Origin of the sequence: Phyllobacterium sp. A18/5-2 (assembly GCF_025452215.1) — a bacterium.
GTDB lineage: Bacteria > Pseudomonadota > Alphaproteobacteria > Rhizobiales > Rhizobiaceae > Phyllobacterium > Phyllobacterium sophorae.
In genome coordinates, this window is record NZ_CP104967.1 from 1,376,577 (window position 1) to 1,491,919 (window position 115,343).

Consider the following 115,343-nt stretch of genomic DNA (forward strand, 5'->3'; position numbering starts at 1 on the left):
GAGCGCCTGCAACAGGTCTTTGAAATCTTCGGCAAGCGGGCCCAGGGAAAAACGTGCGATGCGATTGAAGGAATTATTGCCGAGGGCGAGGAAGTTCTGGATGAATTCAAAGGCGAGCCGGCTTTAGACGCCGGGTTGGTTTCATCGGCGCAGGCTGTGGAGCACTATGAAATTGCCCGCTATGGCACGCTGGCTCGCTGGGCAGCGGAGCTTGGACTGAAAGACGCGATGGCGCTTCTTCTTCAAACCCTCGAAGAAGAGATTGCCACGGATCAGGCTCTTACCAAACTCGCCGAAGGGGGTATCAATAGAAAAGCCCAGAAAATGGCAGCTTAACATTTTCGTGCTCATCCCTAGAGGGTGGGCACGTCTCTCTCAAGCCCAAGTGGGGATTGCTTGTTGGATAATCTTTGCGAATGAATGGGTTCCGATGAGCATCTTATCGCGTTAAGGCTTTTGGATTTCTTCTCTCGTCAGATATATTTCGGCTAACGCCACCTACGCGCATTCATCGCCTAATTTGCGCCAACGTATGGGACTGCTGCCACCCCGTCTAATTTGCCTATTAAGGCTCAATAAGGCCTTCCCCCTTGAGCCCGACAATGTCGGCGTTCTCATCTTGCTCGTCCAGGAGTGGGTTTTTCGGGGGAACCGGGCCCTGCGGCTGATCCGGAGTATTCGAGGAATCTGTCCCCAAGGAATTCGCCCTGGCCGTTTGCTCACTAAGCGAATTCGGTCCGTCCCCGACGCCATACGGAGGCATATCCCCTCGCTCCCCGCTTGCGTCTATTTGGTTAAGCAAGCGCTCTGCCTTCTGAATAAGCTCGTCTTGGCTAAGGCCAACAGAATTTGCTTCAGAGATATCAACCGAGGCCCGTTTTCCATCCTCGTAGACAAACTCAACGGTGTGTCCGCCACCGTCTTCTCGCGCACTAATACGTCTTTCAATAATCCTCATGAGAGGCCGCCCTCCGCTACGTGTAAATCAACCATCGTGAACGGCTTTTAGTTCCGCAATATTCATCGCGCGGCAGGCGTTTTTCTTGCCTTGGCATCACAGTTTCTCCTGACTTGCTGGGGTGGGAATTGGTGCCGCCGTTCTCCTGCGACAACGGACAATCCCGCTGCCTCCAGTTTGCGCCGTTCGCGCTCGATATTCATCGCGCTCCCATTGGCGTCTGTTTATCAGGTGAGGCCACCGCCTTCACATTGGAAGTTATCGGGGCGCATGGCATTTTGTTATGCAGCCAGCTTTTCGGCCTTAAGCGTGACAGTGACGATAACCCCCTCATTTGACCAATCGTAGGTAATCGAGCCACCGAGCGAGTCTGATACGCTTCGATTGACCAGTTTACTCCCATAGCCCCCTGCCCCGTTGGGAGGTTTGACCGTCGGCCCGCCTCGTTCGGTCCAAACAAGCGTTACATCCTCATCGTCCGTAGAGCCTGAGACGTCAAGGGTCCCAACATCTGCGGAGAGTGCTCCATATTTTAATGAATTTGTCGCAAGTTCATGGATAACGAGCGCTAATGCAGTCGCCGCACCCTCGCCAACCCCCATGCGCGGCACCGCTACGCGAATACGACCGCGGAACGCTCCGATGTCTTCATATGGCGAAAGTAAAACCGACAACAGATCGCCTAGAAGTGCAGTGTGTCCTTGATGACCGGGGAGTGGGCGAACAAGGTCATGTGCTCGTCCAAGTGCTGCCAGTCGCGCTATCAGCTCTGTGGCCATTTCAGCGGCGGTGGTCGTGGATCGGGAAGTGATTCGAGTCAGTCCGCTTGCGATCGCCAAAAAGGTTTTTTACACGATGGCTCATTTCGCCCGCCAGCAGCTCATGTCCTTCTTCGGCTTGTTTACGCCCCGTAACGTTTAGGAAAATTCCGAACATATGGCGTTTGTGCAAGCCAGAGTCGCCGCCGAGGCCACGCGCCGATATCCATCGAATTTCATCACCCAACAAAATGCGGAAGTCGGTTTCGTAAGCCCCGATAATCCCCCGCGTTGCGGTAAATGCGGCGCGCACCCTGTCTCTATCGGCGGGATGGATATGGGCCGATAAAGTCTCAAACGAAACTTCGTTGCTTGGCACGATGCCCCACAGTTCAAAGGCCTGCTCGTCCATCGCAAACTGGTCGTTATCAACGTTCCACGACCACAGTGCCACACCGGCCGCCTCAATAGCACGGCGCAGATTTTGGGTGGTCCACAGAGGGGACGCAGACTCGCTAATGGTCATGGTTCATAACTCTTTAGATGGGCCATCATTGACTATTCAGTGCATAAATCACGAACTTTGCACCAACTTCTCCGCCTCTCCGGCAAACGCCGAGTCCCCCACTGATTCCATCCCCCGACGTTCCATGAAATCAGGAGTCCGCTCCGCGCCTTGGGAAGCGAGTCGGTCGGCGGTTCGGCTAAGGCCTTACCGTCGCTTGATCGAAGTTTTTCCCTTTGCGCACTCCTTGGGCAGCTTGAACGGGCGGTGTCGCCGATAACATCCATTGTGGCTGCTTGCGCTATGAATTGCTTCCGCTGCTATTCCGATGGCCCCTCTTTAGGCCGGCCGCTCCTGCGTCGGCGATCGTATCTCGTTCCTCGACCTGCAGCATATGACGGTCTCAGCGATTTGGTACCCCCACGCCTGCAACCCTCTTCGGAACCGCCTTGGTCTTCTTTCCCATCGTACTGCTTCTTGTCTTTCCCTGCACGAATGAACGCGGAACAACTTAGTGGGTTCCATAGTGCTTGTGACGAAATCGAAGCCAAATGGGCTTACAAGTCTTAGGAAGCACGGGTCTACACGGTTCTAAATAGTTTTGCAGCGACCAAACGTGATGGTGCGGTTTAGCGTTTGCTTGGTCTTTCTCGCCTGCTCCAGTTGCTCGAGCAATTTCTTGAATCGATCGTCATGAGTGAAGACCTTGGAGTGGCTGCGAATTGCCTCCCTCATGTCGTCCTGACATAATTGCCTCCGAACAACCTGCTGTATGTGTTTTTGTCGAAAGGCGGCGTTATGCTGCAATAAGCACTAAAAACCGTTCAAAATCGAATCTGGGTGCAGGGCAGTAAGTCCATCGCCATCGGCTCCGTCTACGATGCAGCTCGAGAAATGGCCCGATGAAGAAACGGGGCCCAAGTATGAAATTTGCAAGGCAATCCCATTAAAGTGCAAGGTGGTTGCTCCGCAGCCGTTGCTTGTATTGCCTTTGTCGAAGCGGCGAGAGAGGCAACATTTACATGGAGACGACACCTCGACCGCCACCAACCGGAAAGCTGCAGTGCTGGCACAAGAGCGTCGATAACGGGTCGGAATGTGATTTGACTGTGGACGGGCACAGGTCGAGATTTCAGAAATCGTATTCCCACCATTAAGGCCTGGCTAATTTTCCTCTCCCTGAGCCGGGCCTCACTTATGTCCGGAAGCGTACAAAGACGGAACGAAGTAGGTTTTGGTTTGTTGTTTAGCTTGCTGATTTCCAGGTCGGCTGAGGTCCTGATTTTCGCCCCCCGTAAATTCGGGACTCAAAAATTAGACGGTGTGCTACAAGCACGCCGTCCTTTGTTGCGGGGTCGCGGTCTGCGGTTTGCCCACATGGCGTCTATAGAAAGCTGCAAGAGCCGCAGGTACCTATCTCACACCGCGATACAGCCGCCGCCGACCGAGCTCGGGCCCAAGCCGGGCTGAGCATAATAGCAAATGTTGAAGTGCAAAATTGACCATATCGTTACAATCGTTCGACGGGGTTTTGGGGGCAGGTAGAATGATCGAAACGATATTGGTTTGTGAATCACTGCTCGCCGTCGATGGTGATATGGTGAAGTGCGACGGGGAGAATAGGTAAATGGCGAAACGCTCGACCCGGAAACTGCAGACCATCGGCCTCCTGTCCGATCTTGATGCGCCGCTCAAGAGCCGTCCTGCTGCAAAACGCGATAAGGATCAGCCTCGCTTGCCATTCGATCCGATGCCGCAGCGCATCGAACCCGCTCTGGCATTGCTCGCCAGGAAACCGCCGACGGGAGATCAATGGGCCTATGAAGTAAAATGGGATGGTTACCGTCTTGCTGTGCATGTCGAGTCCACTGGGGTACGCATCATTACGCGTGGCGGTCATGATTGGACCTCCTTTTTCCCGGCGATCGCGACAGCAGCAAAGGCTCTCGGCCCCGCAACCATGATCCTCGATGGGGAGGCGGTTGTTCTTGACGATAAAGGGCTTCCCAACTTCGGATTGCTGCAACAGGCGCTCGGCGGCAGGCGTGCCACCAGGGCTGCGGGAGCGGCAATCTTTTATGCCTTCGACCTACTTTATTTCGACGGCCACAACCTGACTGGCCTGGAATTGTCGTCGCGGCGGCATATGCTGACAACGTTGCTCAACGACAGGTCAAGCGACGCGATCCGGCTTTCCGAGACAATCGAAGCCGATGGGGAATCGCTGTTGCGCAACGCCTGTGCGCATGGTCTGGAAGGTATCATCGCGAAAGATATAAACAGTCCCTACCGCTCCGGGCGGCGAGGCGATTGGCTCAAGATCAAATGCAGTAACAGCGAAAGTTTCGCGGTCATAGGCTATGAGCCATCGCAAAAGGTCCAAGGCTCAATCGCCAGCCTGCTGCTGGCGGCGAAACAAGATGACAAGCTGGTCTATGTGGGCAACGTTGGTACAGGTTTTTCGGCAAAGCTGGCGCGAGATTTGCGCAGACAGCTTGATACCATGCGGGTCGAAACACCATCTGTGCCGATCAAGGGCAAGGGGCTGGTGTTCGTTCGACCCACGCTCATCGCCGAAGTCAATTTCAGTGCCTGGACGCATGACGGAAATTTGAGGCATCCAGCCTTCAAAGGTATTCGCGAAGCGGCGGACCACGCAGAGGTCTATCAACTGGTATAAAGCCTGTCACGAACTTTCGGCGGCGGGTTATGAAGAGTTGAAGCCCATCGCGACTGACGCCTGGCGAGGAGCCAACTAATGAGCCAACTAACCCCATCAAATCGTCAGGGCGCTTCGGCTTACTCCTCTTAGGAAGGCTTGTTATCGCGCAAGAGAAGGTCCTTCCGGACATCCTACTCATTCTGCGCCAAGCGATACCGAAAGCGATCACGAATATAGTCATTGAAGAAGCGGTCCTTTGCAAACGCGCTTCGGAACTTGGCATATACGTCCGGGGGCACTTCGCTATAGTCATAACGTTTGCCGCTCGCCACGAACCATACGGAAAGGGTCTTCGTCTCTGGGTCATACTTCATAACGCGGACGGAGGTCGACGGCATCTGTCGGGCTATATCACGCTGATTGGCATATAGCGGATGATAACCTTGTCCTGGTGAAAACGGCGTTCGAGTGCAACACGTCGTCTGCGCCAGTCCGTTAAATCCAATTCGTCCGTCATCACCTCAAATATCACAATCTCGTCGTGGCTCGCCTCTGCACCCCCCTCCAAAGCCCTTCTGCCGGTGCTCGCAGATAGGCGGTGACTCCATCAAAGCTGCTGGCGAAATCTTCCTTTACGCGATCGTACGCTGCACGTTCGAAAAGCCGACCATTGTTGTCGGCACGGGGAAGCAGAATCTGGACGAGATACATTGTTAACACCCGCTGAAAAATGGGCAACGCTTATGCAGCTACTGTGTTCCCTCGGCTTATCCATGTCGTGAGCGGGTGTAATGTCCCACTATGCCGGAGCCAACCTTGTTCAAAGAAAAAGCTCGATGCTGGCCGATTGGCCACGAAGCGGCGAAATCAAGGCCTCATATTCGACCTTGAGCGCAAACACCGCGGAGAACAGCGGCGGCAAATGCGCTTGGCCACCTGATTGCGGAGCAGGTCTCGGGACTTCCACCAACCCACCATCAGCCACGTGTTATCAAAGGCTCAACATCATGGTTAATTCCTTGTTTACAGAGAGGGCGTACCTTTGAACGGCTGATGCCCAAAATCAGCGAAAGGCCCGATCTGCCGCTGTATTGCGTGATAACTGTTCCCCACCCTTAGCCCGTGGGCTGGGCTCGGCCTGAAAAAGAAGGCGGAACTGGCACGTGGATCGGTATTGATATTCCACCGCTCGAAATCGAACTCATCGTTCGACGACAGAAGGCATGGGTCTCGCCATCGCCCTCGATCAGCGTTACCTCGTAAACCCTCGCACTTGTTGCGGATTTCCACATACTCGCGATCGATGGGAGAATTGTTCCCGGCTCGACCATCGGAAACATTCGCCCTTTCGCGTCGATCTCGCTCGGGTTTCAAGCTCCGCACAATTTTACTGTGACGTATTGCTCGGAGGCTTCGCTTGTGTATCTCCACCGGTTCCACTTTGTGGCGTTGGACTTACAGCAGGTGCATTGGTTGTTGGCTGATCCCCGGATGGTGGCGTCGCCTGATCCGAAGGTTTGTTCTGACCGGCAGCGGGGCTCTCCTGCCCGATGGTAGCGCTATTGTCTGAACTCTCACCAAACATTTCGGCAGCACCCCATGCTATGGCCGCGAGAATCAGGCCACCAATAAGCACCATTAGAACCGGCCGCCCAAGTGGACCCTGCCGCGTCTCCGTAGCAGTCTCCCGCACCGGAGTCTGTGAACCATGCTTTTCCATAGTGTTCTTCCTTTTTCACTCCAAGGTTTGAACATGCAAGATCGAGAAGGATTAATGGGTATCCCGCAATTGGTGGCGTTCCGCGTAACAAATCTGGCGCGCAGTGCCCACTACTTGTTTGGTCCCTGCCGGTCGCGCCTGTTTTCTTTCGCATCTGATTTGAAGGTGGCATCACCATCTTCTTTACCCGACAGAACTCAGCGATTGTCGCTAGTAACACCGTCGTTGTCCGCGCCATGTCTAGTCCTGGCGAACGCTCTTTTGGCATCGTTTTCGGGATATGGCCCTTTAGATTTCTCTGTCACTGCATTGCTCCTTTTCGAAGCAACAATCTCAGACAGCAATCAGTTCCATGATTCAGATTCCAGTCATAGAATCCGTTGGCCGCAAGCCACTCCATCAGCACACCGTCTCACGGTGACTTTATAAAAAACAGACAGATTCCGCCGACTACAACGGAAAGTTTTGTCCAGAGAAAAATATGACCGGTTGCCATCTCAAGCCGGGAACTTTGAGTCCTGAGAGGGGTTAACTCGTTATCGAATGGACAGGTTAGGAGCTACCATGATGCACTGAGCGCGCTTTCGGTTATGTCGATGGCTTATGCTCAGGATACGACGAAACCGGCGACAGAGGCAGAAACGCCCTGACACCACAAATCCTGCTGCGCCTGTCCCTGGTGAAAATAGCTTCACTGAGGCACAGGCCAAGGAACGCATGGAGGGTAAGGGATATTCGGATGTTACTGCGCTGACGAAGGGAGAAGCCGCTTCTGCCATGAAATCGGGTAAGGCGTATGAAGTCAAATAGACTTCCAGGGCAACATTACGGAGGCGGCCAAATAGGTCTCAAGACTTGAATCTCAGTATGGGAGAGTTAAATGCGAACCGTAACTGGACTATATGACAACTATGCCAGAACAGTGGTAGATGCGCTTGAGGATGCCGGGATATCGTCCGACGACATCAGTATCATAAGGCGCGGTGAAGGTGCAGCAACAGGAGCTGGCATAGGCGCAGTTGCAGGCGGTACCGGGGGGCTTCTTGCCGGATTGGGGTTACTTGCCATCCCAGGAGTAGGCCCTGTGGTGGCCGCCGGTTGGCTCGTTTCCACCGCGGCAGGCGCTGCAGCAGGGGCATTGGCTGGTGGAGCTGCCGGTGGGATAATCGGTTCCTTGACGAGCGCCGGTGTTGATGAAGACACAGCGCATGTCTATGCAGAAGGCGTACGGAGAGGTAGCACCCTGGTGTCCGCCCGTATCGAGGATGATAAACTCGATCTCGCCAGAACTATCATTAATCAAAATACGCCTGTCGATGTTGATAGCCGCCGCGCGATGTACGGCGAGGAAGGGTGGGAACGTTTTGACGAGGGCAACCCTGATTTGACAGAGGAAGAACTTGCACGTGAGCGGGATCGGCTTCGAGATTATCGGCAGCTGTAGTATCTCACCGAGCTTTGTTTACGCAGCCACCGAAGGGTGTTGTGTAAACGTTTTCGTTTGGCCAGCCGACTTCAGACGTGAGATGTATGGCCTGGTGTTGTAGTACGCAGAGTTCAATTAGGCCTACTGCCTGGTCGGCTCTCTGACCAACTATTATCAGCTGAAAATTCTGAGAGTCTGCCCTCAATTGGATGTCCGTCGGAGGTTCATTTCCCTTTTTTGCGCAGCGACGCCTCCACACCCACTCACTTATCCAGTTCCTCCGCCATATGCAGATGGTGTTCCAACGCGGGTCGTGTCGTTGCCGCCCACGCCTTCAAAACCGCATTTTCCCCTCCATCGCCGTAGCGTTGAAAGAGGTCAACGGCATCCTTATGAGCAGCAACCTGGTCCGAATGGTACTGTTCCGTAAACTCGTTGCCCTGCAAGCCCTTTGACTTGGCGAGCATTTCCTGCTGTGCCTCTGCCATTGAGGTTGGCGGGGTTGCTTTCACCTGACCGCTCTGGAGCAGTTGCTTCAGTTCATCGGTTGTCTTCTGATGGTCAGCTATCATTTGTTGGGCGAAAGTCTTGGTGGGTGCATCGGCGCGCTCGGCTGCGAGTTTGCTGGATCTCGATTTCAAACATGTCGCTTTGTGCCGCCTGTAACACGAAATCTTCGGTGCTCGGAGCGACACCGACCAACGAATTCACGCCGGTCTTTTCAGCGGCTGACTGCGCGAACGCGGGTGCGGTATACATTACCGCAACGGCAATCAAAGCAAATTTATTCATAGCCTCACACTCCTTATCATTGAAATCAGCGGCCGGGAGACCCGACCGCCACTTCGCTATGTTTAGCTCCGGCCACCCTTACGGCCCGCCTCACGTGCGCGCTCGGGATCATCCGCGAAATTTCCGCCGCGCTCCTGGTCGCTTTCGTTATTTTCGGCAAACTGCTGGTCGCCGCCGCGGTCTCCACCAGACTGCTGCCCACCTTGACGACTGGAAGCGTCTTCCGAATCGTTTTTGAAGCCGCCTCCAGACTGTTGGCCACCTTTTTCGACCCGCCTCCGCTGCCCGCTGCGGATCATTCTTGAAATTGCCGCCGGACTGCTGGCCGCCTTCACTCGCGATTTCACGCTGCTTGTCATCGTCCATCGACGCAAATCCGCGCTTTGAATTGCCACTTTGCTGTTCACGATCATTATTATTCGGCATGATTTTCCTCCTTGCTGATTTGACCCCGTGGGCTGACCAACAATTTTCCCCGAGCATTGTTCCTGTCTTCTTCGATTTTTTCCCCACTGTACGCTAAGGGACAAAGCGGGGTTTCACCGTCGGCGGAACTGCTGTGAGCTGCTTAGCCAATTCCGGCTTTAGACCACCGCGTCGATGACGGCTTCTTTTAGGTATGTCAGCAAGAGGCGAAGATTTTCGACACCAAAGCATGCGCTCGCGCCCGAGTCGGCAAGAGCGATTTTGATATCCCAAGATAAGCGACGGAATTCACCATCCCACTTTCCCAGAGTGCCGGGGAAGTAGCTGCATACGTGCGACGGCACATGCTTTCAGGACAGGGGAACGAATTCTGTCGTCGCAAGTTCGTGCGTTATTCATGAGCGTTCTGGAGATCGGCATGTCACCTTTAAAATTGATTGCTCTTGCCTGTGTCATGAGTGCGAGTGCGGCAAGCCTGGCTGCTTATTCGGACCCTCTGCCACCGGATTTAACCTACCGTCCGCTACCGACGCAGCCACTTTCGCGTGTGAGAGCCGATGATGAGGCGCAGAAGTCGAAAGTCATGGAGCGCCAGCAAACTTTGCTCGATAAGCGATATGACCTCTCGGATAGACCCATGCCCGAAGTCATGATGTCGGGAGGCCTCAAAAAAGTGCAAACCGGCGTGCGGGTCAAACTTTCTGATGAAGTCACCTGGGACACTCTGGCAAATATGAGCCCGGACGAGATTCTGCGAAAAAAATCTTCTTCCCGAGGGCTTCAGGCCCCTGCCGCACGTCAAGCAAGCAACTGGCGGACAGGTCTTTCCGCAAAGGGAAATTGACGAGATCGACAAACAGGAAGGGCGCGACCTCAAGCGTTTTGATGTCGATTTTGATCTTCCCGATCATTTGACGCCGGAATTTCCTCCTCCGATTTTTTTGACCACCCACCCTGAACTGGGCGACGTGTCGCGGGGAGACCTTTTGACGATCAAAAATTTCTACGAATATATGAACGGCATCATTACGCCGGTCCAGATGGAGGGTCTCAGACTTCTTCTGACACCATTTCCTCAGGAGGAATTTAACCAGACCGAAGACCGGAAGGTCGCGCAGCAGAGCATGGGGGTTGCTTGCCTCGACTGTCACTCCAATTTCCACACAAACGGGGCATTTCACCTCACACCGGATGTCAGGCCCCAAGCCTCGCGTTTCCGTCTCGACAGCACCAGCCTGCGCGGGATGTTCAACCAGCAAATCCATGGATCGAAACGCTCCCTGCGTTCAATCGAGGATTTTACAGAATTCGAGCAGCGCACGGCTTACTTTAACGGTGACCATGTCAGTGCCACCCGTAAAGGGGTCAACCTTCCGGACAGACCCAATCAGGTTGCCATGATGGCACAAATGCAGAATATCATTGATTTTCCGCCAGCGCCGAAGCTCGACCCGATGGGTAAACTCGACCCTGCGAAAGCCAGCGAGCAGGAACTGGCGGGCGAACGTGTCTTTATGGGCAAGGGTCGTTGCGGAGAATGTCACATCCCGCAAACTTCCTTCCTCGACAACAATATGCATGATCTGCAGCTGGAACGATTTTACAATATTGGTTACACCGCCAACGATCAGGTGGCAATTCCTGACGGTCCTATCAAGACATTTACCTTACGTGGCATTAAGGATTCACCGCCGTATCTGCACGACGGACGCCTGCTGACGTTGGCCGACTCGGTGGAATACTTCAATCTCGTCCTCGGTGTGAAGCTGACCCAGGACGAGAAGGATTCCCTGGTTGCCTACATGCTGACGCTTTGATGCTTCCGGCACAAACGAGGAGAGAAAATATGCGCGAGTTTCTGACAATAATTCTCATGACGATCGTTGTCCCACCGGCGCTCGCCCAGATGGGCAATCCCGCGGGGTTTGCTCCGGACACACGCATGCAGGAACCGGGCGTACCGGCGGCGCATCAAACGAACAATCAGGATCGGCTTTTTGCTCAGCTCGCGGCGGCAGGCGGACTGGCCGAAGTGGATTTCGGAAAACTCGCCGGCGCAAAGGCAGCCAATGCCGACGTCAAGGAATTCGCGCAGGCCATGGTCCATGATCATTCGGATGCCAACAGTAAGCTGAAGGTTTTGGCCGATTCTGCAAAAATCCCGCTACCGGATGCTTTAGACGCCGACCACAAAGCGATCAGGCAGAAGCTCGATACAGTAGAGGGCCATGCATTTGACGTGGCTTACATCCGTGCCCAAATCATTGACCATCAAAAAACCGCGCAAATGCTTGCATGGGAAATCGGGTCTGGCCAGGACGCGCAACTGCAAAAATATGCGGCAGCAACCCTGCCGGTGGTGATGAACCATCTGCGGATGGCGCAAAATCTCGCCTCCGCTTTAACGGGACAAGCGTCCCGCGAAATCGTTGCTGTCCATCCTAAGTGACGGTCTTGGTACTGATAACTCAACATAAGGTGACATTTCCGACCTTGCTGTTTGGCCTGCTGCCGGTTTTTCGGACACGAGGTTAAGCTAATCCCACCTTGGTTTCAAAATCGTTCGGGCTGAGATAGCCCAGTGTTGAGTGGCGAGCGCCTTGGGTTGTAGAAGCGCTTCGATGTAATCGAATACGTCCGCCCTTGCATCATTTCTTGTCCGATAAACCTTTCGTGCCGTTCTCTCCGTTTTCAGTGATGAGAAGAAGCTTTCCATCGCTGCGTTATCCCAGACGTTCCCCGATCTGCTCATGGAGCAGGTGATGCCGTGATCGCCCATCAGGCGCTGGAACTGTTCGCTGGTGTATTGGCTGCCCTGATCGGAATGATGCAACAGCGCATCCGGCTTTCCTCTGCGCCATATCGCCATGATGAGGGCGTCGGTGACGAGCTGCGCCGTCATATTCGCATTCATCGACCAGCCGACTACACGGCGTGAGAACAGGTCGATGACGGCGGCAACATAAAGCCAGCCTTCGGCCGTCCAGATATAGGTGAAGTCGGCCACCCATTTCTGGTTCGGTCGGTCGGCTGCGAACTGGCGATCCAGGACGTTGGGCATGATGACAGATCGGTCGCCGGCATCTTTCGGCAGACCGCGCCGCCGTGGTCTCGCTCGGAGCGCGTTCTGACGCATCAGCCGCTCAATGCGATGAAGACCGCACGACAAGCCTTCAGCCAGCACATCATGCCAGACACGCCGGGCACCATAGGTTCTGTCGCTGTACTTGAAACTCTGCCCAATCTTGTCCAGCAGAACCTCATCGTAGCGGGCATGGTCGCTCGGCGAGCGATTGAGCCAGGCATGGAAGCCGGAACGAGAAACCCCCAGCGCTTCGCAGAGCCATGCCGCCGGCCAGATCGAACGGTGCTTTGCAATAAACGCAAACTTCATATCGCGTCCCTTGCAAAGTAGGCTGCGGCCTTTTTTAGAATATCGCGCTCCGCCTTCAGCTTCGCGACCTCGCGCCGCAGCCGTTCGATCTCAAGCTGTTCCGGCTTCATCTGTCCATGCCCTGGAAAGGACTGGACCGGATCGGAGCCATGCTCCCTGATCCATTTGCGCAGTACATTCTCGTGGACATCGAGGTCGCGGGCAGCCTGTGCAACAGCGACACCACGCTCCTTCACCAGCTTCACCGCTTCAAGCTTGTATTCGCGGCTGAACTTTCGTCTTTGCATTCATACTCTCCGGTTTCACGCAGAACACCTTAACTCAGTGTCTATGAAACCGGCAGCAGGCCAAATATCTCCTCTTGTTGAGGGGAAGCTTAGTACCGCCGCGTGTTCGCCACTAAAGTCGGAAACGCCGAAACGCGGCCAAATCTGCCATTCGAACAGTCGTTCGATGTCGCCATTCTGCTGTGCGGGAACGTTACGGCGCAAAAGGGTGGTTCTGTTCCATGAGCCGACTGCAAGATTGGGCAAATCGCGATACCGGCAGCGGAGCGGTCCACAGCATCATAAGCGGTCACATTGCAGGCCGCGCTCGTGTGGCATCCGATGCTTTTAAAGCCGCAATGGCATCGGCTGGTCACCTGCGGTAAGATATTGACCGGGGTGCATTGCACTCCGTGAAGGGGGCCGGATATGGAGCGCCACCTTGCTGCCGTCCTGATCGCCGATGTCGTCGGATACAGCCGCCTGAGCCAGATCGACGAAGAGGGTACGCGCGCGCGGTTTCAGACCGACCTGAAAGAGATTTTCGAACCGACAATCGCAGAGCATCACGGAAGACTGGTGAAGACCATGGGTGACGGCATATTGGTCGAACTTCACAGCGTGGTCGATGCATTGCGCTGCGCGGTGGAGGTACAGCAGCAGAAAGCGAAGCGGAACGCTCTTGCACCACCAGACCAGCGGCTCGACTTCAGGATAGGTGTTAATCTCGGCGACATTATCGTTGAGGGTGACGATATCCATGGCGACGGCGTCAACGTCGCGGACCGCATACAGGCACTGGCCGAGCCGGGAGGTATCGCCATCTCCGGAACCGCCTACGACCAGGTCAAATCAAAGCTTGCGGTCGGCTATGCCTCGATGGGCGAACAGATGGTCAAAGGCATCGCAGAGCCAATTCGGGTATACCGTGTCGTGCTCGACCCTGCCGCAGCTGGCAAGACGATCGAAGCGCGCAAGAACCATCGATCCTTGCGCGTTCCCGCCGCTGCCGCGGCAGTCATCCTGCTGCTGGCGGGAGCGACCGCCTGGTGGCAGCCGTGGCGGATGGGGGACGAGACTAACCTGCGGAATGCTGTTGCGGCCGATACCCGGCCATCGCTGGTCGTGCTACCGTTTGACAATCTCAGCGAGAACAAACAACAGGGTTACCTCGCCGACGGCATCACCGAGGACCTGACGACGGAGCTGGCGCGTCTTCCCGGGCTCTTTGTCGTCTCGCGCAATGCGGCCTTCACCTACAAGGACAAGGCTATACAGCCAGCCCAGATTGCCGCAGAACTCGGCGTTCGCTACATCCTCGAAGGCAGTATCCGCCGCGCCGGCGACCAGATGCGCATCAACGCGCAGCTCATCGACGCGACAACCAGTGGCCATATGTGGGCGGAGCGCTTTGACGGAGCGTGGAGCGAGGTGTTCGAGCTTCAGGACAAGATGGTCGGCGAGATAGCAACGGCCCTGAAGTTGCGCTTGATCACGATCCAGCGTGTCGCCCAGATCTCCGGCGGCACCAGCAACGCTGCCGCCTACGAGGCCCTTTTGCGCGGTCTCGAACACAAATATCGCGACACCCCGACCGATATTGCGGAGGCCGTCAAGCTCTACCAGCAGGCTCTGGCGCTCGATCCGAACTTCGGCCGCGCCTGGGCAGAACTCGCCTGGGTGTATTGGGACCTTCACAGCGCGGAGCAAGAGCAAGCCGTGGGAATAGCGTGGGAAGATGTGATGGTCAAGCTCAACGAATGCCTGAAGGAAGCCGCAAAGCGCCCCTCCCCCACATACTACCAGATCGTTGCCTCGCTGCTGCTCCGGCAGCAAAAATCCGACGATGCCATTGCCGCTCTTGAAAAGGCGATCGCACTCGATGCCAGCGACCCTTGGAATTACGATGATATGAGCCACGCGTTGGTGTTCAACGGACGCCCCAGCGAGGGACGCGGCTATATTGATGCCGCAACGCGCGTTGAACCTGTCTGGACAGCTTGGCGCTCGTATGTGGCCGGGCTGACCCACTTTTCGATGGACCGATTCCAAGAGGCGGCGGTATCACTCGAAAAGATCGATGCGCAACCTAAAATGCACTGGGCCAATTTTTTTGGCCTCATCGTGCGAATGGCGGCCTACGGGCATCTCGAACGCGCTGCCGATATCGCCGGCGTCGACGAGAAGCTGAGGCAGTCATTGCTCGAAATGGGAGATAACCGAGAATTCTCGGGACTGTTCGTACGAAATTATTTCCCATTCAAGAACTATGCCGACACCGAGCGGTTGCTTGCAGGTCTGCGCAAGGCGGGCGTGCCGGATTTGCCGTTCGGTCTCGACGCGAAATCGGGGGATAGGCTGAGCGGTGACGAGATCAAGGCGCTGCTGTTCGGCCACCATATCGAGGGACGACGTCCAGCTACTGGCGAGCCATACTTGCGCACCACATCCGCCAACGGAGTATCTACCATCTCTGTCGGCGCATATTCGGATCAGGGCGCTAGTTGGATGGAAGGAGATACGATTTGCACCTGGGCTGACGCGCGCGGCAGATACTGCGCTGCCATCTTCCGCAATCCGGCGGGAAACCCCGAAGGCAGGAACGAGTATTTTTGGATCAACGCCGGCAACCGCAACGAGTTCTCGGTCGTGAAGTGAGATGAAGGTCTGTACAACGAGTTGTGTAGCTGAAGCGACAGATCGTTAGTGTTAGCGAAATTTCCGCATCGGGGTACGAATGCCACCGATCGGTTCTCACATCTCGCCAATCACGAGCACGCCTTGAGACTCGCTAAAACCAAGCGAACATCGTTCGTCCGAGAGGCCTCATCGAGGCGGAATATTCTGATTCATCTGGAAGAGGTTATCAGGATCGTAAATGCTTTTGATCTTTTGAAGCCGTACATAGGTTTCCGTACCGTATGCATCCCGAACGAGATTGTCGCCCTCCCCAAGTCCTGGGAAGTTAAGGTACATCCGCCCAGTGGAATGGCGCTGCATATCTTGCCAGACATCGCGAACCCAACCGATGTTGGCATCGTCATCGCCGGAGCTGGACCAGATCGCATCGAGGCTGAGCATGAAGGGCATGGAGCGATCGCCAAACGCGGTGGCGTCGGCGGCAACGCGCTGCACCGCGCCACCAAATTTCCAGATCGAAGCAAAGGTCATCTCGGAAGGACGCTTTGCCAGGCGCGCGGTGATCTCGTCAATAACATCTTCGTTCAGGTTCCTGAGGTAGGTCGACTTCCAGTAGCAGCGATCCCGACCCTTGGGAAAGAGCTCGTCATAGAGGGTCTGCAGGACGCGGTAGGGCAAGCGGTCGCTGAAATCGAGCAGGGGTTCGCCAAAGCTGCGCAATGGCTGCATAATCCGCTCCCCATCTTCAGCTGGACCATCATAGACCGTGGCGAGTGCCAAGACGCGCTTCCCCCATGCGTGTTCAGGATATGCCGGATCACGCGGAACAGTGGAGAATTCGGCGAGGCCACTCACTTCGTCCGGTGCCGAGGCCATGTAATCACGCCATTGCGGCAGGATGTCATTGGCGCGTTCTTCGGGATAGGCGGGAGCGCAAAACATCATTTCTGCCGGGATCGGGTGGAGACGGAACTCAAAGTTCACGACAACGCCAAAATTGCCGCCTCCCCCTTTGAGGGCCCACAGCAAGTCAGTGTTCTCGGTGTCGCACACCCGAAGCAGCCGGCCGTCGGCCGTAACGACGTCGGCGGCAATGATGTTGTCGCAGCTCAGGCCGCGCGTGCCGCGGAGCCAGCCAATGCCGCCCGACAAGGTGAGCCCTGCCACGCCTGTCATCGAAATCAGTCCACCTGGGGTGGCACGCCCTAAAGGTGTGGAGGCGGCGTCAACGTCTGCCCAAGTGGCACCGCCTTCAACATAAGCCTTATCCAATCCAGGTGCCATCCGAACAGCATTCATGAGAGACATGTCGATCATCAGCCCGCCGTCGCAAACGGCATAGCCGGCGACATTGTGTCCGCCACTTCGTACGGCGATGGCAAGGTCATGAACCCGTGCGTAATTGACCGATGCCAGCACGTCGGCAGCATTGCGGCAACGGGCAATCAGGGCTGGTCGCCTGTCGATCATGCCGTTCCACACGATACGGGCGTCGTCGTAGCCAACATCTCCCGGCTCAAGCAGTTCGCCGTGCATTGCGCTGCGGAGTTCGTCATGTGTCATCTCAGCTCCTCCTGTAACAGGGAACCTAGCACCGCCGGATGTTCGGTACTAAAGTCGGAAATGCTGAAAGGCGGTCAATTCTGCCATGCCCGCATCGAATAGTCGTATCAATGTCGCCATTCTCGCTGTGCCGGAAGTTACGGCATCCGCGTTGTACGGCATGTTTGACTTGTTTTCTTCTCCCGGCCGCGACTTCCCCTTCATCGTAACGGGGGAAGCGGGCGAACAGAGCATGCGGCCCTACATCGTCGCCCGCACCATGGATGTGTTTCAGGCCGCCAATGGCATCTGGGTGAAGCCTGACCACGATTTCAAAGACTGCCCGCAGCCCGACATCGTGTGCATTCCGGATTTCTTCGTCAATCCGGGCGAAAGCGTCAGCGGAATGTATGATCCTGAAGCGCAGTGGCTCAAGCAAGCGCACGAGGATGGCGCGATGCTGGCCAGCGCCTGTTCGGGTGCAGTGCTACTCGGCGAAGCCGGACTACTCACCAATCGCGAGGCGACCATTCATTGGGCTTATGTCGCGACCCTCACCAACAATTATCCGGGCGTCAAGGTCAGAGTAGATCGGTCGCTCGTGCTGAGTGGCGAGGCCCAGCGTATTATCATGGCGGGCGGCGGATCGAGCTGGCAGGATCTGGCACTTTATCTTATCGCTCGATTTGTCGGCTTAAAGGAGGCGATGGAGGTTGCAAAGGTCTACATGCTGCAGTGGCATGACATGGGACAGCGGCCATTTGCTTCACTGCCTTTCGGCAGACCACCGATGCCGTGGTCAACAGTTGCCAGGAATGGCTGGCGATGAACTACAAGACCCACGCACCAGTTGCCGCGATGGCAACACGTTCTGGCCTGCCAGAACGTTCGTTCATCCGCCGCTTCACTAGAGCAACGGGCATGAAACCCCTCGACTATGTGCACGCTCTGCGGCTCGAAGAAGCCAAGCAAATTTTGGAAACCACCGATCTCCCGATCGAAGCCGTCGCCAACGAGGCTGGCTATGAGGACGCAAGCTTCTTCGGTCGCCTGTTCCGACGCAAGACGGGTTTGACCCCGGCGCACTATCGTCTTCGTTTTGGTGCCTTACGCCAAGCGCTGAAGGACAACTAAACAGGGGCGTGCTGAAGCAACTGCTACCAAATAGCTGGTCGCCTGGCCATGAACGCAATGAGATTACCGATCATTCACCCTCGTGGGTGAGCAATTTGCGCGCCTGGCGTGGTATCATCTTCGAGGGCCATTTTCATGACTTGGGGGGCAGCGAAGATGCGCAAGACGTTCTTTTGCATGGCTCTAGTATTGATGACGGCGGCGCCGTCTCAAGCGCAAGCTTGTGCCGACGTTGCGATCGTCTTTGCCATTGACGGCTCTGACAGCATCACGGACGAAGAATATGCATTTGAGAAACGAGCAATTGTCAGCGCATTGCGAGATGAATCTGTCTTGTCGGTCTTGAAAAGCGCCGGCATGGTGGCTGTTTCAGCTGTGTTTTGGGGTGACAGCGCATTGCCGGTCCAAAAGATCGACTGGTTCTTTATTGACAAAGGTAGGGGCTCGGAAACGTTCGCTCGCGAGAGCGCAACCAGCGTGCCGTCGCCGGCAACACCGATATCGGCAATGGCATCTGGCAGGCGTTGGACCTGCTTGCCGATCCTGGATTGTGTCCGCTCAGATCGGTCATCGACATTTCGGGAGACGGCAGGGAGACTTTGGGGGCAGTGCGGCCAAATCTGGTTTCGTTGTATCATGCACGTCACCGTGCCGAACAAATGCACGTAACGATCAACGCGCTGGTCATATCGGGCGATGAAGATGGCCTGGCCGCATACTACGCCAAAAAAGTCATCACCGGAGACAATGCTTTCGTCATGATTATAACGAAATTTACCGACATTTGGGCCGCTATCAGGAAGAAACTGATCCGGGAATTGTCGTAGCGAGCCGTGACCTACCTCATCGCGTCAACGACATTCCGGAGCAGTTCTTAATCGTTCTTTGCCGTTCCTCCCTGCCCCTTTACAAGGTGTCACCAAGGGGTTTTCTTTTGCCTCTGGGGAGAACAAACCTTCGGGGAAGAAACAATGTCGATTGATTGGATTCCAAGGTTCAGGGGCCATGCCGATCTCGTGGAACGCCTTGTAAACGACGTGCCTCTGGCTCTCGAGCGACCTGGTCCGACTCTCGAGCAAGCCGAACGTCTGTACGCTGTCATTGAGAAGGGAGCGCGTGATTTCGACGACGTGCTTCAACTGATGGCTGGGCCGGATGAGGAAGAGTATCGCATTGCTGGGGACAGCCTTGCAAGAATATGGTCTCATCTAGCCGATGCTGCCGCGGACAAAATTCAGAATTTGCAGGATGACGCGTCTGCTGTTTCTCGATCGAGCCAAGCCATCCTATATCGGCGGTATCCTGGAGATGGCAAATGCCCGGCTCTATGGCTTCTGGGGATCGCTAACGGATGCCCTGCGCACCGGCGAATTGTAGGGCAAGGGTGGAGGAGAAAACTTCTTTGCGGCAATTTATGCCGATCCGGAACGATTGCGAGGATTTCTAAGCGCGATGAGTGGAATAAGCGCGGGGGCAGCCCACGCCATCGCCGCCAATTTCCCATGGCAAGATTACAAGACCTTCATGGATCTTGGTTCAGCTCAGGGCATGGTTCCTGCCACTCTTGCCAGCGCCCATTCCCACCTCACCGGGATCGGTTTCGACCTCCCCGCGGTTCAACCAGTCTTCGAGGAATTTATTGCCCGTCGTGGAGTGAAGGACCGAGTGCGGTTTCATGGTGGAAATTTCTTCGAGGATCCCCTGCCGAAAGTTGACGTCATCGTCATGGGTCACATCCTCCACGATTGGGACCTTACCCAGAAAAAGATGCTTCTAAGCAAGGTATTTGATGCTCTTCCGAAAGGCGGCGCAGTCGTTGTTTATGATGCCGTCATCGATGATGATCGCCGCAAAAACGCTTTCGGTCTATTGATGAGCTTGAATATGCTGATCGAGACGCCCGGCGGGTTCGACTATACGGGAGAAGACTGTCAGGCCTGGATGCGTGAAGCCGGATTCTCAAAAACGCGGGTCGAACCGCTTGTCGGTCCAGATTCGATGGTGATCGGATTGAAGTAGCCTATAGCCACTATGTAATTGAAAAATAATAATATTTTTGTGACGCTTTTAGGATGTTTACATGGCGGCTGTGGTTAACTGTAACGTTTAGTCCGCCGCTGCCGACATTCGGGCTGGACGATACCGATCGATGCCATCAAGCCGCGCAGATAAGGCTCGACCGTTGGCACCAGCTCAGCCGCATCGATAGTTTTGAGAACGTAGCCGACAACACCTGCCTCAACGGGCGAACAATACCAGTTTCGACCTTCGACATTGTCAGTATCACTATCTTCGTCAGGGGTCGCCGCCCCGGCAATTGATGACGCTGGCGTGGCTAACTGCCAAGTCCTGCAAGTCTTTCTTTCTCTTCAGATATCATGTTCAGGATAAATTGAACTGATTCAAGAACGCGAAAGCTAGAATTTTCGCCAGTGCCGATACCTGCCCAAATTATCGTACGCGTGTCCTCGGCGTTTCGGTAGAACCTGTTGACCCTCGACATATTAACGACAACTCTCTCATTGTCTTCGCATCGCGTGAGTTCCAACCACATGTCCGTATTCTCCCGCAATCAATCGCCCCACAAGCAACCACGGTGGCACGCCAGGCAAGATAAATAGATACCACTGCAAGCCGCATCAATGCGGTTAGTCAGTGCATGTTGTGGATAGCGCGCGACATTCTGGATAGGCCGGAGCCGATCCCCAAAAGCAAGGGCGAACCATGAAAGAAGATAGCGTATTTTTTATCGGCTTGGATACGTCGAAGCTGAAGATTTCAGTGGCGGCCGATGGAGAGCGAAACGGGGAAGTGCGGTTTATTGGCGACATTTCTTCGGAGCCTGTGTCGGTGGCGGCGATGATCGAGCGCGCGAGAATACGATGAAGAACTGATGGCGAAGATCAAGGCGCTGGCTGAAAAAGCCGAAGAAGCACAACCTGGGAGGACATTGTCGGAATACCCGCCGTAAATTCTGCAAACGGCGTGCCGATGACATTGGGGATACTCGGATTATATCGATGTATCCGAAGGACTCGATCGCTATAATCACCTGGCAATCCACCTTGGGAGGCTGCAGCTTGCCTCTGCTAACGCTCTGTAGACTTTAAAAGGGGGTCCACCTCAAGAAATACGTTATCAATTGACCAAACCAACTCACAATGGGGTATATAAAGAAAAAAGGCACCCACCAGAATATGATGAGATAGTTCAGCCCACCCAAATCGTAAGCAATAAGAGCGACCAAAGCATGAAAAAGACACATCCATAGCGTCTCTTTTCTATTGTCTGAGCGCAATAGTCGCGAAACCCTCTGATTGCAACGACGATATACATGTCCTGCAATCGTATAACGCTGTCTTGGATTGTCAGTGTCCTCTATGGTCCCAGCATTGTTGCATGTAGATGCGTCTGAATAATCACTAAAGGGCTGTAGAATCGGCCACCCCAACATCATCCTTCCGATCGTGGCGTTAAGCAGCCGACTGCGGAAAAGTGTGCCACTAGCTGCCTCATGAACCAGATTTGCAAGAAACCACTGTCCCGCGCCGATCAGCAGTGCTGATATTGGATAGAGCCAGGATGTTACGGCCGTGGAAATACCGACGGCAAAGCTGATCCACAGAATGCCTAGCAAGATGGCTAAGAACCCATGAACGTTGTCTCGCTCATCGAGTGGTGTTTCGAGTGTCATAACTGTTCTCAGCAATTGAGGAATGGCGAGAAAGTGTCAATTGTACATTGTGCTCGCTACACTGTTCCCTAGCAACTGCATCGATAGTATTAGTATTTGGAGAATTATTGTGCCTCACTAGCAAGAATCTCCGTTGTATATACATATCCATCATTTAGTGGATCGGGCGAAAATTGAGTCAGACGACTTCGATTACCAATGACGGGAGTTCGCCATGCCAAATATACCTCATTTGGGCAGCGCAATCCCCCATTTGGATAATTCGCGACACTCTGATGGCTATCTCATGATTCTTGTTTGAAACCGCTAGATTGAGAAAGCGGCAATCGTTCGAAATACTATTCTTGTGTCTGTAATTCCAGATTGCCTCGAGGAGAGAGGCATGGACGCGAAAGCCTTTGTCGACAGCATGCTGAACAAGCCTGGCACGTGGCTCTATCCGGCGAAAAAGACCTCCGTCGAACCCGCGAGGCCGGCTCCAGTAAAGCCCGTAACTTCCGCGACAGACGAGCCGCCGCTTCTGGTCGACCTTGACCGATGCCTTATCCGTACGGATCTTCTTTTTGAGACTGCGCTTGCGTATTTGAGCAGCGACCCGCGGCGGATTTTTCAGATGTGTCTTTGGCTCCTGCGTGGACGGGCCCATCTCAAGCGACAATTGGCGCAGTCTGCGGTGATTGACGTCATTCAGATTCCGGTAAACGCGCAAGTTGCCGCCATGGCAAATGAAGAAAAACTTCGCGGGCGTCAGGTTTTCCTTGTAACCGCTGGGGACCAGCTTCTTGCTGATCGAATGATGGACCACCTCCCTTTCCTGGATGGCACTATCGGGAGTGACGGACACATCAACCTCAAGGGTCCGGAAAAGCTGAAACGCATCCAGCGCGAGTTTCCAGACGGATTCGACTACATCGGTGACTGCGCTGCCGACCTGCCTATTTGGGAAAAAGCGCGCAAGGTCGTGGCTGTTGAGCCCTCAGCATCGGTTGCCAAAGCCATCGGACTTTTAGGCAAAGAGGCGGTGATTTTACCCCGCACCGCTGGTGTGACTCCTCTCCTGAAGGCGGCGCGCCTTCACCAATTGGCCAAAAACACGCTCATCTTCGTCCCGGCTATTCTCAGTGGCGAAATTGCAAACCCGTTCACCGCATTTGTCAATCTAATGGCTTTTCTGGGGCTCAGCCTCGTCGCCGTGGGCACGTATCTATTGAACGATCTTTGCGATCTGTCCCATGACCGCGCGCATTGGTCCAAACGTGACCGACCGCTAGCAAGCGGCGCGTTGCCGCTCCAAACTGCTCTAATGGCAGCGCCACTCTGTATTGGAGCGGGATTCCTTATTGCGGTCGCTATCGGACCGGAGGTGGTTGCCGCATTTGCGGCCTACCTGATTGCGACCATTGCCTATTCGCTGCGGCTGAAAAGAGTGCCGGTGCTTGATTGCGTCATCCTTGCAATCCTCTTCACCTTGAGACTGGCCACGGGGATCGCAGCGACCAACGTTGAGCCGTCGCCATGGCTGCTTGTCTTCTCAATGTTTCTGTTTGCCTCGCTCTCCTTTGCCAAACGGCACACCGAAGTGGAGCGAATGGCATCGAGAGGTGGTGCTGTTGTTTCTGGGCGTGGCTACATTGCCACCGATGCGCCGGTGCTCCTGGGCTTGGGAGTCGCAACCGCGAGTGCGTCAATTCTAATCATGGTACTCTATCTGATATTCGATGCATTTAGCCGTTCATTCTACGCAAACCCGGCCTGGCTATGGTTTCTTCCTCTCGTGCTGTTCCTTTGGGTAAGTCGTATTTGGCTGCTTTGCGCTCGGGGTGAGCTCAACGATGATCCGGTCGCGTTTGCCGTGCGTGATCCGCTCAGTCTCTGGCTTGGAGGCGCACTGATGGCGGCATTCACGCTGGCGTGGCTCGGCATGCCGCTGTGAGTTCGTCGCTCAACCAGAATCGGATCGAACGCGCGCCACAATGGGCTCGTTTTCTCCTCGTTGGAGGAGGGGCTGCATTGGTAAATTGGCTCGTGCGCTTTCCGCTCTCTTTGTTCATGCCTTTTCCGGCCGCCGTTGCCGGAGCGATGGTCATCGGCATGGCTGTCGGATTTTACGCCTACCGCAAATTCGTTTTCATCGGCTCCAATCGTGGGCTTTCGGATCAGTTGTTCGCCTTTATTGCGGTCAATGCAGTCAGCCTCAGGATCGTCACTGGAGTGTCCGTCCTGATGTTGAGGGGATTGGTAACCCTTGGGGCAGAGAGCACATTTGCGCCGGCCATAGCACATGCTGTCGGCATAGCCGCCGGCGCGCTGTCAAATTTTTACGGCCACAAGGCTATCAGCTTCGCCAAGGTGTGACGCGCCGAACGAGTGAATATTTGAGAGGGGTGAACAATGCGCGCTACAACGGCAAGCTTAAGGAATCCGGCCAATACCCACGAAATGTCAGGCGCAACCATCGCAATCTTGCTTTTTGTGGCCTTTGTCGCGCTCGGACTTTTGTCTTGGCCTATATTGTTCTCCATGGAGTTGTGGATCTTCCGCGACCGCAGCAGCTTGCTCAACCTCGATTACCTGATCGACAAAGGCTACCTTATCGGCGTCGACATCGGTTATGCGTACGGCCTATTGCCACTGCTTTTGCAGCGCGTCGCATTCGCGGTTTTTGGCCGCGGCTACTGGCCTATGATCGGTTTCATCGTCGCCACCTGGGGTCTGATGGCCATTTTTTGGGCCTGTGTTATTCGGGAAGTTGGCGGCACGAAAGTCTGGCTCCTCGTCGTAGTCGCACTCGCCCCTCTCACTATCATCGTCAATCCCAATTTTCCTTATTCGCTTTTGCAGCTCAGTACCCTTTATTCCCTCCTTCTGGTACTGTACGGAAAGCGGAATTTGGCATTGGCTATCGCCGTGGCGGGATGCTTTGCGATCCCCTCCTTATCCCTGGTTCTTTCTGCTTTACTGGTAAGCATGATCCTGCTCGATCTTCATCAGCGCGGGCAGTTCACGCTGCGAAACGTCTTGGCGGCATTCGCGCCTGCCCTGGTTGTGGGTCTCCTTCTGTTGACCTGCATGCTGTTTGTCTTCGGAATTTCTTCCATTCTCGCGGCGGCTCCTGCCCTTCCAGGGCATGCGGATCTACCGCGCACTGCGGTGGGGGTTCATGTCGTCATTTTTCGAGTTTCTTTGGCCATCGGGCAGAGGGCCGGGCTTCATCTTGAAATATTATGCCACAAGCCCCGTGTTATGGTGGCTGTACTCCACCGGCCTATTATTGGTATTGGCAGGTCCAGTCGTGCGAGCATTCTTTCGCACGAAAATTGCACCTTGGCAGGAGGTGCTGCTCCTGTGCGCTGCGCTGCATATCGTCTTCGTTTTGTTTGCCTATGGTCATCCTGATCAGCACATAATCTATGATCCGATACTGGCTTTGGGGATCATCGTCGGTTTAGCGCACATGACCAATGTCTATCGCAGGAACTGGGTCCTGGTTATTTTTGTCGGATTAGGCATCCTTGCCTCTGGCCGCCAAGTGAACGCAACGTTGATAGCCTGGTCGACCACAACTTCGACAAAACTGACAGCTGGCTTGTATGCATCGGAGGACCTTGCTCGCGATTGGCAGCGCGTCCTTCAACTGGCAAGCTCCCAGGACACCTTTCTCGTATCTTACGCGACGGGCGTTTCGCATTACTATCCTGCGATAAAATCAACCGATTCGTGGATCGTTCTGCCGGGAGTGCTCAATCCGAAGGAGCGTGATCAAATATTACAGTCAATTGCGGCAGCAGAGATCGTCATAGAGGAAAATGGCGACCTCCCGGCGGACGTTCGGGAAGCTCTGGGCCGGATGTGCCTCACCGAAACCTTGGTCAAATTCAAGATCTGGCAAAAGCCCAATCAGATGGGTGCCTGCCGTTCGACTTGACGCTAACGGGGCTAAACAGTCAAATGGTGCGGTACAATCGGGCCCGCAGCTTTCACGTACTCTTTGAACGAAAATTGCCGTGAGGATAGTGAAATGAAAGTTCGAATGCCCAGGTTTCGCTGGCTTGCCACCGCCCTTTTCGCCGCGCTCAGCGTCTCTGGTCTTGCGCATATGCTTCAACGTGCGAGTGTGGCTATGGACTTTTCCCAGATGGAAGCGAACGTTGCCACCGCCACTGCGTCGATAACTGACACTGCCTTCCCCATTAGCGTGAGCCAAAATGGACGCTATCTACAGGACGCAAATGGCCGTCCTTTTCTCCTCGTCGGTGATGCGGCATGGTCGCTCATCGTCGGGTTGAACCGAGAAGACGTCACACTTTACCTTGCCGATCGGCGTGCCCGCGGATTTAATGCAATAGTCGTGAACCTGCTTGAGCACGTTTCTCCTAAAAATGCATACGGTCAGGCCCCTTTTCTGACCGCGGGTTCCTTCAATACGCCGAACGAGGCCTACTTCGAACATGCAGACTGGGTCATTCGGGAGGCGACCGCTCAGGGTTTTCTTATCCTCCTTGTCCCAGCCTATCTCGGTTTCAACGGGGGCCACGAGGGTTGGTACCAAGACATGCTGGCAAGTGGCCCAGAGAGCTTGCGACACTATGGAGACTATATCGGTCGCAGATACGGCAAGTTGAGCAACATACTGTGGATCCAGGGAGGCGATTACAGCCCACCCCAGAAGTATGTCGTTCGTGTTATTGCAGATGCTATCCGGGCGCATAATCCGAACGCTTTGCAAACTGCCCACAACAGCCCTGGCTACGCTGGTCTTGATTACTGGAGTGGAGAGCCCTGGCTTCGGGTAAATACCATCTACACCTATGGACCAGTTTATTGGCCAGCTGCCGAACAGTATGCCCGGGCTGACCACCTGCCCGTAATCTTGATCAGATCCGCTTATGAATTCGAACACGGGGCCATGGCGCATCGTATTCGCACGCAGGCCTATCAGGCCCTTTTAACGGGCGCTGCCGGCCAGGTGTTCGGCAACAATCCCATCTGGCATTTTGAAAAGCCTGGCCTCTATGAGGCACCGATGGGTTGGCGTGAAGCCTTGGACAGCCCCGGTTCGCGAAGTATGACGCATCTGTATAATTTTTTCGAGCAATTGCCGTGGTGGGAACTAGAACCTGATCTCGGGGCGCATTTCCTCACGTCCGGTGCACAAGATGAACAAAAACGGGCCGTCGCCGCATTGACTGCCGACCGCCGCCTCGGCATCGTCTATGTACCGGATGCCCGTTCCATATCGCTTGATTTGCAGATGCTGGCCGATAAGTCTGTGGTGGCACGTTGGTACGATCCAAGGCAAGGGCACTTCCTCGCGACGACCGGCCCGATCAAGGGATCGGGCAAGAAAAGCCACATATTTGCGGCGCCGGCGGAGTCCAGTAGCGAAGACGATTGGATCCTTGTCGTACAAGCACAGGATTGATGCGCGCGTGTCGGCCAAATCTGACAGCGAAGGGTGACGCAGACCTATCAACGTCCTGGGGGCTGCTCCTGCGGGAACTTGTTTTCATGAACGATTGCCACGGCCTGCCCGAGGTTGTCTCTCACCTCGAAACCGATCCAGTGTCCGTCCATCAGATGCGTTTGCCTTGCGCAGGGGAGGAAATAGTTCCCAGCCCTGCCGCGCAACAAAGTTGAGTTGTCTCCTCTCATTGGTTTGCGTTTACCTCTTGCGTCCTTTTTGCAGTCTTGCGAGTTCTTTATGGGGAATGTGGCATCGGATCGTATGACCCGGTTCCGCGACGATCAACGGAGGCTCCTGCTCCTCGCAAACTGCACCGAACTTGTGGGGACAACGCGTATGGAAAACACAGCCCGAGGGAGGATCGACTGCGCTCAGGATCTCCCCGTCAAGCCGGACGCGAACACGTTCGCTTTCATCGAGTTTCGGAACCGCAGAAAGCAACGCCTCCGTATAGGGATGGTGTGGGCCGGAGAATACCCGCTCGGAAGGACCAAGCTCCATGATGCGGCCGAGATAAAGCACGGCAATCTGATCCGACAGATAGCGGATGACAGCCAAATCGTGGGAGATAAAGATATAGCTCACACTCTCTCTCATCTGGAGGTCAGCAAGCAGATTGAGAATTGCTGCTTGAACCGAGACATCGAGTGCAGATGTTGGTTCGTCGCAGACGACAATCCGAGGATCACCGGCAAAGGCGCGGGCGATTGCCACCCTCTGCTTCAAACCGCCGGAAAGCTGGCGTGGCTTAATGCTCAGATGCCGCTCTGTCAGGCGGACGGAATGAGCCAGTTCCACGAGACGGGTGCGCAATGCGGGTCCGCTGAGCCCAGCAAGCATATGAAGGGCACGCCCTATAATATGCCTGACCGAGTGCGACCGGTTCAGAGCCGAATCCGGATTCTGGAAAACGATCTGCATCGCCTTTACCTGATCCGCTGTTCGACTTTCGAGTTTGGAAGCAAGAGGCTTGCCTTCGAGCTGCATGGTACCGCCGGCATCGGCAGGAATGAGTCCGAGGAGCAAACGGGCGAAGGTCGTCTTGCCGCTTCCGGATTCACCGACAAGGCCAAGCGTCTGCCCCCGCAGAAGGTCGAGCGAAACATCGTTCACTGCCCGCAAGGTGTGACTATGGCTCGCGTAGGTCTTGTTTAGTCCTTCAATTCGCAAGACAGGTTCGAGCAAGGCAGCCACAGACGAGGTTGAGATGCTGCCGGGTGTGGTTCGGGGAAGCGTCTGAGCGTTCTCGTGATAGTGGCAACGGGAAAGCCGCCCGCCAAGGTCATGCAATGGTGGCAGTTCACTGTGGCACCGGCCGTCGGCGAGCGCACATCGGTCAGCGAAGGCGCAACCGCTGATTGTCGCGCCGGGGGCTGGAAGGACTCCTGAATTGTATCCAGCCGTATCTGATCCTTGCGCTGCGCGCCCCGTGGCAGGCAACGGAGAAGTGCAACCGTATAGGGATGACGAGGATTGTTGAAGACTTCCTGCGTTGGCCCCTCCTCCACCAGCATGCCGGCATAAAGTACACCCACCCGGTCGCACATACGCGAAACCACTGCGAGGTTGTGGCTGATGAAAAGGATTGAGGCTGCCAGTTCCTGCCGGAGTTTGGCAATCAGATCGAGCACTTCGGCCTCAACGGTTGCGTCGAGCCCCGTGGTCGGTTCGTCGAGGATCAGCATCGTGGGGTCATTCGCAAGTGCCATGGCAATACCGACGCGCTGCTGCATGCCGCCCGAGAGCTGGTGTGGATATCGCTGGATCACCCGTACCGGATCGGAAATGCGCACCCTGCTCAGCATGGCGATAGCCTGGTTCGATGCCATTTGTCCGGAAATGCCGCGCAGTTCGAAAATCTCGGTCAGTTGCGGTCCGATACGGATGGATGGGTTAAGCGCCTTGCTGGGATCCTGATAGACCATGGAAACACTTTCGGCGCGCATCCGCCGCAGCGCATCACCGTCAAGCTTCATGACGTTCTGGCCCGCGAGAAAGATTTCTCCGGCGGTGATGACGCCGTTCCTCGCCAGGTAGCGCACGACTGAAAACGCAACCGTCGACTTTCCGCAACCGGACTCGCCAACGAGACCATAGGCCTCTCCGGCACGAATGGTCAGGCTAAGATCCCGCAGCACTGCCCGGTTGCGCCGACCCACACGGTAAGCGACAGAAAGGTTGTGCAGTTCAAGCGCGTTATCCGTGATGGGGGGCTCAGTCATTGAGAGCCCCCTGAACTCCGTCGGTCACCAGATTGACGCCGATGACGAGCGATGCAATCGCGAGGGCGTCGAACAACACAGTCCACCAGAACCCGCCGCCGATCATTCCATAATTGCTGGAAATACTCAGGCCCCAATCCGGCGACGGTGGCTGGATGCCAAAACCCATGAAACTCAATGTCGCAACCGCGAAGATTGCGTAGCCGAGGCGGACCGTCGTCTCGACAAGGATCGACGGCACCACGTTGGGCAATATTTCGACGAACATCGTATGCAGTGCGCTTTCGCGGCGCAGTTGCGCTGCAGCGACATAGTCGAGCTCGCGCTCGGAAAGGACTGAAGAGCGCACGGTACGCGCGATGATCGGCGAAAAACTCAGGCCGATGACAATGATCACTGTGGACTTGGAAGTACCGAGAGCAACGATGGCAAGAAGAGCAACGATTACCACGGGGACCGCCATGAAAGCTTCGAGGACGCGGCTGATAATGTCATCGACCAGACCGCGGAAATAGCCGGTGACAAGGCCCAGCGTCGTGCCCGCGATCGTAGCCAGCAATGTGGCAAGCGGAGCGACGGTCAGAATGTCGCGAGAGCCGACGATGACCCGCGAGAAGACATCGCGGCCAAGCTGGTCGGTTCCGAACCAATGTTCCGCTGATGGTGGCGTGAGCGCATTGATAATGTCATCTGCCAACGGATCGTAAGGCGTGAAGTATTCGCCGAACAGAGCGCAGACCGCCCAGAAAAGCACGATTGAAAGCCCGGTGAGGAAAGATCCGGAATGACAGAGTAAAATGAGTGCCTCGGTTACGGGACTGCGCGTGCTGGAACTCGGCAGCTCGGGTTGTTTGGCTTCGACTAGGCTCATTGTTCTGGCCCCAGCCGAATTCGCGGGTTAAGGATTGAATAGAGAACGTCGGCAACCAGCGTTGCGACGGAATAGACGATACCAATTGCCAGAATACCGGCCTCGAGGATTGGAAAATCCTTGCCACGCGCTGCCGTAAAGATCAGCGAGCCGATCCCCTGATAGCGGAACAATGTCTCGACAACGACAAGACCGCCGATCAGGTACCCGGTTTGTGTGGCAATAACTGTGATTGTCGGAAGCAGCGCGTTGCGCAGCACATGCCGCCATATGACGACGCGCCAGGGAAGACCCTTGAGAACCGCGGTTCGCGTGTAATCAGGATCGAGCGCCTCGATCATGCCAGAGCGTGTCATGCGCGCGATGTAGCCGAACAGCACCATGAAAAGCGGGAGTGCCGGCAGGATCAGATAATAAATCTGCGTGAAAAATCCTGCGTTGTTTGGCCACGTGGCGGCGATGGGCAACCAGTGCAACCAGACGCCGAAAATCAGGATGAAGATGATGCCAGTAACGAATTCCGGCAACACCGTTGCCGACAGTCCGCCAAGACTGATGATACGATCAATGGGCCGGTTGACGTTCAAGGCTGCAATGATGCCGCCGAGTATCCCCAATGGCACGACCATGACGAACGCGACCAGTGCCAGCTTCATGGAATTGCCAAGGGCGTCGATGACAAATGGTGCCACCGGTGCCCGGAAAATATAGGACGTTCCCATATCGCCTTGGACGAAACTTGACATCCAGTCCCAGTACTGCACGAGAAGCGGCCGATCGAGACCAAGCGAATGATTGAGCGCATCGACAGCGCGGATGTCGGCGAGCGGTCCCAATATGGCACGGCCGACGTTTCCGGGCAGCACCTGACCGCCCAGAAACACCATGATGCTGAGCAGGAACTGTGTCACAAGCGCCAAAGCAATGCGTCTTAACAGGAAGGGGAGAATGGCTGCCCTCCTTGGTTAGCCAGCTCCCACCGGAGCTGGCTGTTGCAGGATGTCCGTTTCCTCTCCCGTCAGGCCTACGAGGCACGGTCGAGATAGTTCCGTGACATCGCCATGGTTTGCACTCGTTGCCCCCAGCGGTTTGTCATTGGCTGCTCAGTGATCTTATGGAGGCAAACCTGCTATTTTCAACGAGCGGCCCAGCCCACGAGCCTTATCAGGATCGCGATAATACTCACGACTAATAAAGTCCGAGGCCGTGAGATCTGGCTTGCCGCCGACAGCTTCTCTGACCGTTCGACTGGCTTCTTCGGTTCGATTAAGTGCCACGAGCGCAGCTGCCCGATAGAGGCGCGATCGAATGGTCTGAAAAGTGAGTTTACCGAGGGATTCAACGGATTCGGCATAGCGGCCCAGCGCATAGAGGGCCACACCCCGCTCTTCGATGCACCACACAGGAAGGAATGGGTCGAGCGTTTCGGCTTCGTCGAGCAAGGCCAATGCACGCTCTGATTCGCCCACGAAATTATACATCGCCGCGCATCTAGCCTTGATGTATGCATCCGTCGGATTCAAGTCCATTGCCTTGCGGTGGTGTGCCAGAGCCTCGTCGAAGTTGCCAATCATGAGTTCTAGTACGCCCATAATCCTGTTGGCCTCAGCATCGTAGGGATCAAGCTCGAGCGCGGCGAATGTCCCGTCGACCTTGCTCGTAGTCGAAATCCGACAACCATGACGCTGCGCAGGTTCTCCACGCATAGGCAGCGGCGTAGTTCGGATCCGCCTCAATTGCTTTTGTCAGCCAGCCGACGGACTGGCGTGCATTGTCGTCAGTAACGCCGCCGAGGCGGTGATGGTCGAGCCCGCGCAACAGGTAGTCGAAGGCGGTCATGTTTTCCGGCGGCTTTCGTCGCGCCGCGATCATGGCCGCATCCTCCATCCGCCCCGACACGGTTGCGGCGATCTTGGCAGCGGTTTCGTCAATCAGGGCAAGGATTTCCTCGAACGATCGCTGGATCTTGTCGCTCCAAAGCACCGCCCCTTGGTCGGTTTCTGACAGCGTAAAGCTGATCGAGACCCGCTCTCCGAGCTTGCGCACCTGTCCCTCAAGCACATATCGAACGCCAAGAACCTCACCGACTCTCACCGGATCCGGGTGGAGTTCCGCCACCGCGAAACTCGCACTCCGTGAACTAACTGAGAGACGGTGAAACCGCCCCAGTTCGACAATCAGCTCCTCGGTGAGGCCCTCGGCGAGGTAGCGTTGGTTCTCATCGGAGCCCGAAACTCGGAAAGGGAGCACCGCAACAGATGACGGCCGCCGTTCCTTCGTGATGAGAAGTTGCGTCGGTGCGGACTGGAGCCGATGCGCCCCGATCTCCCCGCGCACCCGATAGAGGTGAACCGACTCTGAGATATTCTTGAATGTTCGCTCACCTATATCGTCGAATATAAACGCAGAATTGCGGCGGACATGATCGAAGAGTGCACCACTCACATAGATCGAGTCCGGTTCAGCTGCTGCCTGAATGCGCGCTGCGAGATTGACCCCGTCGCCGACCAGATCATCCCCCTGTACCACAACATCCGCGATGTGGAGACCGAACCGCATCCTCATCGGCTCACTCATAGGTTCCTGCACACCAGCAAGCGCACTCCGGATCTCGAACGCGCTGCGCACTGCGTTCACGGCGCTGGGGAATTCGGCAAGTGCTCCATCGCCGACTGTCTTGAAGACGCGGCCCTCGAGCAAACCAACTTTTTCCGAGATGAGGGCCTGACAGCTCGCCAAGCGTTCCACTGTTTGCTCCTCAGCTCGCTCCATCATCCCGGAGTAGCCGACGATGTCGCCGACCATGAGGGCAGCCATTCTGCGCTGCATGGCGAAACTCCTCAACGGCGCGATCAATTCTCCGATCAGATCATCTTGCCAGTAGGCAGCGCCGTTATTTCAAGCAATGCGGGAGTGTAGCGCATTGCGAGATCTGCTGCATAGGGAACCGCGCTTGCGGCGAGGCATTCGCGGCCGACAGTGAGATTTGGCGAATTACTCTGGCGATCGCTTCGATAAACGAAGCTGGCGGTCGCGGGTGCCATACTATGAAGCTTTCGAGGCACGGTCGAGATAATTCTGCGATATGGCCGTTGGATGCACGCCGGTCACCCCTTTCGCAGTCGCCGACAAATAATCGTAGAAGTACCCGAAGATGACCGGCGTTTCTTCCAGAAGCAGGCGCTGGATCTTGCCCGCAATCTGTTTTTGACTTTCGAGGTCGAGCGCAGCGATGTAGCTTGAGACCAATTGGTCATATTCCGGATTCTTGAATCGTGCCGAATTCCAGGTCCCGTCACTCTTCAACGGAGCAGATAGAAGGACATTGGGAACACCTCGATGACCATAGGCAGTGATGCCCATTACGGAGTCGAGCCAGTTCGATTTGCCGAAGACGGCATCGCCGTAGTACGCGCCCTGATCCAGAATGCTTAGCCCAAGGTCGATGCCGATTTCCTTTACCGCGTTCTGGATAAGGACCGCATATTCCGGAATTTCCAGAAAGCGTTCCGTTGTCAACGTAACCTTGAAACCCTTGCCGACACCTGCTGCTTCCATCAACTGGTTCGCCTGCGTCAAGTCCTGCTGCCGCTGCGCAACGCTCGTATCCGTAGACGGGTAGACTGGCGCAAAGGGGCTGTCATTGCCAAGCAGCGCGTGCCCGCGCATTAATCCCTTCTGCAGTTTGTTCCGGTCGATGCTGAGCGCAATTGCACGGCGGACGCGTGGATCCTTGAAGGAATCCGTGTCGGTGCGCATGTGCAGCTGCTGGTGCGCCACCGATTTGAGGCTGATAATTTCGACGTTGGGATCGCTGAGCAGGCCCACACCTGCCGAAGCGGGTAACTGGGTGATGACATCCACCTGGCCGCCCTGAAGTGCCAGGATCATCGGCTGGATACTGCCGAAGAAGGTGAACTCCGTCCGATCCGGCAGAGCCTTATCGCCCCAGTAATTGTCGTTTCTGACGAATGAGGCGCCTACTTTCGGCGTATATTTTTCGAGCTTGAACGGGCCGGTTCCAATGAAGTTCTTTTCAAAATCGCCCTTATAGTCAGCGGGAATGATAATCGCATTGTAATTGTCGGACGATAGCATGTACGGGAAGTTGCCGTTGGGCGCATCGAGATGGAATTCGACTGTATAGGCGTCAATTTTTCGGGTTGCACCCTTCTGCAGATAACCGGTGAATACGGACAATGCGTTGGACGAGTTGGCTGGGTCCGCCAGCCGGTCAATGCTGGCCACCACATCGTCGGCCTTCATCTCGGCACCACTATGGAACTTGACCCCCTTGCGCAAAGTAAAGGTCCAGACATCACCCTTGTCGTTCGGTTTCCAGCTCTCGGCGAGCATAGGTTTCAAAACAAGATCAGGACCATCAAGACAAAGAAATTCACCGGTCTGTTGCAACATCAAAAGACCGCCAGAGTCGGCAACACTGACTGGATCAATCACCGCGGCGGGCACGCTGTTTGCCACGCGGATGGTTGCGCCCGGTGCACCCTGGGCGCGGGCCAGGCTTGGCATGCCGCCGAGACCCACTGCAAACCCGACACTTCCCAGGAAAGGCAGCGACAGCCCCAACAAGCTGCCGTGGCGAATAAATTCGCGGCGGCTCACCCTGCCGTCCACGAGACCGTCGATCAAATGGTTTTCAAGATGAGTCCGGCCACGCCGGAGAATGTCGAGAATTTTGTAATTCCTCATGATTTCTGTTCCCCTCTACTCTGGTTTTGGCGAACGAAATATTCACCGGCGCTGTGCTCGCCATGTCGAGCCACCCTTCACCGACACACTTAAAATTCCACTCCTCCACTTCTCGTCGCCCGACATATGATCAGTGGTCGGATCTCCCAACATGGAGCAGTGGCGGCGCGAGCGCACGTTTGCATCGGCCCATCGGCCTATAGGAGTTTAGGGAGTGCCCCTCCAGCGCTTTGATCCTCGTCTTTGGGCATCGCTCGCGGACGACCTTGAGGCGACTGTATTTTGGCGAGTTGTACCAGCTCTCCGCGAAGCTGCGTCTGGGGACTCGAAGATAACAAGACGATGCAGCTTTCAATCGCCTTAGAGCACTTGGGTAACCCGCCACGCCCCAAATATCGGCTACGCTTGGTAACAGGAAGTTCTCGCTGTACTCCTCGAACACCTGCATCGGTGATATCGATATCGGCGATCAGGTACGCGGCCACCGCGCAACTCCCCCAAAAGGCGTGTGTCACTGAATATACGCCTCTCGCTCGCTCAAGACTAGGCGAATATCAGAGTGAAAGGTCTCTTGCGAATGGATAACTGTGAGGAGCCTATTCCGTTTTGTTTCAGCGGCCCCGCGGTGGTAAACTGCCTTGGACTACACGGAGGATGTCATGGACATTGCCGCGTGGCTCTCGGGCCTCGGGCTTGCCAAGTATGCCACGATCTTTGCTAAAAACGAGATCACTCCCGAAGTGCTCCCGCATCTGTCGGATGCGGACCTTGAAGCCCTGGGCCTCCCGATGGGCCCGAGGAAGCTCGTGTTGGCCGCCATTGCGGGGCTTGGCAACGCCGATATGCGCGATCCCAAGCCGGTGGCCGGTTCAACGCCCCGCGTCGAAGCCGAACGTCGCCAGTTGACGGTGATGTTTGTCGATCTCGTCGGATCCACCGCATTGTCAAGTCAATTGGACCCGGAAGAGATGGCCGAAGTGATCGGCAAGTACCAGAACGCGGTGGCCGGGGAAATCACGCGTGTGGATGGCCATGTCGCGAAGTTCATGGGTGATGGCGTGCTCGCCTATTTCGGCTGGCCGCGGGCGCACGAGGACGAGGCCGAGCGGGCGGTGCGGGCCGGGCTCGCCATTACGGCGGCGGTTGCCAAGCTGGTGACGCCAGCAAACGAGCCGCTGGGTGCCCGTGTCGGCATCGCAACGGGATTAGTGGTGGTGGGCGACCTTGTCGGCGAGGGCGCGGCGCAGGAGGTGGCGGCCACCGGCGCGCACCTCTGGGAGTCGGAACTTCACCGGATCGCCGGAAATCTCCTGCTCAGTTCAGCAACACTCGATGTCGAACGAAGCGAAGCACATTATCTTCGCGCCATCGAGGTCGCTCGGGAACAGCACGCGGCATCCCTCAATCTGCGCGCATCGACCTCGCTTGCCCGCCTGTGGGCCCACCGCGGGGACAGGCACAAGGCCTACGACCTGCTCGCCCCTGTCTACGCCTGGTTCACCGAGGGCTTTGATACGCGCGACCTCGTCGATGCCAAGGAATTGCTGGACCAACTTCGATAGATGCAATTGCAAACGGTGAAAGATCGTACCGAGCAACCTCACCTTCCTCCCGTTAGTCTGCTCCAAGACCCACGCTCAGTTGAGCGACTTCATGGGAGTCCTCGAATGTCACGGTGGCTCGGCAATCGTCATAGCTGGAGGGGCTCCTCTTTCCCGATCCGCGTCCAATCCTGTCGCGCGCGGGATCGAAGTACCCGTCATGATCCGACTTGGAGAGGCCAATCTCGCGAGATCCAAATGATCAGCTTTTGGAATGACCGCAATGCGCCGATATCGTTGAAGAACTCGGAGTTTGAGCATCCTCGACGCTGTGCGCGAGGTTTTTCAGGACCTTTGCAAGGTGGCCCTGGCTCTGACGCGGCTGGATGGGAGGGTGCCGCAGGCCATCAAACTGCCATGGCGGCCGTTAGCAGGCGTGAAGGCCTGAGCTTTGCCAGCCTTCGGAGATTTTGTGCCGTTGCGGCGAGAAGGAATGAATGAATCGCATCTCTTTGTTGATTGCATCAACTAACCCAACTGCTCCTTGCGGCGATGATGTATGTTGATGCTATCAACGAATGGTATAACCTCGAAGTGGCGAAGGTAGCGGAGTATAAGCGGTACTTGCCTGCCATGAAATTGCATAAGCAGTTTCTCAAGGACTGGTAGCCAGCGTCGCATCGTCCCCGCCCGCATCGTGCCATCAGTCAGCTCGTAATAATTTGGGCCGGTGATCGCCGAACCATCCGGGAACCTTCCGGTGACTGGCAACAGGTTCGACTAGGCGGATATTTTGCACGAGTTGCGAGCATCTGGATCTGCCCATTTCACGCGCCGGAAATCCAGGACCCCGTCGCACGGCTTCATCACCCATTTCTTACGACGTGTTTCTTCGTCAAATTGATATCGGCGAGCTCCGCGGATTTCCAACACACTGCCTTCATCTCTTCTTCGGTTTCCTACCAACTTGTTGTTCCAAAAAACTCACCAGACCATCATCCCAGAGCTTCGAAAACCTCCCCTTCATATTCGCGCAAGCCCTGCTCCTTAGTGAATAGGACACAATGACCATACGAACCACGAGGGTCATATGCGAGATCCTTTCGCCGTCAAAGCCTCCGTAATTTCACGGATACCTGATAATCCGTAGAGATGGTCATGCAGTTCAAGGAAAACCCGTTCGATACCAGGAAGCTCAGATCTCCCAAGTAAATCTCGTTCAGCGCCCTCAATGTCCATGACGAGAACGTTGATGGCATGATCCGCAATAAAACTATCGATGTTTGTAGACGCCAGCGATATTTCCCGCTGGTAGGGACCTTGATTTTTGTCCATGGACGACATCCAAAGGTCCTGGCGAACATAGAACGAAAAGGTACGCGACTCCCCTGCTGCCAATAAGCCTTGGGATAACACTACATTGCACAGATTGTTTGCACTGATCACACGATGTGCGAGTGCCACTGTTGATGGATTTGCCTCGAATGACCAAACTCGAACGCCCGGAACTGTAGCAATTAGCGACGTAATGACACCGATCCCTGCCCCCAGCTCAAGCACCCGATCATTCGGTCTGACAGCCTTGAAGACCCACTTAGCCTCTTTCGCTTCATAGCTGCCACTTGTCAGAGCCTGCCAAATAACCGGTGAAACCTCGTCGGATGAAAGAGGTACCGTAATCCCGTGGACGGTCAGTAAATACAAACAAAACTCCTTCGTTGCTTACCGGGTTGCGGCCGCTCGACGGACCAAGCGAACCTCTGGACCGACTTTCCTAGTTGAAACATCGGTGTCTAGAGTGCAATGCGGAATGGAGAACATTTTACCCTCTGCCGAATACTACTTGGGCATCGATGAGCCGTTCGTAATCAATCAAGTCATTGTGGTCGACAATTTTGCGAAGATGCTCCAACCGCACTGCAGGTAGGGGCCTCCCTATCAAGTAGCCTTGAACCTGATCGCATCCAATTTGTTTGACGCAGGCAAATTGCTCTTCGGTCTCGATGCCTTCAGCGATTGTGGTCATCCCCAGGCTACGCCCGACACCGGTCACCAGTTCCACGATGGCGAGGGCATCTGCGCGGGTTGTCACGTCGCGAATGAAAGAACGATCAATCTTAATCTTGTCGAAGGGAAAACTCCTGAGGCTGCCCAGTGATGAGTATCCAGTGCCAAAGTCGTCCATCGCAATCTGGATGCCAACCGCCTTCAGTTGCGTCAAAGTCTCTAGCGTCTGTTCATTCTTATCCAGCAGCACCGATTCGGTGATCTCCAGCTCAAGTCGGTTAGGATCCAGGCCACTTTGAGTAAGTATTGTGACGACGCTCTGGATGAGATTTCGGCTGCGGAACTGAACCGGCGATAGGTTGACCGCGACTTTGAGTGACCTTGGCCAACGGGTAGCCTCCAGGCAAGCCGTTCTTAGAACCCAATCTCCCAGTTCATGGATCAACCCTATATTTTCTGCCACCGGAATGAATTCTGAAGGAGGGACTTGGCCGCGTATTGGGTGAAACCATCGCAGCAGGGCTTCGTAGCCACAAATCTCGCGTGTAATCGTGTTCACTTGCGGTTGGTAGTATATTTCCAACTCACAATTTCGCATCGCCTGCTTAAGATCCGCTTCAAAGGACTTCTTCTCCATCAATCTTGTTTGCATCTGGGATTGGAAGACACACACATGCCCCGAGCCAAAAGATTTCGCTTCGTAAAGCGCGAGGTCCGCCTGCTTGAACACCTCATCTGCGTCGGGTTCTGCGTTCGATATGGTAACGCCAACGCAAGTACCGATTTTTATCTCCCGTCCACTGACATGGTAGGGTAAACTGATTTCATCCATCACGTGGCGCGCGAAATCAAAAGCCTGTTTCTCGGTCAGACCCGCCGTCAGGATCGCGAACTCATCCCCTCCTAACCGACAGATGAGGTCACCTTCCGGACTGATTTTTGTGAGACGACTTGCCACGCCTTGAAGAAGACCATCACCGACGTCATGACCCAGCGTATCGTTCACATCCTTAAATCCGTCGAGATCAAGGAGAAAGATCACTGCAGTTGGTCCACCAGCGATTGCTGTCTTCAATCGCGCTTCCAGATCCTGGCGGAACAAAATACGATTAGGTAGCCCGGTGAGAGCGTCATGGTGGGCAACATGTTTCAGACGATGGTTCTGGGACTTCAACTCTCCTGACGCCTCGCGAAGGTTTTCCGTCAAGTCCTTCATCTTGCGGTGAGCACCGTCCAGGAGGCTGTTGTGGCGCAAAAGCAGAACCACCAGTCCCACACCGCAGAGGATCAGCCCCCCTGCGAGTCCGGTATAGATCAGATGGAGCTGTCGCAATTCCGCCTGCGCAGCGTCTATCAGGCCGACATCATACTCAACCGCAGTGGATGCAAGCGCAGTCATGGACGCATCTAAGGCGGACATAGATTGCAGTGTACTCTTGAGACCATCAGAGATCCAGGTCGTCAAGTCGCTGATCAAGCGCCTCAAGAACATTGGCAAGTCTTGCAATTAACTCGCGTCGCTGAGGGTCTTGCGCGACAAAGGCATGGAGATTGCCGTGCTTCAGAAGCTCCACGCGGCCAATCATGATATCAAGACGGAGACGGACCTCATCACGATCGACATCGTCCGTACCCAAAGCATAAGCCGCCAAACGATGCTCGAGCCTCATATATTCAGAGAGCGTCTGACCGACGGCCCAGGAGTCGTTGTAACGGGCAAATTTCTGCAGCGCCGTTTGCCGCTCAGCAATGACATAGGCGATGTAGCCCGTCGCCACCACAAAGCAACAGATAATGATCCCGAGAACCCGCTTCACGCTTTGCTCTATTCGATTATTAGCTTGGCCACCTGCCAGGCGGATCGGGTATAGTAGGTTTGGCTTTGCAGCTGAGGATCGCTGTCAAAAGGATAGACGATAAACAAGGGCCCCTTGTCGCGAACCGGCATGTAATTTCCATCGCGTTTCAAAGCAAGCACGACCTTGTATTTCTTAAAATCATCTAGAGGAATTGTGGTCACATAGTCGTTCAGGGCAACTGCTGTCACCTTTGTTCCGGTGGCTCCTACCAATTCCATAAGCTTATCGAGAGGTACGCCCTCGAAGCGTACGCGGGTGTCATACCATGGAGTTGCCGTTTCGATGGCCTGCAAACCGATGTCTTCCAGCATCGCACGGTCGAATTCTGCCGCGGACCCATTGTTAGTGTTTCCGATCTTCCCGGCTACAACCAGAATTGCCTTGCCTTCAGGTTTGGCAAGTGACCCGGCGAATGCGTTTGAAATCGTAACGATCGACAAGGCAATATAGATAAAAAAGGCGGATAAGAGTCATTGGCATCTCCATTGGTAATTAGGTTCATAGAGCAATTGAACTAATTCAGCATCAAAAATGATATGCTCCGCACCCTTTTGTGGCCGGACAGAAAATGCATGACCTTGGAGAATCGATGGCAGCTATCAGCAATGATGGATCCGTTATCTCCCAGCGAAAAGACCAGTAAAATTCAAATGCGTTCTGCCAATAGATTTTCAGCGGTCTCCACGAAATGAAGATTCACGTGGCGGGGCGAAATCCCCGGAGTTTCGGGTCTACCCTGTGCGCCTTAGATCGCGCTGTAGGCGCAGCCGTACGAGATTTTCCCGTCGGATACTATTCAAGTGCGTGAGCACAATTTCTAGCAAACCTGCATAACACTATGCAGGAATATTAATTGCCGGGCGTGGCAAACACTGCGCGTTTAACAATTGATTTGAGTGCACTCCTCTGCGGCCACGAGATTCGCAACCAGAAACTAAATCCTGAGCGGCGGCGCGTCCCATGCATCACGGTGCCGGCAATCGATGATATGGCGGCCGCAAGCTGAACATTCCCACCGCCACGGCCGCGACTCGAGACGCCATCCCTTCACTCGTCCAGATTTAGACTTTTGTTGTAAACGCGTGCAATCTGAACGGCTGAATTGTGCGCTGGCCTTTCTAGGTGGCGTTGTACGTATCGCTGACCCCGGCGCAATCGGCGTGCATAGTGTCGACGCATAGTTTCGTAGGGTCTTGCGTAGGAACGCGCAACCTGACTAAGGAGTTGTATTCGAGGTTTGAGCGACGGCTCGCAAGCGTCTCGTTTTGATCTGTCAACACCTTCAAAGCCGTACCCAAACGCCCGGCATCAACTGGAACGCGTGAGCCCGTTGCCGGCTCGGATGGACGATGTAGACCGCATCAACCAACCTAGCGCGCGGCTCAACTATGATTGACATTCACGGTCAGTAGGGATTGAACTTGCACTGCCTAGGAAAGCAACGCCCTACTCCCACCGAGAACCACTTCCCCAACGCCTTATTCGTTTTTGCGCTTTTGCCGCCAGCGGCGGCGATTTCGGTGGGTGGAAAGTCAGAAGAAGATGCCATGCTTGAAACGGTAGACAAGACGAAGCGCCCTTGGGTTGTTGTATCCATTGTCCTTGCGACATTTATGGTCGCGATAGAGGCGACAATTGTTGCAACAGCGATGCCGCATATTGTCGGGCAACTCGGCGGCTTTACCTATTATAGCTGGGTCTTTTCAGCATATCTTCTCGCGCAATCGACGACAACAGTCATCTATGGAAAATTGTCCGACGTGTTCGGCCGGAAGCCCATTCTTATCGGGGGGATTGTAATATTTCTTATCGCTTCCGCGGCTGCAGGCTTCGCTTGGTCAATGGCCTCGCTGATCGGATTCCGGCTATTACAGGGCATCGGTGCAGGAGCGATCCAGCCGGTGTCGATGACGGTTATCGGGGACCTCTATAAGCTGGAAGAACGGGCCAGGGTCCAAGGTGTACTTGCCAGCGTTTGGGCGATATCGGCAGTCACTGGCCCCCTTGCGGGTGGTATCATCGTCGATAATTTTTCGTGGGGATGGATCTTCTGGATTAATTTTCCGCTTGGCCTGCTGACCATTGCAGGGTTAGGGCTTTTTCTGCATGAATCCATTGAACCGCGGAAGGTCAAAATTGATTATCTGGGAAGCATATTTTTTTCGGTCGCCATTGTTTCCCTCTTGGTCATGCTCACCGATACAGATTCAGGTTTCGGTATCCTTGCCGGGCTTGCTGCGGTTTTTTGCGCGAGCGGCGCCCTTTTTTTCCTTCAGGAGCGGCGTGCCCCTCAACCCATCATATCACTGGCCCTTTGGAGCCAACGGCTGATCGCCACCAGCAATACTGCCACACTGCTTGCGGGCATGGCGCTCATCGGACTTACAACCGTTCTTCCAATCTACGTGCAAGGTGTGCTGGGCCGCTCGCCGCTCGTCGCCGGCTTCACGCTAACTATGCTGGTTGTCGGGTGGCCGATGGCAGTCATGCTGTCCAGCCGGTTCTACCGTGCATTTGGAATTCGAAGCACCCTGCGCACTGGTAGCCTCATGTTCCCTGTCGGGGCTGTGTTCCTTCTTTTCCTACAGCCTGAGAGCAGTCCCATTTCGGCGGGTATTGGATCTTTTCTGATGGGGTTCGGCATGGGCCTTATCAGCATCACGAGCGTCGTTCTTGTCCAGGAAAGCGTCGAATGGTCAATGCGGGGCAGTGCGACGGCTTCGATTATCTTTTCACGGAGTTTAGGAAACACCCTTGGCGCAACGACCCTTGGCGCAATTCTTAACTTTGGCATTGTCCATTTCGGTAACGGCGATCTGGCCGCCCAACTCCACGAGGTTCTCAATCAACCTGCTGGGCTGGCCGACCTTGCCGCAACGCCAGCCATCAGGACGGTGTTTCATTCGGCGTTGCATTGGACTTTCTGGGGCGTTTTCATCCTAGCCCTGCTTACTTTCTCAACAACGTGGCTTATCCCTGTGTCACGAGATGCCGGTCGTAAAAACGCTCGCGTCTAAATCAGGGAACAATCAGACAATCGTCGTCAGATCATCGTATGTGCGTTTCATGATGCCGACCCTGCGTATTTCCGGCTCGACTGCGGCCAACGCCCAAATATTGAGAGCTCAACCCGGTATTTGATGGGATATGCAGAATGGGTGATCGCGTCAAACATCCCTATTTTCGACGTCCGGACCTATCGAGCGGTCAACCACATGTTGGAGCTCGATCTGCAACTCTTCGATGCTTCTGGAAAGTGCGCTGCCGTCCAATCCAGCAATCCCACCGAGGTACACACCGCTGGCAAAGTTAAAAGTTACGGTGCAGACAGGATCCCGATACAGCCACGCCGCCTTTCGATTGCGATGCGCCGATCGACGCGCAAGCTTTCGGACCAGAGGGCGCTGACGAAAAATATTTGAAAGCCGTGCCCGCATCATCTTTCGCCGCAGGAATTCTAGAAGTATGGCCGTCTCATGATTGCATAACGCAAAAATTTAAAAAAATTGAGCGGAGGGCCAAGTGCTGATTAAGCACTCGCCCAAATTGGTTTTGGTCGTAAAACGCCTGCCGCGACCAAGCATTATCGGCGCGTTCCAAGTTCGCAAAAACCAACGATTTATTGCCTGCAAATGCTTCCCAAGCCACGATCCTCGTTCCAAAGTCAGGCGACTTCACCTGGATACGAGGTGTAATGCTGGTTGCGAAGTCTTGTGCCGCATTGGGACAAGAGCCTCTATTGCCCGCTGGACCTCAGCTGGCGTCCAGCCAGACAAATAGGCTTCCGCCTGCAAGGCGGCGATATCTGTAAAGTTCCCATCCTTAAGCTTCATAAAACGACCTCGTAACGCCTCTTTGCAGTGTCTTTCCCGTTCCGGGTAATATCCGGTCCGTATAGGGGACGGGATTGGCATCGTGTTTTCCTCCTCAACGAGCCCGATTTGCAGGCGGCTGTTTGAAAATCTGAGCCTCTCTTCTCTGCAAACCACTCCTAGCTAAACGCTTTTCAGTGCCAAAATGATCCACGCCTGACCGCACTGATCGCCAAGGGAAGCATTTTCTTTTGACATGAACGCGGACGCGACATGAAATTTGATCGCGGTAGAATCTTAAATGAACGAAACGTTTTCCATCGGCCAACACACAGTTCGGCGCCGCCGAGCCCGCCACACGACATCGGGCTGTTCTCACCAGCGTTTGAATGACGCTTTATTCGAGCCGGATACCTAATTCTTGACGAACTTGCTTTGTCAGGCCTGCTGCAACAAGCTGGTAGGATCGACGCAAATAGGCGTCTAGTTCGCTATCACTAAGACCCGCCTCCTTAGAAACGCAAACCCACTGCCGCTTAGCGAAGTAAGGCGCCTGCTTGACACCCTCGATCCCGGTCAGCACGACAAAGCTTTCCTCCGGACACTTAAACACAATGCTGTTCAGATCAGGGGATGCCAGCCTAAGAAGCGTGAATACTTTGTCGCTCACCTTTGCGACCCGCGATCCCCATTGGTCGACGAGGGAAACGCCTGGAAGCGAAAGTGTGAAGCTCTCAAAGCCTCCGATTTCGAACAAATTCATGCATTCTCCAAACGGCGCTAGAAGTGAGTTCTCGCAGAACGTTTTGCCGAATTGCAGAACTGAGTCCCCGCAACTCCTATCGGGTGGAACGACGGTAAGAGGAATGTATCATAGATGCTAAGAATTGAAGCAAATGGGGCGATGATTTATTCCAAGTCACACGCAAGTCGTCGCCTTGATAAACGCGTACATCCGATCCGGACTGCGTTGTGCTTCAGGCCGTGATGCTTCCTGCTAACTGGTAGTACTGCGGCACCAGACGCGAGATATTCGACATCACCGTTTAAGCAATTGCCGCAGTTTTCATCGTGGAAGTATTACTCGCTGTCAAGGTCAAAGTCGTATAGGTCCGAATGCCTAATTGGAAAGTTCGTGCAACGGGCGTATTCTCGCCCTGCTGACCAAGACACCTAGCACCGCCGAGCCCCTTCGCAAGCAGCTCCTGGGGCCGAGGCGTTGGAACTCTCTTCAGCTGATTCAACACTGCTGCGAGTGGATGTGTCCATAGATGTCCAGATGCCGGCGTGTAGATTGCGCAAGGCTTCAGGTCACGAGAAAATAGAGATCCGAAATACTGGAGGCAATGTCTCGAAATAGGAGGAAGAGAACATGGCTATTCAAGTCCCGCAAGATTTCCGCCGCGTGATCGTTGCCGCGTCGGTGGGAAACATCATCGAATGGTATGACTTCTATATCTTCGGGAGTTTGGCTGCGGTTCTTTCAGTCAAGTTCTTCGAACAATCACACCCAGTCGCAGCTTTGCTCAGTACAATTGCGCTGTTTACTGCAGGCTTTCTGATCCGCCCCCTGGGGGCGTTCCTCTTCGGCTGGATGGGCGACCGTGTCGGCCGCAAATATACATTCCTCATTACGCTCAGCGGCATGGGGTTGGGCACAGGCGCGATCGGTTTGATCCCGACGTACGAGTCGATCGGTTTGACCGCTGCATTCCTTCTCTTTGGTTTGCGAATGATCCAGGGATTGTGCTTGGGCGGTGAGTATGGCGGCGCCATCACCTACGTCGCCGAGCATGTCCCCGACGAACGCCGTGGTTACTATACCGGCTGGCTTCAGACCTCGCCGACGCTTGGGATTGTGGTGTCCCTGGCGGTGATCATCGCAACGCGCACCTATTTCGGTAATGAGGTATTCGACGCATGGGCGTGGCGCCTTCCGTTCCTGGTGTCCTTCCTGCTGGTAGCGATTGCAATCTACATCAGGCTCCAGCTTCAGGAGACACCGATTTTCGCGGAGATCAAGGCCAAGGGGCAGATGACCAAAAATCCCTGGAAGGAAGCCTTCCTTAGTGCCAATATCAAATACGTTGGGATCGCGACCATCGTGCTGATCGGGCAAGGCGTCGTCTGGTACAGCGGCCAGTTCTGGGCATTGTATTTTCTACAGCAGGTTTCCAAGGTGGACCCGCTGAACTCGGCCTACATTGTGGGTGCTGCGCTGCTCCTTGCAACGCCGAGTTTGATCCTTTTTGGCCTGCTGTCCGATATCATCGGCCGCAAGCCAGTGATCTTGGGAGGCATGTTGCTCGCTGCCATCACCTACTATCCGCTATATTTGTGGTTGGGAACAGTCACGCAACCTGGCAACATCAACTATCCAATCGCGATCTTCATCATCTTTATCCTCGTTTGCTATGTCGGGATGGTATACGGGCCGGTCGGGGCGTTCCTGGCAGAATACTTCCCTGGCAGGATCTCGGTACACGTCAGTGTCGGTGCCGTATCACATCGGCAATGGCTGGGGTGGCGGATTGGTGCCGTTCATTACCTCGGCGGCTTTCGCGGCCACCGGCAGTATTGGCTACGCCCTGCTTTACCCGATCGTGGTTCCAGCCGTGTGTTTCGTGCTCGCCCTATTCCTAATGCCCGAGACGCGCAAAATTAGCATCTGGAATCCGATTGAGCCTAGAACCGAAACATAACCCTGTGCGGGGCTAACTGGCCCTGCACATTTTGCTCGCAAGGCGTCGTCTTCGAGGCAACAGCGTCTGGTCACGCTCCCCGGACGAGATGACCGGCGTGTCGTTGCAGCCGGGATTGCAGCCATAGCAAAGCTGATTATTCGAGGTTCCCCTTCGAAAGAACGAGCCAGACACGGGCCGGCGCAAAAGATAAGCTTTGGAGCAACGAACCCATTTGCATTGGAAAAAATTTAATGTACGTTACACAAGTAATAGAAAAATACTGCGACATTTTTTTCCATTTATGAAAGTATGCGGCCTTGCGAGAACATTTGGATCAGACGGATCGCAAACTGGTCCAACTGCTGTCACAAGATGCACAGCTGGGCGTAAATCGACTGGCTGAACGAATGGCAATATCGGTACCAACCGTGCGCTCGCGCCTTCGTAACCTCTTGAACAAGAACCTCATCAAAATTGTCGGATTGTTGAGCCTATCGGAGCGACCCGAACTGATATCGGCGATTGTCGGCATCAATGCTCGGGGGCATGGCCGCGCCCGAGAGATCGCAATGCGGATCGCCGAGCTCCCGTTCGTCACCTCAGCGTGCGTCGTAACAGGACGCTTCGATATTATCGTCGATGTCGTCGTGGCCGGTGACGTTGCGGACCTTTATCGCGTTACCAGCGAGCTCATTCCGGGCGTAGGTGAGCCGGGAGAGATCACGCGCACTGAGACGTTCGTTGTCATGGCGGCGTGCAACAAATGGGTGAGTCTACCCAAGGGTTGTTGGTCAGGCGGCCAAAACGCTCAACCGTAAGTCTTGTTTTTAGGAAAATCCTGAGGATCGCCAACCTCGGAACACAAATAGCCCAACCGGGCGGGAACATATAACTAGAACACGGAGGAATACCCAATGATGATCACGAAGTTATTCGTCGCAGGCATTGCCATGCTGGGCATGTCCGTCGCTGCAAGCGCCGGCACCCTTGACGACATCACCAAGCGCGGAGAATTGCGCGTGGCAGTCCAAACGCAAGGGCCTCCCTTCTCCATGGTCGATCAGGCTGGCAAGCGCACGGGCAGCGCGGTCGAACTTGCCGAGTTGATGGCAAAGGAAATGGGGGTAAAGATTACCTTCCTCGACTTCGACTGGGATGGTCTTATTCCGGCCCTTCTTTCTAGTAAGGCTGACCTTTTGGTTGCGGACATGACCCCGACGCTGCCGCGTGCGATGAAAGTTGCATTCACCAAGCCCTTCATGTTCACAGGCAGCACCGTCTTTGCCAAAGCGGGTAGCAAGTTCGGTTCAATCGATGCCTGTAAGGCGGCCGGTACCAAGATTGCCGTCCTGCTTGGTGCGACGGGCGAGAAAGTGGCAAAGGAAACTTTTCCTGACGCCGATATCAAGAGCTATAAAGGTGGAGGTCCACTCCTTCTCGACGCAGTCAACAACGGTCAGGCCGATTGCGGCGTTAACGACGTCTCCGCTGTCAAGGGCCAGCAGGCGGCCTATCCTGCCGGAACCTTCACGATCATGCCGGAAACACTGTCGAAGGAGCCGCTTGCCTTCGCAACACGCTATGATGAACAGGACCTTTTGATCTGGATGAACCTCTTTCTTGACCAGGTCGCACTTGATGGGCGCCTGCAGAAGAACCTGGATTACTGGGTCAATTCTGACGCGTGGAAAAAAGAGCACTAGACAATAGCAGGTTTAGGACGGGGGCGCAGTGAGCCGATGCGTTTCCGTCTGGACCACCGTATGACGGCACTCATTTCGTCGCCTGAGGGATGCTCCCGGCATGCTTGAAAACTTCAGCTTTCGCACCATCACCGAATACCTGCCCCTGTTCGGGTATGGTTTCGTGGCGACACTATGGCTGTCCATCGTGTCATTTGCGGGTGCCCTTGCTGTCGGCATCACTCTGTGTGCAATGAACTTGCAACGTTCGCAGGCACTGAAGGTCCCCGCAAAGATCTATATCGATGTCATCCGGGCAACGCCCTTGTTGGCGCAACTCTATTTCCTGTATTTCGGCCTGCCGCGTCTCGGCGTTGTGTTGCCGGAACTTTTCATCGGCATCCTCGCACTGTCGCTGAACAGCGGAGCTTACATCGCCGAAATCATTCGAGCTGGCATCCTGTCGATTTCACGCGGCCAGGTCGAGGCAGGCATTGCTTCGGGCATGACTTATTTCCAGCGCATGCGCCTTGTCGTGCTGCCGCAGGCGTTTCGGGTAACCATTCCGCCGCTTCTTGGGCAAGCCATCGTGTTGGTGAAGGATTCCGCGTTGCTCTCGCTGATTTCTGTTTCAGAATTAACGCGGGCCGGGCAGCTTCTGGCCTCGGATCGCTTTATGCCTGCAGAGGGCTTTATCACAACTGCAGCGTGCTACCTTGCGCTCTACTATGGATTGAAAACGCTCGCAGCTTCATCCGAACGCTGGCTTCGCCTGCGTCCTACGGGGAACCTCAAATGATCTGGCAACAGCTTCAAAGCCTTATCGGAAGCTATCCTTTGGCGCTGCGTGGTCTTGCAATGACCATCGCCTTGTCACTGATAAGCCTCATCCTTGGGACCCTCATTGGTTTCTTCCTCGGTGTGCTGAGAACAAAGGGCAATCGCTTGATCATCAGGATGATCGGTGCTTGGGTCGATCTCATCAGGGGCACACCATTTCTTGTGCAGATATTCCTGATATTTTTCATTCTGCCGGAACTTGGAATCGAGTTGGACGCCTTCACTGCGGGGATCATTGCCCTCACCAATCTGGCAGCCTGCTTCATTTGCGAGATCGTTGCCGCGGGTATACGTTCGGTGCCGACGGGCCAAGTCGAGGCTGCACTCGCCGCCGGTTTGTCGCAGTGGCACCGAATGCGCCAGGTGGTGCTGCCCCAGGCGATGCGCGTCGCCCTGCCCCCGCTCGTTGGACAATATGTTCTCCTCATCAAGGACTCGTCCGTCGTATCCGCCATCGGCTTGACTGACCTTACCCGCGTTGGCTGGCTCGTGGTTCAGCGCGTTCCAAATGGGCTTTTAGTATTTGCTATCGTCGGTGCCGGCTACTTCGTGGTGTGCTACCCGCTTATCCTGCTTGCACGCCGGCTTGAGAAAAACATGAACGCCGCGCACGGCGAGGTGCAACTCTAAGATGCACCGCAGTCACCCTCATGAAGGCAGCCTGATATGATAGAATTTCGCGGCGTCAACAAATGGTTTGGGGCACTTCATGTGCTCAAAGACATCACGCTCAACGTCGAGCCGCGCGAGGTGGTCGTCGTTTGCGGTCCCAGTGGCTCAGGCAAGAGTACGCTGATCCGCTGCATCAACGGTCTTGAGACGATAAAGAACGGCGATCTGGTGGTGGACGGACAGCGTTTAGGGGATCGCGCTACCAACATGACCGAACTGCGGACTGAGGTCGGATCTCGTCTTCCAGTCGTTCAATCTCTACCCCCATAAAACCGCGCTCGAAAACGTCATCCTCGCGCCAATTCATGTGCGCAAAATTCCAAAGGCCGAGGCCGAGATCGCCGGGCGCGAAATGTTGGCGAAAGTCGGGCTGGCCGACAAGTTCAACTCGTACCCCGCTGAACTTTCTGGCGGACAACAGCAGCGGGTAGCCATCGCACGTTGCCTATGCATGCGCCCGAAAATTATGCTGTTCGATGAGCCTACTTCAGCTCTTGACCCCGAAATGATCAGCGAGGTGCTTGATGTGATGGTGGGTGTGGCCGAGGAAGGCATGACCATGATGGTCGTGACCCACGAGATGGGCTTTGCGCGCAAAGTGGCTCGCCGCGTCGTATTCATGGACGCGGGCGCCATCGTCGAGACCGGACCGCCGGAGGAGTTTTTCTCCAACCCCAAGACCGATCGCAGCCGCGCCTTCTTGAGTAAAATTCTACGTCATTGACGATGGATCAACAGCTGGTGTTTGCGACCAAGCGATTTCGATCGCTGCTCTCCAGTGTCAGCGATCTTTGGGCTTGTGCTGGATGGCTTGACTTGCAACTGCCGCGCAATCGCCAGGTGATCTTGGCCAACAGACTATTTGCGAGAGCACAATGAGCTACATTGATACTTTTTACCGACGAACCATCGCCGACAATTACGCATTTCCGGCCTCGTCAGGTACCACCGAATGTGACACCTGCATCATAGGAGGTGGCCTTGCCGGAATAACGACGGCTTTGCAACTGGTACGTGCGGGCCAGGCAGTCGTCATATTGGAGGCCAGGCGCATTGGCTGGGGCGCTTCTGGACGCAATGGCGGTATTGTCAGTCCCGGTTATGCCAATGGAGGCGATGCAATCGAGCGCGCGGTGGGTGCCAAAAACGCCCACAAGCTCCACGCGCTATCGATCGAAGGCATGAGACTTTTGCGCGATACTATTGATGAACTGGCCATCACTTCCGCAGTGCCCACACCCGGCATGATGAGCGTGCTGCGCTACGACAATGGCGAAAGTCTGCGTTCACGTGCTGACTATCTCCAACGCGAATTCGATTATTCCGTGGAGTATTTGAGCCGGGATCAAGTGCAGGGGGTTCTGCGCTCCAAGCGCTATTTTCAGGGGCTGCGTGACCCACAGGCGTTTCACATACACCCGCTCAACTATCTTCGGGCCATGGCGCAGGAGATCGAGCGGCTGGGCGGAAGAATATTTGAAGGCAGCCCAGCCCTTTCAGTTGATTTGGGTGGGCCGGAGAAGGTCGTCCGGACAGCTCGAGGTGAGATAAAGTCCCGGCGCATCGTGGTCACAACAGGCGGCTACACGGCGGGATTGATTCCCCAGATAAAACGCAGCTTTCTGCCGATTGCCACTTACGTCATGATGACAGAACAGGCTCCGGATCTCATCCACCAAGCCATCGCCACGACAGATGCCGTTAGTGATAATCGGCGAGCTGGCGATTACTATCGCGTGGTTGAGGAAGGCAAACGTCTGCTCTGGGGCGGTCGCATCACCACGAAAGCCGCGTCGTCTGCAGCCCTTGCAAAAGAACTGCGCCATGAAATGGTGGGCACTTATCCGCAGCTCGCCGATTTGAAAATTGAGACGTCCTGGTCAGGTCTGATGTCATATGCACGCCATCTCATGCCTCAGATCGGGCAACTGCGACCCGATGTCTGGTATTGCACGGCGTTTGGCGGTCATGGACTGAACACGACAGCAATTGGTGGGAAGGTGATCGCCGAGGCAATTCTTGGTCAGTCCGATCGCTACGAACTATTCAAGCCATTCGGGCTTGTTTGGGCTGGGGGCCCTGTTGGCTTGTCCGTTGCGCAGCTTACTTACTGGAAACTGCGAGCACAAGATTGGTGGCGGGAACGGTCATCTACGTGACCAGGCTGAAAAACCGATCCCTTGTCGACCCGCCAAGGCCAGCAGCCAACCCATCCCGGAATTTTCTTACTCCCTCGAAAACTTAAAATCACCGGCGTCACGGCCTTTAGATAACGGCCGATGAGCAGCGCTGGCGTCTATGAAGTTGCATCCTCGGTGCGCGCAAGGAGCCGCATATGTCTGTGTCACCCATGCCTGGCCTGTCGATCTGCCTGCTCGATCGCGCGGATCACCTCCCTGATACCATGCGGTTCGATGTCTAGTTCCTTCATGCCGGGCAGGTCGCGGGCTGCCACGTTGTCGTGACGCATAAGTTCAATTTGATTCCGCGTGAGGGGAGCGGCGGGAAGAAATTCCGCTATTCTGGCCAACACGCTCCAGATCTCAAAGGGAATTGATATCGGCCGGATCTGGACACCGAGTTGGCCAGCAATCTCTCGCACCAATTCCTCATAGGTATAGACTTGCGGGCCACCAAATTCGAAGATCGAGGAACCTATGGGCTCGTTACGGTCGATCAAAACGCTGATGGCTTGCGCAACGTCGCCCACATAGACCGGTTGCAGCCTTGTTTCGCCATTGCCAAATAGCGGATAGACAGGAAGCAGACGTATCAGCCTGATAAGCACAGTAAGAAAACTATCGTCCGGCCCAATCATGACAGAGGGACGAATGATGATGCTGGGCATTGTGCTCGCCACGACATGTTCCCCCTGTCCGCGCGCACGGATATAGCGAGACTCGGATTTCGCATCGGAACCGATGCCCGATATTTGTATGAACTGCTCGACGCTACTGTTGCGCGACGCAGCGGCGAGATCCGCGGCTGCCTTCACGTGTACGCGCTCAAACGTCCGATTTCCCCGTTCGACATAGAGGCTGACCGCATTCACAACCGTCTGCGAACCGGCGACGGCCAACGCGACTGAGGCAGGGTCCAGAATATCCGCCCGGACCGCTTCGAGAGTCCTTGCATCCGCGGGGAAGAGTCCGCTCACCCGTTCCGGGTGCCGGGATACGGCACGGACATTGAAGCCTTTCTCCACGAGCCGACCGACGATCCTGCGGCCCAGAAAGCCGGTTGCGCCGAAGACGGTGACAAGGCGGTTTGTGGTCCAATTGTCACTCGTCATCAGTCTGGTCCTCGGTGGGCGGCATGGCCATCAGGGATAGTCGGGGCCTGATGGCTGATCCGGCACAAAGTCAGGCGGGATCACTGGGGTGGTACCTATATCCGGGGCTGGTTCGACCATTTCTGCATCACCCGTCGGGGGCGGTATGAATATGCCCTTGCATCTGTTGAGAACTTCCTCGCGCTCGGAATCGCCGCCTTCCCCTGGATCGACTTGGCATTCCTCGCGGGGCCGTTCATAGTCATTGTGATGAAAACGCCGCTCGTCCGCGGCCGACGCGTCGACCGTACAAAGCAAGCAGGTGACGAGGACAAAATTCATGAAACGAGGTTTCATGCAGTCCTCCATATTCGATTGTCGTTACGTTACAAACCGGTCTAAGCCCAGTTTGTTCCACAATTGAGGCTTTCCCTTCGTGGCGATGGCGCGAATTGTCATGAGAAGGTGGGATTGGTTCATCGCGTCAATGGCTCGCTGAGATATCGTCAACTGCAAGGTACACAAAGCCATTTTGGTCTTTTGCTAAAGTCATTGTGGAGCGGCTGTGCAGCAGTCTCGGTGACCGCCTCTGGCTGATTGCATGGCGCTGTTTAATCGTCGTTGACTTCGCAGGTTATGAGAGGAAAATGTCTTTTTATGCCTCACCACGCAACAAAAGGGGCGGCCTTCCATGACAATTGCAAGGAAACTTCAGAACTATATCGACGCTCAGGGCATCGCCTACGACACCGTCGCTCATCACCGTACAGCAACGACCAGCCAGTCGGCGCACGCGGCGCGGGTTCCGGGCAGCAAGCTGGCCAAGTCCGTGGTCGTGCATCACGAAATGGGCTACGTCCTGGCCGTTGTTCCAAGCACGCACCGGATCGAGCTCTCCACCTTGCAGGAAGTGGTGGACAGGCGTCTTGGTCTCGCCTCGGAGGAAGAAGTCAGCGCGCTCTTTGCCGATTGCGACATCGGCGCGGTGCCGCCCATCGGATCGGCCTACGATGTGCCGGTGATCCTCGACGAAAGCCTCGGTGACGCCAGCGACGTCTATTTCGAAGGCGGCGACCACAGGACACTGGTGCATGTCAGTGGGCCGAACTTTCGCAGCCTGATGAAGGATGCGCGCCTCGCCCGCTTCAGCCACGTATCTTAGACGGCGCGATCCTCGCCGCACGCATCGCGGCGGCCATGGCGCCCGAGAGGATACTATAGCCGTTTCAGAGTCTGATCCCGTTCGTTGGCGTCTGGCGATGCGCATCCAATGGCCGCAACCTCTGCCGGGTTTGACAGGTACTCCTAACGTGAAGACAGCGATGAACCATCCCTCTGACCACGACTCATCCCTAGAACCATGACTTTGCTACCTCGGCGTCGGCCTGCGCCCGCGTAACCCCGATATCCAGCAATTGGTGGTCGGCTAGCTCCAACAGTGCTTTGCGACTGCGGCGTTTGTCGAGCAAGAGTGCGATCGCTGCAATTTGAGCCTGGCCCCACCTCGAGATTCGCCGTGACGTTGCAATGGCGCTATGCGCCTCATTGCTGCTATCGATGCCCATTGTCATATGACTTCCTTTCATGCCATCAGCCCATATTGCGCTGGAAATGAACCGAAAAGAAGCTTATGGAGTTTATGTTTTCCATAAGGAATACTTTGTATGCCCCTCAACCTTGAGCAGCTCGCAACTTTCATTCACGTGGCAGACCTTGGCAGCTTTACGGCAGCTGCCGACAAGGTTGGTCTGACGCAACCTGCCGTGAGCCTGCAAATAAAACTGCTGGAACAGCGTTTGGGGGTGCGGCTAGTTGAACGTATCGGCCGACGGGCTCAGCCGACGACGGCCGGCCTTGATTTGCTGAGTTATGCGCGACGGATGACACAGGAGTCCATTGCCGCGGAGGAGGCGATGATACCGCATCGGGACGGTGCCGCTGGGCGAGTACGCATCGGCAGTGGCGCAACTGCTTCAATCCATCTCTTGCCGCTTGCTATTGCAAGAGCAATGAAACGTATGCCCGGTCTTGAGATCACCGTACGCATTGGCAACGCCGATGACATACTGCGCGACCTTGAATCGAACCTGCTAGACCTTGCGGTCGCCGCCCTTCCTGCTCACGGGCGGCCGTTCGAGATAGAACCGTTCTACGAGGAGGAGATGCTTGCCGTTGCGCACAAAGACAGTGACATGCCCTCCCAGGGCCCGGACGCTGCCTTTTTGTGCGATAAGCCCCTGCTTCTTTATGAAGGCGGGAACACGCGACGCTGTATTGATGATTGGATGACGGCGGCGGGGCTGCAGGCCAAGCCGACGATGGAGTTTGGCAGCGTTGAGGCGATCAAAGAGCTGGTTGCAGCAGGGCTGGGTTGGTCTATCCTTCCCGAGCTGGCTTTGAAACGAAATCGAGCCGATTTCCTGACAACATCGTCGGTGAGGCCGAAGCTAACGCGTCAGCTTGGAATGATTGTTCGCCGAGACAAGCATCTTACCCGTGGTCTGCGCACGATCATGCAATGTTTGCGCAATTTCCAAGGTTGACCGACCTTAAATTTAACTCGCTTCCACGCGTCACCAAAAACTCCATCGCTTATTAACCATACGAGCGCAGTGTTTTAAGGCTGGCGGTCCCATTTTCCGTCGGCAGCCCGGCCTGCTTTGCGTCGTGTTTATGGGCAGGTCGGGTGTGGTAATCCAACGTGAGATCAGCTATGAGCAGCGCGGGCGCGACTGCCATTAGAGTTAGAATGGGGTCGGGCGGGCGATTGACGTCTACCTCGCTGCCACGAACGAACGTGGACGCCCTCCAGTTTGATTACCAAAGGCTTCAGTGCCCGTCTGATCTTTCCAGCGCCCCCCGCAGACAGTCTCTTAGTGCGTGCTGACTTTGCGGCAAACCTGCCGACAAGGTAGCCTGTCCAATTCGCTGGCCCTTGTGCAGCAAAAGTGCTCAGCGTTTCACCGCATACAAACCCCTTGAACGCTCGATATGAATGACCATGGCACGTTCCGCCGCATCCGGATCGCCAGCCTTTATGCAATCGAGAATGGCGGAATGTTCCTGCAGGGTTACATTTTCCTGCCCTGTCCAGATCAACATTTCAATATGGTACTCGAACAGCCATTTCAGGAGCGATCTGCTCAAAGCCTCGAGAATAGGATTGCCGGAAATCGAGGCGATCTTCCGATGAAATGCGATGTCATCATCGATGAAGAGCTCGGAATTGCCATAATGGCTTTTCTGACTTGCCAGGATCGCCTCAAGCACATCGATGTCAGTTGACGTCGCCCGTTCGGCCGCGATGCGGACCAAACCGCGCTCATAGAACAGACGGGTGCCCTTCAGATGCTCAAGTGACTCTGGCGACGTCAGCATCAGCATGCGCGCTACGACGTCGAGCTGTTTGAACATGGTTCGCGGGGTCAGCGCGGCAACCTTGGCGCGCTCCCCGTGTGATATCGAGATCAGCCCCATATTGTGCAAGCTTTGCATAGCCTCGCGGATCGCCGGCCTGCCCACGCCGAACCGTTCCATGAGATCCCGCTCAGAAGGCATCTCGTCGCCAGGACCGACTTCACCGCTCGCGATGAGGTCGTGCAATCGATCGAAAACTTCATCGGAAAGCTTTCTTCTGACGATCCGATCATCGAGATTTTTCATGAATCAAAGGACTCCCGAAACCTTTATTTTCAACTATCAATCCAACGCCAGACTGTCTTGCGCGTCGTTAAACATTATAGTGCAGGAGTGCCACCGCATAGGGTTTCAATAGAAGCTCATGCTGGTGTTTGCCAACAGTCGGTTCCTTTGCCACCCGGATCCCAGGAAAACTATCCTCGTCGATCATCATAATTGTCAGTGCGCTCTTTGGGGACCCTGGATCGACTGTCACGGTAAGCAGATCTGAGGTAATGTTCGAAAGAATGACGGTTCGTCGTCCCACGCTGTCGCGGCATGCCAGCGACAATATTTTCGTCTGGTCCTCCGAGCAGCTTTCGACCACCGATTGCCTGGCCAGGTTGCTCAGCTGTCTGACGATGTGGAATGCAGGATACCTGTTGTCCGCATCGTCAAGAAGTCCGGCCGGGCCCAACAGGCTAGCAGGAACAAATGCGGAAATGTCCTGTTCGGCGATACGCGCTGCATAGCCAGCGATAAACGAAGCGGCAAATAACCCATGCTGCCGCGGGTCCGTCTTGGCCATTGTCTTGCGTTCAATTACATTATCGAAGACCCGCGAACCATAGGGATTTTGACGCATTGCAATGAATGATGGGCCCAGACAATAGCTGCGATTGTTGCCCATGATCTGCCTTGCGGATCGAAAGATGAACGGCAACGCTTCGAGCGTCTGCATGACGCTGGTGTCGTCGGCGGCATGGACAAGAGGATCTCGTGCCATGGGTGACAAAGTCAAGCAGTTCCACCGGTGGCCGTTTGCGATTGAGTTCGGTGAAATAGCTCACCATACCCCCGCCAATGGCCAGACCGGGAAAGGCCCCGCGGGCCGACCTGTAGATGTCCGACAGCGGTGGGCATTCCGGCCAGGCACTTCCTGGTGGCGTCGACTGACGATCGGCAGATGGGCACACAACCATCGCGTCCAGTTTAAGTCCGGAACGCTGGATTTTCGTCGCAAGCGCGCGAAACTCATCATCCAAATTGCCACCGGCAGCGGCGATATATTCAAGCCTGATCGGGCATTTTGTCCGGCTTTGCAAATCGGCATACCGGTTCAGTTCTTCTTGGCCGTGGTCTGCCGTTGAATCGAGATGGCAAAGGAGAAAACCCGGCGCGATGTCTTCCAGTGCTGCGTAATGATCAAGCGTTTCGTGCAACGCTTCAGGCATTATCAGCAGTCCCGTTTGTGCAAACTTGCAGCCCGAAGGCCTATTGGAAACACGCACCCGAACGAAATTCGCGCTGGTGGCACGGCTCGTTGCCGATGGTGATACTTTGAGGACGAGTTCAACGCTCTGGGTATTGGTAATGCCAGCCGGCATGATGTACGGCCAAGGCAAGGCGAGTGGACGGACGTAGGTTTTGTAAGAGGCGTCCGACCAGTTGCGCTGATCTTCCATCTCAAACGCATCGCCAACAAATCGACAGGTAGCCTCTATTCCCTCTGCCGGCGTGTGCGTCAACGAACAGACCGATTTGAACGGCTGCCAGGGTTCGATCAGATCCGGAAAGACCGCATCTTCTTGGGTGCCGTCACAATGCCCGACAGTAACGCATCTTCCGGCTACGCCAACAATCGGGTGTAACACGCAAAACCCGCAGCGATTGGTCTCGAAGTCGCACTCCGGCGTCGCAGTTACCGAAAAATTCAGCGTCCCGTCAGCGTGACCTCGAATTGCCGCCGCGTAATTCAAACCTTCGCCGCAGCGGGCCGCGTAGCGCACCTCGAAATATTCAGCCTGTCTATCGACGGTCAGTTCGCTTATAACCGGATCAAATGTGCCCCAGTCACGGTCGCGAACGACGTAGGAGATGGCACGAAGGATCTCATATCCCTTAAAACGGATGGCTTTCAAATTCCCTTGTGCGAACTCAACCGCCAGTTCCCCGGCGCTCAATCGCTGCACGTCGGCCACTGGGGCGTCCGTTCCAAAAAGTCTGACTGAACGCGATAGGCCGGCTGTCGTCATGCCACAGCTTTCACGTCCACCGACGCAAGATTATCGGCGGCCGACTGATATGCGGCCGCCACCAGAGCCATGGTTTTCAAATTATCCCGCCCGGACGTTTCCGGCGCTCGTTGAGAAGCAAGGCACGCCACCCAGTGTTGTTGAATGTTGTAGACACTTTCCTGAATATTGTGCCATGGCCTGCTCGCCCAATCGTGCAGGACTGGAGCAACCATGTGTTTCTCGGTAACGCCCTCACTGTGTATCGTCAGTTCGTAATTTGCCGACAACCTCATCGTACCGCGGCTGCCGTCAATTTCCAGCAATGTCTGCGGGAATAGCTCTTCTTGCAACGAGGTCGCATAGCTGCAGTCGCAAATGCTGTTTACACCGCTTTCGTGAACCATCAGCATGGTGGCGACATCTTCGCCCCTGATCCTCGGATTGACCGTCCTTGTCGCCGCTGACAAATGGCTGACATCCCCAAACAGGAAGCGGGCAATATCAAGCATATGAATACCGAGGTCCTCGATAATGAATCGATCTGATGTGGCAAGATATGGCTGGCCCGAGAATACGTCATAGGCCGAACGGAATGACACCCTGCCCCAGAAAACTTCGCCGATGCGGTCACGATCAAGAAGCGCACGAACGGCGCGAAGCGGTGCCTGCCAGCGAAAATTCTCGTGCACCATCAAAGTTACACCGGCACAATCGCATGCATCAACCATTGCCCGGGCATCGATCAGGTTTTCGGCGAAGGGTTTCTGGCATATGACTGGAAGGCCGGCACTGGCGGCCAGTTCGACAAGGGGCCTGTGTGTTTTGACAGTCGTTGCGATATCGACGAAGTCGAGCGTTTCCCGGGCAATCATTTGTGCCGCATCGGTATAGAGTCGCGAAACCCCAAACTTCTCCCCTGCTTGCTTCAGCCTGGCTTCGTCGCGATCACAAAGAGCCGTGATGGCAACCCCGTCGATTTCCTGCCAGGCATGCAGATGATTGTGCGCAAAGAAGCCGCAACCGATCAGACCTCCTTTCAACATATTTAACCTCCGATTGCCGCCTGCTGCTGCAGGGCCAGTTTTTGTTGCAATCTTCGCTGGAACTGGTCAACAACAACGGCAGCAATAATTACCAGGCCTTTGATGACGATCTGCCAGAACGAGCTGACACCCATCATGACGAGGCCATCGGAGAGAATTCCGATCACAAATGCGCCAACAATTGTGCCGCCGATCCTGCCGCGACCGCCGGACATTGAGGTTCCGCCAAGGACTGCCGCAGCGATCGCGTTAAGTTCGAAGCTTTCACCTGTTGCTGGGTGAGCCGCCACCAGTTCGGAGGAAATGATCAGGCCGACGATCGCTGCACAGAAGCCTGAGAACATATAGACGAACATCTTCACGCGATTGACGCGCACGCCGGACAAGGCCGCTGCCCGTTCGTTGCCGCCGACAGCATAGATGAAGCGTCCGAGCGGCGTACGCATGGCAATATAGGCCGCGGCGCATCCGATAATTACGAGCAGCCAAATTGACACAGGGATACCGAGGATCAGCCCCGATCCGAGAAAGGGAAATCCTGTCGTTCCAAGTTCGGCATTGCCTACAAGGTTCGGAAACGTGCGCCCGTCGGATGAAAGGAGCGCAAAGCCCCTTGCCACATAAAGTGTGCCAAGTGTGGCGATGAATGGTGCGACATTCAGCCGGGTTATGAGAAATCCATTGAGTGCTCCAATCAATACACCGACAGCCAATGTAATCAAAATGACCTCGATAACATTGAAATAGACGGTATAGCCGATCGGGCCAAGGTTGAGCCCATTCATGATCAGTCCGCCTGCAACCATCCCGGACAGACCAACGATCGATCCAACGGAAAGATCAATACCTCCGGTGATGATGACGAATGTCATGCCGATCGCAAGGAACGCATTGAGCGCCACGTGTTTCGACATGATTACCATGTTGGCAGTGCTCAGGAAGTTCGGCGCGGCAAAGGAGAAGAAGATCAGGACAAAAAACAGGGCGATGAAGGTGCGCATGTGCAGCAGCGCCATCACAGCGGAACTTGAATTCAACCCGGGTGCCTGCTTGGCGATGGTAGCACTCATGATCGCGCCTCCGCTGTTGGATTATTGACCTCGTGACCGATGCTCGATGCTGCAACCACAGCCTCTTCCGTGGCTTCATCGCGCTTAAAATCGCCGGTGATGCGGCCTTTCGACATGACGATGATGCGGTCCGACAACGCCATGACCTCTTCGAGATCGGAGGTGACGAACAAAATTCCGAGCCCATCGGCCGCAAGCTTGCGCATGGTGCGGAACACCTCCGCTTTGGCGCCAATGTCGATGCCCCTGCTCGGCTCGTCCATGAGCAGGACTTTGGGATCGGTCATCAAGGCCTTGCCGATGACCACTTTCTGCTGGTTTCCGCCCGACAGCGACGCCACCTCGTTTTCCGGGTTCGCAATCTTGATGGCAAGACTGCGAATATAGCTTGCAACGGCGGAACGTTCTTTCCTGCGGTCGATCTGCACGCCTCGCACGTAATTCCAAAGACTTGCCAAGGTCATATTATCGCTGACCGACATGATCTGGATCAGACCCTCGGCCTTGCGGTCCTCGGGTATGAGCGCTAGACCGCCATTCATGCGCTCAAGGACATCTGCTGTTGGCAATCGTTTATTGTCGACTGTAATCGTGCCGCCCGCATGCCTGTGACGGCCGATAATGCAGTCGAACAATTCTGTTCGCCCCGCCCCCATGAGGCCATAGATGCCGATGATTTCACCCGCCCGTAGCGAAAGCGAAACGTGGTCGACGGTATAACCACCGCCTTGCCTGGGGAGTGTGACATCCTCGATGCGCAGTATCTCTTGGCCGTATTTGTGCTCAGCCGTCTTGGCGTAGTCTTTGGAAGATGCCCCGATCATGCTACGGACGATCCACGGCACATCGACATCCTGCATCGATCTTGAGCCGGTAATACTCCCGTCCCTGAGGACAGTGATGAAATCACCGATGCGAACCAGTTCCTCAAGGCGATGCGAAATGTAAACGATGGCAACCCCTTGGGCTTTCAGTTCGGCAATGACGCCGAACAGGATTTCGACCTCCGTGGCGCTTAATGCGGATGTCGGCTCGTCCATGATGAGGATGCTCGCGTTCTGGGACAAAGCCTTGGCAATCTCGACGATCTGTTGCTGGCCAATGCGCAGTTCTCCGACGGGCCGGTCAACCGGAATATCGTGTTCCAGGCGGCGCATCAGCGCGCGCGCCTTTTTTTTCCTGCGCTTTGCGGTCGATATCCACGCGAAAACGGCATTGCTCGCGGGTGATGAAAATATTCTCGGCAACAGTCATATTCGGGAACAGGTTAAGTTCCTGAAAAACAATGCCTATGCCGTTTTCAATGGCGTCCTTGGTGCTTGCCAGGCGCACCGGTTCGCCGCCCAGCAGTATGGTACCCTCCGTGGGTTGTTCAACGCCGGCGATAATCTTCATGAGGGTGGACTTGCCAGCACCATTTTCGCCGACAAGCACGTTCACAGCGCCCTTGCGAACGTCGAAATCCACAGATTTGAGTGCAACCGTTCCAGGGTAAACCTTGGTTGCGCCGCGGACGCTGAGCACGACATCCTGATCAATCGGGTTCATTACTGGCCACCTGTGACTGTAAGGTCAGACGGCGTGATCAGGATTTCTGCACCGGTCGTCGGGGTGACGAAAGCGCCGGTCAGGTGCACCTGTTTTCCGATGAGATTTTCGCGGTCGAGTTTTGAAAGTTTGCTGTCGAAGACGTGGGCGTTCAGCGCACGGCCAACATTGGCGTATTCGATCTGGTTCTTGAAGGCGCTAAACGGGATGAAAGGGAGTACATCGCGCAAGGCAGTGCCGCGAACAACCGGGCCAAGCTGCACCTTGGCGTCACTCTTGCCATCCGCGTTGGTGTCGATCATTAGATAGGCAGCTCTCGATTTGGTATTGGCTTCGAGCACCTTGCCGTCGAGTTTGACGATGAAGCTATACGGATTCTGCGCAGGATTTTCGCTGTATCCATATTCGGGGCCAGCAGCTTTCGCATCGCGCGCCAAAGCTGATTGAACCTCGCCGAACGGACGAGCCTTTTCATGCATGAACGGCTCGATCTTGGGCACCCATATGTCCGATACGACCTTGTCCGCATTGAAGTCGGACGAGTCGAAGAAGATTTCGATCTGCCCGGATGCCTTGGCATTTGTTGCTTCATTCTTCTTCAGCTTGCAGCCCGATAGGCCAAGCACCGCACCGGCGATCGAGACGGCGACAAGCAAATTCATTCTGACTGTCATCAATTTCACCCGCGAGCATCCAGTCTGAGAAAGTCTAAAGGGCATGACGGATTGATCCCGTCATGCCCTTTCTGCTCATTCCTTCAGTGCAAATGTTTCAAGATTGTTGGCATTGTCAGCAGTGATCAGAACGCAATCCATCAACTGCTTTTCTTCCTCACCTGTTGAGCCGGTCTTGATAAACTTGTCCGCTTGCTCGACAGCAATCTCGGCCTGGCGATAGGCAGGCTGAAGTACCGTACCCTTGATCCCGCCCTCGAGAATTGAATCGCGCACGTCGTTGCTGCCGTCGAAGCCGACCAGGATGACATCGGTCCGATTGGCCGCCTTCAGGGCTGCCCAAGCACCCATGGCCATGGTGTCATTGCCGGAAATGACGCCCTTAATGTCCGGATTGGCCTGAAGGATCGATTGCATCTTGGCAAAGGCTTCCGTCTGGCTCCAGTTCGCGGACTGGCGCGAAACCATTTTCATGTCAGGATACTGGTCAATGACATCATGATAGCCCTTGGAGCGGATGCCGGCATTGATATCAGCTTCCCGCCCGACCAGTTCGACATAGGTGCCCTTTTCGCCCATCTGCTCGACGAAGAATTCAGCGCCGAGCGCCGCACCCTGATAATTATTGGAAACAATCTGCGAGACAGCAATACCTGTCGCGTTGATCTCACGATCAATGAGGAAGGAGGGAATCTTGGCGTCCTTGGCTTTCTGGACTGCAGCGACAGAGGCGTCGGAACCCGCATTGTCGAGGATGATGGCCTTTGCGCCCCGTGCGATCGCCGTATCCACCAGCTCGTTCTGCTTGTTGGCATCATCGTCGTGAACAAGCACGATCGTCTCGTAACCCAATGCCTCAGCACGCGCCTTTGCGCCTTCCGCTTCCGATTTGAAGAATGGGTTGTCGTGTGATGGCGTGATGATGGCCATCAGATCGGCCGCACTGGCGATGACAGGTGACGCCGCCAAAAGCGCAGTTGTCGCGGTCGCGAGCATTAGTTGCTTCAAGAATGTCATGGTTTCTCCTCCCGAGTGACATAATTAACGATTGTTATTTCCAGGTGGTCTTCCCTGTCCTCCAACAGAGTTGGGCGCGCGGCAGATCAGGTGATGCGCCGAACGCTTTCCGTGATCTCGTCGTGATTAAATACGTCCAGCCAGTCCGGCTGCATGATCCGCGGTTTGCCATTCTCGATGGCTTTGTTGCAGGCGTCCGAGAAGACACCTTCCACCTCGCCCATGATGACGGCACCAAGGATGTTCATATGGCCAAGCAGAAAATCACGGGCCGCGACCGGATCGACACCCCTGCGTACAACTTCGTCCAGTGCGTCTTTCATGGCGACGAGCAAGGAAGCGCAGACAGTTTCTGAGAGGCCAGGTTCGAGCAAAGCCATCTGCTCCACGGTAACCCGGTGGGATCGAAGGATGGGCTTGTAGATCAGCTTGGCCACTTCCTCGCCTCGGGCGAAGTGCTCCTCGGGCCCTTGCATCAGCGCGCTGACAATCGACTGGGCGGCAGCAACGCCACCGAAAAAATCACGCTTGGCAGATAGATCTGTCTCATCGTTGAAGATTGGCGGATGGCAGGGATGCGTGACGAAATACGTAATGTCGTCGCGCTTCGGCAGATGCCCGGCAAACGGCGCTGCCGCATCGAGAATGACAATCATCGCCCCCGCTTCTACCTTGTCGACGATCTGGTGGGACACTGCCCGGATTGCCGTATCGGGTACAGCCAGAATAACGATCTGCGCTCCCTTCAAGCCTTCGTCCGGGGTTACGCAATCAACCCCGAGTGTGCCCTTAAGGCGAGCTTTGGCAGCCTCGTTGACTTCGACATGATCCACTTCAAATCGCGATCCTTTGAGGTTTTTCGCGAGCCGCGTGCCCATTTTTCCGCCGGCACCGAGAAGTGCGATTTTCATGAAGAGGCCTCCCTTGGATTATGTTGTGGCAATTTGTCGACAGGACATCACGTTGTCAACTGGTATAATGAGTTGATAAGGTAATAATTCTACTGTTATGTGTTTGGCAAGCGAAGGGAGGTAAAATTGGACAGGATTTACGCTGAATATGATCTTGAGACACCGGGCGATCTGATCGACACGGCGGCCATCATCGCTGGAGAACAATCTTCAGGCACGTTCATGAAGCTTGCGGGGGAGACCGAGGCCCTCAAGGAGGCCTTTGGAGCGCGCATCGAGTCAATCCTCGAGACAGGTCAATTCAATAAGCCATCCCTCCCGTGTAAAATTGCTGGAACGAAATACACCCGCGGTAAAATTCGCCTTTCCTGGTCGCTTGCGAATATGGGCGTATCACTGCCAAATGTCCTGGCGACCGTCGCCGGCAATCTCTTCGAATTGCGCGAGGTATCCGCACTTCGCCTTCTAGATGTCGAGTTTCCCCAAGAGTTCGCTCAAAAATATGCCGGCCCGCAGGCGGGGATCGCCGGGACGCGTTTGCTCACTGGCGTATCCTCGGGACCTTTGATCGGTACAATCATCAAGCCGAGCGTCGGCTTGAGCCCGGCGGAGACGGCCAGCCTGGTCTTGGAACTTGCCGAGGGCGGAATTGACTTTCTGAAGGATGATGAGTTGCAGGCCAATGGTCCACACTGCCCCCCCTTGCCGAGAGGGTCCAGGCTGTCATGGCGGTTCTCAATCGTTTCGCAGACAGATCCGGCAAGAAGCCGATGTACGCTTTCAACATCACGGGCGAGATGGATGAAATGAAGCGAAATGCTGACCTCGTGCGGGACGCCGGCGGAAGCTGTGCGATGGTTGGCATTCACAGCGTTGGCCTGCCTTGCGTGACCGAGTTACGACGCCATACCGACTTGCCCATTCACGGGCATCGCAACGGCTGGGGCCTGTTTTCGCGCTCGCCCGATATTGGCATCAGTTTCATCGCTTGGCAGAAATTCTGGAGGATCGCTGGGGTCGATCACCTTCATGTCAACGGTCTGCGCAACAAATTCAGCGAGGATGGTGCATCATCCATCGCATCGGCGCGTCAATGCCTCACTCCGCTTTTTCGCGGCGCCAAGGATTTCAGGGTCATGCCGGTGTTTTCATCAGGGCAGTCGGCCGAGCAGGTCGAGGACACCTACAAAGCCCTCGATTCAACCGATCTGATCTATTGCGCCGGCGGCGGAATAATGGGGCACCCGCAAGGGCTGGCCGGGGGTATCAGCAGTTTGCGCGAAGCGTGGCAGGCGGCCGTCGAGGGCGTAAGTCTTGAAACCTATTCGGTGACACACCCTGCCCTGCGCGCCGCAGTTGAAACCTTTCGGCCGCGTTTCTCATGAGTGTAAAGCCGCAGATCACCTTTTACGGCGACGACTTCACCGGTTCCACCGATGCAATGGAAGCTTTGAGCTCAAACGGCATTGAGACGGTTCTTTTCACCAAAATTCCGGATGAGGCGCGCCTGAAGGTTTTCAACAATGTAGCCGCAATCGGTCTGGCCGGAACAAGCCGCAGCCAGACACCGGAGTGGATGGATCGCGAGCTGCCCGGCATCTTCGCGTGGCTCAGTTCGCTCCAAGCATCAATCGCTCACTATAAGGTATGCTCGACGTTCGACAGCGCCCCTGGACAGGGTTCGATCGGCCGCGCTATTGACATCGGTCTTCGAGCCTTCGCACAGGACGCCACCCCATTGATTGTCGGCGTGCCGCAACTTGGGCGCTATACGATGTTCGGTGAACTGTATGCGCGGTTTCGCGATGATGTTTTCAGGATCGACAGACATCCGGTCATGAGTCATCACCCTGCAACGCCGATGCACGAGGCGGATCTGCGCAAGCATCTGGCAAAGCAGACAGATGCTCCCATTGGGCTGATCGATCTTCCATCGCTGCTTGCAGGCAAAGGTGCCATGGCGTGGCGCAAGGCGATGGCCGATTTAAAAAAAGTGATCATGATCGATGTCGCCGATGCGCTGAGCCAGCGTCTCGCAGGCGAAATCGTCACCATGCATCTTGCGAGCACCGGACCACTCATATTCGGGTCGTCCGGTGTCGAATACGCCTACATTGAAACCTTGCGCGCCATGGGTAAACTTCCGCAAGCTGCCCCACAACAACCATTGTCTGCCGAAGACCGCATTGCCGTTGTGTCCGGAAGCTGCTCACCAACCACGGAAGCACAGATCAGATACGCAAGCCAAAACGGTTTCGAGCCGGTCCAGGTTAATTATGAGGCGCTGGCATCGGGGGTCGGGGCGGGTCAAGCTGAAACGGAAGCTGTCGAGCAGGCAGTGACAGTCCTGAAATCAGGCAAGAGCCCCCTGCTTTTCACCTCACTTGGAGCGCCGTCATTTCGGCCATCAGGCGGTTCAAACGAAAATGATCGGGTCGGGCGACGCCTTGGTGCCATGTTGAACCGACTTGCGCACGAAAACGAACTGAAGAGGGTCATCGTCGCGGGTGGCGACACGTCAAGTCACGCATTGGAGGAACTCAAGATCGGGGCACTCACGCTTCGCCACGCGATTCCCCAAGCGCCAGGTTCGCCTGTTTGTTTGGGCTACAGATTTGATGGATCGGCACCACTGGAACTCGCTTTGAAGGGCGGCCAGATCGGAGAGGAGGACTTTTTTGTGCGTATCCGGGATGGGCGGCTGAATTGATGGTGCTATCTGAAGATCACTCAGGACAAGGCTTGGGTTTCATGCCGTCGATGACAAGGTGCATATGTGTACGACAGCGTGCATTTCGACTTGGATATGCTTGACCCTACGCTTGCGAGTTTCGACTTTCCCAAGATCCCGCCGCCGAGCCCAATACCTTTGCAGGCGTCGCGAAGGCCGGGATGTGCTTTTCGAAGGTCGCAAAAATTCTCTAAGCAGTGGATGCCGAAGCCGGCGTTGTTGGGCTGGCGATCACTGAATACATGCCGTGGAGCGCGGTCCACATGGCTAAGTCGCTGCACACTTCGCTGCTTGGCAGGCGGTAAATGGGGTGGTCAAAGGTGGCGTCGTATGAAACCGCCCCATCAGTAAAACCGTCAATTTCACACGCCCAGAACATTTTTGCCAAAAAAAGAGCCGGACTGGAAAGTCCGGCCTAATTGTGAAGGTCAAAAACCTCCAGAGGGGAACAGCTGATGCGGTTAAAATGGGAGGAGAACCGCATCGGCTGCGCAGGGAGTATTCCCGATATCAGCGAACCTCAAGACGCATTATTGCATAGCTGCTATGCAGAGTGCAAAATCCGTAGGCATCACTGGTGCTCTGGTTTGGCCAACCTCATTGGGGCCGCACCATAAGCGGTGCCGCTAAAATACACCGCGCTTCAAAAATGGCACAAGCAGGACACCGTGGCCGCGCCCGCAACCGGGCTCGCCGAAACAATGCGGGCCGGGCACCCTTGCGTTGCCTTGCGCCCTAAAGCCACTTAAACCAACACACCAACCCTTCTGTTTAACCCAACATTATCGTTGAACTATAAGTTGCTCGCAGGTAGCTACCAAACGCCATGGTCGCGCTGAAACATACCCCCGACTGCCATCAAGCAGGGTTTTGGTATAGGGATGCGAAACTTCCCCTCGCAGCAGATTCTCACGGTTTGTGACTTCGACAAAAATTCCATTTTGCATCACGGCAACGCGGTCGCACAAATGCGCAATGACCGCCATATCGTGACTGACGAGGACATAGGTCAGATGTTCGCGATCGCGTAGATCCTTGAGCAGGTTGAGAATTTCCGCTTGAACTGAAACATCGAGAGCGGACGTTGGTTCATCCAGGAGCAAAATCTGCGGTTTCAAAATAAGCGCGCGGGCAATCGCGACGCGCTGGCGCTGACCGCCCGACAATTGATGCGGAAAACGATAACGAAAATTATGCGGCAGACCGACCTCCCGCAAAATCTCTTCTATTCGCTCCTCCCGGCGGTCGAGACCATGGATTTCCAAAGGCTCGAGCAGGGTTCGGCCGACCGTATGGCGGGGATGAATCGACCCAAACGGGTCCTGAAACACCATTTGCTGCTTGGCGAGCTGAGATTTCGTCCGTTTCGGGTTTGCGTTTTCCCCGTCGATGACGATTGAACCGCTCCAATTCTTGCTTCTTCCGGCCAAGGCACCAAGCACGGTGGACTTGCCGCAACCACTTTCACCCACCAGGCCGAATGTCTCGCCTTTTGCGACTTCGAACGAGACGTCCTTGACCACCCTTATCGTATTTTGTCCGTGGCCGTAGCTGACACCCAGATTATCGACTTTGATCATCATCTCAGTTCTCCAGCCACCGTGGATCGCGCGTGAGAACTTCAAGTCTTTCACGCGGGTGCTCCAGACTTGGAAGCGCATTGAGCAATCCCCGCGTATAGGGATGTGTAGCCTGCTCCAGATTATCGGCCTCGAAGCGTTTCAACGATGCGTCCGGCATACATGATGATCACCCGGTCGCAAAAGCTTCGCACCAGATTGAGGTCGTGAGAGATGAAGATCAGGCCGATATTGCGCTCGGTGATCAGATCATCGAGGATGCTGAGGACTTGCTGGCGTACGGTGACATCGAGGGCGGATGTCGGTTCGTCGGCAATAATCAGCGACGGCGATGAAATCAGCATCATCGAAATCATGATACGTTGCCCCATCCCGCCTGACACCTCATGCGGATAGAGGGTGTAAACACGTTCGGGATCGCGAATGTTTACCCTTTCCAGCATGGCAAGGGTTCGCATGCGCGCATCACGCCAGGACGCGCCCTCATGCAGAACAACCGTTTCGGAAATCTGCTCGCCGACGGTCATGACCGGATTGAGCGAGTATTTTGGATCCTGAAGGATCATGGATATGCGGCTGCCGCGAATGGTGCGCATCTGCTGTTCGTTTGCTGCCAAGAGGTCAACATCCTCGAACTGCATCCCGTCAGCAGTGACAATGGCGCCAGGTGGCTGAAGCTGCATGATGGCCCGGCCGGCCGTGCTTTTCCCAGACCCGGATTCACCGATGATCCCGACCTTTTCCCGCCCGACTTTGAATGAAACGTTTCGAACGGCCGTAACCGAACCCGACAGGGTCGGAAACTGGACGGACATATTGTCGATCGATAAAATTGTGCTCTGATTGTCAGGCATTTCTCGGATCCATGATGTCGCGCAGGCCATCGCCAAGCAGATTGAACGCCAGGCTGACCACGAGAATGGCAACGCCCGGAACGGTGGTCAGCCACCAGGCATCCAGCAGATATTGGCGGCCCGATGCAGCCATTGCCCCCCATTCGGGCATTGGTGGCTGGGCACCCAGGCCGAGAAAGCCCAGACCGGCCGCTGTCAGGATGATGCTCGACATGTTCAGGGTCAAACGGATGATGATGGACGGCGCGCACAGCGGGACAATGTGGCGTAACAGGATGCGTCCCATACCGGCTCCCTGCAGTTCGGCGGCAACGACAAAATCGGCTTGGCGAAATGTCAGGGTTTCGGCGCGTGCCAAGCGGGCGATTGGCGGCCAAACCGTCAAGGCGATAGCGATCACCGCGTTTTCGATGCCCGGGCCAAGGGCCGCGGAGAAAGCAAGCGCAAGAACGAGACTTGGAAACGACAAAAAGATGTCAGTGATGCGCATGAGGATGGTATCGACCCAGCCCCCGAGATAACCAGCCGTCGCGCCAATGATGAACCCGATCGGAGCAACGATGACGGTGACCAGGATGCTGATATAAAGGGTCGTGCGTGCACCATAGACAAGCCTCGAATAAACGTCGCGCCCGAATTCGTCCGTTCCAAACCAATTGGCCGATGACGGCGGCTGCAATGCCAGAGCCAGATCCTGCGCAAGCGGATCGTGGGTTGAAAGCAGCGGCGCCAGGGCCGAGACCATGACCAGGGCCGCCACAACAATCAGCCCGCCCAGGGCAAGGGGATTGCCGACAAGGTTGAGCCACAAGACATACGCTTTGTGCAGGCGAGCCTGACGCGTTGAGGAAAAATCCTCGCTGATCAGCCAGTCGTGCAGGTCACCGAAATATCGTGTTGTCATTGTTTTACCGGGTCCGTGGATCAAGGAAGCGATAGGCGATGTCCGACAAAAGGTTGATGGCAATCGAAATGATGCCGATCAGGAGGACACTGCCCAGAACGGCATTCATATCGGCAAAAAACAGTGCCGATGTGAGATATTGGCCAAGCCCTGGCCATGCGAACACGGTCTCGATCAGCACGGTGCCATCGAGAAGGCCGCAATAGGCGAGCGCCACGATCGTCAGGAGCTGGACACGAATATTGCGAAATGCATGGCGCCAGATAATGGAACGTTGCCCCAGTCCCTTGGCCTTCGCGGTGAGGATGTATTCCTGGCGAAGCTGCTCCAGCATAAAGCTGCGGCTCATACGGCTGAGATAGGCCATCGCGGCATAGCCAAGGATCAACGCTGGTGCCATCACATGATGGAGGACGTCGAAAAAAACACCCCATTCGCCCGCGATAACCGCGTCGATCAGCAGGGAGTTGGTTGGCCCTTCGACAAGCCCTTCATTGAACACATCGATGCGCCCGCTTCCGGGTATGAGCCCGAACTTCGCGTAGAAAACGAGGATGACGATGGTTCCCAGCCAAAATATCGGCGTGGAATGGCCGAGCAGCCCGACGATGCGTGCCAGATGATCGACCCATGTGCCTTTGCGAACGGCCGCGATGATCCCAAGCGGTATGCCAAACACGGCGCCGATGATCGTGGCAATCGTCGCCAATTCCAGCGTTGCCGGAAAGACTCGCGCCAGATCACTGGAGACCGCATTCTTCGTGACGTTGGATTGCCCGAAATCCAGTCGCGCCACATTGCTCAGATATGTTGCGAACTGCTCGTAGAGCGGCCTGTCGAGACCCATCTGCTTGGAGACCCGTTCGTAGGTCGCCTGGTCTGCCTGGTCGCCGATGACGGCGATGACCGGATCGGCCGGTACCATACGGCCGATAACAAACGTGATCACCAGCAGACCCAACAACGTCGTCAGGATGACGGCAAAGGAGGTTGCCAGTTTTTGCAAACCTGACAGCACGGCTGAGCCAGCTGAAGAGCGCGTAGCATGGTTCTGCGAGATACTCACGTCCGCGTTCCTTTTTTGAACAAGCTCATTCGCCCTTGGATACCGTATCCCAGCGGGTCAACCAGGTGGAATGACCTGTATAGCCGTTGATCTCCTTGCGTACCGCCTTCGCATCCGTTCTGAGGAACGAAGTCACAAGCGCCGGCGAGGCTGCCAGATAGGCCCTGTTGATTTTGGTATAAAGGTCCGTGCGCTTGGCCTGATCAGTCTCATGAGCTGCGGCGATTACCATATCCTGAATATCCTTGGGCACATCCCAAGCCGTGCGCCAAGCGTTCAGTCCGGTTAGTTTGGCTTCGTCCGAATTGTTGGCGTTTGTGGCGTAGGATTGAAGGATGGCATGCGGGTCAGGCAATCGCTCGCCTGAACGCGCAGAAAATATTTGGAATTCGCGGCTGCGGAACTTGCCTATGTGATCACCGCCCTGAAGATCAAGCTTGATGCCGGCCTTGGCAGCATTGGCCTGCAGCGACTGGGCAACCTCGTACTCCGGCGTTACCGGCGTTGCATAATAGACCTTGGAAAAACCGTCCGGGTATCCGGCCTCAGTCAGGAGTTGCTTGGCCTTTTCGATATCGAGCTTGTAGGGATTCTCGTCAACGGCACCGGGAAGACCGCGTGGAACGATCGTCTGCTGCTTGACGCCGTAAAACTTCATGACCGTGCCGGCAAGCCCATCATAATCGATGAGATAGCGAAACGCTTCGCGAACTTTTGGATCTGACAGAATTTCGTCCTTCTGGTTCAAGGCGAGATAATAAAAGCCGAATCCAGGGGTCTTCTGGATCGTGACCTTGCCGCCTTGGTCAAGGGCATTGAGATCGGTTGACGACAGGCGGGTCGCGACATCGATATCGCCGGCCTCAAGCTGCAGGCGTTGCGCCGCCGATTCGGGCAGATGGCGCAGGATGACGCGGCGCATCTTCGGTGCGCCTTGCCAGTAATCCTTAAAGGCATCGGCAATGAGAATGTCGTTGGACCGCCAGGTACGCAGCGAATAGGGACCGGAGCCCGCATCATTGGCCTGCAGGAATTCGCGCCCCATGTCAGCATTCTTGTCATGCTGCGCCAAAAGCGCGCTATCGAGAATGGAGGTCGAAAAACTTGCAAGTGAAAACAGGATGAGGTTCGGATTCCACACTTCAGGGGTTTGAAGGACTAGTGTCGTGTCATCCGTCGCCTTGATCAGGGTTTCGACATTGTCTTCCTTAAAGCCCCACTGACGCAGATCGACGGACGGCGCCAGCCCAAGCTTGACGAGACGGCGCAACGACCATTCGACATCCTTCGCCGTCAGCGCGTTGCCGGAATGAAATTTGACGCCGGAACGGATCTTGAACGTGAAGGTCTTCCCATCAGCCGAAACGGTCCAGCTTTCCGCAAGTCCGGGTGCTGGCTGCGCGATATTGTCAGCGGGCAGAACCACAAGACGGTCGTAAAGATTGGCGACCACTTCGGCCGTCTCCAGCTGGTTGATCTCGTTGGGATCAAGCCCGCGCATCGAAGACATCGTCAAAGCGATCACCAGTTGATCTTCCGGTGTTGCGGCGTAAGCCGTGATTGGTGCGGACGAAATTGCGGCAGCAACCGCCGTGGTTATTAAAAAATGGCGCCTTAGCATTTTCACAAAACTCCTCCCAGAGCCCCTCACCGGCCGGATCGCCGATCCGACGGACAAAAATTCAGTATCGACATTGAACTGAAATCTGGTATATCAGATCTCACAGAATGCAACGCACGTCAACCAGGAAATTGCCAGATGAGGGAAGAAACCGAGCTAGCGCCCCACGACGATCGGATTGAAAAGCTTGATCCGCGTTTCTTGACGACGCTGCGCGACCACGTTCATCGCACGCTTCGAAGCGCGATATTATCCGGTCGATTTGGGGTGAACGAGCGCGTGAATGAACGCCAGCTCGCAGAACAGCTTGGCGTCAGCACGACGCCGATCAAGGAGGCATTGCGACAGCTTGAGACTGAAGGGCTTGTCGAGACATTGCCGCGCCGCGGCGTCCTTATCCGCTTTAATTCCGGGTGGGCCGAGGAGATGATCCTAGCGCGCGCCGCACTGGAATCGATGATCGCACACCTTGCCGCAAAGCGATTGACGAAACCCGCAGCCGCCGACCTTCAGACCACCATCAATTTAATGATAGAGGCGACGAAGGCGGGGGGCTGACGACCTCATCGCACTGAACGAGAAGTTCCACGATCAGATCCATATAGCCTCCCAGTGTCAGTATTTGGCGCGAATGATCGAGCGGCAGCAGTTCTATGACGCCAGCATCCGGCGCGTCATCCATTCCGATCCGGCCGAGCGGGAAATAGCACTCGATGAACATTCGGCAATCGCTGCTGCGATTATCTCCGGAGATACGGACACGTCCGAGCGCGCGATGCGCGATCACGTCGTTCGGTCGGGCGAAACATACTTAAAAATCGTATTCAAAAACAAAAAGGAAGTTTGACGTGAGTGAAGCTGTTGCAAGAGTTCGGCAGGCCCTGACGGGTATCTCAGGCGTTCCGGTAACGCCTTATGCGGCCGACGGGAGCGTCGATACCGCAAAACTGAAAGCGTTGATCGAGAGATTGGCAGCTGCGCGGGTCCACAATCTGATGGCGGCCGGCAATACAGGCGAGTTCTTTACCTTGTCGCTCGATGAGGTTCGCCTTGTCCACCGCACGACGATCAAGGCGGCAGGCGGCAAGGCCTTGGTCAGCGCTGCAGTCGGCCGGTCGCTGACCGAAGCAAAGGCGTTGGCGCGCGACGCGATTGCCGAAGGTGCGGATGCAATCATGGGCCACCATCCCATGGATCCCTTTGCCGGCCCCTCCTATCAAGCGAAATATTTCCTCGAGCTGGCCGATACCTGCAGCGTGCCGGTCGTCGCTTATGTCAGGAACGATACGTTTTCCGTGGCCGACTTCCGCACACTCGCGCTTCACCCGAACATCGCCGGCATCAAGTTTGCATCTGGAAATCTGATGCTGCTTGCCGATGTGATCCGCTCGACGAAAGATGCCGCGGCAATCTGGGTTTGCGGACTGGCGGAGGGGTGGGCCCCGGCATTTTACGCAATGGGCGCGCGCGGGTTTACGTCGGGTCTCGTCAATGTTTTCCCCGAGCGCTCGCATGCGATTCACCGCGCACTGGAAGCGGGCGACTATGCAAAGGCGCGGGATTTGATCGATGGGATCGCCGGATCTCGAAGCGATGCGCACCAAATACCTTAATGGTGCCAACGTCACCGTCGTGAAGGAAGCGCTTGGAATGCTTGGAACCGATGTCGGCCCGGTCCGACTGCCGGGTGTGGAAACCCTCGATGAAGGAGAGCGAAAGAACTTAAGGGAAATCCTTGAACGCGTCGATAGTGACAATTGCGCGGCTTGAGCGGAGAGTTGAGATGCACATAACTGCTCTGAAAACATTCATGCAGCGCGTGGATGATCGTCCCCGCCTTCTTGTCAAAGTCGAGACCAGCGAAGGAATCTCTGGGTGGGGCGAAGCGTATAATCATGGTCCGGACTGGGCGCTTCCGCCCATGCTCGAATACCTGTTTCATCAGATCGAAGGCGAGGATCCTCGCCGCGTCGAATACCTGATCCTGAAACTCAATCAGCAGGCTCGCTTTCCCCCGGGGGCCCTGGGGCTGGCCGCAATCTCGGCAATCGACCACGCATTGTGGGATATTGCCGGAAAGGCCGCCGGCTTGCCGGTTTATATGCTGTTGGGTGGCAACGTTCGCGAACGCGTCAGGATCTATTGTGGTATCTACACAGCGCCAGATCCGGAAGCGGTGCTGGATCAGACCCTTCAACTGAACCAGGATCATGGGTATACCGCGTTCAAGCTCAGCCCCTACCGGCGCGATTTGCACAACAGTCGTTGGGGAGAACTGGTCAGGGAAACTGGTGATTATTTCGGCAAGATCCGCGAGATTACGCCTTCGCATTTCGAGTTTGCATTTGATGCTCACGCAAAGATCTACGAACCTTATCAGGCCGTACAGTTGGCGGCGGCAATCGCGCCTTATGATCCACTCTTCTACGAAGAACCAATCCGGCCCGAGCACATTCCTGCCTGGGCCGAACTCAAATCAAAAGTGACGGTACCGCTGGCAACGGGAGAATCGCTTTATAATCGCTTTGAATTCCTGGCCCTTCTAACAGCGCGAGGCGCCGATATCATTCAGCCGGATATTTGCGTGGTTGGGGGGTGACGGAAATGCGGCGGATCGCGGCGATCGCCGAAGCACACTATGTTACCGTTGCCCCGCACAATCCGATGGGACCACTGGCAACAGCCGTGAACATTCATTTTTGCGCCGCGCAGCCCAATTTCAAGATTCTCGAGTTTAAGCCGCACGTGCATGCGCCCTGGGCCCTCGACCCCTACATTCCGGTGGACGGTCATATGGAGCTTCGTCCTGAGCGCCCTGGTTGGGGAATTGAGATCGATGAGAAAGCCTTGGTCGAAGAAGACTACATTCACTGGGAGCGCAAAATTACCAAAAAGCCCGATGGATCAACCGCATACCCCTAATATTTATGTGTGGACGAGCACCATTGTGACGCGTCGGACGCTCACCACCCAGCTACGCTTCCGTTCTCATGGCATCAAAGGATCGCGCCAGCGGTTGCCCTATTTGCCCTGACGGGTTACATGTTTCGCCTTAACGTCAATGCCGCTCCAAGCATGCTCCTGATGTCAACGTTGTGTTTAAGACCGGTACCCCTTCCATGGATTAATCATGCTTGGAGCGCTGAAGGGGTTACGGTAAACCGTTCATCTTAAAGGGAAGGCCGCCAGGGGTGAACCGTGGCGAGCGTTAAGCGGGAAAACTCAAAAATGAAAATCCTACAGAAAATTGCAATTGCGGTTCTGGTTGCGAGTTGTGCAGGTATGACACAGCCAATGGCTGCGACATCCGATTTTGGTCCCCAGACACTGACCCTCATCAATTCCTATAGGGTGAGCCGTGGCCTTTCTCCCTTGGCCCCTCACCGCACGTTGAATGCCTTAGCGCGGCAACATAACCGGTATCAAGCGGTCCGTAACACCATCAGCCACGATGGCTTCCGCCAGAGATCAGCCCAAGCTCGGGCTGCTGGACTGAGCGGAGTATGTACAGAAAACGTCGGTGTTAGATATAGAAGTGCACAGCAGCTTTTTTCTGGGTGGAGGAATTCCACAGGCCATAACACGAACTTGCTTCGACCTAACATGAGATATGCAGGGGTTTCTGTGGTCGGGGCCTACTCAACTTTCTTCGCTTGTGGATAACCCCGTCACCAATCAGGTGTGAATGTCCCTATAGCGCAGACTGATAAAGTGGATTTGTTAGTGGCATCTCACTACCAGAGCGGATTGACGCGGTGTGCCGACATCGTGCTTACATGCGACGAATAATCATTCGGTCGGATATCGATGCCGCCTACGATGTACGTGTGGACTTTTTAGCGGACCCATTTGTGATCCTGTTGAAGACGGTTTCGGTTCCCGATCGTGCGACTGATCGCTGGCCTCCAAACGATTTGGAACAGCGGGCAGGATTGAACGAAAGGCCGGTTACAAGCTGCCAGGTTGTCGACAACGACCCCCGTTGGTATGGTGTGATTAAAGCAGCTGAGTGGCTTTATTGGAGGTTGCCATGACATCCGTAACGATCAAGACGGACAGCGAGGCTTATGAGTTCGCAAGCAGGACGGCTGACGCACAGCGAGCCAAGCTTCCCGAGTGGCAGCGCGATCAAATCAGCGACGCTGACATGCAAATTGGAGAGACCTGGTTTGTCTGGGGCTTTTTTAGCGCGATGACCGATGACGTCGAGCGCCGGAAACGGTTGCTGATTACCTACTTGAACAGGAAGTATGCAGACGGGCAAAATAATGAACAACGCGTGGACGACATCGTCAAAACGGCACAAGCGGAAAACCGGCTGTTCGATGCAATCGTGGCTGCGGGCCGTCAGGCTTACCATGAGGGTGGCGATGGGCATCTGGCCAGCATCGCGACGATCTTTCTCAATGTGCTCAGGAACCATTAGGCGCTTGTATATTGCCGAGAATCGGCGAAGGGGGTGTCTCAGCATAAATCCCTGCTGAGTGCCAATTGAGGCAGTTTTCGGCCTGCCAGCGCAATTTCCCTTGAACGTGAAATTCCGTTTTTTGCCGGGGCGTCAAATCCACTAAATCTAGGCTGACATAGGCGTGTTCGATTGCGCGATAGCACGCGCTTTGATTGGAAACCGTGCTATTTTTCTGGCGTTACCCGCAAATTAGCGCGTAGGTAGTACAAGCGCAATTACTGGCCTATCGACAGGCTATCTCGTATTGCGGTAATCTTCGGGCTGCGAATGGTCTTTCTTTCTGGATCGATCGCCCCTTTACCTGTCCAATACAGGAAGGATCACGCAATGTCGGATGATTTTGTCAGTGTCCGCTACATCGTCGATGATGTATCCGCCTCCATTGAGTTCTACACGTCCTTGCTAGGCTTCACCATTCAACAGGATGCGAGACCCGCCTTCGCATCGATAATCCGCGGCAACCTGCGGTTGCTGTTGAGCGGCAAGGCCAGTTCCGGTGCGCAGGCGATGCCAGACGGCCGACAACCGGTCCCAGGAGGCTGGAACCGCATTTTGCTCATCGTCTCGGATATCCGCGCGGAAGTCGCGCGGTTGCGCGGGGCCGGATTGTCGTTTCGCAACGACGTTCTCAAAGGCGTCGGTGGCAGCCAGATATTGCTCGATGACCCGTCCGGAAACCCGATTGAGTTGTTTGAACCTGCCCATTAAAACAAGTCCTTCGGCCAAACTTGCCGACCCGTTCGATGCCGGTCACAGCGTCTTGCAACAGCCCGCGGCCGTAAAACTCAAGCCAAACTTTTGTAATGTAGCCCTCGACCTGATCGCACTTTGGTTGGTTGCCAGATGGAGCAAATCGCTGCCCAGACCTTGCCTCCCGGCCTGGGCTTCGATTGGACGACGCTGTCCTTCCAGGAGAAGATCGTCGGCAACCAGATGTATCTGGTCTTCGCGCTTGCACTGCTTCTTGTCTACCTCGTGCTTGCCGGACAATATGAGAGCTGGATTGCGCCAGTGTCGGTGTTGCTAGCCGCGCCGTTGTCGCTGGTCGGCCCGGTATCGATCCTTTTGGGCGCACATGTGCCGATCAACCTTTATGTGCAGATTGGATTGATCCTGCTCATTGCGCTGTCGGCAAAGAACGCCATTTTGTTGTCGAAATGGCGCGTGAGCTTAGAGCATCGGGCAAGTCGATTGCTGACTCGGCGATGGAAGCAGCACGGTCGCGTTTCCGGCCGATCCTGATGACGTCCTTCGCTTTCATCCTCGGCGTGGCGCCGCTGGTTGTTGCCTCTGGTGCGAGGGCGAGTGCCCGTCGGTCGATCGGCATGATCGCCTCGACCTGTCTTGCCGTACTTTTCGTACCGTCATTCTTTGCAATCATGCAGCGCTTTGAAGAGTGGCGTATCTCGCGCAGGCTTCCGGTCAAGGCGGACGTTTCTGGTTAGAGGCAGTAGACTTTCGGGATCGACTGATTCACATGAGGCGTTGGCGCGCAAAGTCCGGCCGCAGAGCTTTCCCCACGCAAAACGACTTCACGCAATTCGGTTGCGTTGTTGCGGATCAAATTTCGACGAGGGGTTCGTGTTCAGACCTCCAGACACCTTAAACAAATCTGCTCGATATGGCGATGATCCGTGCCGCAGCAGCCGCCAAGCACGTTGATATGCCTGAAACGGCGTCGCAGGTCACGATACTGGGCTCCAAGTTCAATCGGATCACCCTCGTCAAGTTCCGTGGCCTCGTCGAGTTCTGCGTGACTGCGTTTTGACGCGTTTGCGCGCAATCCGCCTATTCGGTCGACCCATGCTTTTCCCGGGGTGAGTTCACGCTCGAAATGAGTCGGGTGGGCGCAGTTGATCATGAAATAGGCCGGACCGCCGTCGGTTGCGCGGTCGACCGTTTCGATCGCTTGCCCCAGGCCTTCACCCGACGGCAGGCCCCCGTCTGTCTCGACAGTGAACGAGATGACCACGGGAAGCCCCAAAGCCTGCGCGGCGCGCGTGACGCCAATCGCCTCACTGGTGTTGGTCATGGTGATGGCCGTCACCAGATCGACTTCGGCTTGCGCAAAGACGCTGATCTGCCGAGCGTGATAGGCTTCGGCTTCCCCCACGCCCATGATCGTGCCCGGATCGTAGCCATCGCCGCGCGGACCTACGCATCCGCTGATCACCATCGGCGAGCGGTCTGTCTCGAATGTCACCTTTAGGTCGTGCAGGAGCGCGACAGCTTTGCGGTTGGCCTCGTCAAGTTCCGCCGGCGTGTAGCCGAGCTTGTCGCCCCAGTCGGCATTGGCTCGCCAGGTCGCGCTTTCCAGGATAAACCCAGTGCCGTTGTCCCGGGCGATGGCTGCGTGACGAGCATAGTAATTGCGCAGGGCCTCGGTGCCTTTTTCATCTCTAAGGAGATGGAAGGCGGCGAAATACGGCAGTTCAAGTCCCTCATGAAAGATCAATGTTGTCTCAATGCCGCCATCGGTCAAAAAAATACGATCACGAAGTTGCGGCAGACAATCTCTGGATCCGGTCATCATGCCATTCCTCTCAATCTTGAAGGGCAAAGCATCGCGAACCATAGCAGAAACATACGCGAAATTCGCCTGGTGGATACCCCACTGCTGTCATGAGGCAGGATGATCGTGAAGAAGACATACCTGAACCAAGGTCAGTGTCGATCATTGAATAAAGGCAGGCGACACTGTGATGGCATTGCGCGCGGTGCCTCACCGTTGTACCGTGCACACTGATAGATGCGAAAAGTGCTCGGTCAGAACCGGAGCTAAAGTCCGGTCGCGCGTTTCACCCCGTTGAATAAGTAGCCGCGGATCATGGAACTTATCGTCGCTCTTGGACTGATCGTCTTCAAGGTCGCGTTGCTGATCGCGATCCTGTTGCTGCTGCCCTTGCCGCTCACCTGGGTGGAACGCAAGATCGCCGGGCACATCCAGCAGCGGATGGGGCCGATGCGCGTGGGATGGCACGGGCTGCTGCAGCCGGTGGCAGACGGAATCAAACTCTTATCCAAAGAAGACCATATCCCGGCTGAGGCCGACCGTTTCCTGTTTAAACTGGCGCCAATCCTGGCGCTCGCCCCTCCCTTTGTGGTGTTCGTCGCCATCCCCTTCGGCGAAACCGTCTCGGTCCTCGGCGCCGAGATCACGCTCTACGTTTCCAACATGAATGTGGCACTTCTTTTCGTTTTCGCCGTGATCGGGCTTGAGGTCTACGGCGTCATCTTTGGCGGCTGGGCCGCAAACAGCAAATACGCTGTCCTTGGCAGCCTCAGGACCTGTGCGCAGATGATCAGCTACGAGATCCCAATGGGGTTCGCGGTCATCGGCGTGGTCATGCTAGCGCAATCCATGAGTCTGCTCGATATCGTGCGGGCGCAGGCCGATGTCTGGAACATCGTCTACCAACCGGTCGGCTTCTTCGTGTTTTTCGTCGCCGGATTGGCCGAAGCGCAGCGCATCCCCTTCGACCTGGCGGAAGCGGAAGGCGATCTTGGCGCCGGATTTCATACTGAATACAGCGGTATCCGCTTTGCGTTCTTCATGGTCAGCGAATACGCCATCGTGCTGCTGGTATCAGTGTTGGTGGTGATTTTATTCTTCGGCGGTTGGAACGGCGTACTGGTGCCCTTGCCACCACTCCTGTGGTTTGTGCTCAAGGTCGCATTCTTCATCTATTTATTCATATGGTTCCGCTTCACTTTCCCCCGCTACCGCTACGACCAACTGATGGCGATCGGGTGGAAAGTCTTGCTTCCTTTGTCGATGGCGAACATAATAATAACCGGTATTGTTTTGTTTTAGGGGGCCGCAGCGGCTCCTAGCGAGGCGGCGATGTCGCGCGCACAGGAAAGAGCAGGTGCATGGATTGGATGGGCGTTCTTCGCCGATCTGGCGAGCGCCTTGGCTCTAACGTTCGGCTACATGTTCTCCAGATCCGTGACCATGCAGTATCCGGACAAGGAAAAATGGTTGCCCTACGCACGTTACCGCGGGCATCATTTCCTCAAACGCGACCAAGAGGGCGAGATCAAATGCGTGGCCTGCGAACTTTGCGCGCGGATTTGTCCCTGCGACTGCATCGAAGTCATCCCCTACCAGGACGACAAGGGTAATCGTCGCCCGGCAAAATTCGAAATCGACATGGCGCGGTGCCTCTTTTGCGGGCTGTGCGAGGACGCCTGCCCGGCGGACGCGATCGCACTTGGCCAGCAATACGAATTCTCTAGTTTTTCCTCGCGTGACCTGGTGATCGGGCGTGACGATCTGCTCGGCAAGCCGGGCAAGGCAACGACCGGCGGCGGCGTGGTTGCTGCGCGACTGAACACCGAACAGGATGTTCTCGTCGAGACGAACGAGCCGCAGGGGTACAACTGGTGGCGCAATATCCGGCAAACGTGAACGCGCGCTTGCCGTCAAGCCGGGGCGCGCAGACAGGAGGCTCAAATGCATGTCTGCCAAATCTTGAAGACCAAGTCGCCCGAGCTCATCTCGGTCACACCGGATCAGCCGATGATAGAAGCCTTGCAGCTGTTTCGGGACAACAACATCGGCTTCGTGGTCGTCAGCCGTTCGCCTGGGGAATGCCTGGGCACGCTGTCGGAGCGCGACTGCTGCTATGCGATGGCTGAGTTCGGAACCGAGGCACCCTTAATGCGGGTCGCCGACGTCATGAACCGCAGTGTGGCGACCTGTTCGGCACAGGATTTCCTGCCCTTTGTAATGGCGGTGATGACCGAGCGGCGCACGCGTCATGTCTTGGTCATGGATGGCGACGAGGCTGTCGGCGTGGTGAGCATCGGCGACGTGGTCAAGCACCGGCTCGACGAAGCGCTTCGCAACGAGCAGGCGCTGCATGAATACATTGCCGGGACCGCCCATCACTGATGTGACCAGATTGAGGTGCAGGCGCAGATCCAGGCCGGCGCTCCGCGGGATCGCCGTCATGCCTTATCTCAGATTTTCAGGTCCCGTCCCTGCTGCGGCGACGGTGGCGATCTCGAAGACCGCTTGCGCCTTTTGAACGTCCACCGGACATGGGTATTCGCCCCGCCGCATCAGTCCGTTGAGACGCAGGGCCCTGTAATTTTCGGGAACGAACACAAGGCCCTTGGGAAAGTGCTTGTTGACCTTAAGCTGGGCGGTCAGCTCACCCTGGGCCGATCGCACGACCACCTGATCACCATCCAAGAAACCGAGCTGCACGGCATCCCACGCGCCCATCTCGACATAGGGGTCATCGGCGACCGTATTGAGGATTTCCGAGTGCTCGGAAAGATATCCATTGTGGAACAGGCAGTTGCCAGTGATCAGCATGAGGCGGTCCGTTGCAGTGGAGCTGGCAGGCGGAGGGGTGAAGAATGCCCCACCTGGCGGCACCAGGGACGCCTTGGTGAATGCTCCCTCGCTACCAAGCCCGGTAAGCGTTAGCCCCTCGCAGGCCGGAACCAGCCGGGCAATCTCGTCGAATATCTCGCTTTGCACCGATGACCTTAAACTTGGGTTGCGAAGCCCCGCGACAAAGTCGAAAATCGCCAGATTGCCCCGTGCCGCAAAAGTTGGTTCGCGGAACTTGCAGACCTTCTGGATACGGCCTTCGTTGTTGGTGAAAGTACCGGTTTCCTCGCCATAGCTTGCTGCGGGCAGCACCACATCAGCAAGGCCCGCAGTATCGGTGAGGAAGGCGTCCTGCACGATCAGGAGATCGGCGGCACGAAGCGCACGCTGCACAAATTCCCGGTCGGGGTAAGACATCACGGGATCGCTTGCGGCAATATAGAGCGCGCCCATTTGGCCCGTGTCACAAAGCTCCAGCATGGCATCGAAATCCGCGCCCGGTTCAGAGGGGATCTCAGCGCCCCAGGCGCGTTCGAGTGTCGTGCGCGCCGTGTCATCGGCAACGGCGCGAAGGCCCGGCAGCGCCGCCGGCAAAACCCCCATATCCCAGGCACCGAGCTGGTTGGCACGGTCGAAGAGGAACTGCACCGCAAGTCCCTTGCCGAGTGCGCGCAGAACCTGCAAAAGGTTGTTGAGCTGTTGTAACGTCGCGCGTGCGAGCGGCGACCTCAGAAGATCGGCGCTGACAAGCACGGTGACGCTCCCGCCTTCCAGCAGCGCGGTGGCCAGACGGTCTGGCTCGTCACTGTCGGCGTGCGTTGCTGGCCCGTCAATGCACGCGCGCATGTTCGCAAGCATGTCGTCCGGCAAGGCTTGACCGGCCGCTGCCACAAGAGCGGCCACCACCGCAGCAATGCTCGCGGCCTCACCGCCTGGCGCAACGCGAACGACCACGCGAGCATCGGCGTCCAGACGCGATGGCCGGGCCGAGAGCATGAGTAACCCCGTCCGGCGCCGCCGCGCGCCGTCCCGCAGCAGGTATTCGGTGACCGGGTTTTCGTCGGTCACGTTGCCACCAACGACAAGCACGCAGTCGTTGCCGATCACTTCCTCCAGTGGCGCGCGCGTGTAGAAGGCCGCCACCAACGGCCCGAGCGTATCGAAAGGAGTGGACCAGCGCGACGTGCTGTCTATGTTGTTGGTGCGAAATACCGTCCGCATCACTTTTTGAAATTGATAAAGCACCTCGTTGGGAAGGCGCGGCGATGCCAGCCCACCCGCAGCCTTTCCCTCGACCGCCGACAGGCGTCCTTGCAGATAATCCCCCGCCTCCTCCCAGGAAACCGGGACGAGGGCCTCATCGCGGCGGACCATCGGGCGCTTGATCCGCTCCTGGCTCATGACGAAATCGAGGCCGAAGCGCCCCCGTACGCAGAGCGTTTCGCGGTTAACGCCGTGATCTGCTTTCGAGCGCACCCGCATGAACTCGCCCTTGCGCGTGCCGACGGTCAACTGGCAGCCAGTGCCGCAATGCGGGCAGACCGTGTCGGTCTCTGCCAGATCCCAGGGCCGCGCCTTGTAGCGATAAGGAAAGCTCATCAGCGCGCCAACCGGACAGACCTCGACGCAATTGCCGCACTGGTCGCAACTGGCAAGACTGCCCTCAAAGCCCGTCACTGCGGTATCCATGCCTTTTTCAACCGTGCCCAAGGCGACTGCACCGACCACCTCCTCGCACATCCGAACGCAGCGCTGGCACTGGATGCAGCGGTTGACATTCATGATGATGACCGGGCTGAGACGGATGTCCCTGGAGTGGAACACACGTTTGGCATCGCGGAACCGGCTTTCCCGCGGCCCGTATGCCATCACCAGATCCTGAAGCTCGCACTCGCCGCCCTTGTCGCAAATGGGGCAGTCAAGAGGGTGGTTGGCGAGCAGCATGTCGAGCATGGAAGAGCGCGTTTCGTCGATCAGCGGCGTATTCGTCCGCACGACCATGCCGTCGGTGACAGCGGTGGCACAGGACGGCTGCAGTCTGCGCTGCCCCTCGACCTCCACCAGACACATGCGGCATGAGGCGAGCGCCGGCAACCGCTTCAGATAGCAGAAGGTCGGGATGTCAATGCCCAAACGCTCGGCAGCCTGCAGCACCGTTGAGCCGGGCTCCACTTCCAGCGTTTGTTGATTTATCGTGATGCTGACCATGACTTTCCTGCGGCCTTCTCCTCAGTGAAACGGGCACCTTCGCTCCTCGATATGGGCGACAAATTCATGCTCGAAATGCGTCAGGGCTGCTCGCAGTCCCATGGCAGCGCCGTCGCCCAGGGCACAGAACGTATTGCCGAAAATCCCCTTGCAAAGCGCTTCCAACTGCTCCAGATCGCCCGGCCCCCCCTGTCCGGCCTCGACGCGGCGCAGCACTTTTACAACCCAATTTAGCCCTTCGCGGCACGGCGTGCACTTGCCGCAGGACTCATGGTGAAAGAACTCGATAATCCGGGTGGCAACCTTGACCATGCAGGCAGAGTCGTCGATCACGATGACCCCGGCCGAGCCGAGCATCGAACCGGCAGCGGCGAGCGAGTCGAAATCCATCGCAATGTCCAAGCCAGACGCCGGGATCAGCGGCGCCGAGACCCCGCCGGGAATCACTGCCTTGATCTTGCGCCCCGGCAGTGGACCGCCGGCGCACTCTTGCACCAGTTCGCGCAGCGGTATTCCCATCGGCAGCTCGTAAAGACCCGGTTTGCGCACCTGACCACTCATGCAATAGAGCTTCGGGCCAGGGCTTTTGTCGGGACCGATGCCGCGGAACCAGTCTGGGCCCCGTGCTATGATATGCGGAACGCAGGCCAGCGTCTCGACATTGTTGATCACGGTCGGGCTTGCGTAGAGTCCTTCGACCGCTGGAAACGGCGGTTTCAGGCGTGGCTGCGCTCGCTTGCCTTCGAGCGAGTCGAGCATTGCGGTCTCCTCGCCGCAAATATACGCCCCGGCGCCGCAATGGATGTGAACGACGAAATTGAAATCCGAGCCCAGAATCCGCGGTCCCAGATAACCCTTGGCGTGAGCCTCGGCAATTGCCTGCTCCAGCCGCCGGATCGCCAAGGCGTATTCCCCGCGGATGTAGACATAGGCGGTTTCGGCCCCGATCGCGTAGCCGCTGATTGCCAGACCTTCGAGGAGCTGGTGCGGGTCGCGCTCCATGATGATCCGGTCCTTGAAAGTGCCCGGCTCGCCCTCATCGGCGTTGCAGCACAGGTATTTCGGCTTGTCAGCGCGCTTTGGCACGAAGCTCCATTTCATCCCGGTCGGGAATCCGGCTCCGCCGCGACCGCGAAGGTTGGATTGCTTGACCAAGTCAATGATCTCGTCGGGCGTGTGCTCGTGAAGCGCCTTTGCCAGTGCCTGGTAGCCGCCGCCGGCCAAATAGGTCGCAAGCAGGTGGCCGTCGGGCACGTCCACATTCATCAAAAGGACCGGTTCGAACATGGGGCTAGGCTCCCAGCGGTGCTGACGCGGCGAAGTCGGCGCCCGTCGCTTGCGCCGTCACCGCGCGCAGCCTGTCCAGCAGCGCGTCGATCCGCGCGATGTCAAGGTCGCCGTGATAGTCGTCACCGAGCTGCATCACCGGGGCCATCTCGCACGCGCCGAGGCATTCAACGGTGGAAAGCGTGAAAAGCCCGTCCGGCGTCGTGCCGCCCTTGTTGATTCCCAGCACTGCCTCCAGGTGCGAAAGCAGGTCCTCGGACCCACGCAACATGCACGATACATTGTCGCAAAGTTGCAGGTGGAACATCCCCACTGGCTCGGTATGGAAAAGCGTATAGAAAGTCGCCAGCTCATAGACCCAGATCCGTTCGACATCGAGGATGTCGGCGACCTCTTCCAACACGGGGCCAGGCAGATGGCCATATTCCTTCTGTGCGATCAAAAGCGCGGGCATGATCGCCGAACGCTGGTCGGGATACCGCGCCGCCGCCGCTTCGATCTTTTCGCGCATGTTCATCGCGTCCAAACCTCCTGCTACTTGTCCACCTCCGCCATCACCGGGTCGAGGCTGCCCAGCACGGCGATCATATCCGCCAGATAGTGCGCATTGCTTGTCCCAAACAGTCCCTGAAGATTGACGAACGACGGTGCCCGCACCTTCATGCGGAACGGTTTTTCCGACCCGTCGCTGATGATGTAAAACCCCAGCTCGCCCTTTGGCGCCTCAATTGCCGAATAGACCTCACCCTTCGGCACCTTGAAGCCATAAGCCGACAGGTCGAAGTGCTGGATCAGCGCCTCCATCGAGCAATGCACCTTGTCCTTGTCCACAGGGAAAGCGATCGTCGGCATATCGATCTGGAACGGCCCTTCCGGCATCTGGTCAAGGCATTGTTCAATGATCCGCACGCTCTCGCGCATCTCCTCCACCCGGCATTGCCAGCGCGCGTAGCAATCGCCCTCATCGCGGGTAATGACATTGAAGTCGAGCCGGTCGTAGATCTCATAGGGCTCGTCGCGGCGGATGTCCCAGTCGACGCCCGAAGCGCGCAGGTTCGGGCCGCTCAGCCCGAGATCAATTGCGTCTTTCGCCGAGATAACCCCGATCCCCTGCGTGCGCTTGAGAAACACCCGGTTGTTCTCGACCAGCCGTTCATAGTCGCGGATCCGGTTCGGGAAGATGTCGCAGAACTCCCGGATCTTTACGAAAAAACCGTCGGGCAGATCCTCGCGCACACCGCCGACGCGGCAAAAGGAGGTGTGCATCCGCGCACCGCTGATCATCTCGAACAGATCCATGATCATTTCGCGCTCGCGCATGGCGTAAAGCAACGCGGTCATTGCGCCGAGGTCGAGCGGCAGTGCGCCAGTGATCAGGAGATGACCCGAGATCCGCGCCAGTTCGGCCATCAGCACGCGGATATATTGCGCACGGATCGGCGCTTCGATGCCAAGGAGCTTCTCCACCGCCAGCGCGAAGGCGAGGTTGTTGGAAGGCGGGCAGAGGTAATCGAGCCGGTCGGTTAGCGGAAAAATCTGGGTGTAGGTGAAGCTTTCGGCCAGCTTTTCTGTGCCGCGGTGGAGATAGCCGATGTGCGGGTCGACGCGCGCAACATATTCGCCCTCCAGTTCAAGGACAAGCCGCAGGACGCCATGCGTGCTGGGATGCTGCGGGCCCAGATTGAGAAGCACCTCCTTGGTGTCGAGCGCTTCGCCTTCCGGCCTGCTCAGTTCCGTGACTTCGGTCATCTTACGTTTCCGGTGCAGCGGCCTCCTTCATGGAATGTTCTTGGTGGCGAGATCGGGCTGTGACGGCGGCGGGCCTTCCGCACCAAACGGGTTGAGCTTGTCCTTGTAGCCCCGCAGCGGAAAGTCCTTGCGCTGCGGGAAGCCCTCGAAGCCTTCCCACATGTAGATCCGGCGCAGGTCTGGGTGGCCCTCAAACCTGATACCGTACATGTCCCAGGCTTCGCGCTCATGCCAGTTGGCGGTCCGCCACACCCCAATCACAGATGGAATCTGCGGCGGATCGCCGAGGCGGCACTTGATGCGAACGCGCCATTTGTTCGGCAGCGAATAGAGGTGGTAGACTGCCTCGAAGCGCGGCACTTCAGGGTAATGGTCAACCCCGCAGATGTCCGACAGGAAATTGAACTGCAGCGCCGGGTGTTCCTTCAAAAATCGGCAAAGCGCGACGATCAACTCGGGCGCAGCGGTGAAGGCATGAACACCATGAGCCAATCCAAGATCCTCGATTGCCTCGCCGAAGCGCTCCGTGATCAGGTTGAAGGGCATGCGCACGCTCATGGCACTGCGATCCGGTCCAGGGGCGTCCCGGCCAGCGCTCGGGATTTCTTGATCTTCTCCTGAAGCAGAAGGAAGCCATGCATCAGCGCCTCCGGCCGCGGCGGGCAGCCGGGCACATGCACATCGACCGGCACGAAGGTCTCCGCCCCCTGCACCACCGCATAGGTGTTGTAGACCCCGCCCGAGATCGCGCAGGTGCCCATCGCGATAACCCAGCGCGGCTCTGGCATCTGGTCATAAAGCCGGCGTACGACGGGAGCGAATTTCCGCGTCACGGTGCCGGCGATAATCATGACATCGGACTGGCGCGGCGAAGGGCGGAAGACCACGCCGAACCGGTCGAGATCATAGCGCGCGCAACCGGCGGCGATCATCTCGATGGCGCAGCAGGCAATGCCGAAGGTCTCAGGCCACAGCGCCGACCGTCGGCTCCAGCTGATAACGCTGTCGGCCGTGGTGAACAGCACGCTGTCGCGGATCGTATCGTTTACGCCTCCCATTCCAGCGCTCCCTTCAGCCAGGCGTAGGCAAAGCCCACAATAAGCAGCAACATGAAGACAAACATCTCGACATAACCGACCAGCCCGATGTCTTTCAGCACGACGGCCCAGGGAAAGAGGAACATCGTCTCGACATCGAAGACCACCAACAGGATCGCCAGTATAAAGAACTGCACCTTGAAACGGCCGCCGGCGGCTTCGCCAGCCGGGTCCATGCCGCATTCATAGGGCATGTTCTTATCGAAATAGGGATTGGACGGGCGCAGCAGCGAGGAGACAAATAGCGTCACTGCCGCCACCAGAACAATTCCAGCGACCATGAAAAGAACCGGCAGGAATTCCATTGCAGTCATATCGCATGGCCTCGGTCACTCCGAGAATTTTCCTCAGGGCCGCAACCGATCCCAATTTGGACCGGTAATGCGATCGCCCGGGAAGCACTTGGGCAACCTTTCTTGAACTGGCAGTTTATTCCGCCGCGCGGTTCATTGCAAATCCAATGATCCGCCGCCAAACACCGACTGCTGAGCAAGCCTCAAAAACCACGCGGGAAACAGGCCGATGCCGATGGTGCCGGCAGCAGTGAAGGCGAGCGTGGCGCGAACCAAGGGCGTCAGCGCCGGGTCGAACGCCCTCTCCGGCTCGCGCATGTATATCACCATGACGATGCGGATGTAAAAGTAGGCAGCCACGGCACTCAGCAGCACTGCAATCACCGCCAGCAGGACGAAACCTCGCTCGACGAGCGCGACCAGCACGTAGAACTTGGCGAAAAACCCGGCTGTCGGGGGAATACCGGCCAGCGAGAACAGATAGAGGAGCATCAAAAGCGCCAGGGCAGGATGCAACTTGGCGAAACCCGTGTAGTCCTCGATAATTTCACCCGAGAAATCGCCGTTGCGCATCATGATGACGGTGGCGAAAATACCAAGGGTCATGAAAGCGTAGATCAGCAGGTAGAGCATAACACTGGCAATCCCATCGGCACCGCCAGCCACCACCCCGAACAAGGCGAACCCGGCATGGGCGATGCTGGAATAAGCCAAGAGGCGCTTGAAATTATCCTGCACCAGGGCCACGAAACTACCGAGCGCCATCGTTGCTACCGCGATGACCGCGACGATAATCCATACGTGCGAGGATGCGACCAGCGGGTTGAGGAACACGCGCAGGATCACCGCAAACCCGGCTGCCTTGGGGCCCACCGACATGAAGGCGGTAATCGTCGTCGGCGCGCCTTCATACACGTCCGGCAACCACATATGGAAGGGCACCGCGCCAACCTTGAAGACCAGCCCCGCGACGATGAAGACCACCGCCAACAACAATCCAGGATCGAGTGGATCGCCGGTCACCGCCGCTGCCACCGCGTCCAGCTGCGTGGTGCCGGTCAGTCCGTAGATCAGCGAAACGCCGTAAAGGAAAATTCCGGTCGAGACTGCGCCAAGGATCACGTATTTCAGCGCCGCTTCATTCGACCGCCGCTGCTGGCGCAGAAAGCCAGTCAGGACATAGGTGCACAGCACCATCAGTTCGAGGCCGACATAGATCGACAGAAGATCGGTCGCCGAGGCCATGATCATCATTCCCGACAGCGCCAAGAGCAAAAGGACGTAGTATTCGCTGCTCTCGATTCCTTCGATATCGGCATATTTTGGCGAGAGGAGAAACGTCAACACGGTGGCTACGTAAAACAAGAGCTTGAAGAAGGTTGCGAAGCGGTCGACAATGAACATACCCGCGTAGGCCGGCCGCACCTCGCTCGCCAGCATGAGTGTCCCCAAGGCGGCAATCAACACGATCGCGATGGAAGCACAGACCAGGAAATATGCCTGCCCCTTTGGCACAAACTGTCCCAGGATCAGCAGGATGCATGCCCCAGTGACCACGACGATCTCGGGCAGGCTTGCCAGGATCGATTGAAAGAGCGCGGCTTCGGTCATTGGCCGCTCCCCTTACTGTGCACCTGAGCCAGCAAATGCTTCACAGAGGCGTCGATGATGTTGAGAAAGGGCTTTGGATAGAGCCCGACCCAAAGCACGAAGACGGCCAGCGGCAGGATCGCAGCCATCTCGCGGGCATTCACGTCGCGTATCTTGAAGCGGGCGCCGACGCTGGCTGGACCCAGCGCAACGTTCCTGTACATGCCCAGCAGATAGGCCGCACCCAGCAATGCCCCGAAAACGGCGGCCGCGCCGACGGCCAGATTGGCCGCAAATCCGCCCGACAGCACCAGCAACTCACCTACGAATGAGTTGGTTCCCGGCAGCGCCATCGACGACAGGGTGAACAGGGCAAGAAACACGGTATAGACCGGCGCTACCTTCATCAGCCCGCCATAATCGGCTATGCTGCGCGTGTGTGTTCGCTCGTAGATCAAACCGACGGAGAGGAACAACGCGCCCGTCGTTACGCCATGGTTGAACATTTGCAGGATGCCGCCCTCGAGGCCGCGGAAATTCAACGCAAAAATCCCAAGCGTGACAAAGCCCATGTGGCTGATACTGGAATAGGCCACCAGTTTCTTCAGGTCATCCTGCGCCAGCGCAAGCAACCCGCCATAGACGATCGCAAGCGCCGAAAGCGCCAGCATCAGCGTCGAATAATGCACCGATGCCTCCGGCAGCATGGGCAGTGAGAACCGCAGGAATCCGTAGGCACCCATCTTCAGGAGCACTCCGGCAAGGATGATGCTGCCCGCCGTCGGCGCCTGTACATGTGCGTCCGGCAGCCAGGTATGAACCGGGACCATCGGCACCTTGACGGCGAAGGCGACCAGGAAGGCAAAGAATAAAAAGGTCTGGACTGGGAAGGGTAAATCCTGGGCAGTCAGGGCGAGAATGTCGAAGGTCTTGCCGCCTTGCAAATAAAGCACGATGACACCGATGAGGAACATCAGACTGCCCGCCAGCGTGTAGAGGAAGAACTTGATCGCGGCATAGACCCGGCCATTGCCGCCCCACACGCCGATGATCAGGTACATGGGGATCAGCATCGCCTCCCAGAAGACGTAGAACAAGAACAGGTCGAGCGCGCAGAACACGCCCAGCATCAGCGCCTGCATGACCAGCAGACTGACCATGAACTCCTTTACCCTGCGTTCGATAGCGACCCAGGAGGCAAGCACGCAGATCCAGCCCAAGAGGGCAGTCAGAAACACGAAGAGCGCGCTGATCCCGTCGACGCCAAGCGCGTAAGTAATGCCGAGCGCTGGCACCCACGGGCGGCTCTCGGTAAACTGCATCTGGTGGGTATCGGTGTCAAAGCTGGCCAGCATCGCGACGCACAGAGCAAGATCGAGGACGGTGACACCCAGCGCTGTCCACCGCGCCGCATCGTTGCTGCGCAAAAACATCAAAACCGCTGCCCCTGCGGCCGGTGTGAATATGATGAGGCTAAGCAGCGGGAACCCCATCGCACCTCCTACCGCCACGCCACGGCGAAGACGACGATGGCTGCGATCACACCGACAATCATCGCCAGCGCGTAATGGGTCACGACACCGGTCTGGAGCTGCCGCAGCACCCCGCCGCCGCGCAAAACCGAGCGGGCAACACCGTTCACAACGGCGTCCACGCCGGTGAGATCGATCCAAAGTCCCACACGTGCCGCCCCGTGCAGGAAGGGGAGCGCCGTGGTCTCGGACACGTCGCTCACCGCCTTCTCGTAGCGCGCCAGCGGTTTTTCGGCAAACCACATGAAGCGCCGCGCGCCCTTGCGGTAGAACCAGTCAGTGTCGATGCTGATCGTGTTCTCAGGGTCGAGCGCTTTCAAGAACAGCACGAACCCCAAGGCGGTAAACATCAGCACACCAAGGCTCTCGGTGATATGAACACCGGTGTAGGGTTCAAAATCGACCCGATAGGGCAGCAATGCGTAAAGCGGCTGGGGGAACACCCCGATCGCAATGCACAGCACCGCTGCCATGCCCATCGCAACCAGCATGTTGCGGGGCGGCTCCCGCGCCTCCAGCCTCCGGTCAGTGCCAAAGAACATGTAATACGGAAGCTTGAGTCCCGTGTGCAGGAACGTCCCCGATGATGCCATGGTGAGCGCCAGCACCACGAGCGCACGCTGGTCCTGTCCGGCGGCGGCCACCACCATCGATTTGGTGACGAAGCCTGAAAAGAATGGAAATGCCGAAATCGCAAAAGCGCCGACCATGTAAAGTACAACGGTCACGGGCATGGTCTTGTAGAGCCCACCAAGCTCGGTGAGCTTGCGCCGCCCGGTGACGTGGATCACCGCCCCTGCCCCCATAAACAGCAGCGCCTTGTAAAGGATATGCGCGAAGGCATGGCTGACTGCCCCGTTCACCGCCATCTCGGTGCCGATGCCGACGCCGGCCACCATGTAACCCACCTGGCTCACGATATGATAGGCCAGAAGCCGACGGCAGTCGTTCTCCAGAACCGCGTAGACGACGCCGTACAGCGCCATCGCGGTGCCCAGCCAGACCAGAAGCTCGGTCCCCGGAAACGCCCGCGCCAGAACATACACGGCCGTCTTGGTGGTGAAGGCGCTCATGAACACCGCTCCCGTGACGGTTGCCTCTGGGTAGGCGTCTGTCAGCCAGGCGTTGAGCGGCGGCACTGCGGCGTTGAGTGTGAACCCGGCAAGGATCAGGTAGGCAGCCACGCCCTTTTCCCCCAAGATCGGGCCGAAGAGCACCGAACCGGTGGCGACCCCGTAAAGAATGATGCCACCGAGCAGAACAACGCCGCCGGTGATATGGACCATGAGATAGCGGAATCCAGCGCGGATCGCCTCGTCGCCGCGTTGCGCGAAGATCAGATAGGCAGAGGCAAAAGCCATACCTTCCCAAAACAGGAACAAAGTGAGGTAGTCGCCGGCGAATACCACGCCGAGCGCACTGCCGACGTAGATGAATGCCGCCACATGCTGGCCCGGGCGCGTCAGGTGCAAGGCGTAGACGATCCCGATCTGCGCCATGACCGTGAATACGGTGGCGAAGACGATACTCAGCTTGTCGACCTTCGCGATCAGGATTTCCTGCCCGATGATCTGTGCTGTGCCGTAGTTGCCCGGCTGCATCGTGAGCACGGCAAGGATTGCCAATGCCGGGATCAGCAGCAGATAAGCTTTGCGGATCGGGCCTTTGAGGAAAGGGATCGGCAGGGCGCCGAGAATGAACAGCAGGGTCGGATGGACAAAATCAGTCATAATAGTCCTCGCGCCGCATCAGCCCACCCTGATGGCCAAGGAATTTGGAAACGAAAATCAGCAGCACGCAGGAGCCGAAGCCGTAGAAGGCGGACCAGCCAGGCAGGCGCTCCCACAGGTAATGGGCGTGGTTGCGGGAGACAAGAAAGTCGGCGGCAACGATCAGAACGAGAACCAGGTAGAACAGCCGGTGGCGCTGGTTGACGTATTTTCTGTCACCAAAGAAATCGACAATGTGTTTGATCATCGGACAACTCCTTCGGCCAGGACGAGGAAATACTCGGGAAAGATGCCCATCAACACCGACAGGACGGCGGTTGCGACGAGCGGGATCGTCATCATCGGAATTTCGCGCACTGTTGCCGGGCTTTCCTGCTCCTCCGTTCCGAAAAAAGCGAGATAGCTGACGGGCAGGAAATAGGCAGCGTTCAGGACCGAGCTCGCCAAGAGCACGATCAGGAACGCAATCTCCCCCGCCTCCACAGAGCCAAGCGCCAGATACCACTTGCTGACAAAGCCCGCCGTCGGCGGCACCCCGATCATGCTGAGCGATCCGACAAAAAACGCCCCCATCGTCCAGGGCAGTCTGCGGCCAATACCGGCCATGTCGCTGATGTTGCGCTTGCCAGACGCGCAATAGATCGACCCGGCGCAGAAAAAGAGCGTGATCTTGGAAAATGCATGTGCTGCAATGTGGATGATGCCGCCAACCATCGCGACTGGAGACAGAAGAACCGCGCCCAGCACGATGTAGGAGAGCTGGCTGACCGTCGAATAGGCGAGCCTCGCCTTCAGATCGTCCCGCGTCAGGGCATAGATGGACGCCATCAGGATCGTGAATGAGACCAGATAGGCCGTGGCAATCCCGAGCCCCAGCCCGTCCACGAGGCCCGCGCCGAAGATGTGAAACACCACCCGCAGCACGCAAAACACGCCCATCTTGACCACTGCAACGGCATGCAAGAGCGCGCTGACGGGCGTCGGCGCCACCATCGCGGCAGGCAGCCAGGCGTGCATCGGCATCACAGCGGCCTTGGCGAAGCCAAAGAGATAGCAGAAATACACGACCGTCAGCAGTGACGCCGAGGCATTGACCCCGGCCAGCAGTCCCCCCGCTACAAAGTCGAGTGACCCTGCAAGGTGGTAGGTCAGCGCCAGCGCGGCGAGTAGCACGCTCTTCGACGCGCCCATCAAATAGACGAGGTATTTGCGGCTACCCGTCCATCCCTCCTTGTCCTCGTGATGGTAGACAAGCGGATAGGTTACGAGGCTGAGCACCTCGTAGAAGATTACCAGCGTGAACAGATTGGCGGCGAAAGCGCCCCCGACGGCCGCCGCGAGGCTGGTGGCGAAACACGCGAAGAACCGGGTCTGCGCATGTTCTTTCAAATGCCGCATGTAGCCGATGGAATAGATCGCAGCCACGATCCACAGCAGCGACGAAACGGTGGCAAATACCATGCCAAGGGCATCGACCCGGAACGCGAAGTCGATACCGGGCAGAATCTCAAACAGGCGCAATTCGACCGTCCCGCCTGCAAGCACGGTTGGCGCCATCGAGACGACAATGGCGAACATGGCGGTTGCGGCCAAGGGCGAGACGACATCGCGGAGTTTCTCGTGGTTGTTCAGAAGAAGAACTGCCAGGGCCGCCAGACCTGCGACGGCGACGGCAAGCAGCGGCCGGATCGATACCACCGGGTCCAAGCCGCTATCCTTTCATCATGGTCACATCGTCGACCTTGAGCGTGGATTTGTTCCTCACAAGGGCGACCAGGATGCCAAGGGCGACGGCAACCTCCGCCGCCGTGATTGCTATGACGAAGATCGCGAAGATCTGCCCGCGAAAGTCGTCGTAGGTCCGCCCGAAAGCGATGAAATTGATATTGACCGAGTTGAGCAGCAACTCCAGCGACATCAGCACGACCAGAATATTGCGCCTGAGCAATACGCCCGCGGCTCCGATCACGAACAGGACCACTGCGAGCACAATATACCAGGACAGCGGAACCATCACCCCGGCTCCTTCCGCGCCAGCATGATGGCGCCTACCAGAGCCGCCAAAAGGATGACGGAGGCGGTTTCAAACGGCAGGAGGTAGTCGGCGAAAAGTGTCGTGCTAAGCTGCCTGATTTCATCGTCGCTTGGCCTTGCGATGGGCTCCGTAACCGAAAAGCGGGCGCTGGAGAGCACCAGCACGAGCATCTCAACCCCAAGCAGGATGACCAGCACGAGGGCTGGCAGATTGCCGCCCGGCATGAACCGCTGCAACACGGCTTCGCGAACATCGATCATCATGATCACGAAGAGGAACAGGACCATGATCGCGCCGACATAGACGAAGACCTGAATGACCGCCAGCAACGGCGCGCCGAGCAAGACGAAGATTGCCGAGATCTGCAGGAAACACGCCATCAGCGCCAATGCGCTGTGAACCGGATTCCGCGCCAGGACCACCGTCAGGGCGGTAATCACGGACACCGTAGCGAACAGAAGAAAGAACCCCTGATCCATCGACGCCGAGCCTCCAACGCGAACTGTCACTCGGCGCAAGACGGGCGTAGTTGAGACAGCGCCGCACTTCAGATGCGTTCACAAAGTGTGCCCTAGTATCGGATTTTTCACAAGAATATTGTCATTGTGGGCGTAAACCAGGCCACTGCCGATGGGGCGAGGGCAGCTTGCGGAGCGCACCCTTGCGATCCGTTCATTGGCCAGGAGGGTTTTAAGCACGCCGACATTGTCGGCTGCGACTCGTGCAGCAGGCGAGCTTCGACGCCTCGGAAGGTCGTTTCACTCTGCCCCGCTTCGAGGGCTCGCGGGTCTGTCCAGGCACGGTCTCGGCTTCTTTGTCTTCAACTCCTTCTGTGCAATCCGAATTCACAAATTCATTGCCCGCACAGCTATGATCAGGCTTTCGATTTTCGATCGGCTCAGTGACTATTGCTCATCCCGGTCAACCTGATGCAGATCCAGCCCAATCAGCGCCTTTTTCGTCCTGAGTCTGAAAGGTTACGATGCGATGGCAAATGACGTCCAAACTGAAGGACTGCCCGTGGATTTCCTGCACGACGGCGCCTTGTTCATCGAACCCTTTATCCGCCGGTATGGGCTGTATGCGATCTTTGTCGTAATCTACTTAGAGTCGTTAGGCGCGCCGCTGCCTGGCGAAAGTGCGGTGATTGCGACGTCGCTTCTCGCCATTCGAGGTGACTTGGCCGTCACCAGCCTGTTTGTGGTGGTCTGGACTGCCGCTGTCCTTGGTGACAGCACCGGCTATGCCGTTGGGCGCTTCGGTGGCCGGCCGTTGCTTCTGCGATATGGCTGGCTCGTCAAACTCACTGCCGAACGGCAGGCAAAATTGGAACAGCTGTTTCGGCGTCGCGGGCCAGTCATCGTCGCTGGTGCACGTTTCGTCGTCGTCCTGCGCCAGTTGAACGGCCTGGTAGCGGGGTCGGTGGGGATGCCTTGGCGCAGTTTCCTTTTGGCAAACGTGCTCGGCGCCGCGCTCTGGGCCGCGCTCTGGAGTTTTGGACCCTACTTTCTTGGCGACCTGGTCAAAGCAGTCGGGCATTAACCGCAAGCCCACCTTGCTTAAGGGCTGCGCGAGATTGCACTGGTGTACGGCGCCGGCATGAAACGGGCAAGCGTGCGCTGAACCTGCCTAGCCACCTCGAGGAGACCCTGACGACATGACCAGCATTCCACGGCGAATACTGGCCGTACGGACCGACCTTCTTCGCGGGTCGATGACAACGAGGCACGTGCCCGCTATTGCTGCCTAAACATTAACCCCGCCTGCATAAAAATGGTCAGAGCTGACGGGAGTCAAGCAATAACCCATTGAAAAGATTGGATCATACATCTGGCACGAGACTTGCTTACCTGTCTTGTATGCAAGATGCACATGTTCAGATCACATCGCAGGACGCAATCGAAACGGCAATCGTCTCGGGGATTCTCTCCGCGCGCATTAAGCCTGGTACCCGCCTGAGCGAAAACCAACTTGCCACTTTATTCGGGGTGTCTCGCACGCGGGTCAGGGAAGCGATGATGCGCCTTGAGACCAGGTGCATAGTGCAGGTCAGCCCGCGGCGCGGCTGGTTCGTCGTGGAACCTTCTGCGGAAGAAGCGATGGCCGTGTATGAGGCTCGCCGCATCATAGAAGCCGGGCTTTTGCGCAGCATGCGCACGCTCACCGACAAGGGCATAGCCGCCCTTCACGGCCATCTGGCAGAGGAGAAAGCCGCGATGGCTGCCGGTGACCGTCAACGTTTGACCTGCCTGATGGGCGATTTCCATATTCGCATTGCCGAATTGGCGGGAAACCCTGTTCTCATCGAAATTCTCCGCGATCTCACGGCGCGGACAATTCTCATCTCCATGCTCTATCAGTCGGATTTCCATGCCATGCAATCCCATTTTGGGCATTGCCGGATCGTTGTGGCAATGGAGAAGCGTGACTTTTCCAAGGCTGCGAGGCTGTCCATCCAGCATCTCGATGAGGTCGAGACCGGTTTGGACCTGACGAAACGTTCCGATCCCCTGGCCGAACTGCGAAACTCGCTCTCGCTTGCTCCCAAAAAACGTCCGGCCACGGTTTCGGGCGGACACAATTGACAAACCCACCACCTCAAAGGAGAACAGATAGAATGCTTGCACGTAACATCTTCATCGCCTTGGCGACCTTTGCCGCAACCCTCGGATTCACTTCCCTCTCCTACGCGGACGCCTTGGCCGACATCACGTCGCGCGGCACAATCCGCGTCGCCGTGCCACAGGATTTTCCGCCATTCGGAAGCGTGGGCACGGACATGGCGCCCATGGGTTATGACATCGACATGGCCAATCTGATCGCCGAACAGCTCGGCGTGAAGGCAGAACTCGTGCCGGTCACCAGCGCAAACCGCATTCCCTATCTGCAGACCAACAAGGTTGATCTGGTTATTTCCAGCCTCGGTAAAAACCCGGATCGTGAAAAGGTCATTGATTTCTCAACAGCCTATGCGCCCTTCTTCAACGGCGTTTTTGCCCCTGCCGAGCTTTCTGCTGCAAAGGCTGACGATCTTGCGGGCAAGATGGTCGGTGTCACCCGCGGCGCCGTGGAAGACCTCGAACTTACCAAGATCGCACCGGCTGACACCGTGATCAAACGCTACGAGGACAACAACGGCACCATCTCGGCATTCCTTTCCGGTCAGGTCGAAGCGGTTGCGACTGGTAACGTCGTCGCAGCTGCAATCCTTGCCAAGAATCCTCCCAAACGCCCGGAGCTGAAATTTCTTATCAAGAACTCGCCTTGCTATATTGGCCTCAACAAGAACGAAACGGCACTGCTTGAAAAACTGAACGCCATCATCGCCGCCGCCAAGTCTGACGGGAAGCTCAACACCGTCTCGCAAAAGTGGCTCGGCACCGATCTTCCCGCTGACCTTTGACGAAAGCGCCATTTATGGCCGAGTCGTCCCACAATTCGTCGTGGGATGACAAGGCTGCCATCGGCCAAAACAGGGGGTATTTTCTTGAGCTATCATTTTGAATTTGGCTGGCTGCTTCAGTACTACCCGCAAATCCTCAAGGGTATCCTGATCACTCTCGAGCTTATCGCGATCGGAGGAGTGCTCGGCATTTCGCTCGGCATCATCTGCGCCTGGACCCGGGCTCTTGGGCCCGCATGGCTAAAACCCGTCGTGGCGGGCTATGTCGAACTTATCCGAAACACACCCTTTTTGATCCAGCTCTTTTTCATCTTCTTCGGCCTTCCATCCCTCGGGTTACAGCTTGACGAACTCACTGCCGCCAACATCGCCATGGTCGTCAATCTCGGAGCCTATAGCTGCGAAATCATCCGGGCGGGCATCCAGGCGACGCCCAGGGGTCAGTTCGAGGCTGGCGCGAGTCTGGCCATGACACCTTTTGAGACCTTCAGGCATGTCGTGCTCGTGCCCTCACTGCAGCGCATCTGGCCGGCATTGTCTTCGCAGGTCGTCATCGTCATGCTCGGCTCGTCGGTCGTGTCGCAAATCGCCGCCGAGGACCTGACATTTGCCGCCAACTTCATCCAATCGCGCACGTTCCGGGCTTTCGAAGCCTACATCGTCTCGACGGCGATCTATCTCGTGCTGGCGATCCTGCTCAGACAGGTTCTTGGCATCCTTGGGGGGGTTATTTTTCCAAGGAGGCTTGCACGATGATCGAATTCACCACCTGGGATATTATCCGCAACCTGCTGCTCGCAACGCGCTGGACGGTTCTCCTGTCGCTCGTCTCCTTCGTGGGCGGCGGCACAGCCGGACTGCTTCTTCTGTTCCTGCGCATAAGCAAGCGCAAGGCACTGCGCGGTTTCGCCAGATACTACATTGAGCTCTTTCAAGGCACGCCGCTTTTGATGCAGCTCTTTATTGCCTTCTTTGGGCTTGGACTTTTCGGGATCGACGTGCCGGCATGGCTGGCTGCCGGACTGGCTCTCATCTTGTGGACCGCATCCTTTCTTGCTGAAATCTGGCGCGGCTGTGTCGAGGCGGTCGCCAAGGGACAATGGGAGGCTTCTGCCAGCCTTGGCATGGGTCGATTCCAGCAGATGCGCTACATTATCCTCCCCCAGGCATTGAAAGTCGCCATACCGCCGACGGTCGGCTTTTCCGTTCAGGTCGTCAAGGGTACTGCGCTGACCTCCATCATTGGCTTCGTCGAATTGTCGAAGGCCGGAACGGTCGTAACCAATGCAACCTTTCAGCCCTTCACCATCTACGGGCTTGTTGCTCTCATCTATTTCGCGCTCTGCTGGCCATTATCCAAGAGCAGCCAGATTCTGGAAAGGAAGCTCAATGTCGCTCATCGAAATCACTGAAGTTAGGAAGAGCTTTGGTTCAACCGAGGTCCTGAAAGGCATCAATCTCGATGTCGAACCGGGGGAAGTGATTGCCATCATCGGCAAGAGCGGATCCGGAAAATCGACGCTGCTTCGCTGCATCAATGGGCTTGAAACGATCAACAACGGCTCGATTTCCGTGGCTGGCGCGCAGTTCATTGATGATGAATTGCATCTGAAGGCGTTGAGGTTGAAGGTCGGAATGATCTTTCAGCAGTTCAACCTCTTTCCGCACCTGACCGTTGGCGGCAATGTCATCCTGTCGCAGACTGTCGTCAAGAAAACGCCGAGGCCTGAAGCGGAAACAATGGCTCGCAAAATGCTCGAGCGGGTTGGGCTCGGTCACAAATTCGATGCCTATCCGGACGAGCTCTCCGGCGGTCAGCAGCAGCGTGTAGCGATCGCCCGGGCCTTGGCCATGCAGCCGATCGCGCTGCTTTGCGACGAGATTACATCGGCACTCGATCCGGAACTGGTGTCAGAGGTGCTGGCGGTCGTGCGCGAGCTTGCCACCGAGGGCATGACCCTCCTGATGGTGACCCACGAGATGAAATTCGCGCGCGACGTCTGCTCGCGCGTCGTCTTCATGCACCAAGGCCGCGTGCACGAAATCGGCCCGCCAGAAGGGGTCTTCGCCAATCCCAAGACGCCGGAGTTGAGGCAGTTTCTTGGTGTGCACTAAGATGGCCGGATATTCGGTGGAGAGCATGATGGCCATTGTTAGAGGGAATATTGACCGGATCCGCTTTGACATATTGCGTTGGATTTAGGCTGGACTGCAGCCCTGTGTTTCCAATAGAGAGCTGCGAACCCCATGCACCGAGGCTAATGGCTGCAGTGCCTGGCAGAGCTCTGTTTCAAGCCCAATGCGAGGAACGCTAGCCCCGACGATATGTACCTAAGTGCTCACGCAAATCGTTGGATTCCAGAAATTCTGCGACCGTACCAAGGCATAGTTCTTTTTCCTCGACATGCGGCATGTGACTGGACTGCTCAAAAACGACCCAACGGGCATCGGATATGTTTTCGACATAGGGTCTGACAACCTCTGGCGTAGCTTCGTCATAGCGTCCCGATATGACGAGTGTCGGTGCCTTGATCCGGTTCAGGCGATCGACAATTGTCCAATCTTTCATTGTTCCAATGACATGGAATTCCGTCGGGCCGTTCATATTGCGATAGACTGTGGAGTCCTCGTCCATAATGGCAAATGTCCGTGCGACCTCTTGCGGCCATGGCGCCACCCGGCAAACATGACGATCGTAAAAGACGCGTGACGCGGCAAGGTATTCAGGGTCTGTGAGCGTCCCAGCCTGTTCGTGCTTTACAAGAGTGGCCTGGACCTCTTTTGGCAACTCACGACGCAGGCGATTGGCTTCCGCAACCCAGGTGTGCATGGAGGCAGGGGAATTGGCAATGATCAGAGCCTTCAGCCCGTCGGGCTGGCGCACAGCGTGCTCGGCGCTAAGCATACCGCCCCACGACTGGCCGAGGAGGGCATAACGGTCTTCAATACCAAGATGTTTCAGCAATGCATCAAGCTCTTCGAGGAACAATGAGACCGTCCAGAAATCTGCGCCTTTTTCCGGCAAACGGGTCGAGTAGCCATTGCCGAGCTGATCGTAATGGATGACGGCTCGGCCGCTAGCGGCCGAAAGATGTTTAAATGAATCGACATAGTCATGCGTGCAGCCGGGTCCGCCGTGAATGACCACCAGTGGCAAAGAGGAAGAGTCAAGTGACCCGGTTATGCGGTACCAGGTCCGGTAGTCGCGAAAGGGCAGATAACCTTCCTTTGAACTGACCATTTGCAAATTTTTCTCCATCAATTGCAGACAATGGAGAAAAGGATAGCGTGCCGGGAACGCGCAAGGCAGCTATCATAAGTTATAGGATGAGGTCCGCCCTAATCGAGCAACCGGTAATGGGCAGCACGAACAACCGCCTGGACCCGGTTTCTTGCTCCGAGTTTTTTAGCCGCCGCATTGAGATGCATAACGACTGTGGGCACGGAACGCTGGATATGGCGGGCGATTTCCTTGGCGGAGAGGCCATCTGCCGAGTAACGCATGCACTCCCGTTCCCTTGCGGTCAGATGAACGGTGGCACAGCTTCGCGTCTCCTCATCGAATACCGAAAATGCCGCCTCGTGGAACACATGCGCCAGCAGACCGAAATCGGCGATATGACGGGCAGCATCGCGTTCGTAGCCCCTGCCTGCACCAAACCGGACGCCCGTCACGGTCGCATAGTCGCCGCGAGGCAAATGAATCGGAACTGTTGTCCCGCAGAGCATGTCGCGCTCGCGCAGATAGTGTACGACTGGCGCATGATCGTCGTTCATGAACCGGTTAATAACCGTGTCTGCTTCGGCGCTGTAGTTCCAGAAAAAAGGCGTGGTTGTCCCGATGGCTTGCTGTTGTACCGGATCGATGCGGAAATATTCCCTTTCGCACCAGTATTCACGCATTTCATCCGAGATATTCCTCAGTTTGAGCAGCGACGGTATCATCAAGGCACCGTCGTGGTCGAACGGAACTGGCGTATAATCGTATATGAGCGCATCGAAGCCGAAGGCTTTCATCGCCTCGAACGCTTCATCGATCCTTCCTTCCAGTGTCTCCCGCGCGGTGAACTGCCCCTTGATGTGATCGATATCGTTTAGCATCCGTGTGCCTGTCAATCAGAAACTCAGGCAATCCGCCTGGGGAGACCCTATCACTTCTTATAGCTGGTGTTGAGTGCGGATATATCTAAAAATTAGCCATGCTCAAATCTTGAGCAAGGCTAAAGAGCCTTCGGAGACAGCTGAATGTGGCGTGAAATGAAGCCGGACCAGCGGCACGAAGTGCAAGTCGATGGCTATCGTGTCATCGCTTACAGTTTCGGTGCTGGCGATGAGGTGGTGTTCTGCCTCAATGGTGGCCCCGGTTTGCCATGCGACTATCTGCGCGAAGCCCACTCCTGTCTGGCTGACAACGGCTATCGCGTCGTGGCCTTCGATCAGCTAGGCACCGGTGAATCCGATCGTCCGCAAGATCTTTCGCTGTGGACAATCGACCGATACGTCGAAGAGACGGAAACTGTGCGCAAGGCGCTGGGTCTTGGCAAGGTGCATCTGCTCGGCCATTCCTGGGGCGGCTGGCTCGCCATTGATTATGCCCTCGCCTATCCACAGAACCTGAAAACTCTCATCCTTGAAAACACGGTTGCCGACATGCCACATCTGATCTCGGAGCTTGAGCGCCTGCGATCAGCACTCGGTTCCGAGACGGTTGGCATGATGCACAAGCACGAGGCGCAGGGAACACTCGATCATCCGGAGTATATGGCGGCAATCACCATCCTCAATTATAGGCATGTCTGCCGGCTGGCCGACTGGCCGGCACCGGTAAAACGCTCGCTGGATGACTGGAACATGGATCCGTACGGCACAATGCAAGGTCCCAATGAGTTTCTCTACACCGGCAATCTGAAAGACTGGAACCGGCTTGCAGACCTTCCCAAAATAGCAGTTCCAACGCTCGTCACCGTCGGCGAAAACGATGAGCTCACACCCGCCTGCGCCTTGCGCATGAAGCTTGCCCTTCCCGATGCCGAATTGAAAGTCTTCGCCAATGCGAGCCACATGCCATTTTATGAACAACCGCAGAGCTATTATCCAGTTCTTCTAGACTTTCTCTCGCGCCACAGGACGGCGCTATGAATCGGGCAATGTTGCTTCAAACAAATCACTGGGCGCGCAACAATGCACCGCTATAAGTTCATCCTTTATCGGCCCCTGCAGTTTCTGCCCGTTATTTTTGGCGTCAGCCTGATCACATTCATCCTGGTGCGGCTCATTCCCGGCGACCCAGCAAGGGTTCTTCTTGGCGCCCGTTCCACACCCGCGGCAATCGCCAACATTCGCGCGCAGTATGGTCTGGATGAGCCCTTGTGGCTGCAATATTTCTATTTTCTTAAAAACCTTGCCAATGGCGAGATGGGAAAATCAATACTTTACAAGATCGATGTGCTGAAGCTGATCGCCACCCGCATCGAGCCGACGATCACGCTCATCGTGTGCAGTGTTTTCCTGTCAATTTTAATTGCCATCCCGCTCGCTGCAATTGCAGCACGCAACCGCGGCGGCATACCGGATCACGCAGTCCGCCTCATTTCGACGATGGGCATTGGCTTTCCGCCATTTTGGCTGGCACTGATGCTTATAATCTTGTTCAGCGTCAAACTCGGCATTGTGCCAGTGTCGGGCTACGGCGAGAACTTCGGCGACAAGCTAGCGCACCTCATTTTGCCCTGCCTCACCATCGCCCTGTCCCTGTCCTCGGTCCTGACCCGCAGCCTACGCGCCAGCATGGTTGTTGAGCTGCAGTCAGATCTTGCAACCGCGGCGCGCGCGCGCGGAATGCCCGAAAGCATCGTATTCTGGCGGCACGTCCTGCCCAACTCGCTTGTTCCTGCGGTCAACCTCCTTGCCGTCAATATTGGTTGGTTGATCGGCGGAACGGTGGTCGTCGAAACAGTCTTCGCCATCCCGGGCATGGGGCAGTTGCTGGTGCGCGCCATATTCTCTCGCGACTACATGGTGGTTCAGGGTGTGGCGATGGTCTTTGCCTGCGGCACAGTGCTCGTCAACTTCGTCGCCGACATTTTGACAGTGACGATCGATCCACGGGTGAAGCTATGAGCACCGGTCACGCCTTCAGCGCCAAGATTGGCTGGAGCCGGTGGCTGGGTCAGCGGTTGACGCTTGTCGCTGGCATGGCCATCCTGGGACTCTTCATTTTCATGGCGATCGCAGCACCGATGATCGCCCCTTATGACCCCATTGCCCAAAATGGTGATCTACGTCTCGTTCCACCATCATTTCTTCATCCGTTCGGCACCGACAATTTCGGCCGCGATATCCTGTCCCGCATCATCTGGGGCGCGCGTATAGATCTTCAAATCGCCTTTATTGGAGTCGCCTTTCCCTTCCTCATCGGAACGGTTCTCGGAACGATCTCCGGCTATTTCGGCGGAATTATCGACACCGTCTTCATGCGGTTGATCGATATTATTCTGGCCTTTCCCTTCCTCGTCCTGATGCTATCGATTATAGCCATTCTCGGACCGGGGCTCGGCAGTTTCTACATCGCCATGGCGCTCGTTGGTTGGGTATCCTATGCCCGGCTTATCCGGACACAGATGCTTGTCCTGAAGAACAGCGACTATGCTGTCGCTGCCGTGAGCCTAGGCTTCAGCAATGCGAGGATCATGTTCCGGCACTTGCTTCCCAATGCCATCGCTGGCTCCGTTGTCTTCTCCATGTCGGACGCCGTCCTCGTTCTGCTAAACGGAGCGGCAATCAGCTATCTCGGACTAGGCGTTCAGCCCCCGTTGGCCGAATGGGGCGTCATGGTTGCAGAAGGGCAGAGTTTTATCAGCACCGCCTGGTGGATCACTCTTTTTCCCGGTCTGTCCATCGTTGTCCTGGCCTTTGGTTTCAGTTTATTCGGTGACGGGCTTGGCGAAGTGCTGGGGGTACGCGAATGAGCACCCCCCTGCTATCGATCCAGGAGTTGACTATAACCGCAAGACTGGCAGGCGAAACACGCACGCTCATCGATGCCGTCTCTGTCGACCTTGCACGGGGCGAGATTCTGGGCCTTGTGGGTGGGAGCGGTTCCGGCAAGAGCATGATTTGCCGATCGCTGGTGCAATTGCTCCCCTCCCGCGCGATCGAGGTCACAGCCGGTGCGGTGATGTTCGAGGGATGTGACCTGACCAAGCTGGACGAGGTGGCCATGCGGGCTATCCGGGGCGGCGACATCGGCATGATCTTTCAAAATCCGACCAGTCACCTCGATCCGGTGATGCGGGTTGGCGAGCAGATCGCCGAAGGTATTCGTTATCATCAAGGTGTTTCAAAGCGTGATGCACGGAAAGCCGCCACTGAGATTCTGAGCCAGGTCGGTTTGCCCGATCCGAAGCGGCAGTACGACAATTACGCACATGAGTTTTCGGGCGGCATGCGCCAGCGCGTGATGATCGGCGTTGCCCTCTCCTGCAATCCGAAAATCCTGATCGCGGACGAGCCAACGACTGCTCTTGATGTGACGGTGCAGGCGCAAATACTGCGCCTCCTTATGGATATTCGCGACCAGCGTGGGCTGTCGATCATCCTCATTACCCACGACCTCGGCATTGTCGCACAGACTTGCGATTCCATTGCGGTACTACGCGGGGGGAGACTGCTGGAACACGGACCGAAGCGATCAGTGCTTGCGGCACCCAAGGATCCTTACACGATAAGTCTTATCGCCAGTCACCCCTCCATGCCGGCCGGGACTGAAAATGGGTCAAAAGAATTTTCTTTGGAAATATCGCCGTATGCAACCAGACCGCCAATCGCGCCGCTGCTCGAAATCGATGATCTTGTCGTGCGGTTCCCTGCTTCCGGTACCAGTCTCTTCAACGGTTCTGGAAAGGTCATCACCGCCGTCAATGGTGTCAGCATGCAGGTCATGCCCGGCGATACGATCGGTATTGTTGGCGAATCGGGCAGCGGCAAGAGTACTCTTGCCCGCGCCATACTCGGCCTGACACCACTCACTTCCGGACATGTCACATTCGACGGTGCCGATCTTGCCCTGCACCGTGCGAGAGCATTGGCAAAACTGCGCCGTCAAACAGCTATGGTGTTTCAAGATCCGTATAATGCGCTGAATCCACGCCTGACGATCGGCGACATGCTGGCGGAAGTTCTCAGGGTCCAGAACAAGGTTCCTGCGGACGGCATCCACACAAGGGTCCAGGAACTTCTGGATCTGGTTGGTTTGGAACGCGTATTTGCTACCAGAAAGCCGCACATGCTGAGTGGCGGCCAATGCCAGCGCGCCGGCATTGCGCGTGCGTTGGCGGTCGATCCCAAACTGATTGTTGCCGATGAATGTGTCGCCGCGCTTGACGTGACAATTCAGCGACAGATCATCGATCTGTTCCGCGACCTTAAAGAGCGCATGAACCTCACGCTGATCTTCATCGCTCACGACCTCGCCATTGTGCGCAACCTGTGTGAGCGGGTTGTCGTCATGCACCGGGGTAATATCGTCGAGCAAGGCCTATCCGAAGAGGTCTTTGCAAATCCGCGTCACCCCTATACGGCCGCGCTCATCAGTGCGATCCCGGACATCAATCCCGACAAGCGGTTGCCGCGTCTGCCCGAGCCCATTCAGGCCGATCGGAGCGATTTTGCAACTGGGCTAAAGCACCCGATCACCACGAACTCAACAACAAGGGAACTTCCGATATGAACAGGAAATGGATGCGTCTCAGCATAGCGACGACATTGGCGGTGTTGACATTCGGTGTCAGCATGGCAGAGGCCCAGGGGGTGCTGACCATTGGCAGGCGCGAGGACAGCACCACATTCGACCCGATCAAATCCGCACAAAATGTTGACAATTGGGTATTTTCAAATGTGTTTGATGTCCTCGTGCGTGTCGACAAAACCGGCACGAAGCTGGAGCCGGGCCTTGCTCAGAGCTGGACGGTCTCTGAAGATGGGCTGACCTATACGTTCATCATGCGTGGCGCGAAGTTCTCCGATGGCTCGCCTATAACGGCAAATGACGCTGCCTATACCTTGTTGCGTATCCGTGACAATGAGGGCTCGCTCTGGAGCGACTCGTACAAGGTCATAGACACTGCCGAGGCAAAAGACGACAAGACCCTTGTCGTCAAGCTCAAAACGCCATCCGTGCCCTTCCTGTCGACCCTGGCATTGCCGAATGTATCGGTGATTTCGCAAAAAGCTATGGAAGAACTTGGCGAGGACACATTTGCCGAAAAACCGGTCGCGTCCGGCGCATTTGTCGTGAAGGAATGGCGTCGCGGTGACCGCGTCATTTTGGAGAAGAATCCGAATTTCTGGCAGGCGGACCGGGTGAAACTCGATGGCGTCGAATGGATTTCCGTGCCCGATGACAACACCCGTATGCTGAACGTCCAGGCCGGCCAGCTTGACACGGCAATTTTCGTGCCGTTTTCCCGCGTAGAGGAATTGAAGAAAGACCCGAACCTCCATGTCGAAATCAACACCTCGACACGTGAAGATCACCTTTTAATCAATCACGAACATGGTGCGCTGGCCAAGAAGGAAGTCCGCCAGGCGATCGATATGGCTATCGACAAGAAAGCGATTGTTGACACTGTCACGTTCAACCTTGGTGAGATTGCCTATTCCTATATTCCGAAAGGCTCGCTCTACCACTATGCCGACAATCTTCAGCGTCCCTATGATCCGGAAAAAGCCAAACAAATGCTAGCGGATGCCGGAGCAAGCGCACTGTCGCTCAACTATGTCGTCAATGCAGGAAATGAGACCGATGAACAGATTGCCGTTCTTTTGCAACAGCAGCTGCAGAAAGCGGGAGTGAGTGTCAATCTGCAGAAGGTCGATCCAAGCCAGAGCTGGGACATGCTGATCGCCGGCGATTATGACATCTCGGTCATGTACTGGACCAATGACATCCTCGATCCCGACCAAAAGACAACATTCGTCCTCGGGCATGATACCAATATGAATTACATGACCCGTTACAAGAACGACAAGGTCAAGGATCTGGTTGCCGCGGCACGCCTGGAACAGGACCCGAAGAAACGCGAAGCTATGTATGTGGATTTGCAGAAGATGGCCAAGGACGACGTCAACTGGATCGATCTTTACTACAGCCCCTACATCAACGTCACACGCAAGAACATTGAACACTTCTACCAGAATCCATTGGGAAGGTTTTTCCTTGAGGACACGGTGAAAAACTAAGGAAGCGGACGGCCATACGAGAAATCTCTGGCCGTCAACTCTTATTGCCAAGATCTCAAAACAGGCCGAATTCGCAAAACAAAACCGCGTTTTGACAGATCGGAGAAGGTGGTGCCCCGGTTTAGCCGTGGACGATGAGCGTGCTGTGGGCTGATGTCAGGTCGCACCCCGCGAAGGGATGCCTTGCCGATGCATCACGCGCCGCCTCCAGGAGCAGCGGATACGCATCCCTGCGCGAGCCGGCTATTATGACGATCACGCGCAGGAGGCCGAGCCGTCCGGTCATGCGTCCTGATCTATAGCAGATCCGTTAGAGTTGGTATGCGGGCAGGTTCCCTTGCAGTGGGGCAAACATATGCTTGCGACCAGCCTGAAGTTATGACAAGCGATTAGCCGACAAGCAGATCCGTCGCTGACATGACACCATAGATCAGCCCTGCTGTGGTTCCCAGAGCAACAATGGCAACGCCCACACCAATCAGGGCCGCCAGTCCGTCGCGTTCGAGCAATGCGCCCGCAATGATGACAAGCGCAAGGACAGGCAGGACGTTACCGAATGGAATAGGCAGCGCGATGATGATGGCTAGAACGAAGACCGGGATGCCAAGCATCATCTGAGCTTTGCGTCCGGCCAGCGTCCGCAGCCTATCGGGGCGCAACACTCTCTCCACCCGTGCAATCATTGGAGCGGTGTAGCGCACGATAAGGATGACCGTAGCGGCGGACAGTCTGCGTTTGCCGACGAATTGCGGAAGTTGCAGATGCTCGGCGCCGACAGTGATCTGCAAAGAGATGATGGCAAGACAGCTGCCGAAGACCATGCCGAATGGCCCCGGGAGAGGTGCGAGCGCGGGCAGCGACAGTATAAGGATCGTGAACGCGATGCTTGAGTTTCCCATCACAGTCAACATCTCCTCGATGGTGATGCTGCCGGCCCGGGCAGCGTGCTCGGCCACGTTGTGAAGAAGGGTGGACGTTGTGCCCCGAGGTTTGGTATCCGTGTGTTCGCCTCTCATATTCCCGCCACTGGTATAGTCGCCGATCGTTATGTCGGTTGAACGCCATATGAGTTCAAAGTTTTTCGATCTGTTGTCAATGTGTCGCTTTGATGGGTTTCTCCTGCCTGTTCCACACAGGCCTGCTGTCAGTCTTGATGTCAATCGCGGCTGGAGTATGACTTTCTCCGGCCAAGGGTCGTACTTAAAGCTTAGTATCCTCAATTGATGTTCCAATTACCAAAGGCTTGTGGTCATACCTGAGCAATGACGCTCACGGCACCTTTAACGTCACTATGCATTGCAAAGAGATCCGGTGGCGCCCCACGTCGGCTTTCAGCGCAAACGTCAGTAAGCCCGTGGGTCATGTAAAAAGTGCAGATTCTTTGCCTAAGAGATCAGCCTTCTCCTGTTCCAAGCGCTATCGCTGGCCCTTGGTTGTACTCATCAATGCCAAGATCAGTAAAATGGCGAATTCGATAAACGATCGACGCCGCAAAGCGCATTTGCAACCTCAGTGAAGTCGCGTTTGGCGCGCGTTGCGACCTTCGCGGCGGAAGGCTGCCGTGCTGAGCCGCCGCGGTGCAAATGCCGTCCAAATATCGAGCGTCAGCATCAGGTGCGTAAATGGCTCTGGCAACCGCTCGTGGGCCTATCGCGGTCTGGTCGAAAGGCCCGGCTGGGCATAATCGGGAATTTTGAAGCGGCGGCGGTAGGCCCCGGGTGCCAAGCCAGTAACCCGCTTGAAGAGGCGACGAAAAAAGGCGGATTCCTCGTAGCCGATCTGCCAGCTGATTTCATCGACCGAAGCCTCCGTGCGCTCGAGACGTCGCTTCGCATCCTCGATTCTCAGGCGCTGCACATAGGCAAGCGGACTGAGCCCGGTTGCACTTGTAAACCGGCGCTTGAAGGTGCGCTCGGAGAGTCCGGTACGTCGGATCATCTCTTCCAGAGGATTCGCCACCGGAAAATTCCCGGCGATCCATTCCTGAGCAGCCTGGACTGCCAGGTCGCCATGATCGTTGCGCCCTTCGAACACGATATAGGGGGCAAGCCCGTCCTGATGCCACTGCAGAGCGAAGAACCGGGCCACGGCCTGTGCTTCGGTCGCACCGGCATAGCGCCCTATAAGGTACAACACCAGATCGTGCCATGTCATGGAAGCACCGGAAGTGACGAGGTCTTCATGTTTGCCAGAGATGACCAGCACACGCTCCGGGTGGATTGGCACCGCAGGAAAGGCAGCCGCGAATGCACTCGCGTAGCCATAGTGCACCGTCGCGTCCATACCGTCGAAGAGGCCTGTCTCGGCAAGCAGGAAAATGCCCGAGCAGGCTGAGCAGAGAATGGCGCCGCGGCGATGCATCGCTCGCAGCCAATTCACCAGTTCGGGATGGCAGCCTTTTTTCCAGCCCCCGGGCCCGAGCAAGATCGAAGGGACGATGATGATATCGGTTGCATCGAGTGCGGCGACGCTACGCTGCACCATGACAGGCACGCGACTGGCGAGCTCAAGGGAACCGGGCCGGAGCCCCACGATCTCGACGCGAAAGGGCGGCGCGTGAAACCTGGCTGTGCCTGAGGCAGGTATCATCGCAAAGGCGTTCATCACGTCGAATATACCGCTGAGCGTCGACATGACCGCCTCGGGAATAGCGACGAGGCTGACATGAATTGGCTCCGATCTCATCGACGCGGCGTGAGGCAGCATTCCCGATCCCCTGGATACAGGACGACACAATACCATCCGCACTGCGGTCGTGCCACCATTTGGGAAACCGGGAATATTCAACCATGTTGCCATGCCAAGTGGCATGAACGACCCGATTGTGGCCAGTGTGGCTCTGCCACTTTGCCAATGCAACTGTAATCCTTTGCCAAGCCTCAGGCCCTTCTGGGGTGCTTAACAGGAGACATGGACATGGACAGCATCCAAGTCGGGGCAATCGACCCTGCAAAACTCGATGCGTTCCTCGCGCGTGCAGTCGGCGATCTGTCGGCCGGATACGGGGGTGTGATGGTAAGCATTGGCAACAGGCTCGGCCTCTATAAGGCGATGGCAGGGACCGGCCCGCTCAGCTCACGCGAACTGGCCGAGCGCACGGGCTGCGCTGAACGCTATGTGCGCGAATGGCTGGGCTCACAGGTTGCCGGTGGCTACATTGTCTATCACGCCATCAGCGACACCTATGAGTTGACACCGGAGCAGGCCTTTGTCCTTGCCAACGAGGAGAGTCCCGTCTTCATCCCCAACGCTTGGGCGGTCCCCGCATCGATGTGGTTTGACGAGGACAAGGCGGTGGAGGCTTTCCGGACCGGCAAAGGTATCGCCTGGGGGGATCATGACGGTCGGCTCTACTGCGGCGTCGCAGGCTTTTATCGCAATGCCTATCGCGCCAGCCTGGTTTCGCAATGGCTGCCGGCCCTCGATGGAGTGGTTGACAAGCTCCGGGCCGGCGCTTTGGTGGCCGATGTTGGCTGCGGCCATGGTCATTCGACTGTGCTGATGGCCCAAGCCTTTCCAGCGTCGCATTTCCGCGGCTTCGACACACATGCGCAATCGTTGACCGAGGCTCGACAGATCGCGGCTGAGGCAGGCGTTGCACGGGCGACCTTCACCACAGCTCGGGCGGACGAATATCCGGGAACCGGCTACGACCTAATCTGCTTTTTCGACTGCCTGCATGACATGGGCGACCCACTCGCCGCAGCGGTACATGCCGCCAGCGCGATTGCACCCGGGGGCACCGTGATGCTTGTGGAGCCGTTCGCCAACGACCGTATAGAAGAGAACGTCTCTCCGGTGGCCAGACTCTACTACGCTGCATCGACCACAATGTGCTGCGCCCACGCGATCTCTGAAGGTGGTCGCTTGGTGCTTGGAGCGCAGGCCGGTGAAGCTCGCCTTGCCGAAGTATTCCGCAAAGCGGGCTTCGCCCATTTTCGCCGTGCTGCCGAGACGCCCTTCAATCTTATCCTTGAAGCGCGTCTCTGATAGTTCGGGTCAAGGGGAAGGCGACCGGGGTCGTCGCGCAAGATCGGCTGGCACAGGTTGTGCGAAAATCCACCCCGGCGCCTTCGTCCGGTCCTGCGCTTTCGCTCCGGCGCGCATCAACCCACCGCCAGCCACTTCGCATTTGTGAGCGATAAACGTGCCCGTGCA

At 56.3% G+C, this 115,343-nt stretch carries 86 protein-coding genes and 21 pseudogenes (1 of these 107 only partly in view); 52 read left to right on the plus strand and 55 right to left on the minus strand.

Annotated elements, in window-relative coordinates; translation table 11 throughout:
* Positions 1–336, plus strand: the 3' portion of a protein-coding gene (locus N8E89_RS25355) for a YciE/YciF ferroxidase family protein (protein ID WP_262262547.1). 165 nt of this gene lie to the left of the window's left edge; the window shows 336 of its 501 coding nt (coding positions 166–501); its start codon lies beyond the left edge, outside the window; it ends in the stop codon at positions 334–336.
* A gap of 903 nt (positions 337–1,239) precedes the next feature.
* Here the strand turns inward: N8E89_RS25355 and N8E89_RS25360 are convergent.
* Positions 1,240–2,242: pseudogene (locus tag N8E89_RS25360) on the minus strand (sensor histidine kinase).
* Between the two features lie 1,606 nt (positions 2,243–3,848).
* On the opposite strand from N8E89_RS25360, the gene ligD reads away from it, so the two are divergent.
* Positions 3,849–4,901 (plus strand): non-homologous end-joining DNA ligase, encoded by a 1,053-nt coding sequence (gene ligD / locus N8E89_RS25365; RefSeq protein WP_262262548.1) that lies wholly within the window; start codon positions 3,849–3,851, stop codon positions 4,899–4,901.
* 173 nt (positions 4,902–5,074) lie between these two features.
* Here ligD and N8E89_RS25370 read toward each other — a convergent pair whose 3' ends face one another.
* On the minus strand, positions 5,075–5,281 hold the full coding sequence (locus tag N8E89_RS25370; RefSeq protein WP_262262549.1) for a KTSC domain-containing protein: 207 nt from the start codon (positions 5,279–5,281) through the stop codon (positions 5,075–5,077).
* 989 nt (positions 5,282–6,270) lie between these two features.
* The gene (locus N8E89_RS25375; protein ID WP_262262550.1) at positions 6,271–6,603 is read right to left on the minus strand and encodes a hypothetical protein; all 333 of its coding nucleotides are present in this window, start codon (positions 6,601–6,603) and stop codon (positions 6,271–6,273) included.
* Positions 6,604–7,193: 590 nt separating this feature from the next.
* On the opposite strand from N8E89_RS25375, the pseudogene N8E89_RS29590 reads away from it, so the two are divergent.
* Positions 7,194–7,448: pseudogene (locus N8E89_RS29590) on the plus strand (PepSY domain-containing protein).
* A 35-nt stretch (positions 7,449–7,483) separates the two neighbouring features.
* Complete coding sequence (locus N8E89_RS25385) at positions 7,484–8,047, plus strand: hypothetical protein (RefSeq protein ID WP_262262551.1); 564 nt, start codon at positions 7,484–7,486, stop codon at positions 8,045–8,047.
* Positions 8,048–8,292: 245 nt separating this feature from the next.
* Here the strand turns inward: N8E89_RS25385 and N8E89_RS25390 are convergent.
* Both N8E89_RS25390 and N8E89_RS29595 read right to left on the minus strand, forming a co-directional pair.
* A pseudogene (locus N8E89_RS25390) lies at positions 8,293–8,821 on the minus strand (DUF4142 domain-containing protein).
* A gap of 62 nt (positions 8,822–8,883) precedes the next feature.
* Positions 8,884–9,187: pseudogene (locus tag N8E89_RS29595) on the minus strand (general stress protein).
* Positions 9,188–9,701: 514 nt separating this feature from the next.
* Here N8E89_RS29595 and N8E89_RS25400 point away from each other — a divergent pair.
* Together N8E89_RS25400 and N8E89_RS25405 are read left to right on the plus strand one after the other, a co-directional pair.
* Positions 9,702–11,064, plus strand: a pseudogene (locus N8E89_RS25400) (cytochrome B6).
* 125 nt (positions 11,065–11,189) lie between these two features.
* Entirely contained in the window at positions 11,190–11,696 is a 507-nt protein-coding gene (locus N8E89_RS25405; RefSeq protein ID WP_262262552.1) for a DUF4142 domain-containing protein, read from the plus strand.
* Between the two features lie 82 nt (positions 11,697–11,778).
* Here the strand turns inward: N8E89_RS25405 and N8E89_RS25410 are convergent.
* A pseudogene (locus N8E89_RS25410) lies at positions 11,779–12,928 on the minus strand (IS3 family transposase).
* A 408-nt stretch (positions 12,929–13,336) separates the two neighbouring features.
* On the opposite strand from N8E89_RS25410, the gene N8E89_RS25415 reads away from it, so the two are divergent.
* Positions 13,337–15,565: an adenylate/guanylate cyclase domain-containing protein gene (locus N8E89_RS25415; protein WP_262262553.1), complete on the plus strand. Its 2,229-nt coding sequence runs from the start codon at positions 13,337–13,339 to the stop codon at positions 15,563–15,565.
* Between the two features lie 168 nt (positions 15,566–15,733).
* On the opposite strand, the gene N8E89_RS25420 is transcribed toward N8E89_RS25415, so the two are convergent.
* Positions 15,734–17,110 (minus strand): FAD-binding oxidoreductase, encoded by a 1,377-nt coding sequence (locus N8E89_RS25420; protein ID WP_262262554.1) that lies wholly within the window; start codon positions 17,108–17,110, stop codon positions 15,734–15,736.
* An 85-nt stretch (positions 17,111–17,195) separates the two neighbouring features.
* On the opposite strand from N8E89_RS25420, the gene N8E89_RS25425 reads away from it, so the two are divergent.
* The 5 genes and pseudogenes from N8E89_RS25425 to N8E89_RS25440 all read left to right on the plus strand — a co-directional run.
* A complete protein-coding gene (locus tag N8E89_RS25425) occupies positions 17,196–17,918 on the plus strand; it encodes a DJ-1/PfpI family protein (RefSeq protein WP_315975713.1) in 723 nt (240 codons plus the stop codon).
* Positions 17,915–18,223 carry a helix-turn-helix domain-containing protein gene (locus N8E89_RS29155; protein ID WP_315975714.1) on the plus strand — a complete coding sequence of 103 codons (309 nt, stop codon included), beginning with the start codon at positions 17,915–17,917 and terminating at the stop codon, positions 18,221–18,223. The genes N8E89_RS25425 and N8E89_RS29155 overlap by 4 nt, the downstream gene beginning before the upstream one ends.
* 192 nt (positions 18,224–18,415) lie before the next feature.
* Positions 18,416–19,050: pseudogene (locus N8E89_RS25430) on the plus strand (DUF1194 domain-containing protein).
* A gap of 433 nt (positions 19,051–19,483) precedes the next feature.
* Positions 19,484–20,242 (plus strand): annotated as a pseudogene (locus N8E89_RS25435) (methyltransferase); the annotation flags it as partial.
* A gap of 705 nt (positions 20,243–20,947) precedes the next feature.
* Positions 20,948–21,094 (plus strand): annotated as a pseudogene (locus tag N8E89_RS25440) (IS110 family transposase); the annotation flags it as partial.
* Positions 21,095–21,329: 235 nt separating this feature from the next.
* Here N8E89_RS25440 and N8E89_RS25445 read toward each other — a convergent pair.
* The gene (locus N8E89_RS25445) at positions 21,330–21,917 is read right to left on the minus strand and encodes a fatty acid desaturase (RefSeq protein WP_262262556.1); all 588 of its coding nucleotides are present in this window, start codon (positions 21,915–21,917) and stop codon (positions 21,330–21,332) included.
* A gap of 382 nt (positions 21,918–22,299) precedes the next feature.
* Here N8E89_RS25445 and N8E89_RS25450 point away from each other — a divergent pair, with 382 nt between their 5' ends.
* The 5 genes from N8E89_RS25450 (at position 22,300) to N8E89_RS25470 (ending at position 27,339) form a co-directional block, all read left to right on the plus strand.
* The gene (locus N8E89_RS25450; RefSeq protein WP_262262557.1) at positions 22,300–23,850 is read left to right on the plus strand and encodes a UbiA family prenyltransferase; all 1,551 of its coding nucleotides are present in this window, start codon (positions 22,300–22,302) and stop codon (positions 23,848–23,850) included.
* A gap of 77 nt (positions 23,851–23,927) precedes the next feature.
* Positions 23,928–24,272, plus strand: coding sequence for a GtrA domain-containing protein (locus N8E89_RS25455; protein ID WP_262262558.1), 345 nt, complete (start codon positions 23,928–23,930; stop codon positions 24,270–24,272).
* A gap of 36 nt (positions 24,273–24,308) precedes the next feature.
* Entirely contained in the window at positions 24,309–25,313 is a 1,005-nt protein-coding gene (locus tag N8E89_RS25460; protein WP_262262559.1) for a hypothetical protein, read from the plus strand.
* Positions 25,314–25,371: 58 nt separating this feature from the next.
* Positions 25,372–25,842 (plus strand): hypothetical protein, encoded by a 471-nt coding sequence (locus N8E89_RS25465; RefSeq protein ID WP_262262560.1) that lies wholly within the window; start codon positions 25,372–25,374, stop codon positions 25,840–25,842.
* A 93-nt stretch (positions 25,843–25,935) separates the two neighbouring features.
* On the plus strand, positions 25,936–27,339 hold the full coding sequence (locus tag N8E89_RS25470; protein WP_262262561.1) for a glycoside hydrolase family 140 protein: 1,404 nt from the start codon (positions 25,936–25,938) through the stop codon (positions 27,337–27,339).
* A 240-nt stretch (positions 27,340–27,579) separates the two neighbouring features.
* Here N8E89_RS25470 and N8E89_RS25475 read toward each other — a convergent pair.
* The 7 genes and pseudogenes from N8E89_RS25475 to N8E89_RS25505 form a co-directional block, all read right to left on the minus strand.
* Positions 27,580–29,603: pseudogene (locus tag N8E89_RS25475) on the minus strand (dipeptide ABC transporter ATP-binding protein).
* The gene (locus N8E89_RS25480; protein ID WP_262262562.1) at positions 29,596–30,474 is read right to left on the minus strand and encodes an ABC transporter permease; all 879 of its coding nucleotides are present in this window, start codon (positions 30,472–30,474) and stop codon (positions 29,596–29,598) included. Before N8E89_RS25480 ends, N8E89_RS25475 begins: the two are co-directional and overlap by 8 nt.
* A complete protein-coding gene (locus N8E89_RS25485) occupies positions 30,471–31,361 on the minus strand; it encodes an ABC transporter permease (protein WP_262263329.1) in 891 nt (296 codons plus the stop codon). The genes N8E89_RS25480 and N8E89_RS25485 overlap by 4 nt, the downstream gene beginning before the upstream one ends.
* A 225-nt stretch (positions 31,362–31,586) precedes the next feature.
* Positions 31,587–32,066 (minus strand): tetratricopeptide repeat protein, encoded by a 480-nt coding sequence (locus N8E89_RS25490; protein ID WP_262262563.1) that lies wholly within the window; start codon positions 32,064–32,066, stop codon positions 31,587–31,589.
* Positions 32,067–32,094: 28 nt separating this feature from the next.
* Positions 32,095–33,303, minus strand: coding sequence for an adenylate/guanylate cyclase domain-containing protein (locus N8E89_RS25495; protein ID WP_262262564.1), 1,209 nt, complete (start codon positions 33,301–33,303; stop codon positions 32,095–32,097).
* 35 nt (positions 33,304–33,338) lie between these two features.
* Positions 33,339–33,518, minus strand: a complete 180-nt coding sequence (locus tag N8E89_RS25500) for a hypothetical protein (protein WP_262262565.1) — start codon at positions 33,516–33,518, stop codon at positions 33,339–33,341.
* A 1-nt stretch (position 33,519) separates the two neighbouring features.
* Positions 33,520–35,184, minus strand: a complete 1,665-nt coding sequence (locus N8E89_RS25505) for an ABC transporter substrate-binding protein (RefSeq protein WP_410010418.1) — start codon at positions 35,182–35,184, stop codon at positions 33,520–33,522.
* A 659-nt stretch (positions 35,185–35,843) separates the two neighbouring features.
* On the opposite strand from N8E89_RS25505, the gene N8E89_RS25510 reads away from it, so the two are divergent.
* Positions 35,844–36,746: an adenylate/guanylate cyclase domain-containing protein gene (locus N8E89_RS25510; protein WP_262262566.1), complete on the plus strand. Its 903-nt coding sequence runs from the start codon at positions 35,844–35,846 to the stop codon at positions 36,744–36,746.
* 974 nt (positions 36,747–37,720) lie between these two features.
* Here N8E89_RS25510 and N8E89_RS25515 read toward each other — a convergent pair.
* From N8E89_RS25515 to N8E89_RS25525, 3 genes and pseudogenes are all read right to left on the minus strand, one after another.
* Positions 37,721–38,429, minus strand: a pseudogene (locus N8E89_RS25515) (FkbM family methyltransferase).
* Positions 38,430–38,547: 118 nt separating this feature from the next.
* Positions 38,548–40,549 (minus strand): annotated as a pseudogene (locus N8E89_RS25520) (putative bifunctional diguanylate cyclase/phosphodiesterase).
* Between the two features lie 8 nt (positions 40,550–40,557).
* The gene (locus N8E89_RS25525) at positions 40,558–41,031 is read right to left on the minus strand and encodes a putative pterin-binding protein (RefSeq protein ID WP_262262567.1); all 474 of its coding nucleotides are present in this window, start codon (positions 41,029–41,031) and stop codon (positions 40,558–40,560) included.
* Between the two features lie 1,107 nt (positions 41,032–42,138).
* Between N8E89_RS25525 and N8E89_RS25530 the strand changes: the two genes are divergently transcribed.
* Positions 42,139–43,608 (plus strand): MDR family MFS transporter, encoded by a 1,470-nt coding sequence (locus N8E89_RS25530; protein ID WP_262262568.1) that lies wholly within the window; start codon positions 42,139–42,141, stop codon positions 43,606–43,608.
* Positions 43,609–44,800: 1,192 nt separating this feature from the next.
* Here N8E89_RS25530 and N8E89_RS25535 read toward each other — a convergent pair.
* A complete protein-coding gene (locus tag N8E89_RS25535; protein ID WP_262262569.1) occupies positions 44,801–45,166 on the minus strand; it encodes an MmcQ/YjbR family DNA-binding protein in 366 nt (121 codons plus the stop codon).
* Between the two features lie 609 nt (positions 45,167–45,775).
* Between N8E89_RS25535 and N8E89_RS25540 the strand changes: the two are divergent.
* The 7 genes and pseudogenes from N8E89_RS25540 (at position 45,776) to N8E89_RS25570 (ending at position 52,440) form a co-directional block, all read left to right on the plus strand.
* Positions 45,776–47,105 (plus strand): annotated as a pseudogene (locus N8E89_RS25540) (MFS transporter).
* 299 nt (positions 47,106–47,404) lie between these two features.
* Positions 47,405–47,905, plus strand: coding sequence for an Lrp/AsnC family transcriptional regulator (locus tag N8E89_RS25545; protein WP_262262570.1), 501 nt, complete (start codon positions 47,405–47,407; stop codon positions 47,903–47,905).
* A gap of 96 nt (positions 47,906–48,001) precedes the next feature.
* Positions 48,002–48,790 (plus strand): ABC transporter substrate-binding protein, encoded by a 789-nt coding sequence (locus N8E89_RS25550; RefSeq protein ID WP_112760345.1) that lies wholly within the window; start codon positions 48,002–48,004, stop codon positions 48,788–48,790.
* A gap of 100 nt (positions 48,791–48,890) precedes the next feature.
* Complete coding sequence (locus N8E89_RS25555; RefSeq protein WP_112760344.1) at positions 48,891–49,568, plus strand: amino acid ABC transporter permease; 678 nt, start codon at positions 48,891–48,893, stop codon at positions 49,566–49,568.
* Positions 49,565–50,239 (plus strand): amino acid ABC transporter permease, encoded by a 675-nt coding sequence (locus N8E89_RS25560; RefSeq protein WP_262262571.1) that lies wholly within the window; start codon positions 49,565–49,567, stop codon positions 50,237–50,239. Before N8E89_RS25555 ends, N8E89_RS25560 begins: the two co-directional genes overlap by 4 nt.
* A gap of 36 nt (positions 50,240–50,275) precedes the next feature.
* Positions 50,276–51,005 (plus strand): annotated as a pseudogene (locus N8E89_RS25565) (amino acid ABC transporter ATP-binding protein).
* Positions 51,006–51,156: 151 nt separating this feature from the next.
* Positions 51,157–52,440, plus strand: a complete 1,284-nt coding sequence (locus N8E89_RS25570) for an NAD(P)/FAD-dependent oxidoreductase (RefSeq protein ID WP_262262572.1) — start codon at positions 51,157–51,159, stop codon at positions 52,438–52,440.
* A gap of 185 nt (positions 52,441–52,625) precedes the next feature.
* On the opposite strand, the gene N8E89_RS25575 is transcribed toward N8E89_RS25570, so the two are convergent.
* Together N8E89_RS25575 and N8E89_RS25580 are read right to left on the minus strand one after the other, a co-directional pair.
* Positions 52,626–53,573 carry a complex I NDUFA9 subunit family protein gene (locus N8E89_RS25575; RefSeq protein WP_262262573.1) on the minus strand — a complete coding sequence of 316 codons (948 nt, stop codon included), beginning with the start codon at positions 53,571–53,573 and terminating at the stop codon, positions 52,626–52,628.
* A 30-nt stretch (positions 53,574–53,603) separates the two neighbouring features.
* A complete protein-coding gene (locus tag N8E89_RS25580) occupies positions 53,604–53,909 on the minus strand; it encodes a hypothetical protein (RefSeq protein WP_262262574.1) in 306 nt (101 codons plus the stop codon).
* A 334-nt stretch (positions 53,910–54,243) separates the two neighbouring features.
* On the opposite strand from N8E89_RS25580, the gene N8E89_RS25585 reads away from it, so the two are divergent.
* The gene (locus N8E89_RS25585; protein WP_262262575.1) at positions 54,244–54,714 is read left to right on the plus strand and encodes an aminoacyl-tRNA deacylase; all 471 of its coding nucleotides are present in this window, start codon (positions 54,244–54,246) and stop codon (positions 54,712–54,714) included.
* 190 nt (positions 54,715–54,904) lie between these two features.
* On the opposite strand, the gene N8E89_RS25590 is transcribed toward N8E89_RS25585, so the two are convergent.
* On the minus strand, positions 54,905–55,123 hold the full coding sequence (locus tag N8E89_RS25590; RefSeq protein ID WP_410010419.1) for a DUF1127 domain-containing protein: 219 nt from the start codon (positions 55,121–55,123) through the stop codon (positions 54,905–54,907).
* 93 nt (positions 55,124–55,216) lie between these two features.
* Between N8E89_RS25590 and N8E89_RS25595 the strand changes: the two genes are divergently transcribed.
* Positions 55,217–56,095 (plus strand): LysR family transcriptional regulator, encoded by an 879-nt coding sequence (locus N8E89_RS25595; RefSeq protein ID WP_262262576.1) that lies wholly within the window; start codon positions 55,217–55,219, stop codon positions 56,093–56,095.
* Between the two features lie 409 nt (positions 56,096–56,504).
* On the opposite strand, the gene N8E89_RS25600 is transcribed toward N8E89_RS25595, so the two are convergent.
* From N8E89_RS25600 to N8E89_RS25640, 9 genes and pseudogenes are all read right to left on the minus strand, one after another.
* Positions 56,505–57,215, minus strand: coding sequence for a transcriptional regulator NanR (locus N8E89_RS25600; protein ID WP_262262577.1), 711 nt, complete (start codon positions 57,213–57,215; stop codon positions 56,505–56,507).
* Between the two features lie 67 nt (positions 57,216–57,282).
* Positions 57,283–57,759, minus strand: coding sequence for a D-apionate lactonase family protein (locus tag N8E89_RS25605; protein ID WP_262262578.1), 477 nt, complete (start codon positions 57,757–57,759; stop codon positions 57,283–57,285).
* Between the two features lie 19 nt (positions 57,760–57,778).
* Entirely contained in the window at positions 57,779–59,152 is a 1,374-nt protein-coding gene (locus N8E89_RS25610) for a D-apionate lactonase family protein (RefSeq protein WP_262262579.1), read from the minus strand.
* A 50-nt stretch (positions 59,153–59,202) separates the two neighbouring features.
* A complete protein-coding gene (locus N8E89_RS25615) occupies positions 59,203–60,231 on the minus strand; it encodes a Gfo/Idh/MocA family protein (RefSeq protein WP_262262580.1) in 1,029 nt (342 codons plus the stop codon).
* Positions 60,232–60,233: 2 nt separating this feature from the next.
* Complete coding sequence (locus tag N8E89_RS25620) at positions 60,234–61,247, minus strand: ABC transporter permease (RefSeq protein ID WP_410010467.1); 1,014 nt, start codon at positions 61,245–61,247, stop codon at positions 60,234–60,236.
* A 50-nt stretch (positions 61,248–61,297) separates the two neighbouring features.
* Positions 61,298–62,849: pseudogene (locus tag N8E89_RS25625) on the minus strand (sugar ABC transporter ATP-binding protein).
* Positions 62,849–63,523 carry a DUF2291 family protein gene (locus N8E89_RS25630; RefSeq protein ID WP_262262582.1) on the minus strand — a complete coding sequence of 225 codons (675 nt, stop codon included), beginning with the start codon at positions 63,521–63,523 and terminating at the stop codon, positions 62,849–62,851. The pseudogene N8E89_RS25625 and the gene N8E89_RS25630 overlap by 1 nt, the downstream one beginning before the upstream one ends.
* A gap of 75 nt (positions 63,524–63,598) precedes the next feature.
* Entirely contained in the window at positions 63,599–64,519 is a 921-nt protein-coding gene (locus N8E89_RS25635; protein ID WP_410010468.1) for a D-ribose ABC transporter substrate-binding protein, read from the minus strand.
* Positions 64,520–64,626: 107 nt separating this feature from the next.
* Positions 64,627–65,451, minus strand: a complete 825-nt coding sequence (locus N8E89_RS25640) for a phosphogluconate dehydrogenase C-terminal domain-containing protein (protein ID WP_262262584.1) — start codon at positions 65,449–65,451, stop codon at positions 64,627–64,629.
* Positions 65,452–65,577: 126 nt separating this feature from the next.
* Between N8E89_RS25640 and N8E89_RS25645 the strand changes: the two are divergent.
* Both N8E89_RS25645 and N8E89_RS25650 read left to right on the plus strand, forming a co-directional pair.
* Positions 65,578–66,836 (plus strand): annotated as a pseudogene (locus tag N8E89_RS25645) (ribulose-bisphosphate carboxylase large subunit family protein).
* The gene (locus tag N8E89_RS25650) at positions 66,833–68,161 is read left to right on the plus strand and encodes a four-carbon acid sugar kinase family protein (protein ID WP_262262585.1); all 1,329 of its coding nucleotides are present in this window, start codon (positions 66,833–66,835) and stop codon (positions 68,159–68,161) included. The pseudogene N8E89_RS25645 and the gene N8E89_RS25650 overlap by 4 nt, the downstream one beginning before the upstream one ends.
* 803 nt (positions 68,162–68,964) lie before the next feature.
* Here N8E89_RS25650 and N8E89_RS25655 read toward each other — a convergent pair.
* The 5 genes and pseudogenes from N8E89_RS25655 to N8E89_RS25675 form a co-directional block, all read right to left on the minus strand.
* Positions 68,965–69,765: an ABC transporter ATP-binding protein gene (locus tag N8E89_RS25655; protein WP_262262586.1), complete on the minus strand. Its 801-nt coding sequence runs from the start codon at positions 69,763–69,765 to the stop codon at positions 68,965–68,967.
* Between the two features lies 1 nt (position 69,766).
* Positions 69,767–70,616, minus strand: a pseudogene (locus N8E89_RS25660) (ABC transporter ATP-binding protein).
* Entirely contained in the window at positions 70,609–71,520 is a 912-nt protein-coding gene (locus N8E89_RS25665; RefSeq protein ID WP_106663779.1) for an ABC transporter permease, read from the minus strand. The pseudogene N8E89_RS25660 and the gene N8E89_RS25665 overlap by 8 nt, the downstream one beginning before the upstream one ends.
* Positions 71,521–71,524: 4 nt before the next feature.
* The gene (locus N8E89_RS25670; RefSeq protein ID WP_262262587.1) at positions 71,525–72,586 is read right to left on the minus strand and encodes an ABC transporter permease; all 1,062 of its coding nucleotides are present in this window, start codon (positions 72,584–72,586) and stop codon (positions 71,525–71,527) included.
* Between the two features lie 25 nt (positions 72,587–72,611).
* Entirely contained in the window at positions 72,612–74,207 is a 1,596-nt protein-coding gene (locus N8E89_RS25675; RefSeq protein WP_262263332.1) for an ABC transporter substrate-binding protein, read from the minus strand.
* A gap of 138 nt (positions 74,208–74,345) precedes the next feature.
* Between N8E89_RS25675 and N8E89_RS25680 the strand changes: the two are divergent.
* From N8E89_RS25680 to N8E89_RS25710, 7 genes and pseudogenes are all read left to right on the plus strand, one after another.
* Positions 74,346–75,054 (plus strand): annotated as a pseudogene (locus N8E89_RS25680) (GntR family transcriptional regulator).
* A gap of 1 nt (position 75,055) precedes the next feature.
* Positions 75,056–75,977: pseudogene (locus tag N8E89_RS25685) on the plus strand (dihydrodipicolinate synthase family protein).
* 13 nt (positions 75,978–75,990) lie between these two features.
* Positions 75,991–77,129, plus strand: a pseudogene (locus N8E89_RS25690) (mandelate racemase/muconate lactonizing enzyme family protein).
* 372 nt (positions 77,130–77,501) lie between these two features.
* Positions 77,502–77,870: a CAP domain-containing protein gene (locus N8E89_RS25695; protein ID WP_262263333.1), complete on the plus strand. Its 369-nt coding sequence runs from the start codon at positions 77,502–77,504 to the stop codon at positions 77,868–77,870.
* Positions 77,871–78,237: 367 nt separating this feature from the next.
* Entirely contained in the window at positions 78,238–78,633 is a 396-nt protein-coding gene (locus tag N8E89_RS25700) for a hypothetical protein (RefSeq protein ID WP_262262588.1), read from the plus strand.
* 369 nt (positions 78,634–79,002) lie between these two features.
* Positions 79,003–79,383: a VOC family protein gene (locus tag N8E89_RS25705; protein WP_262262589.1), complete on the plus strand. Its 381-nt coding sequence runs from the start codon at positions 79,003–79,005 to the stop codon at positions 79,381–79,383.
* 135 nt (positions 79,384–79,518) lie between these two features.
* Positions 79,519–80,120 (plus strand): annotated as a pseudogene (locus N8E89_RS25710) (efflux RND transporter permease subunit); the annotation flags it as partial.
* Positions 80,121–80,260: 140 nt separating this feature from the next.
* On the opposite strand, the gene N8E89_RS25715 reads toward N8E89_RS25710, so the two are convergent.
* Positions 80,261–81,205 (minus strand): homocysteine S-methyltransferase family protein, encoded by a 945-nt coding sequence (locus N8E89_RS25715; protein WP_262263334.1) that lies wholly within the window; start codon positions 81,203–81,205, stop codon positions 80,261–80,263.
* Between the two features lie 297 nt (positions 81,206–81,502).
* Here N8E89_RS25715 and nuoH point away from each other — a divergent pair, with 297 nt between their 5' ends.
* Genes nuoH through N8E89_RS25730 form a run of 3 tightly spaced genes read left to right on the plus strand, consistent with a single transcriptional unit; the run spans position 81,503 to position 83,572 of the window.
* Positions 81,503–82,489 carry an NADH-quinone oxidoreductase subunit NuoH gene (gene nuoH, locus N8E89_RS25720; protein ID WP_262262590.1) on the plus strand — a complete coding sequence of 329 codons (987 nt, stop codon included), beginning with the start codon at positions 81,503–81,505 and terminating at the stop codon, positions 82,487–82,489.
* A gap of 30 nt (positions 82,490–82,519) precedes the next feature.
* Positions 82,520–83,086: an NADH-quinone oxidoreductase subunit I gene (locus N8E89_RS25725; protein ID WP_262262591.1), complete on the plus strand. Its 567-nt coding sequence runs from the start codon at positions 82,520–82,522 to the stop codon at positions 83,084–83,086.
* A gap of 45 nt (positions 83,087–83,131) precedes the next feature.
* Positions 83,132–83,572: a CBS domain-containing protein gene (locus N8E89_RS25730; protein WP_106663796.1), complete on the plus strand. Its 441-nt coding sequence runs from the start codon at positions 83,132–83,134 to the stop codon at positions 83,570–83,572.
* A gap of 63 nt (positions 83,573–83,635) precedes the next feature.
* On the opposite strand, the gene nuoG is transcribed toward N8E89_RS25730, so the two are convergent.
* The 14 genes from nuoG to N8E89_RS25800 all read right to left on the minus strand — a co-directional run bounded on the left by nuoG (position 83,636) and on the right by N8E89_RS25800 (position 98,022).
* Entirely contained in the window at positions 83,636–86,230 is a 2,595-nt protein-coding gene (nuoG, locus tag N8E89_RS25735) for an NADH-quinone oxidoreductase subunit NuoG (RefSeq protein WP_262262592.1), read from the minus strand.
* A 21-nt stretch (positions 86,231–86,251) separates the two neighbouring features.
* A complete protein-coding gene (gene nuoF, locus N8E89_RS25740; protein ID WP_262262593.1) occupies positions 86,252–87,517 on the minus strand; it encodes an NADH-quinone oxidoreductase subunit NuoF in 1,266 nt (421 codons plus the stop codon).
* Between the two features lie 4 nt (positions 87,518–87,521).
* Positions 87,522–88,034, minus strand: a complete 513-nt coding sequence (nuoE, locus tag N8E89_RS25745) for an NADH-quinone oxidoreductase subunit NuoE (RefSeq protein ID WP_262262594.1) — start codon at positions 88,032–88,034, stop codon at positions 87,522–87,524.
* Between the two features lie 17 nt (positions 88,035–88,051).
* On the minus strand, positions 88,052–89,266 hold the full coding sequence (gene nuoD / locus N8E89_RS25750; protein WP_262262595.1) for an NADH dehydrogenase (quinone) subunit D: 1,215 nt from the start codon (positions 89,264–89,266) through the stop codon (positions 88,052–88,054).
* 27 nt (positions 89,267–89,293) lie between these two features.
* Positions 89,294–89,824, minus strand: coding sequence for an NADH-quinone oxidoreductase subunit C (locus tag N8E89_RS25755; protein ID WP_262262596.1), 531 nt, complete (start codon positions 89,822–89,824; stop codon positions 89,294–89,296).
* Positions 89,821–90,324 (minus strand): NuoB/complex I 20 kDa subunit family protein, encoded by a 504-nt coding sequence (locus N8E89_RS25760; RefSeq protein WP_106663802.1) that lies wholly within the window; start codon positions 90,322–90,324, stop codon positions 89,821–89,823. Before N8E89_RS25760 ends, N8E89_RS25755 begins: the two co-directional genes overlap by 4 nt.
* Positions 90,312–90,677 carry an NADH-quinone oxidoreductase subunit A gene (locus tag N8E89_RS25765; RefSeq protein WP_262262597.1) on the minus strand — a complete coding sequence of 122 codons (366 nt, stop codon included), beginning with the start codon at positions 90,675–90,677 and terminating at the stop codon, positions 90,312–90,314. The genes N8E89_RS25760 and N8E89_RS25765 overlap by 13 nt, the downstream gene beginning before the upstream one ends.
* 132 nt (positions 90,678–90,809) lie before the next feature.
* Complete coding sequence (locus N8E89_RS25770; protein ID WP_262262598.1) at positions 90,810–92,267, minus strand: NADH-quinone oxidoreductase subunit N; 1,458 nt, start codon at positions 92,265–92,267, stop codon at positions 90,810–90,812.
* Positions 92,264–93,739: an NADH-quinone oxidoreductase subunit M gene (locus N8E89_RS25775; RefSeq protein WP_262262599.1), complete on the minus strand. Its 1,476-nt coding sequence runs from the start codon at positions 93,737–93,739 to the stop codon at positions 92,264–92,266. The genes N8E89_RS25770 and N8E89_RS25775 overlap by 4 nt, the downstream gene beginning before the upstream one ends.
* Before the next feature lie 8 nt (positions 93,740–93,747).
* On the minus strand, positions 93,748–95,508 hold the full coding sequence (locus tag N8E89_RS25780) for a Na(+)/H(+) antiporter subunit D (RefSeq protein WP_262262600.1): 1,761 nt from the start codon (positions 95,506–95,508) through the stop codon (positions 93,748–93,750).
* Positions 95,501–95,755: a hypothetical protein gene (locus N8E89_RS25785; protein WP_106663807.1), complete on the minus strand. Its 255-nt coding sequence runs from the start codon at positions 95,753–95,755 to the stop codon at positions 95,501–95,503. Before N8E89_RS25785 ends, N8E89_RS25780 begins: the two co-directional genes overlap by 8 nt.
* Positions 95,752–97,215 carry a monovalent cation/H+ antiporter subunit D family protein gene (locus tag N8E89_RS25790; RefSeq protein WP_262262601.1) on the minus strand — a complete coding sequence of 488 codons (1,464 nt, stop codon included), beginning with the start codon at positions 97,213–97,215 and terminating at the stop codon, positions 95,752–95,754. The genes N8E89_RS25785 and N8E89_RS25790 overlap by 4 nt, the downstream gene beginning before the upstream one ends.
* A 4-nt stretch (positions 97,216–97,219) precedes the next feature.
* Positions 97,220–97,522: an NADH-quinone oxidoreductase subunit NuoK gene (gene nuoK / locus N8E89_RS25795; RefSeq protein ID WP_106663809.1), complete on the minus strand. Its 303-nt coding sequence runs from the start codon at positions 97,520–97,522 to the stop codon at positions 97,220–97,222.
* Positions 97,522–98,022: an NADH-quinone oxidoreductase subunit J family protein gene (locus tag N8E89_RS25800; protein WP_262262602.1), complete on the minus strand. Its 501-nt coding sequence runs from the start codon at positions 98,020–98,022 to the stop codon at positions 97,522–97,524. The genes nuoK and N8E89_RS25800 overlap by 1 nt, the downstream gene beginning before the upstream one ends.
* 508 nt (positions 98,023–98,530) lie before the next feature.
* Between N8E89_RS25800 and N8E89_RS25805 the strand changes: the two genes are divergently transcribed.
* The 6 genes from N8E89_RS25805 (at position 98,531) to N8E89_RS25830 (ending at position 103,061) form a co-directional block, all read left to right on the plus strand.
* Positions 98,531–99,085 (plus strand): DedA family protein, encoded by a 555-nt coding sequence (locus N8E89_RS25805; protein WP_262262603.1) that lies wholly within the window; start codon positions 98,531–98,533, stop codon positions 99,083–99,085.
* A 317-nt stretch (positions 99,086–99,402) separates the two neighbouring features.
* Positions 99,403–100,128 (plus strand): GntR family transcriptional regulator, encoded by a 726-nt coding sequence (locus tag N8E89_RS25810; protein ID WP_262262604.1) that lies wholly within the window; start codon positions 99,403–99,405, stop codon positions 100,126–100,128.
* Positions 100,129–100,160: 32 nt separating this feature from the next.
* Positions 100,161–100,946 (plus strand): transporter substrate-binding domain-containing protein, encoded by a 786-nt coding sequence (locus N8E89_RS25815; protein WP_262262605.1) that lies wholly within the window; start codon positions 100,161–100,163, stop codon positions 100,944–100,946.
* Between the two features lie 84 nt (positions 100,947–101,030).
* The gene (locus N8E89_RS25820) at positions 101,031–101,702 is read left to right on the plus strand and encodes an amino acid ABC transporter permease (protein WP_262262606.1); all 672 of its coding nucleotides are present in this window, start codon (positions 101,031–101,033) and stop codon (positions 101,700–101,702) included.
* Positions 101,699–102,358, plus strand: a complete 660-nt coding sequence (locus N8E89_RS25825; RefSeq protein ID WP_106663814.1) for an amino acid ABC transporter permease — start codon at positions 101,699–101,701, stop codon at positions 102,356–102,358. Before N8E89_RS25820 ends, N8E89_RS25825 begins: the two co-directional genes overlap by 4 nt.
* Positions 102,336–103,061 carry an amino acid ABC transporter ATP-binding protein gene (locus N8E89_RS25830; RefSeq protein WP_106663815.1) on the plus strand — a complete coding sequence of 242 codons (726 nt, stop codon included), beginning with the start codon at positions 102,336–102,338 and terminating at the stop codon, positions 103,059–103,061. Before N8E89_RS25825 ends, N8E89_RS25830 begins: the two co-directional genes overlap by 23 nt.
* A gap of 196 nt (positions 103,062–103,257) precedes the next feature.
* Here the strand turns inward: N8E89_RS25830 and N8E89_RS25835 are convergent, their stop codons facing one another.
* Complete coding sequence (locus tag N8E89_RS25835; protein WP_410010420.1) at positions 103,258–104,187, minus strand: proline iminopeptidase-family hydrolase; 930 nt, start codon at positions 104,185–104,187, stop codon at positions 103,258–103,260.
* 98 nt (positions 104,188–104,285) lie between these two features.
* Positions 104,286–105,047, minus strand: coding sequence for a helix-turn-helix transcriptional regulator (locus N8E89_RS25840; RefSeq protein ID WP_113172692.1), 762 nt, complete (start codon positions 105,045–105,047; stop codon positions 104,286–104,288).
* A gap of 144 nt (positions 105,048–105,191) precedes the next feature.
* Here N8E89_RS25840 and N8E89_RS25845 point away from each other — a divergent pair, with 144 nt between their 5' ends.
* From N8E89_RS25845 to N8E89_RS25865, 5 genes are read left to right on the plus strand one after another with little or no spacing between them, the layout of a single operon-like run.
* Positions 105,192–106,085, plus strand: a complete 894-nt coding sequence (locus tag N8E89_RS25845) for a proline iminopeptidase-family hydrolase (RefSeq protein ID WP_106663818.1) — start codon at positions 105,192–105,194, stop codon at positions 106,083–106,085.
* A gap of 42 nt (positions 106,086–106,127) precedes the next feature.
* Entirely contained in the window at positions 106,128–107,066 is a 939-nt protein-coding gene (locus N8E89_RS25850; protein ID WP_262262608.1) for an ABC transporter permease, read from the plus strand.
* On the plus strand, positions 107,063–107,914 hold the full coding sequence (locus tag N8E89_RS25855) for an ABC transporter permease (protein WP_262262609.1): 852 nt from the start codon (positions 107,063–107,065) through the stop codon (positions 107,912–107,914). The genes N8E89_RS25850 and N8E89_RS25855 overlap by 4 nt, the downstream gene beginning before the upstream one ends.
* Positions 107,911–109,674, plus strand: a complete 1,764-nt coding sequence (locus N8E89_RS25860; protein ID WP_262262610.1) for a dipeptide ABC transporter ATP-binding protein — start codon at positions 107,911–107,913, stop codon at positions 109,672–109,674. Before N8E89_RS25855 ends, N8E89_RS25860 begins: the two co-directional genes overlap by 4 nt.
* A gap of 11 nt (positions 109,675–109,685) precedes the next feature.
* A complete protein-coding gene (locus tag N8E89_RS25865) occupies positions 109,686–111,185 on the plus strand; it encodes an ABC transporter substrate-binding protein (RefSeq protein ID WP_410010469.1) in 1,500 nt (499 codons plus the stop codon).
* A 389-nt stretch (positions 111,186–111,574) separates the two neighbouring features.
* Here N8E89_RS25865 and N8E89_RS25870 read toward each other — a convergent pair whose 3' ends face one another.
* Positions 111,575–112,201: an exopolysaccharide biosynthesis protein gene (locus tag N8E89_RS25870; RefSeq protein ID WP_106663823.1), complete on the minus strand. Its 627-nt coding sequence runs from the start codon at positions 112,199–112,201 to the stop codon at positions 111,575–111,577.
* A 631-nt stretch (positions 112,202–112,832) separates the two neighbouring features.
* On the minus strand, positions 112,833–113,891 hold the full coding sequence (locus tag N8E89_RS25875) for a GlxA family transcriptional regulator (RefSeq protein WP_262262612.1): 1,059 nt from the start codon (positions 113,889–113,891) through the stop codon (positions 112,833–112,835).
* A 210-nt stretch (positions 113,892–114,101) separates the two neighbouring features.
* Here N8E89_RS25875 and N8E89_RS25880 point away from each other — a divergent pair, with 210 nt between their 5' ends.
* A complete protein-coding gene (locus N8E89_RS25880; RefSeq protein ID WP_262262613.1) occupies positions 114,102–115,175 on the plus strand; it encodes a class I SAM-dependent methyltransferase in 1,074 nt (357 codons plus the stop codon).
* Positions 115,176–115,343: the final 168 nt, after the last annotated feature.

Bases quoted from the DNA above. Each gene is read 5' to 3' on its own strand.
- N8E89_RS25500 (WP_262262565.1), bottom strand. From the start codon at position 33,518: ATGGCACCCGCGACCGCCAGCTTCGTTTATCGAAGCGATCGCCAGAGT.
- N8E89_RS25375 (WP_262262550.1), bottom strand. From the start codon at position 6,603: ATGGAAAAGCATGGTTCACAGACTCCGGTGCGGGAGACTGCTACGGAG.
- N8E89_RS25630 (WP_262262582.1), bottom strand. From the start codon at position 63,523: ATGACAGTCAGAATGAATTTGCTTGTCGCCGTCTCGATCGCCGGTGCG.
- N8E89_RS25870 (WP_106663823.1), bottom strand. From the start codon at position 112,201: ATGAGAGGCGAACACACGGATACCAAACCTCGGGGCACAACGTCCACC.
- N8E89_RS25835 (WP_410010420.1), bottom strand. From the start codon at position 104,187: ATGGTCAGTTCAAAGGAAGGTTATCTGCCCTTTCGCGACTACCGGACC.
- N8E89_RS25865 (WP_410010469.1), top strand. From the start codon at position 109,686: ATGCGTCTCAGCATAGCGACGACATTGGCGGTGTTGACATTCGGTGTC.
- N8E89_RS25555 (WP_112760344.1), top strand. From the start codon at position 48,891: ATGCTTGAAAACTTCAGCTTTCGCACCATCACCGAATACCTGCCCCTG.
- N8E89_RS25415 (WP_262262553.1), top strand. From the start codon at position 13,337: ATGGAGCGCCACCTTGCTGCCGTCCTGATCGCCGATGTCGTCGGATAC.
- N8E89_RS25675 (WP_262263332.1), bottom strand. From the start codon at position 74,207: ATGCTAAGGCGCCATTTTTTAATAACCACGGCGGTTGCTGCCGCAATT.
- N8E89_RS25860 (WP_262262610.1), top strand. From the start codon at position 107,911: ATGAGCACCCCCCTGCTATCGATCCAGGAGTTGACTATAACCGCAAGA.
- ligD (WP_262262548.1), top strand. From the start codon at position 3,849: ATGGCGAAACGCTCGACCCGGAAACTGCAGACCATCGGCCTCCTGTCC.
- N8E89_RS25775 (WP_262262599.1), bottom strand. From the start codon at position 93,739: ATGGGGTTCCCGCTGCTTAGCCTCATCATATTCACACCGGCCGCAGGG.
- N8E89_RS25480 (WP_262262562.1), bottom strand. From the start codon at position 30,474: ATGAGCCTAGTCGAAGCCAAACAACCCGAGCTGCCGAGTTCCAGCACG.
- N8E89_RS25805 (WP_262262603.1), top strand. From the start codon at position 98,531: ATGGCAAATGACGTCCAAACTGAAGGACTGCCCGTGGATTTCCTGCAC.
- N8E89_RS25695 (WP_262263333.1), top strand. From the start codon at position 77,502: ATGGCTGCGACATCCGATTTTGGTCCCCAGACACTGACCCTCATCAAT.
- N8E89_RS25485 (WP_262263329.1), bottom strand. From the start codon at position 31,361: ATGGTGTTTCTGGGCGGTCAGGTGCTGCCCGGAAACGTCGGCCGTGCC.
- N8E89_RS25770 (WP_262262598.1), bottom strand. From the start codon at position 92,267: ATGACCGAAGCCGCGCTCTTTCAATCGATCCTGGCAAGCCTGCCCGAG.
- N8E89_RS25405 (WP_262262552.1), top strand. From the start codon at position 11,190: ATGCAGGAACCGGGCGTACCGGCGGCGCATCAAACGAACAATCAGGAT.
- N8E89_RS25785 (WP_106663807.1), bottom strand. From the start codon at position 95,755: ATGATCAAACACATTGTCGATTTCTTTGGTGACAGAAAATACGTCAAC.
- N8E89_RS25760 (WP_106663802.1), bottom strand. From the start codon at position 90,324: ATGGGAGGCGTAAACGATACGATCCGCGACAGCGTGCTGTTCACCACG.
- N8E89_RS25635 (WP_410010468.1), bottom strand. From the start codon at position 64,519: ATGCTCGCGACCGCGACAACTGCGCTTTTGGCGGCGTCACCTGTCATC.
- N8E89_RS25815 (WP_262262605.1), top strand. From the start codon at position 100,161: ATGCTTGCACGTAACATCTTCATCGCCTTGGCGACCTTTGCCGCAACC.
- N8E89_RS25425 (WP_315975713.1), top strand. From the start codon at position 17,196: ATGCCCGCATCGAATAGTCGTATCAATGTCGCCATTCTCGCTGTGCCG.
- N8E89_RS25370 (WP_262262549.1), bottom strand. From the start codon at position 5,281: ATGCCGTCGACCTCCGTCCGCGTTATGAAGTATGACCCAGAGACGAAG.
- nuoD (WP_262262595.1), bottom strand. From the start codon at position 89,266: ATGACCGAAGTCACGGAACTGAGCAGGCCGGAAGGCGAAGCGCTCGAC.
- nuoE (WP_262262594.1), bottom strand. From the start codon at position 88,034: ATGAACATGCGCGAAAAGATCGAAGCGGCGGCGGCGCGGTATCCCGAC.
- N8E89_RS25460 (WP_262262559.1), top strand. From the start codon at position 24,309: ATGCGCGCTACAACGGCAAGCTTAAGGAATCCGGCCAATACCCACGAA.
- N8E89_RS25510 (WP_262262566.1), top strand. From the start codon at position 35,844: ATGGACATTGCCGCGTGGCTCTCGGGCCTCGGGCTTGCCAAGTATGCC.
- N8E89_RS29155 (WP_315975714.1), top strand. From the start codon at position 17,915: ATGAACTACAAGACCCACGCACCAGTTGCCGCGATGGCAACACGTTCT.
- N8E89_RS25560 (WP_262262571.1), top strand. From the start codon at position 49,565: ATGATCTGGCAACAGCTTCAAAGCCTTATCGGAAGCTATCCTTTGGCG.
- N8E89_RS25650 (WP_262262585.1), top strand. From the start codon at position 66,833: ATGAGTGTAAAGCCGCAGATCACCTTTTACGGCGACGACTTCACCGGT.
- N8E89_RS25420 (WP_262262554.1), bottom strand. From the start codon at position 17,110: ATGACACATGACGAACTCCGCAGCGCAATGCACGGCGAACTGCTTGAG.
- N8E89_RS25800 (WP_262262602.1), bottom strand. From the start codon at position 98,022: ATGGATCAGGGGTTCTTTCTTCTGTTCGCTACGGTGTCCGTGATTACC.
- N8E89_RS25840 (WP_113172692.1), bottom strand. From the start codon at position 105,047: ATGCTAAACGATATCGATCACATCAAGGGGCAGTTCACCGCGCGGGAG.
- N8E89_RS25505 (WP_410010418.1), bottom strand. From the start codon at position 35,184: ATGAGGAATTACAAAATTCTCGACATTCTCCGGCGTGGCCGGACTCAT.
- N8E89_RS25575 (WP_262262573.1), bottom strand. From the start codon at position 53,573: ATGACGAGTGACAATTGGACCACAAACCGCCTTGTCACCGTCTTCGGC.
- N8E89_RS25450 (WP_262262557.1), top strand. From the start codon at position 22,300: ATGGACGCGAAAGCCTTTGTCGACAGCATGCTGAACAAGCCTGGCACG.
- N8E89_RS25535 (WP_262262569.1), bottom strand. From the start codon at position 45,166: ATGAATTTGTTCGAAATCGGAGGCTTTGAGAGCTTCACACTTTCGCTT.
- N8E89_RS25620 (WP_410010467.1), bottom strand. From the start codon at position 61,247: ATGGCGCTGCTGCACATGCGCACCTTCATCGCCCTGTTTTTTGTCCTG.
- N8E89_RS25580 (WP_262262574.1), bottom strand. From the start codon at position 53,909: ATGAAACCTCGTTTCATGAATTTTGTCCTCGTCACCTGCTTGCTTTGT.
- N8E89_RS25590 (WP_410010419.1), bottom strand. From the start codon at position 55,123: ATGACAATGGGCATCGATAGCAGCAATGAGGCGCATAGCGCCATTGCA.
- N8E89_RS25640 (WP_262262584.1), bottom strand. From the start codon at position 65,451: ATGAAAATCGCACTTCTCGGTGCCGGCGGAAAAATGGGCACGCGGCTC.
- N8E89_RS25880 (WP_262262613.1), top strand. From the start codon at position 114,102: ATGGACAGCATCCAAGTCGGGGCAATCGACCCTGCAAAACTCGATGCG.
- nuoH (WP_262262590.1), top strand. From the start codon at position 81,503: ATGGAACTTATCGTCGCTCTTGGACTGATCGTCTTCAAGGTCGCGTTG.
- N8E89_RS25845 (WP_106663818.1), top strand. From the start codon at position 105,192: ATGTGGCGTGAAATGAAGCCGGACCAGCGGCACGAAGTGCAAGTCGAT.
- N8E89_RS25730 (WP_106663796.1), top strand. From the start codon at position 83,132: ATGCATGTCTGCCAAATCTTGAAGACCAAGTCGCCCGAGCTCATCTCG.
- N8E89_RS25665 (WP_106663779.1), bottom strand. From the start codon at position 71,520: ATGACAACACGATATTTCGGTGACCTGCACGACTGGCTGATCAGCGAG.
- nuoF (WP_262262593.1), bottom strand. From the start codon at position 87,517: ATGTTCGAACCGGTCCTTTTGATGAATGTGGACGTGCCCGACGGCCAC.
- N8E89_RS25570 (WP_262262572.1), top strand. From the start codon at position 51,157: ATGAGCTACATTGATACTTTTTACCGACGAACCATCGCCGACAATTAC.
- N8E89_RS25605 (WP_262262578.1), bottom strand. From the start codon at position 57,759: ATGGCCAAGACGGACCCGCGGCAGCATGGGTTATTTGCCGCTTCGTTT.
- N8E89_RS25595 (WP_262262576.1), top strand. From the start codon at position 55,217: ATGCCCCTCAACCTTGAGCAGCTCGCAACTTTCATTCACGTGGCAGAC.
- N8E89_RS25875 (WP_262262612.1), bottom strand. From the start codon at position 113,891: ATGCTGCCTCACGCCGCGTCGATGAGATCGGAGCCAATTCATGTCAGC.
- N8E89_RS25655 (WP_262262586.1), bottom strand. From the start codon at position 69,765: ATGATGATCAAAGTCGATAATCTGGGTGTCAGCTACGGCCACGGACAA.
- N8E89_RS25725 (WP_262262591.1), top strand. From the start codon at position 82,520: ATGTCGCGCGCACAGGAAAGAGCAGGTGCATGGATTGGATGGGCGTTC.
- N8E89_RS25445 (WP_262262556.1), bottom strand. From the start codon at position 21,917: ATGACACTCGAAACACCACTCGATGAGCGAGACAACGTTCATGGGTTC.
- nuoG (WP_262262592.1), bottom strand. From the start codon at position 86,230: ATGGTCAGCATCACGATAAATCAACAAACGCTGGAAGTGGAGCCCGGC.
- N8E89_RS25715 (WP_262263334.1), bottom strand. From the start codon at position 81,205: ATGACCGGATCCAGAGATTGTCTGCCGCAACTTCGTGATCGTATTTTT.
- N8E89_RS25830 (WP_106663815.1), top strand. From the start codon at position 102,336: ATGTCGCTCATCGAAATCACTGAAGTTAGGAAGAGCTTTGGTTCAACC.
- N8E89_RS25470 (WP_262262561.1), top strand. From the start codon at position 25,936: ATGAAAGTTCGAATGCCCAGGTTTCGCTGGCTTGCCACCGCCCTTTTC.
- N8E89_RS25615 (WP_262262580.1), bottom strand. From the start codon at position 60,231: ATGTTGAAAGGAGGTCTGATCGGTTGCGGCTTCTTTGCGCACAATCAT.
- N8E89_RS25550 (WP_112760345.1), top strand. From the start codon at position 48,002: ATGATGATCACGAAGTTATTCGTCGCAGGCATTGCCATGCTGGGCATG.
- N8E89_RS25530 (WP_262262568.1), top strand. From the start codon at position 42,139: ATGCTTGAAACGGTAGACAAGACGAAGCGCCCTTGGGTTGTTGTATCC.
- N8E89_RS25810 (WP_262262604.1), top strand. From the start codon at position 99,403: ATGCAAGATGCACATGTTCAGATCACATCGCAGGACGCAATCGAAACG.
- N8E89_RS25490 (WP_262262563.1), bottom strand. From the start codon at position 32,066: ATGGGCGTACTAGAACTCATGATTGGCAACTTCGACGAGGCTCTGGCA.
- N8E89_RS25705 (WP_262262589.1), top strand. From the start codon at position 79,003: ATGTCGGATGATTTTGTCAGTGTCCGCTACATCGTCGATGATGTATCC.
- N8E89_RS25825 (WP_106663814.1), top strand. From the start codon at position 101,699: ATGATCGAATTCACCACCTGGGATATTATCCGCAACCTGCTGCTCGCA.
- N8E89_RS25385 (WP_262262551.1), top strand. From the start codon at position 7,484: ATGCGAACCGTAACTGGACTATATGACAACTATGCCAGAACAGTGGTA.
- N8E89_RS25465 (WP_262262560.1), top strand. From the start codon at position 25,372: ATGACCAATGTCTATCGCAGGAACTGGGTCCTGGTTATTTTTGTCGGA.
- N8E89_RS25780 (WP_262262600.1), bottom strand. From the start codon at position 95,508: ATGACTGATTTTGTCCATCCGACCCTGCTGTTCATTCTCGGCGCCCTG.
- N8E89_RS25755 (WP_262262596.1), bottom strand. From the start codon at position 89,824: ATGAGCGTGCGCATGCCCTTCAACCTGATCACGGAGCGCTTCGGCGAG.
- N8E89_RS25850 (WP_262262608.1), top strand. From the start codon at position 106,128: ATGCACCGCTATAAGTTCATCCTTTATCGGCCCCTGCAGTTTCTGCCC.
- N8E89_RS25585 (WP_262262575.1), top strand. From the start codon at position 54,244: ATGACAATTGCAAGGAAACTTCAGAACTATATCGACGCTCAGGGCATC.
- N8E89_RS25495 (WP_262262564.1), bottom strand. From the start codon at position 33,303: ATGCAGCGCAGAATGGCTGCCCTCATGGTCGGCGACATCGTCGGCTAC.
- N8E89_RS25855 (WP_262262609.1), top strand. From the start codon at position 107,063: ATGAGCACCGGTCACGCCTTCAGCGCCAAGATTGGCTGGAGCCGGTGG.
- N8E89_RS25600 (WP_262262577.1), bottom strand. From the start codon at position 57,215: ATGAAAAATCTCGATGATCGGATCGTCAGAAGAAAGCTTTCCGATGAA.
- nuoK (WP_106663809.1), bottom strand. From the start codon at position 97,522: ATGGTTCCGCTGTCCTGGTATATTGTGCTCGCAGTGGTCCTGTTCGTG.
- N8E89_RS25765 (WP_262262597.1), bottom strand. From the start codon at position 90,677: ATGACTGCAATGGAATTCCTGCCGGTTCTTTTCATGGTCGCTGGAATT.
- N8E89_RS25700 (WP_262262588.1), top strand. From the start codon at position 78,238: ATGACATCCGTAACGATCAAGACGGACAGCGAGGCTTATGAGTTCGCA.